The organism is Banduia mediterranea (genome assembly GCF_031846245.1).
Taxonomy (GTDB): Bacteria; Pseudomonadota; Gammaproteobacteria; order Nevskiales; family Nevskiaceae; genus Banduia; species Banduia mediterranea.
Genome location: NZ_JAVRIC010000013.1, coordinates 1 through 104,562, shown reverse-complemented (window position 1 = coordinate 104,562; position 104,562 = coordinate 1). Strand labels below are relative to the sequence as shown.

The following is a 104,562-nucleotide window of genomic DNA, read 5'->3' as shown; positions in this document are numbered from 1 at the left end:
AGCGGTGGGTGGGGGGAACGGCCATGCCGCAGGCGATTCATTGTGCAGGGTGGCGCTTGCGCCATGGCCGTTAGAACCTATCGAAGCGCAAAAAGCCACTGCGCTCAGCCAGTGTTCTGCAGTCCCTGAGCCACGCCGTTCACGGTGGCGACCAGCGCCCGCAGCAATTCCTCGTCCTCGCTGCCGCCGTCGCGCCAGCGCCCCAGCAATTCCACCTGAATCAGGGACATCGGGTCGATGTAGGGATTGCGCAGCCGGATGGACTGCGCGAGCCGCGGCTCGCGAGCCAGCAGACGGTCTTCCCGCTTGAGCTTGAGGATCCACTGCTTCGTTCGTTCGAACTCCCCACGGACCAGGGGGAAGAACTCATCGTGGCGACTGCCCGCGAGCTTCGAAAAGCGTTCGGCAATATCGAGGTCAGCCTTGGCCAATACCATGTCGACATCGTCCAGCAAGGTTTCGAAGAAGCCCCAGTCGCGCGCCATTTCCAACAGGCGGTCCTCGCCGAACTCGGCGGCGGCGCGCTCCAAGGCGCTGCCCAGTCCGTACCAGGCGGTCAGCACCGCACGGCATTGCGTCCAGGCGAACACCCAGGGAATCGCCCGCAGTGATTCCACCCCCTTCATGGTGCCGCGGCGTGACGGCCGCGAACCCAGGGTCATGCGCTCGATCACGTCGATCGGCGTGGCCGTGCGGAAATACTCGACAAAGCCCTCGCGGTCGACGAAATCCCGGTAGGCCTCGCGGCCGTACTGCGCCAGCGCCGCCATCGTTTTTTTCCAGTCGGCCTCGCGCGGTTCCGCCTCGCGCGGCCGCATGCTCGCGGTGAGCGTGGCCGAGGCGGACTGTTCCAGCGTACGCAGACCCAGCGCGCGGATGCCGTACTTGCGATGGATGACCTCGCCCTGCTCGGTCACACGCAGCACGCCGGCCACCGACCCCCGCGGACTGGCCATCAGCGCCGGCGCGATCTTGCCGCCGCCGCGGCTGGCGCTGCCGCCGCGGCCATGGAAGAAATTGAGCTGGATTCCGGCCTCCGCCGCCACTTCCAGCAACTCGACCTGAGCGCGCTGCAAGGCCCAGCGTGAGGCGACGATGCCGCCGTCCTTGCCGGAGTCCGAATACCCCAGCATCACCACCTGGCGATCGCCACGCGCCGCCAGATGCGTCCGGTACACGGCATCGTCAAGCAATGCACGCAAGGTCTCCGGCCCATTGCGCAAGTCGTCCACCGTTTCGAATAGCGGTGCGATATCGAGCGGAACCGTTCCGGCTTCATCGACGAAGCCACCCTGCCGCGCCAGCGCCAGCACCGCGAGCACATCGGCCGGCTTCTTCGCCATGCTGATGATGTAGAGGCCCACCGCGGCATGGCCGTAGTCCTTGACGGCACGAGCCATTGCGTCGAACACCGCCAGCGTGGAGGCGGCCTCGGGCGCCGCCGGCCGCGGCGCGCGGGCGCCGCCGGCGGCATAGGCGGCCAGCGTCTGCTGCTGCTCCTCGGCCGCACGCTCGCTCCAGTCCGGATCGCCGAACAGTGCGGCCAGCGCCTGACTGTGCACGCGCGAATCCTGGCGCACGTCGAGGCGCGCCAGATGAAAGCCGAAGCTGCGCGCGCGCCACAGCAGGCGGTTGACGGCGAACCAACCGGCGTGGCGCCCGCCGTTATTCCACAGGCTGGAGGCGATCAGCTCGATGTCACCGATAAACTCATCGGCATGGCCATAGCGCGCCAAGGTGCCAGCCAGCGTCGCCTGCAGACGACCCGCAATCAGCGTCAGCAACACGCGATACGGCATGTCCGCATGGCGCGGCCGGATCGCCGCGGCGATCTCCGGAAGCAGTTCGCGGTAGCGGCCGCTGCGCATCGGAATCTCGGCATCGACCGCGGCACGGTCATCGGTCTGCGACAGCAGTTGCGCCAGATGCCGCACCTCGTCGATATAGCGGCGCAGCGCCTGGGCCCGTTGCGAGCGCAGCGTATCTTCGACCGTCTGCGCATTGACGTTGGGGTTGCCATCCATGTCGCCACCGACCCAGGAGGCGAAGCGCAGCACGCGCGGCAGCGCGCCCTCGTAGCCGTAGACGAGCTTGAGTGCCTGCGCCAGGGATTCATAGAACACCGGCAGCACGCGATAGATCGGGTCCGACAGATAGAAGCTGACGTGCTCGAACTCGTCCTGCACGGTCGGCCGCACCGGCGAGGCCTCGCGCGTCTGCCAGCCCGCAGTCAGCGCCATGCGCAGCTGCGCCCAATCGATTTCGCGTTCCTGCGGCGTGCGGTTGCCGTCGAGGTCGTCGACCAGCGTGCGCACGATTTCCTGCTCCTTCTGCAACAGCGCGCGACGAATCGACTCGGTCGGATGCGCGGTGAACACCGGCTCGATGTCCATCCGCCGCAGCCAGTCCATGAGCTCGTCGATACCGACGCCGTCCGCCTTGAGTTTGGTCAAGGTGGCCTGCAGGCTGTCCGGCTGCGGACGGTTGTCCTGCCGCTGGTAGTCGCGGCGGCGGCGGATACGGTGTACGCGCTCGGCCGTGTTGACCACCTGGAAATAGGTGGAAAAAGCGCGCGTCAGCATTTCCGCCGATGACACCGACAATCCGGCAAGCTGCTTGGCCAGCGCATCCGGCGCCTCGCCCTGCTCGCGGCGCCGGATCGCACCGGTGCGCACGGCTTCGACGTAGGTCAGGAATTCGGGACCGTACTGTTCGGCGAGCATCTCGCCAACCACCGACCCGAGACGGCGTACATCCTCGCGCAGGGGCTCGTCCTGAGGCAGGGTTTCGACGCGACGCAGCGGATCGTTCTGGATTTTCTTGGCCATAGTGGTGAAAGACTAGCAGGCGTCGTGCCGACTCCGTAAGCCAGCTTGCCGGGGCACGCCGGCAACTCCATATCCTCTTATCCGCATAAGCGGATATACTGGCCTCGACTACGCCGCCGAGGGGCGTTGCGACTCGCGCACTGCGAGCCAGGCTCGGCGGCTTTCCATTTGCGAACAGCGCCCGGATCAACCGAGAGTGACAACATGAACGCCGTCATCAAGAACGTTCCCGACGTGGACTACAAGGTCCGTGACATGTCCCTGGCCGAACTCGGCCGCAAGCGCATCCGCATGGCCGAGGAGGAAATGCCCGGCCTGATGAGCATCCGCGCCAAGTACGCGCCGCTGCAGCCGCTGGCCGGCGTGCGCCTGACCGGTTCGCTGCACATGACCAAGGAAACCGCGGTCCTGCTCGAAACCCTGGCCGCGCTGGGCGCCTCGGTGCGCTGGGCCTCCTGCAACATCTTCTCGACCCAGGACGACGCCGCCGCCGCGGTCGCCGCCGCCGGCACGCCGGTGTTCGCCTGGAAGGGCGAGACCCTGGAAGAGTACTGGGACTGCACGCTGGACGCGCTGACCCACCCCGGCATGAAGGGCCCCGAGCTGATCGTGGACGATGGCGGTGACGCCACCCTGCTGATCCACAAGGGCGTGGAGATGGAAGACGGCTCCGACTGGGTCGACGGCCCCGGCGCCAACCACGAAGAGCAGGTCATCAAGAACCTGCTCAAGAAAACCCGCACAGAACGTCCCGGCTTCTGGAAGCTCGTGGCCTCCGAATGGCGCGGCGTGTCCGAGGAAACCACCACGGGTGTGCACCGCCTCTACCAGATGATGGAGGCCGGCAAGCTGCTGGTGCCGGCGATCAACGTCAACGACTCGGTCACCAAGAGCAAGTTCGACAACCTCTACGGCTGTCGTGAATCGCTGGCCGACGGCATCAAGCGCGCCACAGATCTGATGATCGCCGGCAAGGTCGCCTGTGTCTGCGGCTACGGCGATGTCGGCAAGGGCTCGGCACACTCGCTGCGTGGCCTCGGCGCGCGCGTGATCGTGACCGAGATCGATCCCATCAACGCCCTGCAGGCGGCGATGGAAGGCTTCGAGGTCAAGACCATCGAAGACGTGCTGGACTTCGCGGACATCTACGTCACGACTACCGGCAACAAGGACATCATCACCCTCGAGCACATGAAGGCGATGAAGAACAACGCGCTGGTCTGCAACATCGGGCACTTCGACAACGAAATCCAGATGGACCGCCTCAACGCCTCCGGCGCGGTGCGCGACACCATCAAGCCACAGACCGATCACTACAGCTTCCCGGACAGCGGCAAGAGCATCTACGTGCTGGCCGAAGGCCGCCTGATCAACCTCGGCTGCGCGCATGGCCATCCGGCGTTCGTGATGTCCAACAGCTTCTCCAACCAGACCCTCGCGGCGATCGATCTGTGGGAGCACAAGGACAGCTACGAAAACACCGTGTACCGCCTGCCGAAGCGGCTCGACGAGGAAGTGGCGCGCCTGCACCTGGAGCAGATCGGCGTCAAGCTGACCACGCTCACCCAGGAGCAGGCCGACTATCTTGGCGTGCCGGTGGACGGCCCGTACAAGCCGGATCATTACCGCTACTGATGCGTGAGGTGGGAGGCGTGAGGCGCGAAAAGCGGCGTCACCACGAGCTTGAGGTCTGGCGCGATGCGCTGGACCTGGTCGAGATGATCTATCAGGCGTCTTCATCCTTCCCATCCGATGAGCGGTTCGGACTGAGTACGCAGATTCCTCGTGCCGCCGTCAGTGTGCCTTCGAATATCGCTGAAGGCGCGGCCCGCGGAACACGCGCCGAGCTCATTCATTTTCTGCATATGACGCGCGGCTCGCTGTCAGAAATCGATACGCAGTGGCGAATCGCGCGCCGGCTCGGATATCTCGGCGAAGACGAGGCCATCGATGAGCAACTCGATTGCGTATTCGCCAAGCTGGGTGGACTTCTCAACGCCTTGAAGAAACCGGGACCATGACACCTCACACCTCACACCTCACACCTCAGGCGCTGTCATTCAGCTTCGAGCTGTTTCCGCCACGCACGCCGCAGGGGAAAGAAAAGCTGCCGGCGATCATCGGCAAACTCGCGGCGGTGCAGCCCAATTATTTTTCGGTGACCTATGGCGCCGGCGGTTCGGCGCAGGACGGCACCTACGACACCGTGGTCAAGGTGGTCGAGCAGACCGGCGTAGCGGCCGCGCCGCACCTGAGCTGCGTGGGCTCGACGCGCGCGCACATCGCCGAGCTGCTGGACCGTTATCGCGCGGCCGGCGTGAAACGCATCGTCGCCCTGCGCGGCGATCTCCCGGCCACGGCGATGGATGCCGGTGCGCCCGGAGAATTCCGCTACGCCAACGAACTGGTCAGCTTCATTCGCGAGCAGCATGGCGAACATTTCCGCATCGAAGTCGCGGCCTATCCGGAAATGCATCCGCAGGCACCGGACCCGCGTGGCGATTTCGACAACTTCGTGCGCAAGGTCAACGCCGGTGCGCACGCGGCGATCACGCAGTACTTCTTCGCCCCGGACGCCTACTTCGATTTCATGGAGCGTTGCGCCAAGGCCGGTGTCGAGGTGCCGGTGATTCCCGGCATCATGCCGATCCTCAACGGCGCGCAGTTGCTGCGCTTTTCGGACGCCTGCGGCGCCGAGGTACCACGCTGGATACGCCTGCGTCTCGCCGAGTTCGGCGATGACAAGGCCTCGCTGCAGGACTTCGGGCTGGAGGTGGTGGCGCGCCTGGCCGAGACGCTGCTGGCCGGCGGCGCGCCGGGCCTGCATTTCTACACGCTCAACCAAGCCGAACCGACGCTGCGTCTATGGCGCGCCCTGCGGCTGCCGGAACCCTTGAGCCCCTGAAGCAAACTCACAGAGCGCACCTTTGGGCGCCGACTCCACATCGAAACCACAATCTGAACCACGCGCCGCGTGATGCCGACCTACCCCCGCCCGCTTGCGGGAACGATGGATTTGTCCAAGGCCTTCCAGGCCGGGGCTGCGAAGCGCCTGCCGCAGGCGGCGCAGTGCTTTGACCGCTTTCATGTCATCAAGCTGGCCAACGAGGCGGTCGAAGAGGTCCGCCGCCTTGAGGTCAAGAGCCAGCCCGCCCTCAAAGACAAGCGCTGGGGCACGCTCAAGGATCATCGCCGCTGGAGCCGGACCCAGATCGACGACATGCACTGGCTGACGCACTCGAATCTGAAGACTGCGCGCGCCTGGCGGCTCAAGGAAGCCCTGCGAGCCATCTTCGAGACGGCTAAGGACGGCATTGATCCCTTGCGGCTCTATGTCGTTTCGGGTGGAAGACAAGGCCCAGTTTCTCGAGCTGCTGTTGAGCGTCAAGGTCGGCCGCAGGCCGCCCGAAGGGCTTGACCTTGACGCTCGGCGGCAGCGTGAAATGCTCGGAAAAGGCTTGTCGGGCAAGCAGTTAGGCCGACAAGCCTTGACCACGGAGCATTCGTCCTCACCATGATCGACGCAACACACTGAGAAGGGTGTCCAGCACATCAACGGTAACTGCACGCGATGAGGGCACGATTGTTCCACCTGAAATGTCATGGACCCCGACTTGCCACCGCTCTTTGAAATCGGATGGTTCCACTCGAAACAGCATAGATCCGGAGGTCGGAGTGAATAAAATAAATCCAGCCGATCCGCACTTTAACACTTCTTTTATTTACTCCGACCCCTCATTTTATTTTATTTATTGACGGATTCAGGAATTAAGTAACGGATGCACAAAGAACAGGTAAAAGGCATTCGTCTTATTCGCATTTTCGCCGTCAACGGATGTCGCATACTTTAGCATGAGCTTGTTGGTATCGCCCTTGCCGAAGTGGAACTCGACGCCGCCACCGAGGGTTTGCTCCTGACACTTGCCAGAACCATTCAGCACGCCGTGACATGCATAGGTGCTGGGACCCATTCCTCGCACAGCCTCACCAGTGTCGGCATCGCGGGAGGTCTCATTCTTCACCCAAGCATAGCTGACAAAGGGAACCAACCAAGGCTTGACCCTATAGCCTACCTGAACGTTTGCGCTATAGCTGTCGCCGACATGCACTTTGCGGCCTCCATGATACTGATCCCCGACGATCGTATACAGCAGTGTACTCTCAAGGGTGACGTCATTGCGTTCATAGTACATCGGGATGAGGTTGGTGTAGGACCAGAAGTGGTTGGATAGGTCATTTGAACCGAACGGAGCCCCAACCACGCCTAAGTAACCGATCATGCTGTTTGGAGTCGGGTTTATGTATGGGCCACCCAAAAACAGTGGGTCTGCCAGTCCAGTTACCGAGTCGCCGGCGTCATAAATCCGTGCTGATGCATACGGTTGAAAATATTCCGCAATCCAGCCCACGTTGGGCAGCGATTCGAACGACCATACATAGGCAAAACGGGAAATCCCGGAGACCGAATGATCCAAATTGGGAGCGCCACTAGCCGAAGTGGGGCCCTCAAATGTATGACTATTACCATCCCTGTCGTAGAATTTGTCGCTGGACTGCAGAATAGCCGATTGCAGGTAGACTAATGTACCCTCCTTCAAAACGGGCATATACCACTCCGTTGGCGAAATTACATTCAATAGCGGATTGGCTGCCATGCTGGCTGGACCGTAACACAACAATGCTAAGATTGAAGAAATAGAGGCAAGAATAGCCGATTTTTTTATTCGGGTACCAGTGTCTGTAGGCTGGCGCTCGGCTTTCCGGTTTTTGAATTTGATGATCATTTTCTCCTCCTGGGACGATTAACGTAACGGTGCGTTACTCCACTGCGTGAACGGTGCCGCATCTTCCGGCAGCGACGGACAAATGGTGAAATATATGATCTATGAGGGTCTTGCGAAATTCCCGCTGAAATTGGTTTGAGTGCTTGCGCCAGCGGCACGCTGGCCGGCGCGGAAAGCGGCCAGCGCGCTGTGTTTGCTCAGACTCCTTTTTGCTCAGACATCGCCAGTCCTGCTTCGTTGTCACATCCGAGCGCGGCGCACCCGCTCGCCACCGTGATCCGGCTCACGCCCAACGGTATAACCTAGTGGAGAATGCTCAGGAAGGATCGCGCGATGGTCGGTAACGCCCGGCTGACGAACGTCGCAATAAGGGGACGTTGCGCTAGGCAAGCCTGGAAGGGAGGGAAGCTGAGGAAGGAATCTGAAGGCTGAAATCTCTTGATGGAATTCAGGTGGGTGGAAGTCCCGCCCCGGCAAAGGTTAGCCACCAGCCGGTACCGAGTGTTGCGTGGTGCAGGAGCGATCCTGCCCACCTGGACGTGGCCGACGGTCTGATCCCGATCTCGGCGGTGCTCACCTCGGCCAGCGTGCACGACTCGCAGCGGGCGATCCCGTTGGCGACGATGAGTGCGCAGCGCGCGACCCACCTCTACGACCTGATGGATGCCGCCTGCTGCAGCCCGATCCTGCGCGCGCACAGTCAAGGCATGGGCCATGTGCCGTTGATCGATCACAAGCCGCGCCGTGGCGAGAAGATCGAGTTCGCGCCCCATATGGACACTTCTTGACCATATTGATCTCCGGATTTCAGTCAAAGGCTTCCGGATTGGACTCAACTTAACCAGCACGTGGCTGGCGCAAGCACTCAACCCAACTTCAGCGGGAATTTCGCAAGTCCCTCGACTGAACTGATAAGGGACTAATAGCTGGTTTCCGATCTGCGCGCGGATTTGCGGGGTCAACCGACCGGCACCGGCCACGTTACCGTAAGGTGTTCAGTCCGCCCAAGCCGGTTACGCACTGGTGCGGCCGATTCGAGCGATTCACCGGTTCCGGCCGAAGTGAAATGAAAATTTCAAATAGAGAGCCAAGCTGCGATCGGAACCCAAACCCAAAAGGACTTCAGCGAGGAACCCCATGAAAATGACTTATATTGCCAACGCCGCCGTGATCGGCATGCTCAGCATGAGCGCCGCTGTGTCAGCGCAGGATGCGGCGATCAGCGCCGAAAATCAGGCGGATGCCCAGATCAATACCGAAGGCTCGGTGCAGCCGGCGGCCAATGCCCAGGCGGGCCTCGGCGTGCGTCTAGGCGGCGGCCAGGGTCTCGGCGTGGATCTCGGCGGCAGCGGATCGGTCGAAGGCCGTGGCTCTGTCCGCAGCGCCGTCGAAAGCGGTGTCGATCACGGTCGTAGCACGGCATCCGGCACGCTGAGCGGTGGCAGGGCGGCCATCAGCAGCTCCGTCGAGACCGGAAAGTCCACCGCCGTGGAGGCTGGCGCGAAGAGCAAGGCCGCTGTCGGCTCCACGCTCGGCGGTGTCAAGACAGGGGTATCAAATGCAGCCGCCGACAGCCAGACCGCCGTTTCGACGCGTGCGGAAACCCTGCGGAAGAAGGTTCCGAGCGTCGCCGTCGATGCAGATGCCTCGGTTAACGCGGATGTGGGCGTCGACGCGAAGTAGTTTTTTGCGTCAGTCCGTCGCCTGAAAAGTCCCCGACGTGCTTGTCGCGTCGGGGACTTTTTTTGACCGATCAAACGGCGTGATCGCCTCGGTTTCGCTCACGACAAGCCGGAATTCGCGCGAGAACCGGACGTCGCCTGGATTCCGGTCAAGCCTTCGGCCTGTCCGGAATGACAAACGCTCATCATTGGATGGGCCGCACGCGCGGCTTCTTTCCCTTGATGCCGTGTTCGCGCAAACGTGAAAGCGCAGCGTTAGCCTTGCTGCGCTCGACCGCCACGTAGCTGCGCGTCGCCATGATGTCGATACGGCCGACATCGCTGCTCGACAGACCGGCGTCGCCCGTCAGGGCACCGAGTATGTCACCGCGGCGCATTTTGTCGGAACGGCCGCGATCGATGCACAGCGTGCGCATCGGCGCCTGCAGGGCAGAATTGGCGGTGCCTTCGACCAGGGACGCCTTTTCCCATTCAATGCCACCCGGCACTCGCGGTTCGATCGACTTGAGCCGTGCCGATTCGCGCGGTGAACACAGGTGCAGCGCCACCCCTTCGGCGCCGGCACGGCCGGTACGGCCGACGCGGTGTACATGCACATCCGCATCCGGTGAAACCTCGTAGCTGATCACCAGCGGCAAGGCTGGAATGTCCAGGCCGCGCGCGGCCACGTCCGTGGCCACCAGCACGCGGCAACTGCCGCCGGCGAAACGCAACAGCACCTCGTCGCGATCGCGCTGTTCCAGATCGCCGTGCAGTGCCAGCGCCGAATGGCCGCTGCGAACCAGATGATCCGCCACGCTGTCGGCATCGCGCCGTGTATTGCAGAACACCAGCACGGACGAGGGTTGGTAGCGGCCCAACAGGCGTTTCAGCAGGTCGTTCTTCTGAGCCAGCTCGATCTCGAAGAAGCGCTGGCGCACCGATACGGGTGCCTCGTTCACGGTCACTGTCAGCGGATCGCGTTGCAGCCAGCCGCTGACTGCGCGGATTTCCGGTGGAAACGTGGCCGAGAACAGCAGCGTCTGCCGCGAACCGGGCGTGTGCGAGACAATGCCGCGTATCGCCGGCTCAAAGCCCATGTCGAGCATGCGGTCGGCTTCGTCCAGTACCAGTACGCGGATCGCGCCGAGATCCAGCGTGGACTTGCGCAGATGGTCCTGCAGGCGCCCAGGGGTGCCCACCACGATCTGCGGCACATGGGCCAGCGAGGCCAGCTGCGGGCCGACCGAACGGCCGCCGGTCAGCGTCAGCAGCTTGAGATTCGGCGTGGTGCTGGCCAGCCGGCGGATCGCATTGGCGACCTGATCGGCCAGTTCACGCGTGGGGCACAGCACCAGCGCCTGTACCTGATTCAGGCCCACTTCGATACGCGACAGCAGGCCCAAGCCGAAGGCTGCGGTCTTGCCGCTACCGGTACGCGCCTGCGCGATCACGTCCCGACCCTCCAGCATCGGTGGCAGGCTCTGCGCCTGCACCGGCGTCATTTTGGTGTAGCCGATGGCCTGCACGGCCTTGAGCAAGGCGGAAGCGAGCGCGAGCTGCGCGAATTCAAAGGTGCCGCCGTCAGTGGACATTTATTGAGCTGATTGAGCGAGACCTTGCTCCGAAAGCAGCGTCTCGAAAGCCTGACCGTTCAAATCAAGATACAGCTGTCGCTCGGTCACCGACAGCGACAGACTGTTGCGGCGCTGCAGCGTCTTGGCCAGCGACTCCGGAAATCCGCGCTCGAAGGAATACAGCGGAATGGATTCGGCGCGATGAATACGCTTGCCCGCGCACTGGGCGATCACTTGCGCGGGATCGCGGTGGGTGTAGATCGCCATGTCGGCCGCGACCTTGCTGCCGCGATGAATCCGATCGGCATCCGGCTGGCCGACCTCGATCCAGCCGGTGATCTGGCCAGTGAGATCGCGCACCAGGATCGCCGGTTCGTCGCCGGCGGATACGCCTTCAGTGAAGGCGATGCCTTCCCGATACTCCAGGCAATACGCCAGCAACCGCGTCAACATGAACGCCGGCGTCTCCGAAGGATGCTGCGCCACACGCAGTTCCAGGCTTTCGTAAACACCGCGATCCACATCCGCGAGCTGCACCGCAAACTGGAAGATGGTCGAACTCAGCGCCATCGGCGCGTTCCGGTCTGCTGATCCGCGAACGGTTCAGTGCGCGACATGGACCGGCTTGGTGGCGGCCGTTGCACTCATGATGCGGTCGGTCCAGGCAATGCCCAGCGCGGACAGGATGAAGGCGAAATGGATGATCGTCTGCCACATCACACCAGCCTCCGTCACCGTGGTGCAGCGCACGCCCGCCGCCACCTCGGCGCAGATCGGCAGACCGCCGAGCGAACCGGCCTCGATGAAGGTCTTGAGCAGATGAATCGAGGAAATGCCGATGATCGCCATCGCCAGCTTCACTTTCAGCACCGAGGCATTCACATGGCTCAGCCACTCCGGCTGGTCCGGGTGCCCCTGCAGGCCCAGGCGCGAGACGAAGGTTTCGTAACCGCCCACGATCACCATGACCAGCAGATTGGAGATCATCACCACGTCGATCAGCGCCAGCACGATCAGCATCACTTCCTGCTCGCTGAAGGCAAAGGCGCCGTGCATCAGGTGCCAGAGCTCCTTCACGAACAGCACCACGTAGACGCACTGCGCCAGAATCAGGCCCAGATACAGCGGCAACTGCAGCCAGCGTGAAGAAAAGATCAGAGTCGGCATCGGGCCGAGCGACTTCGGTTTGGTCAGGGACACGGGAGCGGATTCCAGGGTGCATCGGGCAGGCGCCGATTCTACAAGACCATCGTGGCACTCCGGTGCCCGGTGATGCCGATTATTTGGCCCGGCCCATTGTGGAGCCGGAGCGTCGCACAGAACTCATCTGTTATTCGATGGCCTCAGGCCTTGGGTGGCGTCCACTTCTTCGGGCCGAGCGCGGACAGGCTCATCACGTCCCGGTCGCGCGACATGCCGTGATCGGCCATGCGCGCCAGATAGTGTTTCCAATTGCTGTCCTGCTCCTCGGCGAGTTGCCGCAGCACCTCCCATGAATACAGGCCACTGTCGTGGCCGTCGTCGAACATCAGGCGCACCGCGTAGGCGCCGACCGGTTCGATCCGTGAAATATTGATGTTGCGCTTCCCTGGCACAAGCTTGGGTTCACCGCCGCCATGGCCGCGAACCTCGGCGGACGGTGAAAACACGCGCAGGTATTCGCAGGGCAGTTGCGCCGTCAATCCGTCAGCGAAGCTGACATCGAGAACGCGCGACGCACGGTGGAGTTTGAGGGCAGTGACTTTAGCCATAGCCAGACAGTCTCGCGCAAAGATGCGGCCAGGCAAAGTGGCACGGAGCAAGGCGGCGCGGAGGCAAGGCGGCAATACCCAGGTTGTAAGCCTTGGTTGAACGAAGCCGCTACGCGGCAGGAACGACGGGACAAGAAAGGCTCTTGTGCAGTTGTATGAGGTAGAAAAGGGATAGCCGCCCGACGCAAGTCCTTGTAAAACGAAGGTCGTCTAAGCTTTCGAGTACAGGGAACAAATGAGAGCGACTATCCCAGTGGGGATTGTTGGGCTGCGTGGGCAAGTGGTCAATGCGGTGACCGTGGAAAGCGACGGTGTGATCGGCGTGTCGTGCCATGTGATCCAGCGTGGACATAACCGTGAGCCTTGCTTCTACGCGCCGGAAGATTTTCGCTATTACCTTCAGTGCCTGCGGGAAGCTTGCCTTAAGCATGAGGCGGCGGTTCACTCTTATGTCCTGATGACCAATCATGTCCATCTGCTCATCACGCCGACGGACAAGGAAGGCATTTCCCGTGTGCTGCAGGCCGTCGGGCGACGCTACGTCCAGTATGTCAACGCTTGTTACCGGCGCAGCGGCACGCTCTGGGAGGGCCGGCACAAGGCCAGTTTGATCGATACCGAGCACTACCTGATGGCGTGCTGTCGCTATATCGAGCTCAATCCCGTCAGGGTCGGAATGGTACAGAAGGCTGCGGACTACCCATGGTCAAGTTTCAAAGCCAATGCTCATGGCAAGGAAGATCAGATCACTCGGCCGCATCACGTCTACTTGGCTCTCGGGGCGAATGACGTTGAGCGCCAGCAGGCCTATCGCGGATTGTTTCGCCATGCGCTGGAGCCGGCTCACATGCAGCGCTTGCGGACGGGAATCAATTTATGCGTGCCTGTGGGCACTGACCGGTTCAAGGCCCAGATTGAACGGCAACTCCAGCAGCGAATCAGTTACAAGCCGCGTGGAAGACCGAAGAAGGAGAAGGTCGCGTCCGACTCACCGGCGTAGCAACGCTCGACGGGTTGCCTGATTTGTTTTATTCACTCCGCGCCCCCTTATTGCTCCTTCGGGACGCCTGCCGCAGCGGCGGTTACTACGCGCTTATTGCTCTTTTTGTCGCCGGTAGCCACCGGTTCCGGCAGGCGCACCAGAGCGGCTTATTCGGCGGCGACTCCGCTGACGGTGCACAACGAGCGGTTCATTTGTTTCGTCTGCTGACGATCCGAAATGGCACACCTCATGCGTGTACGAACCCATCCATCAACGATGCACCACAATCGAGCGTGGCGTTGCTAAGATGATGGTTCGCGCCTGTTCTGTGCGCATCGGATTGCCTCCCGTCGACCAGCCTTTGAATTTTGGGCGCTAGCTGATTGACGAGGCAATCAAATTTTCAGTTCGCCAGACCGTCAACTAAAACGGATACGATTCTTGCAGCGTGATCGTGTGGTTCAGATCGATACACCGACTTCTGGATAAGGGTAATGCTCAGTCAACAATTAAGAAGCGGAGCAAGCTCCGCAGTTCACCTCATCGCCGGTTTCATTCTATTGAGCCTGGTTGGGACGGCGTCGGCGCAAACGGCCGATCGCGTCATCAACGAACAGCAGGCGGCGGACAATTCTGCTCGCGTCTCGCAACAGCGGGTGAATGCGCTGGATGATCAGGCGCAAAAGATGCTGGACGAATATCGCGCGGCTGTTCGCGAGACCAAGAGCCTGCAGCAGTACAACGAGCAATTGTCAGCTCAGGTGCAGTCGCAGACGGAAGAAGTCGGCTCAATTCAGCAGCAGCTGGAGCAGATCGAGACGACCAATCGCGAGGTCTACCCGATGATGCAGAAGATGCTCGCGACACTCGAATCGTTCGTGAAGCTGGACGCCCCGTTTCTGCCGAAGGAACGTGAAACGCGCATCGCCGAGCTGAAGGACATGATGTCGCGTGCCGATGTGACCACGGCCGAGAAGTATCGCCGGCTGCTCGAGGCCTATTCGGTTGAAATGGAGTACGGCCGCACCATCGAGTCGTACCAAGGGCCACTGCCGGGCGACCAAGGTAACAAGCAAGTCGATTTCCTTCGCGTGGGTCGGGTTGCGCTGATGTACCAGACCCTGGACGGTGAAGAAACCGGATACTGGGACGAGGATGCCAAGTCCTGGGTCGTTGATGACGGCTTCCACAAGTCAGTCACCCAGGGGCTGCGCATCGCCAAGAAGCAGGCTGCGCCAGATCTCATCATCATTCCCGTTCACGCGCCGCAGGAGGCCAAGTAATGTCGGCCCGAATCATTCGTCGCTTCGGCCTCGTGGCCACTGTGGCCGCCTTGGCCGCTGCGTCCGCTCCTGCCTCGGCGCAGGGCAGCCTTCAGGACCTGCTGAATCAAACCCGAAATGTCCGTGCCCAGGAAGAACAGCTCAACAAACAACGTGAGCAGGAATTTCTTCGGGACAGAAACAAGCAGTCTCAGCGGCTTGCCGATGCGAAGCGGGCTCAGGCCGCCGAGCAGCAGCGCAGCAACACGCTAAGCGCGCAGTTCGACGCCAACGAGAAAAAGCTCACTGAGTTGCAGAGTCAGCTTGATGCCAAGGCCGGTACCCTGGGCGAAATGTTCGGTGTTGTGCGGCAGGTCGCTGGCGATGCGGCGTCGACCGTACACAATTCGCTGATCAGCGCGCAGTTTCCGGACAGAGAAGAGTTCCTTCAGAACCTGGCTCAGTCGAAGGCGCTACCGTCGATCGACGAACTTGAAAAGCTCTGGTTCGAGATCCAGCGCGAAATGACTGAAACCGGCCGAATCGTGACGTTCGAAGGCACGGTGGTCACTCCGGACGGTGCCGAAACGCAGCAGCCGATTACGCGCATCGGTTCGTTCACGGCGGTTTCCGATGGCCAGTTCCTGAATTTCCTGCCCGAGAGCAAGGTGCTGGCCGAGCTGTCGAAGCAACCGGCGTCTCGCTACGTCAGCACGGCCAAGGACCTCGAAGCGGCTGATTCTGGCTACGTCAACGCCACCATTGATCCGACGCGTGGGTCATTGTTGGCGGTTCTGGTGCAGACCCCGGGGCTGGTCGAGAAGGCGCAGCAAGGTGGTGTTGTCGGCTATGTGATCATGGCCTTGGCGCTCATGGGCATTTTGATGGCGATCTTTCGCTTCTTCGTACTGTCGGCAGTGGGCGCCAAGATTTCCCGTCAGAAGAAGAATATTGATACCCCGTCCGAAGACAACCCACTGGGACGTGTGCTTTCGGTGTACACCAAGGACACGAACGTCGACACTGAAACTCTGGAGCTTCGGCTCGACGAGGCCGTGCTGCGTGAAATTCCGCCGCTGGAGCGTGGGCTTTCAGCTCTGAAGATTCTGGCAGCGGTGGGCCCGCTGTTAGGGTTGCTCGGTACCGTGACCGGCATGATCATTACTTTCCAGCAGATTCAGCTGTTCGGCACGGGTGATCCCAAGCTGATGGCCGGTGGTATCTCGCAGGCTCTGACGACGACTGTCCAGGGTCTGGTCATGGCGATTCCGATGGTGTTGTTGCATGCCTTCCTGGCGTCGCGAAGCAAGGCCTTGATTCAGGTACTTGAGGAAGAAAGTGCCGGCATCATCGCCGAGCATGCCGAAAAGGCACGGGCCTGAGGTCGAGGCTGAGCCATGGACTTCATAGCCGAACCGTTTCGTAACGTCCGCGATTTCCTGGAGGCGGGTGGACTGATCGTTCAGGTGCTGCTTGTGGTCGCGTTGATCTTGTGGGCGATGATTTTCGAGCGCGCGCTCTACTACTGGCGCGTGATGCCGACTCTCATCGCGAATACTCAGGACGCGTGGTCCGCCCGGACCGATCATTCCTCCTGGTATGCCAAGAAGGTCAAGGAGAAGCTGCTGGCGGAGACCAGCCGTCAATTGGCCGGATCGGTCACCCTGATCAAGGCGGTGGTGGCACTTTGTCCGCTGCTCGGCCTGCTGGGCACGGTAACCGGCATGATCCAGGTTTTCGAAGTCATGGCGGCGCTCGGCACCGGCAACGCGCGCGCCATGGCGGCGGGTGTTTCGGCAGCCACGCTTCCCACTATGTCGGGCATGGTTCTGGCACTGTCCGGCCTATACCCGATTTCCCGATTCGAGCACATCGTTGATCGCGAGCTGCGCAGGCTCGGCGATCACATGATTACGCACTGAGGAATTCTGATGAGCCGCAAATCAAGGCGCTCAGAAGACGATGCTGGCATCGATTTGACGCCGATGCTGGATGTTGTCTTCATCATGCTGATCTTTTTTATCGTGACCACGTCCTTCGTCAAGGAAGCGGGTATCGACGTCAACCGCCCAAGTGCCAATACTGCCGAGCGCAAGGAGCGCGGCAATATTCTGATCGCCATTCGCGACAATGGTGATGTCTGGATCGACAAGCGTGCGGTGGACATTCGCGCGGTACGCGCCAACGTCGAGCGGCTGCACGCCGAAAACCCCGAGGGATCGGTGGTCATCATTGCCGACGAGGCGTCGGAGACCGGGGTTCTGGTCCAGGTGATGGATCAGGTCCGTATGGCCGGCGTGCTCAATGTTTCTATTGCGGCGTCCGAGCCGTCGGGCGGATAAAGGATGCGTAGGATCGTTGCAGTCGGCCTGGCGGCCGTCGTCGCACTCTCACTGTTCTGGCTGATGCACTATCTGATACTCAGTGGTGCCGGCAAGAAGCCGGACGCCGAGGCGTACAACGTTGTCGATTTCGTTCGTTTGAAGCGGGATGAGCGTCTGGAAACCAAGACCCGGACCAAGCCTGAGAAGCCGCCACCACCCAAGGAGCCGCCGCCGCCGCCAGAGCTGGAGGTGCAGCAACAGGCACCACAGCAGGAAGCTCCGGTGCCATTCAAGGTTCCCAACCTGAATCTGTCGGCGAATGTCACTGGCGGCCCATTTTTGGGAACATTTTCTCAGGATAGCGCGGCCTCCTTCGGGGACGGTGAGCTTGTCGCATTGGTCGACATTCAGCCGAGCTATCCGCAGCGTGCGGCTCGTGCCGGCATCAGTGGGTATGTGAAGCTCCAGATCACGGTCAATCCGGATGGTTCCGTAAAGGGTGTAAGGGTGCTGGAAGCCAAGCCACCGGGCCTATTCGAGGGTGCTGCCAGTAGTGCAGCGCGCCGCTCGAAATTCAAACCGCGAATTGTCAATGGACAGGCGCAGGAAAGCTCAGGTGTCAAGGTGTACCAGTTCCAGCTGTCCGAGTAAGAGGATCAAGTGCGCATGATTCGAAATATCGTTGGTGGCGCGGCCATGATGGCCATGGTTGTTTGCGCGCCGATGGTTGCCGCGCAGCAGTCGGCTTCGTGCGGGACCGAGAGCAAGCAGTCCGGTGGTATGACTGCTGGTACATATCGAGTGGTCGAGGCCGCTCAAAAGGCCCTTGAGGAGAACAATTACTCTGAGGCCGAGAAGAAGCTGACGGGCATTGCCGAAGATACCAAGGGGTATGAACGGGCAATCGTCTATCAGACGCTTGGCTATGTGTATTCACAACAGAATCGTTACCCGCAGGCAATCAGAGCTTTTGAGGAGGCGCTGAAACTGGACGCTTTGCCGCGCCAGCCTCAAGAGAACCTTCTGTACAACACCGGCCAGCTTTACGTAGCATCCGAGCAGTACGACAAGGCGATCAGTCTCTTGGAGCGTTACATCAAGGAAGCCTGTGAAGCCCCGTCTGCCGAGGCTCACGTCCAATTGGCGGCTGCCTATCTCGAAAAGAAGCGTTTTCGCGATGCGTTGCAGCAGGTCGACATCGCCATCAAAAAAACACCGAAGCCCAAAGAGCAGTGGTATCAACTGAAGCTCGCGATGCACTACGAGCTAAAGGAGTATTCCAAGTGTGCGGATACGCTGTTGTCGCTAATCACGATGTCGCCTGACAACCAACAGTATTGGCGACAGCTTTCGTCGGTTCTCTACGAAATCGAGAAAGATAAGGAGTCCGTCGCGGTCCTTGCCTTGGCGCAAAGGCAGGGTTTTCTCTCGCGAGAAGCCGAATACCGTAACCTCCTTGGTTTCTACATGCAGACCGGAATTCCCTTGAAGGCGGCGAAGCTTTGGGAAGATGGGATGGAAAAGGGTGTGGTTGCGAAGTCGGCAAAGAATCTGCAAACCCTATCCGATGCTTATATCGTCGCTCGGGAGTATGACGAAGCCGAAGCAAGTTTGAAGAAGGCGGCTCAACAGTCCGACTCCGGCGAGATCTATCGCAAGCTCGCTCAGATCTATATTGAGCAGGAGCGTTGGGATGAGGCCATAACCGCACTTAACCGAGCCCTATCCAAGGGCGTCGACAAAGTGGGTTCCACCCAGTTGCTGCTGGGCGTCGCCGCCTACAACGTAGGCCAGAATGAGCGAGCCCGCACCGCCTTGTTGGCGGCAGCCAAATATCCAGACAGTGAGCAGAATGCCCGTCAGTGGCTGAACTATCTACGTTGATCCAGAACCGATGAAGCCGAAGCCACCGGTCAGGAAATCCTGCCTGCCGGTGGTTTTTTTATGACCGGCATTTCATCCTTGTTGCGAGGTTCGGGCGGAAATCGCGCGCTTGCTTTCGCGATTGCCTTCATGTCGCCCGGTTCCGGATTTGCAGAGACGCCAGCGCTCGACTTGGCGCCTGCTGCGCAGCAAGTGCTGCGCAAGGGGAATTACTCCGAGCCTGAATCCCTGGACCCGCAGAAAGCGACGGGGGTGACCGCGCACAACATTCTCCGGGATCTGTACGAAGGGCTGGTCGGCGAAGCGCCGGATGGCACGCTGGTTCCGGGAGGAGCTGTGAGCTGGTCTGTGTCGGATGATGGGCTGCGGTACATCTTCCAGCTGCGTCGCGCCGCATCCTGGTCAAACGGCGATCCCGTCACCGCCCAGGACTACGTGGCGGGGCTGCGCCGCGGCGTGGATGCAGCGACCGGTTCACAGTACGCACAGATGCTGATGCCGATCAAGGGCGCGGCTTCAATTGTCTCGGGCCTGGCGCCGCCGAGCGCGCTCGGCGTTCGCGTGCTGGATGAGCACACGCTGGAACTTCGGTTGGCTACACCAGCACCGTATGTGCTCAGTCTGCTTACCCATCCGGTGTGCTACCCGATCCATCGAGCAAGTCTCAATAAGCATGGCGCCGCGTTCACGCAGCCCGGCAAGCTGATCAGCAACGGCGCCTACACTTTGAGTGAGTGGGTGGTCCAGTCGCATATCGAACTGGTACGCAATCGGCACTATTGGGACGATGCACACACGGTGGTGAAAGCGGTGAGCTATTACCCGACCGAAAACCTTTCGGCGGAACTCAAGCGTTACCGGGCCGGGGAGATCGACTGGACCTACGACATTCCGGTGTCCCAGATCGACTGGATACGCGAACACCTGCCGGGCGAGCTTCACATCGATCCTTACTTTGGCCTTTATTTCTACGGCTTCAATTTGACGCAGCCGCCGTTCGACAATCCGGATCTGCGCAAGGCGCTGACGCTGGCCGTTGATCGGGATACCTTGTTGAACAAGGTACGAGGCCTGGGTGAAACCGCAGCCTATGGCTGGGTTCCGCCGGGCACGCCCGCTTACGAAGCCGCACGTCCCGCCTGGGCGGACTGGACGCCGGCCCAGAGGAATGCGGAAGCCTTGCGGCTCTACCACAAGGCCGGCTACGGCGAGGAACATCCGCTGGAAATCGAGCTGCGCTACAACACGCACGAGGATCATCGCCGCATTGCAATCGTGCTGTCCTACATGTGGCGCAAGACTCTCGGTGTACAGACGCGGCTGGTCAACGAGGAATGGAAGGTATTTCTGCAGAACCGCAGATTCAAGAAGCTGACGCAGGTATTCCGTTCGTCCTGGATCGGTGATTACAACGATCCTTTCGCGTTTCTTGAATTGCTGAAGACCGGGCACGGCGCCAATGATTACGGCTACAGCAATCCGGAATATGATCGACTGCTGGCTGAAATCTCGGCCCAGCGCGATCCGCAGCAACGCCTGCAGCTCATGAGCCAGGCTGAGCGCATCGTGATCCGTGACCTACCGGTGCTGCCGATCTATTTCTACACCACCAAGCGTCTGATCAAGCCCTACGTGGCGGGCGTCGTTCCGAACGTCATGGATCATCAGTACACCAAGAGCGTGCGGATACTCGCGCACTGAGCCGTTGTCCGAAGGGGGCTTGTGCGTAGGCGCGGCCGGACGTTCGTAACGTTCAAGATAAAGCAATCCCGTGAGGGTCTTGCGAAATTCCCGCTGAAATTGGTTGGCTCTTGTGCAGTTGTATGATGTAGAAAGGGGATAGCCGCCCGACGCAAGTCCTTGTAAAACGAAGGTCGTCTAAGCTTTCGAGTACAGGGAACAAATGAGAGCAACTTCCCCAGGCCTCGATCGTCCACGACCGCTTCCATGTCATGCAGCTGTATTCCAAGGCGATCGATCAAGTCCGGCGCCGCGAGTTCAAACAAGCCAGTCCCGACCATCAGGACCTCATCCGTGGCACGCGCTACCTGCTGCTGCGCAACCGCGACGACCTGTCCGAAGCCCAGGCCCAGCACCTTGACCGCTTGCTCCAGGCCAATCAGGGCCTGCAGACCGCTTACGTGCTCAAGGAACAGCTTCAGGCCCTCTGGCATTCACCCAAGAACGTCGCTGACATGTGCCGGCGCCTGGCCACTTGGTGCGACCTCGCTGAGGCCAGCGGCTTGCCCTCGTTGCGCCGATTCGCCAAGACGCTCCAGCAGCACAGCGTCGGTATCTGCAACTACGCCCGTTTCCCGATCACGACCGCTCGGGTCGAAGCCGGCAATGTCGCCATCGGCATGATCCGTAAGCGCGCTCGTGGGATGATCGATCAGGACTACTTCAAGCTCAAGATCAGGCAGTCCGCCACATCCGAACCTCCCCTCGCGCTCTTCCCCAAAGCCGGAAAACTACCTCATGCTTCTGCATAAGAGCCCGCAATTGCCCGTTGAAAGCGTCACTGCAGAAACCTCGCATCTCTACCTTTGGGTGCCCAATGCGCTGCTGCCTGATGGACTCCGTGTAATGGCAGCTTGGGGATTCAACTACAAAAGCAACATCATCTGGCACAAGGTCCGGAAAGATGGTGGAAGCGATGGCCGTGGCGTGGGCTTTTATTTCCGCAACGTGACCGAGATGGTGTTATTCGGTGTGCGGGGGAAGAATGCTCGCACCCTCGACCCCGGTCGCAGCCAAGTGAACTTTCTGGCTACGCGGAAGCGGGAACACAGCCGCAAACCGGACGAGTTGTACCCGATCATCGAAGCTTGCAGTCCCGGACCATTCCTGGAGCTGTTTGCGCGCGGCCCGCGCGCTGGGTGGTCGGTATGGGGCAATCAGGCGGAAGACTACTACCCTACGTGGGCGACCTATTCGAATCATTCCCAGCGAGATCACGTGCAAGAGAACACTAGCGACGACTACTTCGAAGCAGCAGCCGGATAAGCGTCAGCAGAGCAGCGCTTAGCTGAGCTTCTCCGGACCGTCTTAGCGGAGGGTTGACATCTCCGCACTAAAACTCCGCCACCACCCCGGCGATCGTCGCCGTCAACAAGGTCACGACCGCGCCGCCGAAGACCGCTCGAAGTCCCAGTCGTGCCACGTCGTGGCGGCGTTCCGGCGCGATGCCGCCGAGCCCGCCGATCTGGATCGCGATCGACGAAAAATTGGCGAAACCGCACAGTGCGTAGGTGGAGATCAGGCGGCTGCGCTCCTGCAAGGCGCCAAGATTGTCCGACAGATCAAGGTAGGCCACGAATTCGTTGACCACGATCTTTTCGCCGATGAAGCGCCCGACCAGACCGGCTTCCTCCCAGGGTACGCCGATCAGCCAGGCCACCGGCGCCATCGGCCAACCGAGCACGGTCTGCATCGATAATTCCGTGGGACGCCCGCAGACCTCGCTGAGCCAGGCGTTGATCGAACCGCCGCCGCTCCAGGCCAGTTCGCCCAACCACTGCAGCGGCGCGTTCATCAGGGCGATCAGCGAGACGAAGGCCAGCAACATCGCGCCGATATTCAAGGCCAGCTTGAGTCCGTCGGCGGCGCCGGTCGCCGCGGCATCGACCACATTGGCGGTGGTGCGTTCGATCTCGACATGCACTTCGGTACCCGTCAGCGGCGTCTCGCGCTCCGGCACCAGTACCTTGGCGATGACGAAGGTCGCCGGCACCGCCATCAGGCTGGCGGTCAGCAGGTGGGTGGCGAAATACTGGCGGGCGATTACATCTTCTCCACCCAGCAGGCCGACATAGGCCGCCATCATTCCACCTGAAATCGTCGCCATGCCGCCAACCATCACCGTAAAGAACTCGGAGCGCGTCATCGCGCCGAGAAATGGCTTGATCACCAGCGGTGCCTCGGTCTGGCTGACGAAGACATTGGCGCAGACCGACATGGTCTCGGCCCCGGACAACCGTACGAAGCGCGTGATGACCCAGCTCATGCCGCGAATCACGCGTTGCATGATGCCCAGGTGGTACATCACTGCCGACAGCGAGGCGAAGAAGATCACCGTGGTCAGCACGTTCATCACGAAATTGAAGCCGTATTTGCTGGTGTCGGCAAACTCGCCGAACAGCAGCTCGGTGCCCACCGACACGAAACCCAGCAGCACCACGAAGCCGCGCGCCAGCAGCGCCAGCACTTCGCGCGGGCCCGGCACCTGCAGCAGCAGAATCACCAGCACCATCTGCATGGTCAGCCCGATCAGCACCAAGCGCCAGTCGATGGCGCGGCGCTGCTGCGAACACAGGGCGGTAACGCCGACCAGGCAGGCCACTCCGAACAATCCGAACGCGATGCGTCCCAACACTTCCAGCATCAGCCTTTCCTTACGATGAATACGCTGCGAGCCAGCAAGTTCTATGCGGATACGGCACCGGGACAGCTGCCGATCTGTTCGCGCAGGAGCTCGACCAGTCGCTGCAGGCCCGGGCCGACCGCGTCGCGGTCGGCATAGATCAGGAACAGCGGGATCGGCCGGCGCGCGCCTTCGCGCAGCGGCAAGGGTTTGAGCCGGCCGCTGGCGAGCTCGTCACGAATGATTTCCTCGGCGAACCAGGAATAGCCCATGCCCAGGGCCACGGCGCGGATCGACGAGGCCTTGTGGCTGACGGTCCAGCGCCGCTCGCTGCCCTGCCAGCCGGTGCTGCGGGTCCGCTCGCGCCCCGAGTCCCGGATCAGGATCTGGCGATGCTCGCGCAGATCCTCCACCGTCAGGTCGCGGCCGAGCTGGTGCAGGGGGTGCTGCGGCGCCGCGGCAGCAACGGCGTAGAACTCAATCAACAGATCGCCGTTGAATCCGCTCGGCACGTGCGAGCCGATGGCGAAATCGACACGCCCTTCCAGCAGGAGTTCGTCGGTGCCGCCGAGTACCGATTCGTAGAGCTCGATGCGGGTATCGGGAATCTCGTCGCTGAAACGGGCCAGCGCCTGCAGCAGCAGCCAGGTGGGAAACACGATTTCAACCGCGAGACGCAGTTCGGGCTCCCAGCCCCGCGCCAGCGTACCGGCGGCCTTTTCCACGCGGGCCGCTTCGTCGAGCAGGGCGCGGCCACGTCGGTACAGCAACTTTCCGGATTCAGTCAGCACCGCACGCCGCCCGAGAATCTCGAACAGGCGCAGCTCCAGGACCTGCTCGATCTTCTGCACGGCATAGCTCACGCTGGACTGGGTCTTGTGCAAATACGCACCGGCCTGGGCGTAGCCGCCTTCGTCGACCACCGCGACAAAGGCGCGCCATTGGTCGAGACTGATTCGGGGCCCGCTCATAATCAATCCATTCGATGTATTTCAGCGAAAATTTGCGCTTTTTTATCGTGCGGCGCAATCGTTTAATGAGGCTCCACACATCGTTCGGAGTTCGTCATGAGCAAGCTTCTTCAGATCAAGAGCAGTCTGTTTTCCGACCTCGGCAAGTCCTCGACCCTGGCCAACAGCTTTGTCGAAGCCTGGCATCAGACGCACCCGCAGGACGAAGTCGTGGTTCGCGACCTCAGCAGCGATCCGATTCCGCATCTTGACGCGGAGCGTTTCCAGGCATTCCTGGCTGCGCCGGAAGCTCGTACCGAAGCGCAAAAGGCGATCGTTGCCGAATCCGATGCGCTGATCGAGGAACTGCGCGCCGCCGATGTGGTGGTGCTGGGCCTGCCGATGTACAACTTCGGCATTCCTTCGCAGCTCAAGTCGTACTTCGACCATATCGCCCGCGCCGGTGTGAGCTTTCGCTACACCGCGAACGGACCGGAAGGCCTGCTCGGCGACAAGAAGGTCTATGTCTTCGCCGCGCGCGGCGGCCAATATCGCGACACGCCGACGGACACGCAGACCGGCTATATCCGCACGTTTCTGGGCTTCCTCGGATTCAAGGACATCGAGTTCGTCTACGCCGAGGGACTCGCGCTGGGCGAGGAATCGGTGCAGAAGGCGCTCGACGAAGCGGGCGCGAATATCGTCCGCCTGACCGCCTGAGTCGCGCCGGGTCCAGGCATTCCCTTCGATCATTTTCAGGAGACCGATGATGAGCACGATCAGAACATTGCAGAGAGTCATCCCGGCCGTGGAAACGGCGGACGGTGCCGGTGTGCGCCTGCGCCGTTCGATCGGTTCGACACGCGGGCTCCACCTGGACCCGTTCCTGATGCTGGACGAGTTCTACTCGGACGACCCGCGTGACTATCTGGCCGGCTTCCCCGCGCATCCGCATCGTGGCTTCGAGACCGTGACCTACATGCTCGACGGCCACATGTGCCACGAGGATCATCTGGGCAATCGCGGCGACCTCGGGCCCGGCGCGGTGCAGTGGATGACGGCGGCGCGCGGCATCATCCATTCGGAAATGCCGCAGCAGGGCGAGGGCCGCATGCGCGGCTTCCAGCTGTGGATCAACCTGCCGTCCGCGGAAAAGATGAAGCCGGCGGCCTGGCGCGATATTCCGGCCTCCGAAATCGCCGAGGCGGCGTTGCCGGACGGCGGACAGGTGCGGTTGATCGCCGGTTCGCTGGATATCGCCGGCCAGCCGCTGAACGGACCGGTGCAGGGCGTCAGCACCGATCCGCTGTACGCCGACCTGCATCTGCCGGCCGGTGCGCACTTCGAACAGGCGATCCCGCGCGGGCACGCTGCCTTCGTGTTCGTCTACGAAGGCAGCCTCAGCGTCGCCGGCAAGCCGGTGCCACCGCGTAGCGCGGCGGTGCTGGCCGATGGCGATCTCGTTTGGATCGAAGCCGGCGCCGATGGCGCACGGCTGCTGCTGCTGGCGGCGCGGCCGCTGCGCGAGCCGATCGTGCAGTACGGACCGTTCGTGATGAACACGCGCGAGCAGATCGAGCAGGCGCTGGACGACTACCGCAACAACCGGCTGCACGAACCGCTGGCGGCGTAAGTGGATGGCGCGGCCGCTCAGGACAGCCGCGTCACGTCGTCCTGCAAGTGCTGCAGGAGTTCACGCAGCAGTGGTTTCACCGGCGCGGCAACGGCCTCGTCGTAGCCGTAGCGACCGTCCTCGATCATGTAGACGGCCTGCGACAGCTCCAGTTGCAGGGCGTACACGCGTTCGACCGGCTGGCCGTAGTGGCGTGTGATGTAACCGCCCTTGAAACGACCATTGGCGACCGCGCTCCAGCGCGCATCGGCCTGTACCCTCCGGCACAGCCCGGCGGTGATGTCGCGCGGCAGCGTGGAATCCGCATTGCTGCCGAAATTGAAATCCGGCAAACGGCCCTCGAAGAAGCGCGGCACACGGGAGGCGATCGAATGCGCTTCGAACAGGATCGCGTAGCCGTGGCGGTCCCGCAGCGCAGCCAGCATCGCCTGCAGCGCATCGTGATACGGATCAAAATAGTCCTTGATCCGATCTGCGATCTCGCTGTCGCTCGGTGCCTGCCCAGGCCGGTACAGCGGCGCCTGCGCGAAGCTGCTCAGCGGACACAGTTCCGTGGTGGAGGCGCCGGGATACAGCGAGCGCCCGCTGGGATCGCGGTTCAGATCGATGACATAGCGCGAGTAGCGCGGCCACAGCGTGCTGGCGCCCAGGGTATCGGCGAAGTCGTAGAGCTGAGGCAGGTGCCAGTCGGTATCCGGAACCGCGAGTGCCACCTCGGTGTAGCGCTGGGTCCAATCCGCCGGCAGCTCGGTACCGGCATGCGGCATGCTGATCAGCAGCGGTGAATCGCGCAGGTCCAGCGCGTAGGTCGGGTGCTGTTTCATCAGCCGATATTCCCGTCTGAGTGAACGACGCGGCCGCGATGCATCACCTGCGTCGGTCGATGCAGGCCCAGTTCATAGGCCAGCGAGGCCGGCTCGTCGAACGACCACAGGCTGAAACTGGCGAGCGCTCCGGCTTCGAGACGGCCGCGGTCGCTCAGACCCAGGGCACGCGCGCCGTGCACGCTGACCCCGTCCAGCGCCTCGGCCGGGCTCAGGCCGAACAGCGTGCAGGCCATGTGCAACGGCGTGAGGATCGAGGCGATCGGCGATGAGCCGGGGTTGAGATCGGTGGCGACGGCCATCGGCACGCCGTGACGCCGGAACTCGGCGACCGGCGGCTTGCGTGTCTCGCCCAGAAAATAGAACGCACCCGGCAACAGCACGGCCACGGTACCGGCCTGGGCCATCGCGCGGATCCCGGCTTCGGACACGTATTCCAGGTGCTCGCAGGACAGCGCGCCAAACCGCGCCGCCAGTTCGGCACCCCCCCGGTCGGACAGCTGTTCGGCATGAAGCTTCACCGGCAGCCCGAGTTCACGCGCGGTTTCGAACACGCGAGCCACCTGCCCCGGCGTGAACGCGATGTGCTCGCAGAAGGCATCGACCGCGTCGACCAGACCTTCGGCGGCCAATGTCGGCAGCATCAGCGTGCACAGTTCATCGACATAGTCGTCGGCGCGGCCCTCGAACTCCGGCGGCAAGGCATGCGCGCCGAGAAAGCTGGTGCGGATATCGATTCCAAGCTCATCCCCCAGCTGACGCGCCACGCGCAGCATCTTGCGCTCGGATTCCAGATCGAGCCCGTAGCCGGACTTGATCTCCAAGGTGGTCACGCCTTCGGCCAGCAGGGCGCGTGCGCGCGGCAGCGCTGCGGCCAGCAGCGCCATTTCGGACATCGCGCGCGTGGCGCGCACCGTGGAGACGATACCGCCACCGGCCTGCGCGATCTCGGCATAGCTCGCACCCTGCGCACGCAATACGAACTCGGGCAGCCGCGATCCGCCGTAGACCAAATGGGTATGGCAGTCGACGAAGGCCGGCAGCATCCAGGTGCCGCCCAGGTCCGTGGTCGAATCCGGCCGCAGGGACGGCGGGCAATCGGCGCTCGCGCCGACCCATTCGATCAATTCGCCGCGCACGAGCAGTGTCGCGGGTGCCGCGATGCCGGCGATACGTGCATTGCTCCAGGCGTGCAGGCTGGTCATCGCGGCACGCAGCGGCCAGCTACTTCGCCGTGGGTTTCGGTACTCATCGTCACAGGATAGGAGCAAGGCCGCGGACGCACTACTGCCCGCTGCGGTCCAGCCGCTGTTCAAGGCGCGCCAGCGGCGCACGGATACCGGCCCCGACCTCGATCTGGGGATTGGAAAAGCGCTCGCCTGCCGCCGCCTCGCGTTGCCTGAGTATCGGCAGCGCTGCGTGAAACGCGTTTTCGAACGAGTGCGTCAGGCGCAGCTGTTCGTCGAACACGGCCTTGCCGAAGTAGGTGAAGTCCGATTCGCTACCGCAGCCGAATGACGTATGTTCGGCGTCCGAGGCCGTCATCACCAGCGTGTCCGTGCCCCGCAGCGGGCCGACGAAACCACCCGAATAGCAGGCCGAGATCACCAGCACGCGAAAGCGAATGCCTGCGGCGTCGAGCCAGGCTCGCAGCATTTCGGGGCGCACATTGCCGAGCCGCAAGGGCGGATAGCGCGTCACCAGTTCATGAGACGCCGTGCCGTGAGAGCTGAGGTAGAGAATCACCAGGTCCTCATCGCGGTCGATCCGCCGCCCGATCGCCGCCAGCGCGCGCCGCAGATTGCTGCCGGTGGCCAACGGCAGTTCGCGCAGGCTGCGGTCGTTGTTCGCCAGCAGCAGCGAACGGCCGGCGGTGTCGAAGCGTGTGTCCATCAGTTTGCGGATCACGCGGCTTTCGCGCAGAAACACGTCCTCTTCGGCATAGGGCGCGAACGCGACGAAATAGCTGTCGACCCGGCCCGGCCGCTGCGGCGCAAGCGCATCGAGCGCCGAGACCAGCAATCGCGGTTGCAGATCGAGCACCATTTCGCTGACGACTTCGCCTGAAAGCCGTGGTCGCGGCTCCTGCGGATAGTCCGGATAAAACCAATACTGGCGGGGAATCAGCCAGGCCGACAGGATCACCAGCACGAAACCCATGCCGGCGATGCCTCGCCCCGCCGACACCTGCGGATCGAAACGGTCCAAACCGCGCAGCGCGGCACAGAGCCACCAGGCATTCAGGACCAGGCTGACGATCAGCGGCAATGGCGTGTTGCCGATGTCCGGCACCAGACGATAGGCCAGCGTCCACAACAGCGACAGCGGACCGAAGCAGACCGACAGGCCAAGGCCGATCATCAGCGGCATCCAGGCGCGCAGAGCGGATGCGGCACCGGCGCGCCGAGCGCCGAACACGCCGGCCGCCAGCAGCAGCAGAAAATCGAAAGCCAGCCCTCGTATCGCCCAGGGGTTGAACTGCATGGCCGGCGCACAGGCCAGCGCCGCCACGGCCGCTTCGAACAGCACGCTCAGCACCAGCAGCGCAGTCAGTTGCGCAGCGCCCGAATCGAGACGGGACGCCTCGAAACGGCGGAAGGCGGCGATCCGCAGCGTCGCGCCAAGGTTGTACATGAGCGCGCGCCAGAACCCGGCAGGCAGCGGATCTGGCGTCGGGGCGGGTGTTTCCCGGATGAGATTCATGCAAGGGCCAGCAAGGCTGAGTTCGTGTCGTGCGCGTGGTACCAGCATCGGGCCAGCCGCACCGAGGGCACGGCCGGCTTTTGAAGGCTCAGTGTAGGGCGAGCACCCTGCAAGCGCTCCGGCAAGGCCATCTCATCGAGACCCAGAGCGCGGTCCTGCCGACGCCGTACGGCTATCCTTCGGCTCCCGATGCCGAAACCCATGACTATGCAACGCCCGTTTTCCCGAAACCATGACACGCCCCAGACCTCCGGCCAGGAAGCAGCGTGAACGCGAGTCTAGATCGGCTGCTGCCCCCGTCACGCGTACTGTGGACGGCCGCGCTGTTCTCGATACTGGTGATCGCGCTGTGCCTGAGTCTGGCCACCCGCCAGCCCTGGTTCGGGCTGCGCCTGGCACCCGAAATGCCGGATGCCGCACCCAGGATCGAAGCGCTGAACGATCGCGGGATCGACATCACGCCCGGCGAGCACCTGCAAGCGCTAAGCCTGCCTGGCGCCGAAGCCCTGCCGCTGTACGGCAGCGATCTGACGCAGGAACCCGACGTGCCCTTCGCGGACTACGCATCGTTCAATCGTTTCCTGGAGCGGCAGGAGCGCTTCGCCGCATTGCTGCGGGCACCGTCGGTCGAGCTGCACCTGCAGGATGGCCGCCGGATTTCCATGCAGACGCAAGATCACCGTCCGATCACGACGCTGCCGTTCACGTTCTGGTTGCAACTCAGCTGCGCGATCGGCTCATGGATGGTTGGCGCCGCCATCTGGGCATTCCGCCGCCAGCAACCGGCCGCGGGCGCCTTGGCGCTGTCCGGATTCGGCACCCTGCTGATGGCCGCTACGGCTGCCATCTACAGCACGCGCGAGCTGGCGCTGCCCGCAGAGCTGTTTCGTCTGCTGTCGTCGATCAATCATCTCGGCGCACTGGGCTGCTGCGCCGGATTCGTACTGGTGCTGTGCCGCTATCCCGATGTGATCACGCCGCGCTATCTCGGCCGCTCACTGCTTGCGGCGTTCGCACTGATCTGGTTGGCGGACGTGATGCAGGTGCTGCCGTACGGCAACCGCATGGTTACCGGTTCGATCATCGCCGGCTACGTGGCGGACAGCGTGCTCGCGGCGATTCAATGGCGCCGCACCCGTGGCGACCCGCTGCGCCGGGCCGCGATGCAATGGTTCCTGATGTCCTGGCTCGTCGGCAGTGGCGCCTTCCTGCTGCTGGTGCTGATTCCGGCGATGGCCGGTTTCGATTCAAGCCGCATGCAGGCCTACGCCTTCGGTCTGCTGATGCTGGTATCGCTGGGTCTGGCGCTGGGCATCGCCCGCTATCGCCTGTTCGATCTGGAGACCTGGTGGTTTCGCGCGGTCGGCTCGGTGCTCGGCGGCTTCTTCGTGATCGGGTTCGACCTGATCTTCGTCTGGCTGCTTCATCTGGAAGCGCCCACCGCCCTGGCGCTGTCGCTGGCGATCTCCGGCTGGATCTACTTCCCGACCCGCCAGTGGCTGACCACGATGCTGCTGCGGAGCATCGGCGTTCGCCAGATTCGGGATGTGCCGACACTGTTGCGCGAGGTGATCGCCGATTCACCGCTGGAGGCCGAGGCCCTGTTACCCGAATCGATGCGACGCCTGTTCGAGCCACTGCAAATGACGCCGCTGGATCAATCCCCGGAGCAGATCCGCATCATCGACGACGGCGTCGCCCTGGAAGTGCCGGGCATCGGCCGCTGGCCGGGTTGGACGGTGCGCTGGCCCGACAATGGCCATCGCCTGTTCCGCCGCGAAGATATCCAACAGGCCGACGCGGTGCGGCTGGTACTGGAACGGCTGATCGCCTATCAGGACGCGGTCGAGCAGGGTGTCGAGCAGGAGCGCACGCGCGTGGCCGCCGACCTGCACGACGATGTCGGCGCACGTCTGCTGACCCTGCTGCATCGCTCGGATTCCGAGTCGGCGCTGGCGATCCGTGAGGTGCTGTCGAGCCTGCGCATGGTGGTCTATGCACTCGGTGCGAAGCCGCAACCGCTCAACGAGGCCTTGGCCGACTGGCGCAGCGAGCTGCATGATCGCTGCGAGGCCGCCGGTGCGCGCGTCGAATGGATCGAAAGCATGCAGCTGCCGGACTTCAGCTTCGATCCGCAACAGCAATTGAATCTGGCCCGCGTGTTGCGCGAAGCCGTCAGCAATGCCCTGCGACACGCCCGGCCGACGCGGCTGCGCGTCAGTTTCGACATCACCGGCACTGTGCTGATACTCGGTGTGGAGCACGATGGCGCAGCCACCACGCCAATGTACTGGACCGAGGGCAACGGCCTGCGTGGAATGCGCAGCCGGGCACGTCGGCTCGGAGCCGAACTGCGCCTGCGCGGTGAAAGCGATCGCGTCTCGTTGACGCTGAGCGTACCGATCCGGAACGCTCCCCCAAGCAAGGGGTGACAGTCTCGCGTGGCCTGCCCCAGACTGGGGCCACATTCGGTGGAGGCTTACTAAAATGTTGCAACAGGGCCTGGTCGTTGAAGACCTCACCAGCACCGCCGAATGGCTGTCACAGGCGTTGTTGCTGGCCTTTCCCGGCATGCGTGTCCGCGTTGCCGAAAGCCTGGACGCGGCACGTAGCCTGTCGCGTGCCACCACGCCGGAAATCGCGCTGGTGGACCTGGACCTTCCTGACGGTTCCGGTATCGAGTTGATTGAGGAGTTGCGTGCCGAGGCCGCCGACTGCATCTGCATTGTCACCACGATCTATGCCGACGACCGACACCTGTTTCCGGCGCTGCGCGCCGGCGCCCAGGGCTACCTGCTCAAGGACCAGCCGGTCGAACGCCTGGTGGGCGCTCTTCAGGCGATCGACCGCGGTGAGCCGCCGCTGTCGCCGACGATCGCCAAGCGCCTGTTGCGGGTCTTCAGCCAGACACCGGTGACACCCAAGGACAGCCGGCTGACCCAGCGCGAGCTCGAAACCCTGGCGCTGATCGCCAAGGGGCTGCGACTCAGCGAAGTCGCCGAACAGTTGGGCGTCACGCGCCACACCGTGGCCGGTTACGTCAAGACGATCTACCGCAAGCTCAATGTATCCAGCCGCGCCGAAGCGGCCCTGGAAGCGGCGCGCATGGGCCTGATCAAGAACGAGTTGTAGTCCCGCCTCAGAACTGGAACCGCAGAACCCCGTAGCACTGACGGCCGCGACTGGTGCGCACCGCCTGATAGTTGCCGGGTGCGGCCGGCACGTCGGTGATCTGCCCGAGGATCACTTCCTCCGTGAGGTTCTGGACCCCGAAAGTCAGACTCCAGGCTCCGGTGATGGCGCCGGCCGACAGGCGCATGTTGATCACCTCGGTCGACGCTTGCAGCGTCACCGGATCGAGGTCGACATCGAGATAGCGTTCGCTGGTGTAGAGATAGTCGACGGCCAACTGAAAGCCCCAGCTTGGCCAGAAGCTCGGAATGCCGACGGTCGGCGTGAGGCTGCCGGTCCACTTCGGTGCCAGCGCCAGCTCGCGGCCGGTCAGATCCTGCGAATCCTCGCTCGACGAAGCCGGTGCCGGCGCGGTGGGGTAGCTGCGGTAATAGGCATCGTTGTAGCCGAAGGCCGCGCGCAGCTCGGTGCCGGGCCACGGCGACAACCAGCGCAGATCACCTTCGACACCCTGCGAGCGCGCTGCGGCAGCGTTGAGCACCTGGAACGTGGTGCCGGTGAAAGTCGAGACCTGAAGATTATCGAAGTCCGTCAGATAGGCCGCGAGATTGGCCTGCAGTACGCCACCGAACAGACTCGACTTCACGCCGAGTTCGTAGCTGTCGGCCTCCTCCGCGTCGAATTCCAGGTTCTCGTCATTGAACGGCAGCGCGTTGAAGCCGCCGCTTTTGTAGCCGCGCGCCCAGATCGCATAGGTCGAGATCTGATCATTGATGGCGTACTTCACGCCAAACTTGGGAGAAACTTCGGATTCGCTGCGGCTGAGATCGGAGACATGATCGGCCTGACCCGTCACGATCGGCAACAGGATCGCGCCGTCTCCGTCGGAAACGAAATGGCCTTCCTTGTCTTCCTGCCCGAGTCGCAGCCCGGCGACGACGGCGAAGTCGTCGGTCAGATAGCTGGTGATCTGCCCGAACAGGGCATAGGACTCGGTCTGCTGGTCGAGCGTCAGCAAGGCGGTCTCGCTGGTGAACGGCAGGTCCGGCGTGAACGGACCGATCAGGTTCAGCAGCTCGCCCAGGATCGTGCCGATCGCCGGGGAACCGCCGCCCGGTGTGCCGCCGGCTCGCGCCGCGATCACGTAACCGGCCGCCGCCTCGATGTCTTCCAGGATCACCCGGTCATTGGTGTTGTAGTCCGAATAAAAGCCGTAGGCCCCTACGATGAATTCGCTGCGCTCGGTGCCGAAGCCAGAACCAAGACGACCCACCAGACGCAGCTCCTGACTGTACTGGTCATAGGGGCTGGGGTCGGCCTGGCTCAACTTGAGGAACGGCGCGGGCGAGGCGTCGAAATCCAGCGTACGCTCTCGCAGATCGTAGCCCGCGTAGGCGGTGATCGAGTTCAGGGTGATATCGCCCGACAGCTCCCAGTCGACATTGAGCTGCGCGCCGTACAGCGTGGTGTCGGTATAGGAATCCACGTTCGAGGACAGTCGTTCGTTGCTGGCATCGGCCTCGACCTCGGCATCGTAAGCCTGCAGGAAAGTGAGCATCGAATCCGTGACCTTCGCCAGCTGGAACAGATTGCTGTTGGCGCTCTGGTCGGAGACGAACACCGAGGGACGCAGCGTCAAGGTATCGCTCAGCTTCCATTCGAACTTGAGGCGGCTGCTGACGGCGTCGACGTTGCCTTCCGGACGATCCAGCGTGGTGTTGTAGTAAAGACCCTCGTCACGCGAAATCGATCCGGCGTAGCGCAGCCCGAAGTCCGGCGCCAGTGGCGCGGTGCCCCCGAAACGCACGTCGCGCGTATCGATGTCCTGCGCGGTGAACATGAAGTCGCCGTTGAGATAGTCCTGCACCGGCGTGGTCGCCACGTTGAGGACCCCGGCAATCGTGTTCTTGCCGAACAACGCGCCCTGCGGACCGCGCACCACCTCGAAACGGTCGATGTCGAACAGAATCGCGGACAGGAACGCGGTGCGGCCGTAGTAGACATCGTCGACGATGGCGCCGACCGAGGACTCGAAACCGAGGTTCGACGGCGGTGTGCCATAGCCGCGGATGCGGACCTCGCCAGCGAACGGGGTGACCCGCACCTGGGTGCTCGGCACGTAGCCGTTGATGTCGTTGATCGTCTGGATCTTGGCCTGCTTCAGAAACTCGCCGTCAAGCACCGTCACCGACGCCGGGACTTCACGCAGCGTCTGCCTGAACTTTTGCGAGGTCACCATGACATCGCCCAGCTGCACCGGGTCTTCGGCCGGCGGCGGCAGGTTAGCCACAGGCTCGTCCGCGACGCTGATCGTCTCGATCTCCGAATACTCGGGCACCGGCTCTGACGAAAACTCGAAGTGCTCGTCCGTGGCCCGCTCCGCATCCGATTCGTCCTGCGCCCGCGCCTGCAGACAAACCACACAGCCCAGACAGGCCGCCAGCACGGCAAGCGGCCGATTCCCTATACGCATCCCTGCCCCTCCCCGATTCGCCAGCTCCGAAGGCTGGCTTGCTATTCCATTCGATCGGTGCGGCCATTCGCATGGGCCGATTCCCGAATTTCCCGCTTTTCCATATCCCTGGACTCCCTGCTGCAACGCACGTGCCGGAATTTACCGCGCATACAGACAGACTCTTTCTATGGATTGCGAAAACCTGCAAAGAAAATACTATTGACGGCTTGTAAAGTTTTGTTAAGCCGCCGTACCCGGCCGCGTCCCAGCCGGAAGACCAGGTCCGTCATCGCAATCACACGCCTTCACACCTATAGTGCTCTGGTCCGGGTAAGGATAGAATATCCGCCTATCCGGATAAACGGATTGTTCATTCCGGCGATTCTTCCGGAGCTGTCCCAAGCGTTTTCGATCCCAGCGAGGTTGCATGCAGTGAGCGAGTACCTTTTCACATCGGAGTCGGTCTCCGAAGGCCATCCGGACAAAGTCGCCGACCAGATTTCGGACGCCGTTCTGGACGCGATCCTGGCCAAGGACAAGTTCGCGCGCGTGGCTTGTGAAACCCTGGTCAAGACCGGCGTCGCCATCGTCGCGGGTGAAGTCACTACGAGTGCCTGGGTCGACCTTGAGGAATTGGTGCGCAAGGTGATCCTCGACATCGGCTACACCTCGTCGGATGTCGGCTTTGACGGCTCCACCTGCGGCATTCTCAACATCATCGGCAAACAGAGCGTCGATATCGCGCAGGGCGTGGACCGCGCCAAGCCGGAAGATCAGGGCGCCGGCGACCAGGGCCTGATGTTCGGTTACGCCACCAACGAAACCGATGCGCTGATGCCGGCGCCGATCCTGTTCTCGCACCGCCTGGTGCAACGACAGTCCGAAGCACGCAAGTCCGGCCTGCTGCCGTGGCTGCGTCCGGACGCGAAGAGCCAGGTCACGCTGCGCTATGGCGACGACGGCAAGCCGAGCGCAATCGACGCGGTGGTGCTTTCCACCCAGCACAATCCCGAGGTCAAGCAGGCCGACCTCAAGGAAGCGGTCATGGAACTGATCGTCAAGCACGTGCTGCCGCCGGAACTGCTGACGTCCAAGACCCAGTACCACATCAACCCGACCGGCCAGTTCATCATCGGCGGCCCGGTGGGCGACTGCGGCCTGACCGGCCGCAAGATCATCGTCGACACCTACGGCGGCTACGCCCGGCATGGTGGCGGTGCGTTCTCCGGCAAGGATCCGTCCAAGGTCGACCGCTCCGCCGCCTACGCGGCGCGCTACGTGGCCAAGAACATCGTCGCCTCGGGTCTCGCCGAGAAATGCGAAGTCCAGATCAGCTACGCCATTGGCGTGGCTGAACCGACCTCGGTGATGGTGACAAGCTTCGGCACCGGCAAGATCGGCGACGACAAGATCGAAGCGCTGGTGCGCCGTCATTTCGACCTGCGTCCCTACGCGATCACGACCATGCTCAACCTGCTGCACCCGATGTACCAAGCCACGGCGGCCTACGGCCATTTCGGTCGGGAGCCGGTCGAGATCACGCAGGCGGACGGCACGCGCTACACCGCGTTTTCCTGGGAGAAGACCGATCGCGCCGAGGCGCTGCGCGCCGACGCCGGCCTCTGAGCGCTCGGTCGGTCCCCGCCCGCGTCATGAAGAAGGGCCGCCCCGCCGGGGCGGCCCTTCTTCATTGGCGCCATCGGGTTCGACGGCTTCAGCGGCGAGTCCCTCGGCGACGCTCCTGCCCATCCGGAGGCCCATCGTTTTTCTGCCGACGATCGTCCCGTTCCTTGTTGCGGCGTTCGAAACGACGCTTCTCGTTGAGTTTCCTCAGCTCACGCTGCTTTCTATGCGAAGTCGAGAAAAACTCCCGGTAGGCGACAAACACCAGCGCCGCCGCCACTACGGCGTAGAACAGTATTTCCACGATCCACACGACTATTTCTTCCCTCGTCGCTGCCAGGTCAAGCATTCCCTTTGACGCATCCCGAGCACCGCCACATTAGCGTGAATCACGCGTCGCGTGATGCCGACCTCCCTTCGCCCGCCTGCGAGAAAGGGGGGACCGCTCGCGACTGCGAGCGGTGGGTGCGGGGAACGGCCATGCCGCAGTAGATTCATTCTGCGGGGTGCGCTTGCGACATGGCCATAGGTCACATCAACTGCAGGTTCTCTCCGACGATGCGAACCTTGCTTCCGACCGAGAGGCCGGCGGGATCGGTCACCTCCACCACGCGTGTTCCGCCGGCCTCCATCGCCACCGTGACGCGGTAGTAGCTGGTCGAGCGGACCCGCTTTTCGACTTCATGGCCGGCCATGGCACCGCCGATGGCACCCGCCACCGTGGCCAGATCCTTGCCCTTGCCGCCGCCGAACTGATGGCCGACCACACCACCGACCACGGCACCGGCCAGAGCTCCGCCACCGCTGCCCGCGCCCTTCTCCGTCACCGGCTCGATCGAGCTGACGCTGCCGCAATCCGCGCAGACCGGCGCCGGTGCAGGCGCAGCCGCCTGAGGTTTGGGCGCGGGTGCCGGAGCTGGCTTGGGCGCAGCGGGCGCAGGAGTCGGGGCGGGTTCCGGCGCAGGTTGCTCCATGGGCGTGTCCGGCTCGCCGGGATCGGCCGGTCCGGTCGGGCTGTCGCAGGCCGAGATCAGAAAGGCCGCGAGCAAGCTCAGCGAAATCCACAAAATCCGAAACTGTTTCAGCATGATCGTGCTCCGTTCGAGCGATGGGCCTTTGAGTGTAGCGTGGTGGCCGCAACACGTCCCTGTCATTCAATACAGGCTCCAGGCACCCACGGCCGCAGCCGGCCGCGATTGGCATATGGCATACAGCAAGAACCAGCATCTTTCGATGGTGGCGTCCCGACCTTCCAGGTCTCGCCGACGCGCCACGAACGATTTCCCGCGACCCGGCTGGCTGTTAAACTGCGTGATCGCGTGCCGGCTTAGCTCAGATGGTAGAGCTACTGATTTGTAATCAGTGGGTCGGGGGTTCGATTCCCTCAGCCGGCACCAGTTTCTCGGGTGGAGAGCCTGACTTCTGACGGCGTTGCGCAACTCCGGAAATACCTGGGGCGGAGCGATACGCAGCTCGACAATCAGGTCGCGGACGCGGGCTCCTCACGGCAGACCGTTTCCGAAGTCAGTGACCGCAAGGACTACCGCACGCGCATCGTCACTACCGCCAACAAGGCCAATCTCGAACTCGAGGAGGCGCAGTCGCAGATGTTCGAGCGTACCGCCTACGCGATGGCCGGTTTTTTCTGACGGTAGGTAGCCTGATGCCGACGCAGCCTCAAGGCTGCGTCGGCGCCAGGTCGGCCTCGACCGGCGTTGGCGTGTAGCCGTCAGCCGCCAGCGTTTGCAGCAGCCCGTCGCCGCCGACGAGGTGTGCGGCGCCGACGACAATCATGGTCGGCTTGCGGCCATCGAGTCGCTGGCGCAGGTTTGCGAGCCAGCCAGCGTTGCGTCCCGACAGCACGCGCAAGTAGATTTCAGGGTAGCCGCTTTTCATTTCGGCGATGTTCTCGGCCAGCGCCGCGGTGTCGCTTTGTCGCCAGATGCGCAGCAGGGTTTCGGGTTGCGGGCCGCTCGGTTGGTCTTCCTCGATGGCGGCACGCAGGTAGGCTTCCTCGACGGCGGGGCCCATGCCGGACAGCACATGAATCTGCTGGTCCACGCTTTCCAGCCATTCGATGGTCTTGCCGCCGTCAAGCGCGCGCTTGAACAGGCGTCCGTCGATGCCGTATTCGGCCGCAAAGCCGGCGCGTTGATAGCGCAGCAGTTCCAGCGACATCGCCACGAACCAGGGTTTGAACGAGTCGAAGGACCCGGCCGGCAAGCCCAGTCCGCCGAGGTGTTCGCTCAGGGCGTGGTAGGTCTCGGCATGTAATTGTCCGCGCAGTCCGCCGGGCATCGGCGCGCGCGCGGCGGTGAGGAATCGCTGTTGCGTGTCCGGTTCCTGGAGCGCGTCGAAATCGGTTTCGAATACCACCACATCACTGGCCTTCAGTGCGCGCTCATAGGCTGCTGGAAGCACCGCTTCGGATTCCGGGAGCAGATGGATCGAGCCGAGCAGGTAGTGGGTGGTTCTTGCGACATCGATGCGCCACAGGAACGGCGCCTGGTCCTGGGCGGCGGCCGGGCCAAGCCTGAGCAGCACGGCCAGCGTGAACAGTGCCCATAGCGTGCCGGCGAAACGCTGGCTCATTGGTTTTTCTATTCCGCCGTGGACGCTGTGCCCGGCATCAGCCAGTCATGATCGGGCGCGTTGCGGCCCCCCAGGTTGGCGAAATCGAACAGCACGCGGTCGGCTAGTTGGGAGGGCTGCACATTGCACAGCGAGGTGAAGATGTGCTCGATTCGCGAGGGATCGCTGCGTTCCCAGTCGGCGATCATGCGGCGTACCTGCTGGCGCTGCAGATTGTCCTGCGAGCCGCAGAGCGTGCACGGGATGATCGGGAAGGCACGCTCCTCGGCGTAACTCGCAATGTCGCGTTCACGACAGTAGGCCAGCGGGCGGATCACCATATTGCGGCCGTCGTCGGAGCGCAGCTTGGGGGGCATCGCCGCCAGCCGCCCGCCAAAGAACAGGTTGAGGAAGAAGGTCGCGACGATGTCGTCCTTGTGATGGCCGAGCGCGATCCTGGTGTAGCCGTGTTCGGCGGCAAAGGTGTACAGCGCGCCGCGCCGCAGCCGCGAGCACAGCGAGCACATCGTCTTGCCTTCCGGGATCACGCGCTTGACCACCGAATAGGTGTCCTGCTCGATGATCGTGTACGGAATGTCGAGGTCGGCGAGATACTCCGGCAGGATGTGCTCCGGAAAGCCGGGCTGCTTCTGGTCGAGGTTGACGGCGTGAATCTCGAAATCCACCGGCGCCTTGTCGCGCAGCTGCAGCAGAATATCCAGCATCGTGTAGCTGTCCTTGCCACCGGACAGGCAGACCATCACGCGGTCGCCGTGCTCGATCATGCGGTAATCCTGAATCGCCTGGCCCACAAGACGCCGCAGGCGCTTGTTGAGTTTGAGCGACTCGGTGCGTGCGCGACGCGGCAGACGGCTGAGGTCGACGGTGGTTTCGGTGGTGGTGTGGGTCACGGTACTGGCCCGCCGATCGGCGGGTGATGGTCAGACAGTGGTCAAGTCTAGCAGCCGAGTCCCCGATGCAGTTCCTCGGACGTGAGCCCCGAAATCTCGACGGTCTTGCGCGAGCGGCTATGGCCGGCCGTAATGTTCAGTGCCGATTTGGCGATGCCGAGCTGTTTCGCCAGCAGTGCGATCACGGCCTCATTGGCCTTGCCGCGTTCTGGCGCGGCCGTGACCGACAGCTTCAGGGCATCGCCATGCCAGCCCAGAATCGCGTTGCGCGAAGCCTTGGGCGATACCTTGAGGGATAGGCTGGCCGATATCGTCATCCCCACATGCTGCGGTTGCTGTGCCCATGCCTGCAAGCCTGGGACGCCGACTTGCCTGCGGAACTGCGTCACGGGCGTGGGCGGCGACGAAGCGGACATTGGGGTTTGACGCCGCGTTGTTCGGCGCCGCGGCTGGATCGGGGTGGGGGCAGCGTTGGGGCTGGGGCCTGGGCAATCCCCGAGTCGGTCCATGATCGATCTGCGCGGCCACCCAAGGTTTTCAGTGATGCTTCGGTAGGCTATGGGAGCGTCGGACGGACGCTGCCGCGTCATTGCCCGGCGCTGTTCGGCCTGTTGGTCAACGAGGCACTCATTGAGTCGGAAGCTGCGCAGAGCCTGAGCCTGCTGGCCCAGTTCTGTGAAGACGTGATGGCGCGTGGGGACGTGTTCGATCCCCGGCGGCTGACTTGGCTGATCGACACGCGGTCCGAACAGCTGATCGCATTGACCGATACCTTGTGTCTCGCGCTGAGATAGCGTCTCGCCCGCACCTGTCCTCGCGGATCGCCGATGCGAACGCTGCCCGGGCTGCGGCAACAGGGCTTTGAGGCCTTCCGCTTGCGCCGTACGCGACCGTCTGTCGCCCCAATCCGCTCGTCGAGTCGAACCTGTATCCGAAACAGGGGCCCAAGCTCTACAGTAGGAATCGGCCATATGGGTTCGATTCTCACTGCCCACTATGTCCGTAACGATCTCACGGAACGGGGTTGATCATGATCAGGACTCGACAAATGATGGGGCACGCGGTGAGCGCCGGCTCGGCGCGCTCGGACCTGCCGACCGAGCTTGAGCTGTGGCCACAACGGCGCAAAGTCGCCGGCAGCGCGCATGGCCCGCCGAGCCTTGGCATGCTGTTGGCGGTGCTGCCTTCGCCGATGCTTCTGCTGTCCGTGCTGATGGCGCTGCCGAAACTGCTGGGGATCCATCTGTGGCCGTGGTGGGTCGCGGCGCTGCCGGTGATGCTGCCAGTGTCCCTGGGCGCTGCCTCAGTGTTGCTGATCGTAACCAAGGTGTGGATGGTGCCGCGCCAGCGCTAAGGAAGCACAGCTGACCGAGTTCGCTCGCTGTGGTCATGCAGAGCTTCCAGCAGGCCCCACCGATGGATGCCCGCGAAACCGTCAGCGTCAGCGCCAGCGCGGTTTCGAGAATTTCAGCGTCATGCGGTCGGACTCGCCGATCGACAGATAGCGTTCCCGGTCCTGTTCTCCGAGCCGCAGCGTCGGCGGCAAGGTCCATACGCCTTCCGGATGCTCGGTCGAATCCTTGGCATTGGCGTTGACTTGCGAAGCGTCCAGCAACTCAAAACCCGCCGCCTCAGCCAATTCCCGGACATAGGCCTCGGTCACGTATCCCGTCTGCTTCATCGTCTCCAGATCGGTGTTCGGCAAGGCCCGATGTTCCACGATTCCGAGCACGCCTCCAGGCTTCAGGGCCAGATGGAAAGCCCGGAACATCTCCGACTCGTAGCCGCCGACCATCCAGTTGTGCACATTGCGGAAACTCAACACGTAGTCGGCGGTGTCCGCCGGTACGATCTCGCTGACGCCTCGCCCGGCCTCCGCGATCCGGACTTGGCCATACAGGTCGGGACGCGAATTGAGCTTGCCCAGAAATTGGCGTCGCTGGCTCGCAAAGAAGCCGTCGCCGGATGGATCCTCTACCGGCGGCAGCGCTGCGTAGTACTGCCCCCAGTCGCGTACGAACGGTGCCAGCAGTTCGGTATACCAGCCGCCACCCGGCCAGATTTCCACAATGGTGTCGTGCGGATCGATGCCGAAGAACGTCAGCGTCTGCGCCGGGTGCCGGCCGGTATCACGCTGGCGAAACGCCGGCGTGCGATGCGCACTCGTGACGAGGTGCGCGATCAGCGGGTCGAGCCCTGCCGCGCGTGCCTGCTCGGTCGTCATGGGCACGGGCGGCGGCAGCGGCTCGGGGGGCGGCAAGGCTGTGCGGCAGGCCGCCAGTCCAAGCAACAGGCAGCCGACCCATGCCTGCCGCCACCCTGATGCGTTCATCCCGCGACCGCGCCTGTCAGCGCCGACTCAGTGTTCGTGACCGCCTGCACCATGTACGTGACCGTGCATGACTTCCTCGGCGGAGGCTTCACGAACCTCGGTGACCTCCACATCGAAGTTCAGCGTCTGCCCGGCGAGTGGATGGTTGCCGTCGACCGTCACTTCCTCGTCGCCGACATCGGTGACCACCACCGGCACCGGACCCTGCTGGGTCTCGGCCTGAAAGCGCATGCCGGGTTGCAGTTCGGGCACGCCGCCGAAGGCGGAGCGCGGTACCACCTGGATCAGCTGCTCGACGCGTTCGCCATAGGCTTCACCCGGCTCGATCGTCACTTTGAAAGCGTCACCGACCTTCTTGCCATCCATCGCCTTTTCCAGGCCCGGAATGATGTTGCCCCGTCCGTGCAGATAGGCCATGGGCTCGCTGCCGCGAGATGTGTCGAGCTGCTCGCCGGCTTCATTGGTCAAGGTGTAATGGAAGTGGGCAACGCAGCGCTCGGCAATTTGCATATCTCAATCCTGAATGTTCGAAACGTCCGCGCATGCTAACCCAGGCCGCGCTCAAGCCGAAGCGCTGCGGGCATCAACGGCCGGCCATTTTCCAAGTTTTCGGGGGACTCCCGAGTCATAGATTCGATTCGATTTTGCCTGAACTGGCGAAAACCGCGATCAGCTTCGCGTGTTTCACCAAACCTTAGCCAATCAATCAACTCGAAACAGGACCTGATCACGACGGAAATCCAGAAACATTAATATATTCAATACGTTATTGTTGAAACTTCGATCTGGCACAGCTCTTGGACCTAGCTCACCAGTCGCCACCGAGAAGTTCGAGCGACACAGGGATCATCGGGAGAATTGCAATGTCGAACATCAAAGCGAGCTTTGTCGCCGTCATCATCGGCGGCACTGCCCTGCTGAACGCGGGTTTCGCCGCCGCCGAGGGCCCGCGCGAGACCGGAGTCGGTGCGCTCATCGCTGCGCAGGGAAATCAGGCGCTGCTTTCGATCAAGCGCGATATCCGGACGCAGGTCCGCCAGTTGGGGCCGGCGCCGTTACCGACCTGGGTGCTGGATACTGCGCAATACCGGCACTCCGACACCGACGCAAGCGCGAAGCGCGACCGTATCGGTTCGCAAACCATCTAATTAGGCCGCCGCCGGGCCGGGCTGGCGCGAGCGGGGGGTCGCCAGCGGGTCGGTTTCCAATCAGCATCCGCGCATCGTCACGGAACAAGTCACCACACAATGAATCATCGTCTGTTGTTCATCGGCCTGCTTGCAGCCGCATCGGTCTGTCTCGGCGCCTGTCACAAGGGCGGACCCGAGGAAGAAGCCGAAGAAGAGGTCGTCATCCCGGTCGAAACCGCGGCGGTCACGCGCGGTTCCATCGATGCCGCCTACCGTGGCACCACTACGCTGACCGCGCGCGAGCAGGCCGATGTGGTGGCCAAGGCCAGTGGGATCGTCGAACAGGTGCTGGTCGAGGAAGGCGATGCGGTCAGCGCGGGTCAGGTACTGGCGCGCCTGGAAACCGATCGTCTGCGACTGGAGGCCGAGCGCGCCCGCGCTGAAATGGATCGGCTCAAAAGCGATTTCAACCGCAATCATTCGGTCTACCAGCGCAATCTGATTTCACGCGAAGCCTACGAACAGACCAAGTTCCAGCTCGACGCTGCCACCGCAGCCTACGATCTGGCGCGCCTGTCGCTGCGCGAATCCGAAATCAAGGCGCCGATCGACGGCGTGGTGTCGTCGCGCCTGATCAAGATCGGCAATACCCTGCAAGCCAACGAGGTCGCGTTCACCGTGACCCAGCTCGACACGCTGGAGGCCGACGTCTTCGTTCCGGAGCGCGACATCTACAAGCTGGCCGCCGGTCAACCGGCGGTGCTGCGCGTCGACGCCTGGCCGAACGAGTCCTTCGAAGGGCACATCCAGCGCATCAATCCCGTGGTGGATCCGGGTACCGGCACCGTCGAGGTGACGGTCGCGATGAGGCCGGGGCAGAGCAAGCTCAAGCCCGGCATGTTCGGCCGTATCGAAATCCGCTATGACCGCCATGATCAGGCCACGCTGCTGCCCAAGGATGCGGTGCTGGACGAGGATGGTACGCAGTCGGTATTCGTGGTTGCGGACGGCAAGGCACGGCGCCGCGAAGTGACGCTGGGCTATGCCGACGCTGATTACTACGAAGTGCTGGAGGGACTGGATTCCGGCGATCAGGTGGTGGTAACCGGGCAAAGCAATCTCAAGGACGATGTGAGCATCAGCGTGGTCAACCTCAAGCCGGCGGCGACGGTCGAGGAGTCTTCGGAGAAACCGGGCGAGGATTCGAGCCAGGCCGATCCCGCAGTCGCGCAGAGCGACGCGCCGCGCAAGTCCTGATCGGGATTCCACGACGATGAACCTGATCCAGCTGTCGACGCGGCGGCCGGTCGCGATCAGCATGATGGCGCTTGCTGTGCTGCTGTTCGGTCTGGTGTCGCTGTCGCGCCTCGCGGTGACGCTGCTGCCGGACCTGAACTATCCGACGCTGACCGTGCGCACCGAACTGCCGGGCGCGGCACCGACCGAAGTCGAGACCCTGCTGTCCAAACCGATCGAAGAGGCCGTGGGCATCATTCGCGGCGTGCGTCAGGTGCGCTCGGTGTCGCGGCCCGGCCAGAGCGACGTGACCCTGGAGTTCAACTGGGGCACGCAGATGGACTACGCGGTTCTGGACGTGCGCGAGAAACTCGACACGCTGGAGCTGCCGGACGACGCCAAACGCCCGGTGGTGCTGCGCTTCGATCCCAGCGAAGACCCGATCGTGCGCGTCGGCCTGGCGTTCAGGCCGGCCGAGGATGGCGTGGCGCGCCCGCCGAACGAATCGCGGCTCAAGCGTCTGCGCCGCGTCGCCGAAGACCTGATCCAGAAGCCGATGGAAGGGGTGGACGGCGTTGCCGCGGTCAAGATCAGCGGCGGCCTGGAAGACGAGGTGCAGGTGCTGGTGGACCTGCGCAAGATGGCCAGCCTGAACCTGTCGCTGCAGGAGATCGGCGCGCGCCTGTCGGCGGAGAACGCCAACATCTCCGGTGGCCGCATCGACCAGGGCACCGCCAGCTATCTGGTGCGCACGCTCAACCAGTTCCAGAACCTCGACGAAATCCGCGACATCATCCTGTCCGCGCGCGCCGACCGCCCGGTCTATGTCAAAGACGTGGCCGAGGTTCGCAACGGCTACAAGGAACGCGAGGCGATCATCCGCATCGATGGCGAGGAAGCCGTGGAGATCGCGCTCTACAAGGAAGGCGACGGCAACACCGTGGATATCGCCGAGCGCGCGCTTGGCCGGCTCGAGGTGCTGCGCAAGTCGCTGCCCGAAAACCTGGAACTCAAGACGCTTTACGACCAGTCGATCTTCATCAAACAGTCGATCGACGGCGTCGCCAACGCGGCCTTGCTCGGCGGCATCCTCGCGATCTTCGTGCTGTACCTGTTCCTGCGCGATGCCTGGACCACGGCCATCGTTTCGATCGCGATCCCGGTCTCGGTGATCGCCACCTTCATGCTGATGTACGGCAATGGCCTGTCGCTGAACATCATGTCCCTGGGCGGCATCGCGCTGGCGATCGGCATGCTGGTCGACAACGCCATCGTGGTGCTGGAGAACATCGCCAGCAAACGCGAGCAGGGCATCGCGCCGATCGAAGCGGCGGAAACCGGCGCGCGCGAAATGGCCGGCGCCGTCACCGCCTCCACGCTGACCACGATCGCGGTGTTCTTTCCGATGGTGTTCGTCGAAGGCATCGCCGGCCAGCTGTTCTCGGATCAGGCGCTGGTCGTCACAGGTGCGCTGGTGGTCTCGCTGCTGGTGGCGATGACGCTGATCCCGATGCTGGCCTCGCGCGGTGCGCGGACCCAGCCGCCGGTCCCCGCGAGCCCGGTGGTGCGTGACCGTGGCCGCGCCCGCAATGGTCTCAGCCGCACTCGCTGGGCCCTGCTTGAAACGGTTCCTTCCTTGCTGCTGTGGCCGCTCGTCAATCTGTTTCGACTGATCGGCTTCGTATTCTCCCTGGCGATGCAACCGGCGGCGAAATTCTGGCAGCGAGGCTTCTTATCCTTGCAGGCTCGCTACACCGCCGCACTGGCCTGGGCCTTGCGCCGCCGGGCGGCGGTCGTCGTGCTGGCACTGGCGCTGTTCGGCCTCGCGGTCTATACCGGCACGCGTCTGGGCGTGGAGCTGATCCCGCCATTCAATCAGGGCGAGCTACAGGCCGAACTGACGCTGGCGCCCGGCACGCCGCTGGAATCCACGGACCGGCTGGTGCGCGAAATGTCGCGCTCGCTGATCGGCGATCCGCGCCTGGCCGCCAACTATTCGGTCGCCGGCACCGGCAACCGGCTCGACGCCAACGCCGAATCCGGCGGTGAGAATTTCGGCGTGCTCAACCTGGTGCTCAAACCCGAGGCCTTCGCCGACGAACCGGCACTGATCGAAGACCTGCGGCCGCGCTTGGCCGGTCAGGCCGGCATGAGCTACCGATTCACGCGACCGACCCTGTTCACGCTCAAGACGCCGCTGGAGATCGAGGTCAGCGGCTATGACCTCGACAGCATCGCCATCGCCTCCGAATCCCTGCGCAGCCGCATGCTCGCCTCCGATCGCTACATCGAGGTCGAGACCACGCTGCAGCCCGGCCACCCCGAGATCCAGATCCTGTTCGACCAGGAACGCGCGGCGCGGCTGGGTCTGGATACCGCCGATCTGGCCGATCGCGTGGTGGGCTCGGTGCAGGGCGAAATCGCCACGCGCTACCGCCTGGCCGATCGCGAGATCGACGTGCTGGTGCGTGGCCGTGAGCAGGACCGCAACAGCATCGCCGCGGTGCGCGATCTGATCGTCAATCCCGCATCCGAGCGCCCGCTGCCGCTGTCCGCGGTGGCCGACGTGCAGCTCAAGAGCGGGCCGTCCGAAATCCGTCGCTACGACCAGCAGCGTGTCGTCATTCTGTCGGCCGATATCGCCCACGGCGATCTCGGCGACGCCGTGATCGACCTGCAACGCATCATCGACAGCACGCCGATGCCGCGCGGCGTCAGCGCACTGGTGGCCGGCCAGAGCGAGGAGATGAAGGTCTCGTTCGAATCGCTGCGCTTCGCATTGTTGCTCGCGGTATTCCTGGTCTATCTGGTCATGGCCTCGCAGTTCGAGTCGCTGAAGCAGCCGTTCGTGATCCTGTTCACGATCCCGCTGGCGGCCATCGGCGCGATCGCCTCGCTGGCCATCGCCGGCCAGGTCATCAACGTGATCGCGATGATCGGCATGATCGTGCTCGCCGGCATCGTGGTGAACAATGGCATCGTGTTGATCGATCTGATCAACCGTCTGCGCAAAGAAGGCCGCAACAAGTTCGAGGCCGTGCTCGAAGCCGGTCCGGCGCGCCTGCGTCCGATCCTGATGACCACGCTGACCACGGTGCTGGGCCTGCTGCCGGTCGCGCTGTCCGGCGGTGAAGGCTCGGAAGTCAGTCGGCCGATGGCGATCGTGGTGGTCGGCGGCCTGCTGGTCGCGACGCTGCTGACGCTGTTCGTGATTCCGGTGCTGTACACGCTGTTCGAGCGGGAGCGTGCGGAGTGATGACGGCGCCGGCGAAGAATTCGGCCGCGCCATGTGGCCCGGGCAGCAACGAGCAAAGGCTTTTCTCCCTCTTCCTCCGGGAGAGGGCCGGGGTGAGGGCGCGCTGCGCTGATTCGTACCTCGAGCTTTCACCGGACGTGGCGCCCTCAGCCCCGGCCCCTGTCCCGGAGGAAGAGGGGGGCTTTTGTCTCGGGCGATCTGTGGGGATTTCGAGCACCATTGTCGCGCGGGATTTCGAGCGGCGCCTTCCATGAATCCCACCAGTCTGTCCCTGACCCGCCCGATCACCATCGCGATGGTCTTCGTGTGCATGAGCCTGCTCGGTGTCATCGGCAGCCAGAAGCTGCCGCTGGAGTCGATTCCGGACATCGAATTCCCGGCGATCTTCGTGTTCGTGCCGTACCGCAACTCCACGCCCGAGGATGTGGAGCGCCGCATCACGCGCCCGGTGGAAGAGGCGCTGGGTACCTTGCCCGGCGTGCGCAAGATGGAATCCGAATCGCGCGACGACGGCACCCAGGTCAATGTGTTCTTCGACTGGGGCGCGGACCTCGCGGCCAAGAGCGTGGAAGCACGCGACAAGATCGACGCGCTGCGCGACGACATGCCGCGCGATGTCGACCGCATCCAGATCTTCAAGTTTTCCGGTGCCGATCAGCCGATGCTGGTGCTGCGTATTTCGGCGGAGCGCGATCTTTCGAACTCCTATGAAATGCTGGAGCGCAACCTCAAGCGCCGCATCGAGCGCATCGAAGGCGTGTCGCGCGTGGACCTTTACGGCGTGCAGGCTCAGGAGGTTCGAGTGGAGCTGTCGGCCGAGCGAGTCGCGGCATTCGGTGTGGACCTGACGAGCCTGTCCACCTCTTTGCAGCGCGCCAATTTCTCGCTGACGGCCGGCGATCTGGTCGAGGCTGGCAAGCGCTATTACGTGAAACCGGAAGGACGCTTCGATTCGCTGGATGCGATTCGCAATGTGGTCATCGCGCCGAACGGGCTACGCCTCGGCGACGTCGCCGACGTGGTCTACGCCAAGCCGGACCTGCTGGAGGCCCGCCACCTCAATCGCCGTCAGGCAATCGGTCTGAACGTGGCCAAGGAGACCGGCTCCAATCTCGTGGCTGTCTCGGAGCGCGTCAGGGACGAGATCGAGGCGATCAAGCAGCTGCCGGAGATGCGTGGCATCAGCCTGATCGAGTTCACCGATCAGGCCAAGGAGGTCAAACAGTCGCTGGCGGACCTGATCAATGCCGGCCTGATCGGCGCACTGCTGTCGTTCGTGGTGCTGTACCTGTTCCTGCGCAATGCGCTGATGACCCTGGTGGTGACGCTGGCGGTGCCGCTGTCGCTGTTGATCACGCTGGCGGTGATGTACTTCACCGGCTTCACGCTCAACATCCTCACGCTGATGGGGCTGATGCTGTCGGTGGGCATGCTGGTCGACAACTCCGTGGTCGTCAGTGAATCGATCTTCCTGCAGCGTGCGCAGTCGCCGGGCGATGTTCGCGGTGCCACCCTGGCGGGTGTCAAAACCGTGGGCCTGGCCGTGGCGCTGGGCACGCTCACGTCCGCGATCGTGTTTCTGCCGAACATCGTCGGCCAGCAAACCCAGCTGACGATCTTCCTGTCGCATATCGCGGTCACGATCTGCGTATCGCTGGCGGCCTCCTTGATGGTCTCGGTGACCCTGATCCCGTTGCTGACCACAAAGATTCCGGTGACCCCCAACCAGGGCAGCCGCGCCGTCGACTGGCTGGCGCGACACTTCGCCCACTGGCTGGCCTGGACGCTGCGCCATCGCGGCTGGACCAGCCTGTTCATCCTGCTCACGGTGTTCAGCGTGGCGATTCCGGCAGCCGTGACCAAGATGGACATGTTCCCGAACGAAAGTTCGAGCCGCTTCGAGATGGACTACAACATCGACAACGTCTACGCGCTTTCGAAAATCGAGGAATCGGTCAATCGCATCGAGGCTTTCCTGTATGCGAACAAGCAGCGCTTCGAGATCGAATCGGTCTACAGCTACTACGCACAGGACCAGGCCCAGACCGTGGTCTATCTGCTGCAGGACGAGGATCAGCGCAGCAAGACCGGACAGCAGATCAAGGACGAAATCCGCGAAGAAATGCCGGAGATCGCGATCGGACGGCCCACGTTCGAGGAACAGCGTTCGGGCAGCAGTGGTGCGCTGGGCGTGCAGGTGTTCGGTGAATCCAGCGAGGGTCTGCATGAGGTTGCCGAGAACGTGACCGGCATCCTGCGTGGCGTGCCGCAGCTCAGGGATGTACGCCTCGACGCCGGTCCCCAATCCTGGGAAGTGCGCGTCAAGGTCGACCGCGAACGCGCCCATCAGAACGGACTGTCGAGCCAGCAGGTCGCGGAAGTCGTGGCCGGTGCGATGCGTGGCACCGAGCTGCGGCCGTACCGTTCCGCGAGTGGTGAGGTCGACATGCTGCTGGAATTCCGGCGCCGCGATCGCACCAATCTCGATGCGCTGATGCTGCTGCCGATCATCACGCCCGACGGCAATCGCATCGCGCTGTCGACGGTTGCGGACCTGTCGATCGGTGACGTGCCGGCCACGATCAAGCGCAGCGACCGCCGCACCGCGATGACCATCAATTTCGGCACGGCCGAAGGCGTGACCGCCGACGACGCGCGTGCCCTGGTCGACAACACCTTGTCCAAGCTGAGCTTTCCCGCCGGCTACAGCTGGGGCCATGGCCAGGCTTTCGACGACGAGGCGCGCGACCAGCAGACCATGATGGTGAACATGCTGCTCGCCATCATCTGCATCTATCTGGTGATGGCGGCGCTGTTCGAATCGGTGCTGGTGCCCTCCGCGATCATCAGCTGCATTCTGTTCTCGTACGTCGGCGTGTACTGGTTCTTCATGTTCACCGGCACCAGCTTCTCGTTCATGGCCATGATCGGGCTTCTGGTGCTGATGGGCGTCGTGGTCAACAACGGCATCGTGCTGGTGGATTACGTGAATCAGTTGCGCGCCCAGGGCTACTCGCGCGAGGACGCCCTGATCCAGGGCTCGCGCGACCGTCTGCGGCCGATTCTGATGACCGCCGGCACCACGATACTCGGCATGGTGCCGCTCGCGGTTTCGGACACCGCCGTGGCCGGCGACGGCCCGGCCTATTACCCGATGGCGCGCGCCGTGGTCGGCGGCCTCGGCTTTGCCACGATCGTCAGCCTGTTCATGCTGCCGACGATCTACCTGAACCTGGAGGATCTCGCTCACTGGGGCCAGCGCGTGCTGGCGCGGGCGCGCGGACAAATCACTTTTTCGGCGGCGCCGTCGGCGCCGACCGGACCACAGGAGAAACCATGATGGACGCCACCCTGAATCGGGACCGCGGCAGCGTCGTGCTCGGCGCGCTGTTGATGTTGATCTTGAGCGTACTGCTGTTCTGGCTGCCGGGCATCGGCTCGCTGATCGCCGGTATCGTCGGCGGCAAGGTTGCCGGCAGCGTGCTGCGCGGCCTTGCCGCGGCGATTCTGCCAAGCCTGCTGGTCGGCGCCGCGCTGTTCTTCGGCATCAGCCTGATCGGCCTGCCGATTGTTGGCCTGCTGGCGGGTGCCAGCACCAGCGTGATCTTCGTCGCCGGCAGCGGCATGCTGCTGCTGGGTGCGCTGATCGGCGGTTTGCTGGCCTGAGGTCGCCGGCGCGGAAGTCATCGCGGGGCCGCTACAAAAAAGCCCGGCGGTTGGCCGGGCTAGTCAAGAACGATCAGCGTCGCTCAGTGCTTTTCGATCGCCTTGCGCAGCTTCTTCATGGAGGCCGATTCGATCTGGCGAATCCGCTCTGCGGAAACCCCGTACTTGTCGGCGAGTTCCTGCAGGCCGGTCTTGTGCTCGTCGTTGAGCCAGCGGCTGTAGAGGATGTCGCGTGAGCGCTCGTCCAGACCGCCCAGCGCATCGCGCAACCGGTCTTCCTGATCGTCCTGCCACTCGGCATTGGCGATCGCGTCGAAGGGGTCGCGGTCATCGGCCAGCCAGTCCTCGGGTACGTAGGACTCCTCGCCATCCGCCGGCGTTGCGCTGAACGAGACGTCGGCGCCGGAGAGGCGCGATTCCATCGCCAGCACTTCCTCGGGCTTGACGTTGAGATCCTGCGCCACGGCCTCCACCTCGGCCTTGTTCATCCAGCCCAGACGGGTCTTGGCGCGGCGCAGGTTGAAGAACAGCTTGCGTTGCGCCTTGGTCGTGGCGACCTTGACGATGCGCCAGTTCTTGAGGATGAATTCGTGAATCTCGGCCTTGATCCAGTGCACCGCGAAGCTGATCAGACGCACGCCGACTTCCGGATCGTAGCGCTTGACCGCCTTCATCAGGCCGATATTGCCTTCCTGGATCAGATCGGCGAACTGCAGGCCGTAACCGAGGTAGCCGCGCGCGATGTGCACGACGTGACGCAGGTTCGCCATGATCAGGGTCTGCGCGGCGTCGAGGTTTTCCTCGTCGCGCAGCTCGCGGGCCAGACGCGTTTCGTCCTGCGCCGCCAGGACCGGAATCTGATTGACGGCGCCGATATAGGCGTCGAGGCTGCCGGTCAGCGGTACCAGCAGGTTCTGTTTAAGAGCCAATTGCGTGTTTGCTTGAGTCATCGATTTCGCACTCCCGTGAGCGCCCAGGGCAATGTTAGCACTCGATGGTTCGGACTGCTAAGGGCGGCAAAAGTTCCGGCCGATCGAATCCACAGGTCCACAGGTCCGTGTTCAGGTCGGCTCGATTTTCGACAGATGCCGGCTCACGGTCCAGAACGCACCCAGCCAACCCAGGGCGATACCGCCGCCCAGCACTGACAGCAGGCCGAGGAAGGACAGGCCGGCGACCCGATAGTCGCTATCGTACAGCCCGGATAGCCGCGCCGCCGGGTCGGCTACGGCGATCAGCGCAGCACTGATCAGGATCAGCGCGATCAGGCCGCCGCTCAGCCCGTACCAGAAGCCGGTATAGAGGAACGGCCGGCGAATGAATCCGTCGGGCGCGCCGACCAGCTTCATCACCACGATCTCGTCGCGCCGGTTCTCGATGTCCAGGCGGATGGTGTTGCCGACCACGACCACCACGGCGGCGGCCAGCAGGGCCGCCAGCAGCAGCACGCCGCGGCGTACGATCTCCAGGATCGCGTAGAGCCGCTGCAGCCATTGCTGGTCGAGCGTGGCCTGGTCGACCTCCGGCAGCTTGGCGAGACTGTCCACCAGCAGTTCGATGGTCGTCGGCGTCTGTTTCGGATCCGGAAACACCACGATCACGGCCGGCAGCGGATTGGTCTCCAGGATGTCCAGCGCTTCGCCGAAACCGGAATGCTCGCGGAACTGTGCCATCGCCTCGTCGCGCGAGATGTAGCGCACCTGATCGATACCGGGCCGCGTGCGCAGTTTCTGGCTCAGGGCCTGTGCCTGTGCATCGTCGACGTCCTCCCTGAGAAACAAGGAGGCCTGCAGACTGCGTTCCCAGCTGTGGCTGAGCGTGCCGAGGTTCTTGACCAGTAGATGCAGGCCGGCCGGCATCGCCAGCGTGATGCCGATCACCAAGGCCGTCAGGAAGGTGCCCAGCGGTTTGATCGACAACTGCCCCAGCGTGAACACCAGCACCTGGGCGTGGCCGTGCGCCAGCCGCGACAGCAGCGGCATGCGTGATTCGGAGCCGTCGCGCGGCGGTGCCGGCTTGCGCTTACGGCGAGACATGCAGGTCTCCATGCGACACGGGACCTTGTTCGGACAATCGCCCGTGCTCCAGGTGAATCAGCCGGTACGGCAGCTGCCGGATCAGGTCGATGGCGTGCGTCGCCACCAGCACCGAGACGCCGACCTCGTTGAAGCGCCGGAAGATGCCCATGATGTCCTGCGCCATTTCCGGGTCCAGGTTGCCGGTCGGTTCGTCGGCCAGCAGCAGATCGGGCTTGGCGACGATGGCGCGGGCGATGCCGACGCGCTGCTGTTCGCCGCCGGACAGGGTCAGCGGATAGACGCGCTCCTTGCCGAGCAGTTCCACTGCATCCAGGGCCGCGCGCACGCGCCGCGCGATGTCCTGATGGCGCCAGCCGCGGATCACCAGTGGCAGACCCACGTTGTCGAACACGGTGCGGTCGTGGAGCAGGTTGAAATTCTGGAAGATGATGCCGATGCGCTGGCGGTGGGTGGCGATGCGGCCGCCGCGTATCGTCGCGAGATCGGCGCCGCCGACGATCACCTGTCCGCTGCTCGGGCGCAGCATCGCCGCGACCGCCTTGAGCAGGGTGGACTTGCCGGCGCCGGAGGCGCCGGTCAGGAACGCCATCTCGCCGTGGGCCAGCGAGAACGACAGCCGCGAGAGCACGTCCTGGCCATTCTGGTAACGATGGCTGACGTCCTTGAATTCGATGATCGGGTCCACGCGCGGGCGTCCTTTGCCAAAGTGTCGCGGGCGGCTCAGTCGGTGTCGCCGACCAGCGCCTCGGCGAAAGCCTCGGCGTCGAACGGCACCAGATCGTCCACGCCTTCGCCGATTCCGATGAAGCGGATCGGCACCGACAGGCGCTTGGCGATCGCCAGCACGATACCGCCCTTGGCGGTGCCATCGAGCTTGGTCAGCGTCAGGCCGGTCAGACCGATCGCCTCGTGGAACTGCACCGCCTGCACCAGCGCGTTGCCGCCGGTGGTGGCGTCCACCACCAGCATGACCTCGTGCGGCGCGTAGGGGTCGTGCTTCTGCACCACGCGCTTGATCTTGCGCAGTTCGTCCATCAGATGGCCCTGCGTGTGCAGACGCCCGGCGGTGTCGACGATCACCAGATCCGATCCGCGCCGTTTGGCCGCTTCCACCGCGTCATAGATCACCGAGGCGGCATCCGCACCCTCACCCTGGGCGACGATCGGCACCTCGACGCGGTCGGCCCAGGACTTGAGCTGCTGCGTGGCGGCGGCGCGAAAGGTGTCTCCGGCCGCCAGCACCACGGACTGTCCCTGGTTCTTGTAGTGCCGTGCCAGCTTGCCGATCGTGGTGGTCTTGCCGACGCCGTTCACGCCGGCCACGAACAGGATGTACGGCTTGATGAATTCCGGAATTTCCAGCGGCTGCGAGACCGGCGCCAGCCATTCCACGATCAGCGACTTGAGCCGCGCGCGCAGCTGCGCCTCGTTGCGGATGCGGCTGGCACCGATGTCCGCCGATAGCCGTTCGCACAGCCAGGTGGTGGCCTCGACGCCCGCGTCCGCGGTGAGCAGGCGCGTTTCGATTTCTTCGATGGCGTCGGCGTCGAGCTTGTCGCTGGTGAACATACGGCCGAGGTCGTAGCTCAGCCAGGAGTCGCCGCGGTTGAGGCGTGCGCGCATTTTCGAGATGACGCTGGAATCACTCATTTGAAGTCATTTTCGGGTCGTTCCGAGTCAATTCGTATCATTTTCGTCGTCCCCATCTGTCTGCGGAGCCGGGTACAGCAGACGCACCGTGCCGCTCCAGCGTCCCGGATCGCGTTCGTAGGCGGGATGGACCACCAGGGTTTCGGCGAAGCCCGGCGGCGCCTGCAGGGCCAGCAGCGGCAAGTCGTGGTTCTGCAAGGTTACCGGGACTTGCAGCAGATAGACGAGTGTCGCGGCCGATTGCGTGGTCACGCCGCCGACCCACAGCGGCAGGCCATCCGCGCTCCAGCCGCTGGCCCACAGGCGCAGCACCGCTTCGCGCGGCGTCTGCTGCGGATCGTGCTCGCGGACGCGTGTCAGTACCAGATCGGGGTGACGGCCGTTGTGAATCTGCGGCAGCACCGGCAAATCCGACAGCAGCGTTTCCGAAGCCAGCATGCGCAACGCGGTGACCGGCGTCAGATGCACCGGTTCACGCCAGTCTGCGGCCAGCAGGGCGCTGCGGATGTCGCCAAGCTGGCCTCGCCATTGCAGGTTCAGCGGCTGGCTGTGATGGTTGGCGATGTCGCCGCGGTAGGCCGGCAGTTCGCCGAAGCCGCCGCGCAACCAGTGCTGGGCGCTCATCTGCTGCTGCGGCAGGCCCGGCAGACCTGGCGCATGCGCGCGCAGCGGCGCGAACAGTACCACCGCCACCACGAAGCTCACGAACACCGGCATGAAGAAGCGCCGCCCCGGCACCCGGCGCGCGTTGTGGCGGCGATACCCCACCGCCAGCACCAGCGTCCACAGCAGGCCGATCGCCACCGCGAACGCCGCCGTCGAGAACCATTGCAGGCCGAGATACAGCTGGCTGGCCGTGATCAGGCCGACCATCGTCACCGCGATACCGTAGTAGCGCGTGCGGGTGCGGTCGCTGCGGCCGACCGACAGCAGCACCGGAATCAGGCCGTAGACCACCGTGGTCAGGATCAGATCGCTGCCGAGAAAGCGACTGTGCGCGGCGCCTTCCCCATAGAACTGCGCCGGTTCGGCGATCTGTACGCCGGCGTAGAGGCCAAGCGCGATCACCGCACCGAAGGCCACGCCGGCCGCCAGATGGGCGGCGGCGCGACCCTGGCGCAGCCACAGCAGCGCCAGAAAGGCGGCGGCGGCGCAGACCAGCATCACCGGCACATCGCCCAGCACCGTGATCCACGAGGCGGCGATGCGGCCCCAGGGCGCATGCAGGTCCGACAGCGTCTGGTAGACGATCGCGTCGATCGGCTGCGGGTGGCCGCGCAGCAGCAGCCAGATCAGTCCGAGACCGAGCCAGCCGGCGATCAGGAACAGCCCGGCCAGGATCAGCAGTGCCGGCGTTTCAGGCTGGTCGGGATCGGCCAGCCAGGCACCGAGGCGGCCGAGGCGGCGGTGCCGGCCGCTCCAGCGCAGCAGCCACACCACCCAGACTTCGGCATGGTGCTGTGCGTATCGCGCCACGATCCGCGTCAGGAACAGCAGCATCCACACCAGCGCGAAGGCGAACGCCAGCAGCAGCGCGAAGCGCGTCGCGATCTCCGCCGCCAGATGCAGCGAGGCGCCGACGGCGATGCCCGGAAACGTGAAGGCGATGGCCCAGACGAAGCAGGCCACGACATCCCACAGCATGAACGTCAGCAGACGCATACCGGAGGCCGCGGCTACGGCCGGTACCAGCGGACGGATCAGCCCGATCAGACGGCCCAGGATGATGCCCTTGGCGCCGTGACGGTAGAAAAGGCGGCGCGTCGAGCCGATCGACTCGCGATACCGCTCGGCAAAATTCGTGCTCAGGATGCGCTTTCCGTAACGCGCGCCGATGGCGAAGTTCAGCAGATCGCCGAGCATCGCGCCGATCGCCGCGCAAACCAGCGCCGGCCACAGATCCAGGGCATTGAGCGCGATCAGCGCGCCCGCGCCGAACAGGATCACCGGGCTCGGAAACAGGAAGCCAAGCAGGAACAGGGCGTCGGCGAACGACACCGCGACGATGATCAGCAGCGCCCACGACGGGTGCTGCGCGACCCAGTCCAGCAGTGGCTGAACCCAGTCGAACAAGGCCGGTCTAGGCCAGTTTGTGGAAGGCGGCCGAGGCCGCGGCGAGGGTCGCGCGCAGTTCGGCGTCACCATGTACGGCGGAGACGAAACCGGCTTCGTAGGCCGAGGGCGCCAGCGACACGCCGGCCTCCAGCATCGCGTGGAAGAAGCGGTTGAACGCCGTCAGGTCGCAGGCCGTCACCGCCTTGAAGTCGGTCGGAATCGTCTCCGCGAAATACAGTCCGAACATCGAACCCAGGTGCTGTGCGGAGAACGGCACGCCGGCGGCGCGTGCGGCGCCGCGCAGGCCGGTGATGAGCCGTTCGGTGTAGTCGTCGAGCCGCGCGTACAGCGCCGGGTCGTCGAGCTTGCGCAAGCTGGCCAGGCCGGCCGCCATCGCCAGCGGATTGCCGGACAGGGTGCCGGCCTGATAAACCGGCCCGACCGGCGCCAGCTTCTGCATGATGTCGCGGCGGCCACCGAAGGCGCCGACCGGCAGGCCGCCGCCGAGAATCTTGCCGAGCGTGGTCAGGTGTGGCCGCAGGCCATACAGACCCTGCGCGCCACCCGGATGCACGCGAAAGCCGGTCATCACCTCGTCGAGGATCAGCAGGGCGCCGTGGCGTTCGCACAGGTCCATCAGGCCTTGCAGGAATCCCGGCGCCGGCAGCACCATGTTCATGTTGCCGGCAATCGGCTCGACGATCACGCAGGCGATTGCGTCCGGCTGCGCCTGGAACAGGGCCTCCACACTGGCAAGGTCGTTGTAGTCGGCGGTATGGGTGTGGCGTACGAACTCCGCCGGTACGCCCGGCGAACTCGGTACGCCGAAAGTCAGCGCGCCCGAGCCGGCCTTCACCAGCAGGCTGTCGCCGTGTCCGTGGTAGCAGCCTTCGAACTTGATGATGCCGTCGCGGCCGGTGTAGCCGCGCGCCAGGCGGATCGCGGACATCGTGGCCTCGGTGCCGGAACTGCACATCCGCACCTGCTCCATCGACGGCACGCGCTGGCACAGCAGCTCCGCCATTTCGATTTCGAGTTCGGTCGGGGCGCCGAAGCTGACGCCGGTCTCGGCTTGGTCGCGGATAGCCGCCACCACGTCCGGATCGCCGTGGCCGAGGATCATCGGCCCCCAGGAGCCGATGTAGTCGATGTACTCGCGGCCGTCGGCGTCGACCACATAGGCGCCGTGCGCCCGCTCGATAAAGCGCGGCGTGCCGCCCACGGACTTGAACGCCCGCACCGGGGAATTGACGCCGCCCGGCGTGGTCTTCTGGGCGCGCTCGAACAGGATTTCGGACTGGCTCATGTCGGATCCTTGAAGAGTTTCAGATAAGCGCGCGCGGCGGCCTCGATGTCAGGCGCCGCGAACACGCCGTCGACTGCCGCGATCAGATCGGCGCCGCGTGCGCGCAGCGGGCCGGCATTATCGGCCGTGAGGCCGCCGATGACACAGATCGGCAGCGCCAGTGCGGCGCGGGCGGCGTCCAGCAGTTCCAGCGATGCGGGCGGTGCGTCCGGTTTGGTCCTGGATGCAAAGAAGCGGCCGAACGCCACATAGCTGGCGCCTTCGGCGGCCGCCGCCTGGGCGCGCTCCAGACTGCCCGAGCAACTGCGACCGATGATTGCGCGTGGGCCTAGGCGCAGGCGCGCATTGCGGATCGCGCCGTCGCTGGCGCCCAGGTGTACGCCATCGGCGCCGCTGCGCAGGGCCAGCTCGGTGTCGTCATTGATGATCAGCGCGGCGCCGGCCTCGTGGCACAGGCGCCGCAAACGCTTGGCGCGTTCCTCACGCTGATCGGTGCTGGCGCGCTTGTCGCGATACTGGATCAGGCGGGCGCCACCGGCGAGCGCGGCGGCCACCGCCGAAACCAGCCGCTGCGGGTCTTCGCAGACCGCCTCGGAGGTGACTGCGTACAGGCCTGACAGGGACATGGGAGGCAATGCCGGGAAACGGGTGCACAGCCTAGCAGTCTGTCGGGCCTAGGGGGCCGTAGCGATGGGCCGAAGCCGCAGTCGATCGTCCAGAGTCCGACGGACTGCTGGCCGATCAGGCGCGCGGACGTCCTCGACGTGCGCCGTGCCAACGGTTCGGAATCGCGCGACCGCTGCCGATGACCAATCGTGCGGCGAGGGCGCCCTGTACGAAGCGCTGCGCGCGCACTAGCGCCTGCTCCAGCACATCACCTTGCGCCAGCCGCGCGGCGATGGCCGAGGCCAGGGTGCAGCCGGCACCGTGGAAGCCCACCGGTTCGCGCGGCCATTCGAAACGCTGCGGCGCGCCGTCGCGACGATGCCAGGTGTTGATCACGGTCTCGCCGGCTTCGTCGCCGCCGGTGACCAGCACATTGGCGCAGCCGTCGGCCACCAGCGCCGCGCCAGCCGCGTCTGCGTCGGCCAGGCCGGTCAGCGCGCGCGCTTCGGATGCGTTCGGGGTGATCAGCGTCGCGGCCGGCAGCAATTCGCGGCGCAGGGCCTGTGCCGTTTCGTCCTGCGCCAGCACGCCGCCACCGCCGGCGCGCAGCACCGGATCGACCACCGCCGGTACGCCCCGCCCGAGAATCAGCCGGGCGATGAGTACGGCCTGTTCGGGCGAACCGACCAGGCCCACCTTGATCGCCTGCGGCGGACAGTCGGCGCAGACGCGTTCGATCTGTTGCGCCAACCAGTCCAGGGAGACGGCCTGCACGGCGTAGACCTCGGCGCTGTCCTGCACGGTGAGGCTGCTCAGCACCGACAGCGGGTGCGCGCCCATCGCGCCGCAGGCTTCGATGTCGGCCTGAATGCCGGCGCCGCCGCTGGGATCGTGCCCCGAAATGCACAACAAGCGCGCGGGATATTTCATTGGGCGTCGTAGCTTCTTCAATTCACGTGGATTTCCGGTGCATGCCCCGAAACGGGGCGGGCTTGCTGTTTATGCACAGCGCTGCGAGCTGCTGGGGTGCGCGGTGCATAAATCAGCGGCGGCCCTTCTGAAAGTCAGATAAGTTCGTGCAAGTATATGAATTAAAATAAATATGTCGGAGTGGTTACAAAATGATCGCCAGCCCAAAAATGCCCTGATTTCCGCCCTTGAAGGCCCGCGTGCAGAAGTTCCTAACAAACTTATCCACAGCTTCTGTGTGTATGCCGGGTATTCCCTTGGATACCCGGAGCTTAGCGCCGAAAGCTCAGGTAAACGGATGGCTGTCACATTCGGCCGCACCGAAGGGATGCGGTGCTGTGCTAGCTTAGCCGACGCGAGTGCGGCGACGGGCCGCACAGACTCCTGCCAACGGCGCCCGGGGGCGATGTGGTGAGCGAATACTGGGTTCATCTCGGCTACGTATTCATGCTGATCGCCTTGCTGGCGCGCGACGTATTGTGGCTGCGTTCGATCCTGGTTCTGGCGCAGGGCAGTATCTGCGCCTATGCCTGGGGCCAGGATCTGGTCGGCATGGCGTGCTGGAACGCCGCCTTCGTGGTCATCAATGCGATCTGGGCGCTGTTGATCCTGCGCGAGCGGCAGGCCGCCGCGCTGCCGGCGGAACTGCAAGCGATCCATGCCCGCCATTTTTCAGCGATGACGCCACGCGAATTCCTGCGCTTCTGGGCGATGGGCGGCCCCGACCAGGTTCGCGACGCGCGGCTGGTGCCGGCCGGTGTGCATCCGCACGCTCTGCTGTTCCTGGTATCGGGGCAGGCGCGCGTGTCACGCCAGGGTCTGGAACTGGCGCGACTGCCCCAGGGCAGTTTCGTCGCCGAAATGAGTCTGCTTACCGGGCAGTCCACCTCGGCGGATGTGGACGCGATCGGTGCTGTTGATGTGCGCAGCTGGTCCGCCGAACAGCTGGCTGGCCTGCGCAGCTCGCGACCTGCGCTGTGGATCAAGCTGCAAAGCGTGCTCGGGCTCGATCTGGTGGAAAAACTCAAGCGTGCCGCTCCGGTGAACGCAACAGCGGCCGACATCGGTTCGGATCGCCATCCGGAGCCGGTGGGTGAGGATGTCGAACTCGACCCCGCCAGCGGGTCCAGCGTCAGCCCGGTCTGACGGGCCTGCGTCTGGGTGGCCCGTTCGTGCTGCGCACCGTCGAACCCCAGCCGGAGACCTTCGCCGGTCGCCAACTGATCCGCACCGGACGCTTCGGAAAACGCCTGTTGCTGGGCTCGAGGGCGGTCTATGCCAGCAACGAGGCCAATTGCCAATTACTGCGCGCGTTGCCAGAGCGAAGGGCGCCTGCTCGCCGATCGCGCACTGTCGCGGCTGCTGCATGACGGTTGGCCGAAGGCGCTTGGGGACGATTGAGCGCGGCGGCAGCTTTTGGTCTCGCACAAAGCCGCGAAGCTAAAAGCGACTCAAAGCGAACAGGCGGGCAGGGGAACGGGCATGCCGCAGGAGATTCATCCTGCGGGGTATTGCTTTCTCCCTTTGCGCGAGATAAAGCGAGTCCAGGCCCCGGAGAAATCAGCGCGCTCGACTCGGTGCCATTCCGGTCCAGCGCCGGTACGCGCGCGTGAACGCGCTTTGCTCGGAATAGCCCAGCAGGTAGGCGATCTCCGCCAGGGACTTCTTCGGGTCCGTCAGGTAGCGCTCGGCGTGGCGGCGGCGCACGTCATCCAGCACGCTTTGATAGCGGATGCCGAGTTCATCGAGGCGGCGCTGCAAGGTGCGTGGGCTCAGGCCCAGGGGCCGCGCATTGTCACGCAGTGTGGTGCGGCCGGCGGCCAGACCGCGTGAGATGACATGGCGCAGGGCGGGCAGCGGCTCCGGTTCGTGCGCGATTTCGGACAGCAGTGCGCGCGCCTGTGCATCCATCAGCGCATTGAGTTCCGCGTCGGCCTGCACGATCGGCAGTTGCAGCCAGTCGGCCGGAAAGCGCAGCCCGGTGAAGGCGGCGCCGAACACCGGTTCGCAGCGCAGGATTTCGCGATGTCCCTGTGGATTCGGCGGCGGCGGGTCGGCGAACAGGACTTCGCAGGACAGGTGTTCGCGGCCGAGCAGCCAGCGCGCGTAGTTGACCCAGCCGGCCAGCGAGGATTGCGCCAGCACCGGCGGCGGATGCGCGTCGAACGGCGCGCGCCAATGCAGCTCCGCCGACTCGCCGCGAAGGACCAAGCGGGTTTCGCTGACCTCGCCGACGATCTTCTCGTAGTGTTCCAGGCGATCGATCGCCTCGGACAGCGTGGCGCAGCTCATCGCCACATAGCCCAGCAAGCCGTAGTGGCGCGGTTTGATCGCCGCGCCCACGCGCAGGGCCAGATCCGGATCGCCGGTGACGGCGATGGCACGCTCGAACATGCGCACCCAATCGGCCAGCGGCATGCGGGCGCGGGCATCGGTGTCCTCGACGGCCGCCAGCTGGCGCGCGTCGAACAGCTTGGCAGGATCGAACTCGTGCTCGCGCAGGTAGTCCAGCAGCGAGCGTGCGTACAGCGGCGAAACCTGGGCCCGATAGTGGGGAGCAAGGTCGTTCATGACGTGATTTGTCAAACGAAATCGGCTTGGCGTCAAGACCCGGTGCCCGACATGGCGGACAATCACGAACTCGCCCGCAGGAGAAACGGGGATGGATTTTCTGACTGCGCGACTGCCGCAACCACTCAGCGAGTGGTTGGCGACGGTCCATTTCGAACAATGGTTTCTGCTGCTGTTGGCGCCGGTGTTCCTGGCGACGATCGTGCTGGAGTTTGTCTGGTGGCGCCGCCGCGGGCGCAATGTCTACGTGTGGCGCGACAGCTTCAACAACGCCGTGCTGGCATTGTCCCACCAAGCCAGCGATGCGTTTGCCTGGAGTCTGCTGCTGGGCCTGTTCTACGCCGTCTGGCGGCACCGCCTGTTCGAGATTCCGTTCAACCTGGCGAGCGTGATCCTGCTCTATGTGCTGCAGGATTTCCTTTATTACTGGTTTCACCGCGCCAGCCATCGCATCCGCTGGATGTGGGCCTCGCATGTGGTGCATCACTCGCAGGAATCACTGAACCTGTCGACCGCCTTCCGTCAGAGCCTGACCTACCCGATTTCCGGAATGTGGGTGTTCTGGCTGCCGCTGGCCTGGATCGGCTTCAAGCCGGAGCACATCGTGCTGTGCGTGGCGGTCAATCTGGCCTACCAGTTCTTCGTGCATACCGAAGCCGTGAACAAGCTGCCACGGCCACTGGAGTGGCTGTTCAACACGCCCTCGCACCATCGCGTGCACCACGCGCGCAATCCGCAGTACATCGATCGCAACTACGCCGGCGTGCTGGTGATCTGGGACCGGCTGTTCGGCAGCTTCGTGCCGGAAGACCCGGCCGATCCCTGCGACTATGGCATTACCCGTCAGCTCAAAACACGCAATCCGATCCGCATGATGTTCCACGAGTGGATCGATCTGTTCCGCGACGTCGCGCGGCCCGGTCCGCTGTGGCTGCGCACCAAGCATCTGTGGGCGCCGCCGGAATGGCAGCGCGAGAACTCCGCCGTGCAGACTGCGAGTCGCGCGTCGGTTCAGGCCAGCCGTACGCGTTAACGCGAGCGGCTGCTGCGCCCGCGCGCGCCTCGACCGGCGTGCTTGTCACCTGGTCGCTGGCCCGTCAGCGTGTCGGAGCGTGTGCGCTCCAACTCGCGCAGCAGCGCGTGGTAATGCGTCAGCCGAACCGCGCCCACCGCCTCGCGCACTGCGCAGCCGGGTTCCTGATCATGCCGACAGTTCGCGAAACGGCAGTTCTGCGCCAGCACCGCCACATCATCGAAGCCCGCGTCCTTCAGGGTTTCCGCGCCGGTCAGGCGCAGGCCGCGCATGCCCGGCGTGTCGATCAGACAACCGCCGCCCGGCAGGCGGTACATGGATCGCGCCGTCGTGGTGTGGCGGCCGCGACCGTCGTAGGCGCGTGTGGCCTGGGTGAGCTGATCCGAGCCCGCCAGCGCATTGGTCAGCGTGGACTTGCCCACGCCGGACGAGCCCAGCAAGACCAGCGTGCGGCCTGGCGCCGCGTAGCGCCGCAGTTCATTCACGGCCTCGGCGCTGCGGGCGTTGATCGCATGCACCGGCACCTCATCGCCGACCATGGCCTGAATCCCGGCCTGGCGCTGCTCCGCCTCGTCGCATTGATCACGTTTGCTCAGCACCACCACCGGGGACACGCCGCCGCGCCGCACCAGCATCAGATAGCGTTGCAGACGGTGGGGCGCCCAGTCGCCGTCCAGACCCATCACCAGCAAGGCCAGATCGATATGCGCCGCCACCACCTGTGTGCCGCCTTCCTTGGACGGACGGCTGATCAAGCCGCGACGCGGCAGATGCAGGCGCAACATGTTCTCGGTGTCGAGACCCGCCCAATCACCGACCGCCAAGGCATCGCCATCGGACTTCAATTGCGCCAGATAGCTGGAGTACAGCGTCGCGTCGATCAGCTGTTCGCCGTCATCCACGCGCGCCTGGCTGCGCTGTGGCTCCACCACGCGCACCAGCCGCAACTCGGGCCGGCCCAGTGCCAGCGCGTCCCGCCGCACCGCCTCGTTCAGGCCCAGCGCCCCTAGTGCGGAATCGGAACTCAGTTGCATCGGGTGTCAGGCATAAGCGGGCGCGCAGAGCGGATTGGCGATCACTGTACAGCCTGCGCGCTGCGCCCCACCATGTGCCCGGCCTTACAGCGCCCCGAAAACCAATGGATAGCCATCCGGCCTGCGCCTTGCCTTGGCAGCACCCAAGTGACGCTGCTGATTGGGTTTTTCGGAGGAACCGGCGCAGGATTTGCATGATCGAAGCTGTCGATGACGCAGGAGTCCGAACGATGCAATCGCCCGATTTCGCACGCTTTGACATCCAGAGCCTGGCGCCCGCCGATCTGATCTTTCTGTTCGAACGCTTCCCGGCGTCGAACGTGGATGCGGTGGAAGCCGCGCGCCGGGTCATCGAACAGCCCAGTACACTGGAATCCCTGCTCGAATCGCGATTCGTGGTCAAGGCCGTGCTCGAACCGGACCCGGCCAGCCTGTCCGTTTCTCCGCGGCTGTTCTTCAATGTCTTGCTGCGTCACTGCCTGCCGGGCCGCCGCGAGGCGGCCGAACGCGAAGCCCTCAACTATCTCGCCAACGTGCTCGCACTGTTCGTCCGTACGGACCGGCTCTATCGCGTGCAAGCCGGAGACGGCCAGGCCCACGAATATCTGGTTGACCTGGTCGCTGAAGCCGCTGATGCCAATCCGGAACGACAGTTCCTGGTCTGCACCCACATCGGCAACTACGCGATGTTCCTGTCCGGCGTGTGCGCGCCGTGGATCGAGCATCGCCGCCGCTTTCGCCGCCGCCCGCTATCGCTGGACTATTACCGCGGCATGGGTCGCAGCTACTACGCCAGCGCCGCCCGCCATCCCCGAGCTCAGGACCTGCACCTGCGCGGCGTCTTCGGGCAACTCTCGCAGCGTTTCGACTACTACCGCAGCGGCCTGGAACGCCTGTCCCGACGCGCCTGGGCCGCCTGATTGCGGCGCTCCAGGCGGGCCTCCGCGAAGCCGCAGGAGGCGGTGGCGGTGGATTGGTGCGATATCAGCGATATCAGGGGGACGAGCACTTTCCGGGCCGTCACCTGAAGTTCCGTCCCTTCCCAATCGGTTGGAACGGCGGCGCCCAAGCCCTGTCTTGTTGTCGGAATCGTTCCGGAACCTGCCAGCTGACGGGTCTCTACGGCGATCCGAGCCACACGGCGTGATTGCTTCGGCAGTTCATCGCCGGACAAACCGGCGAATGGCACGGAGATTGAAGGTTCCTTGCCTCGTCGATCACCTGTTTGAGCGGAAAGCTCGCGGTGGGGTGAGCTGACATGATTGGGAAGATCAAGAAGCGTGGGCGGTCGTTGCTCGTATGCTCAGATCTTGTCAGGCGTGACCCCGCAAACGGATGTGTATGCGCCGCCGCCGGCGCTGGATGCCGCCGGCATTGTCGCTTTTTGCCGCCCAGCGCCGAGCCGGTTTTGCGAATTCAAAGCAGAATCAACGCACCGAGGCCGAGGAACACGAAGAAGCCGACAACGTCGGTAATCGTCGTCAGTATCACGCTGCCGGCCAGGGCCGGGTCGATGCTGAGTTTCTTCAGCAACAGCGGAATCGTCACGCCGGCGAGCGCGGCGCAAAGCTGGTTGAACAGCATCGCCAGCGCGATCACGAGTGATAGCAGCGGGTTGCCGAACCAGAACAGCGTGATCGCGGCGACCACCAGCGCCCACAGCAGGCCGTTGATGGCGGCAACCGACAGCTCCTTGCGTAGCAGTGCCTTGGCGCTGCCGCCACTGATCTGGCCGAGGGCCAGGCCACGCACCATCAGCGTCAGCGTCTGACTGCCGCCGATGCCGCCCATGCTGGCAACGATCGGCATCAGCACCGCCAGTGCCACCGCCTGGCTGATCGTGGCCTCGAACAGGCCGACCACCCAGGATGCCATGAACGCCGTGGCCAGGTTGATGCCGAGCCACAGGGCGCGACGCCGTGCGGCACCACGCACAGGCGCGTAGATGTCCTCCTCTTCGTCGAGGCCGGCCATGCGCATCATGCGCTGCTCGGCCTCGTCCCGAATCACGTCGACCACGTCATCGATGGTGATACGGCCGACCAGCATGCCCTTGTCCCCGACCACCGGCGCGGACACCAGGTCGAGATTCTCGAAGTGCTTGGCGACTTCGCGGTCCGACATGTCCACGGTCAGCGGATCGCGTTCGCGTTCCATTACGTCGCGGACCTGGCGGCCGGCATCCAGCGTCAATATCCGGTCCAGCGACAGTGCGCCGAGGTAGTGACCGTAGCGGTCCACCACATACAGGCAATCAGTGGAGTCCGGCAGTTCACCGCGCAGGTGCAGGTAGCGCACCACCACGTCCAGCGACACGTCCGGACGCACCGTCACCGTGTCGGTGTTCATCAGGCCGCCGGCGGTGTCCGGCTCGTAGCCCATGATCTGTTCGAGGCGCGCGCGGTCGCGGGCGTCCATCGACTGCAGGATCTGCTGCGTTACGGTTTCCGGGAGGTCCTCGACGAAGTCGGCGAGGTCATCGATGTCCAGGTCTTCCGCGGCGGCGACGATCTGGCCGACGTCCATCGTCCGCATCAGGCCTTCGCGCACTTCGTCGCCGAGGTGCAGCAGCACTTCGCCGCGGTCTTCCGGATCGATCACACCCCACAGAACTTCGCGCGGCGATGGCGGCAAGGATTCGAGCAGCCGTCCGATTTCGGCGGGACTCAGTGCGTGCAGCGAGCGCTGCACCGCGTTCATGGCACCGCTGTCCAGCGCCTGCCGCAGCCGGCCCAGCCTGTCTTCGTAGTCGTTCTTTTCGGCCATGGTTCGCGTCAGATCGCCTTGCACCCCGCCCGGCAGCCGCAGGGCGAGCCCGGTATGGCGTGTGCCGATGAACCTATCCGGAATGTTGCCCGCTGGGAAGGTGCGGCGGTCCGCCCCGGCTCATCGGACCTCTGGCCGCAGACTGAAGCCGGTTGCGCGCCAAGCGTATCCGGTCAGCGGATAGGCCGTCACCATCAGCAGCGCATACAGCCATTCGATCGCGTTGAGCAGGCGGCGCCGGTCGTCCACGACGAACTGCAACGGCAGGCTCGCCAGACCCAGGCCCAGCAGCAGACCGCAGAGTATCAACCAGCCACGCTGGATGTGGTTCGAGACCCGCGGTTCGCCGACCAGCAGGCTGGCCAGCAGCATCTGCGCCAGTACCGTGCCGGAGAAATACAGATTGATCCCGTAGCGCCGCAGCCAACGATAGGTATCACCCTCCACGCCGAGAAATTCGATATACAGGGCCAGAAAGACTGCGCCCACCGTGCCGCAGGCCAGCATCGCGTGCCGCCGCCGCCGCCGCCGGCGTGCCGGCACCAGTTGCCGCAACCAGGCAGCGCACAGCCACCAGTAACCGAACAGCAAGCTTGTATACGGCAACATGCTCAGCTTGAACAGGTGATTGGCCCAGCCGTTGCGGGCGGCGGCACTGATCGACGTGCAGCCCTGCCAATAGGGAACGCAGGCCGGCGCCGTGCCTTGCGCGATCGAAACCGCATAGGCGAGATGAACCGAGACCAGGGGGATCAGTGCGAGCAGGCAAGCCAGGCTCCACAGGGCACGAACGCCATGCGGCGGCTTTTTCGTCGCGTGGTCTTTGTTTGCAAGGCTTTGCTTTATCATCGGTCCATCCTCAACGCATCTGCGCCCCGATCACTGTTTCATCGACCGTCCCGTTCCCTTGTCTGTACGAGATTGCCTTCGAATGCGATTGCTGAAGCCACTGTGCCTGTTCCTGATCACACTGGCCGTGCTGCCGGCCGCCATGCCGATCGCGTCCGCAGCCGAGGGGATGTGGACGCTGGATCAGCTGCCGAAGGACGCGATGCAGCAAGGCTACGGATTTACGCCGGATGCGTCCTTCGTCGACCAGGTAATGAAATCCTCGGTACGGCTGGCCGGCGGCTGCTCGGGTTCGTTCGTGTCTCCGAACGGGCTGGTGCTGACCAATTATCACTGTGTCGCGCGCTGTGTTTCGCAACTGTCCTCGGCCGATGCGGACTTGATGTCCAGCGGCCTGGTGGCCGACACGCCCGAACAGGAAATGACCTGTCCGAACATCGAACTCAACAGGCTCGAAAGGATTACCGACGTCACCGAGCGTATCGCCAAGGCGACCCAAGGGCTCAGTGGCCAGGCCTATGCGGATGCCAAGACCGCGGCGCGCTCCAGCATCGAGAGCGAATGTGTGGGCTCCGAGGGTGCCATCCGTCGCTGTGACGTGGTCGAGCTGTATCGCGGTGGCGTCGAGCAGCTTTATCAATACACGCGCTTTCAGGATGTTCGTCTGGCGTTCGCTCCGGAATACGCCACGGCCTTCTTCGGCGGCGACCCCGACAACTTCAATTTTCCGCGCTACAACCTGGACATGGCGCTGCTGCGTGCCTACCGCGACGGCAAGCCGGCCGAGGTCGAGCAGTTTCTGCCGATCAAGCCTGAAGGCGCGCAGCCGGGTGAGCTGGTCATGGTGACCGGCCATCCCGGTTCCACGCAACGTCTGATGACCGTTGCCCAGCTCGAAACCCAACGCGACGCGAGCCTGATTTCCTATCTGCTCTATCTGGCTGAACTGCGCGGTCTGCTCAGCCGCTACGAGGACGAAGGCGAGGAGCAGGCGCGAATCGCCCAGGCCGACCTGTTGTTCGCGGAGAACCGTTTCAAATCCGGTGAAGGCAAGCTCCAGGCGTTGTTGAATCCCGCCGTATTCGATCTCAAGCGTCGCCAGGAAGCCGAACTGCGCGAGTTCGTTCGTGCCGATCCGCAGCGGCAGGCGAGTTACGGCAAGGCCTGGGACGCGATCGCCCGCGCCCAGCAGGCCTATCGAAAAATCGCGACGCGCTACAACTACATCGAGGGTGCGCGCGGTTTCATGAGCGACTATTTCCGGACCGCGCGCACGCTCGTGCGCGGCGCCGAGGAACGCGGCAAGCCGGATTCCGAGCGCCTTGGCGAATTCAACGAAGCCGGTTTGCCGCGCCTGCAGCAGTTGTTGTTCGCGAAGACGCCGATCTATCCGGAGTACGAAAAGCTCAAACTGGGTTTTTCGCTGGAGAAACTGCGCGAAAAGCTCGGCGCGGACGATCCCTTCGTGAAACTGGTGCTCGGCAAGGAATCGCCGCAGGCCTTGGCGGCGCGCATCATCGACGGCACCACGCTCGGTGACATCGAGGTTCGCCGGGCCTTGTGGAAAGGCGGTGCCACCGCCGTGGCCCAGTCCAAGGACCCGATGATCCAGCTGGTGCGCGCGATCGATCCGCTGGCGCGTGAACTGCGGGCCCGCTATGAAGGCGAGGTCGAAGCGGTGGTCGACAAGAACCAGGCGCTGATCGCGCAGGCGCGCTTTGCTCAGCGTGGTACGGACGCCTATCCGGATGCCACGTTCACGCTGCGCCTGAGCTACGGCGAGGTCGCCGGCTGGGACGAAAACGGCGAGCCGGTGGCGCCGTTCACGGACATCGCCGGCCTGTACGCGCGCGCCACCGGTTTCGAGCCGTACCTGCTGCCGCCGTCCTGGCTCGATGCCAAGTCGCAGCTGAGCTTGGAAACGCCGCTGAATTTCGTGGCGAGCCTGGACATCATCGGCGGCAATTCCGGCAGCCCGATCATCAATCGCAGCGCCGAGGTGGTGGGTCTGGTGTTCGATGGCAACATTCATTCGCTGGGCGGCGCCTATTGGTACGACGAGCGCAGCAATCGGGCGATCGGTGTGCACAGCGCAAGCCTGATCGAAGCCATGAAAACCATCTACGGCGCCACCTCGCTGGTCGACGAACTGCTGGCGCGATGATGGATCTGCAGCCGAAGCACTGGGTTCGGCTGCAGCTACTCGCTGTAGCCGGCGCGGTGCTGCTGGCGGGGGTCGGCGTCGCCGCCTATTTCCAGAACGCCAATGTCAGCGCACGGCGCGACGGCGTGGTTCGCACCAATCGTTTGATCGCCGATCTCAACCAGTTCAGCAACATGCTGACCGACATGGAAACCGGCCAGCGCGGCTATTTCCTGACCGGGGACGACGACTATCTGGAGCCTTACGCGCAGGCGCGCCGCCAGTTGCCGATCATCGTCAAGAAGATCGAAGTCGAGGTCCAGGCCGACGCGCCGGAACTGATGTCCGCGTTTCTGCGCCTGCAGGCCAGCGTCGCCGATCGCGGCCTGGAGATCGAGCGAACCTTCGAGGCCGAGCGCACCCAGGGGCGCGAGGCGGCGCTGCAGGCGATACGCAGCGACGTCGGCCGCTACCTGATGGACGCCGTGCGCGCCGACCTCGGTTCGCTGCGCGATGCGGTGGAACGCAAGGGTGCGGGTATCCAGGAGCAGATCGGTCGCATGGTCTATCGCAGCAATCTGTTGATGGCCAGCCTGATCCTGCTGGCGATGCTCAGTGCCTTGCTCAGCGCAGTACTCACGCGGCGTTACACGGCCGCCTATCTGCGCGCGCGCAATGAAGGGCGGCGGGCCGATCGGGCGAGCGCGGAGAGCCAGGAAAAGAGCATCTTTCTTGCCAATATGAGCCACGAAATCCGCACGCCGATGAATGCCATTTTCGGCTTTGCGCAGTTGCTGGGAGAGACCGCGACCGGCGAGCGTGAGCGAGCCTATGCCGAAGCCATCGCCCAGAGCGGTCAGGTGCTGCTGGGGCTGATCAACGACATTCTCGACATCAGCAAGATCGAAGCCGGCAAACTGCCACTGGTGTTGCAGGCCACGAGCCCCGTGGAGATTCTGCGCACCTGCGAAACTTTGTTCTCGCGCATGGCCAGCGACAAGGGTCTGCGTCTGGTGATCGAGGCTGATCCCGATCTGCCCGAGGCGGTGTTGCTGGACCCGCTGCGCATGCGCCAGATTCTGATCAACCTGATTGGAAACGCGATCCGCTACACCGACACCGGATCGGTCACGGTGCGCGCGGTGGCCAGCCAGCCAGACGGAATCGAGGGCAGCACCGTCGAGCTGCGCATCGAGGTGATCGACAGTGGCGTGGGCATTCCGCCGGAACGAATCGACAGCGTGTTCGACCCGTTCACCCAACTCGACAGCACCCGCGCCAGCGGGACCGGTCTGGGACTTTCGATCGTGCGCCACCTGGTGGCGCTGATGGGCGGCTGTATCGAGGTCGATTCCACGCCGGGGATCGGCTCCCGCTTCGTCGTGGTCCTGCCAGAGCTGCCGGTGGCCGAGCCCGCGACGGCAGACGGCGTCGACGTGTTGCCGGCCGACGAACGGGTGCTCGACAGCCTGCCGCCGATGAGCGTGCTGGCGGTGGACGACATGGCGCTCAATCGCAGCCTGATCGAGGCCTGGCTCGCCGAAACCCACCATCAGGTCCGCACCGCCGGTAGCGGCCCGGAGGGAATCGAGCGTGCCCTGAGCGAACGCCCGGACGTGATCCTGATGGACATCCGCATGCCCGGCATGGACGGCGTGGAGGCCCTGCGCCAGATTCGCAGGCTGCCGGAGCTGGACGCCACCAGGGTCATCGCGCTGACGGCCTCGAGCCTGCTCGGTGAGGAAGGACGGCTGCGCGAACTGTTTGACGGTTATCTGCGAAAACCGGTGTCCCGCAACAGTCTTGGGCAGGAGCTGGCGCGCCTGCTGGACGGGGCGATCGATGCCGGCCGCCGGAGCGGCGATGCCGCAGAGGCGGCCGCCGACATCGACGACGACGATGCGCGCGCCTGGAGTGAGCACGCCGCGACGATTCACGCGGCCCTGGCGGGTGCGCGCGGCACCCTGTCGACTGACGAGCTGCGACAGGTTCTGAAATCGATCGCCGCCTTGCCGCCGACGCCGGCGTTTCGTGAACTGAGCCTGCTGGCGGATGAAATTCGCCGGGCGGTTGATATATTTGACATCGTCACGCTTGAATCCGCCCTGAGCCGCTGCGCTGACATGGTGCAGCGCCTCAATCAGGCCGCGCGCCTGATCGAGGCCTGAATTTTTCGAACCAAGACGTCGGGAGACATTCGACACTGCCAATGAAGAACGCGGACACGACCTTGATCCTGGTAGTGGATGACCAGCCCGCCAATGTGCAGGCGGTCGCCGCGCTGCTGGCGCGGGATGGTTACGACGTGATGCCGGCGCTGTCCGGCGAGCAGGCGCTGGAACGCAGCGCCAAACGCCTGCCCAGTCTGGTGCTGCTGGACATGCGCATGCCGCGCATGGACGGTTTCGAAGTCTGCGCGCGCCTGCGCGAAGACCCGCGTACGGCTGATGTGCCGGTGATTTTCCTGACCGCCGCGCACGAACGCGAGACTTTGGTCGAGGCGTTCCGCAAGGGCGCCGTGGACTACGTGACCAAGCCTTTCGTCGCCGAGGAGCTATTGGCGCGTGTACGTACCCACCTGGAACTCAAGCGTGCGCGCGATCATCTGGCGCTGTTGGCGCAGGAGCGTGCCGACCTGACGCAGATCGTTGCCCACGATCTCAAGAACCCGCTGGCCGGCATACTGTTCGCGCTGGACATGGTGGAGCGCGGAGGATCTGAACTCGAAGAGGGCGTGCGCAACATCCGGGGCAGCGTCGACCGCTGCCTGAGCTTTATCGACAGCTATCTCGGCCGCTGGGCCAATTCCCGGGAACAACGCTCGGTGGAGCTGGCGCCGATGCGTTTCGGTGCGGTGCTGAAAGCCTCGGTGCGCGATCTCGAACTGAACGCGCAGCGCAGGAACATGCGGATCGAACTGGCGGTGGAGGACGATCCGGAAGTCATCGGCAACCCGACCGCGGTACGCCACGTCATCGACAACCTGCTGTCGAATGCCCTGCGCTACGCGCCGAAGGGCACGGCAATCGAGGTGCACTGCGCGGTGGGGCGCTCCGGCATGACCGTGGTTTCGGTGTCCGACCGTGGTCCTGGTGTGCCCGCCGAGCGGCGCCCGCAGTTGTTCAAGCGTTACAGCCGCGGCGACGGCAGCGACACCGTGCAGCATTCCAGCGGACTCGGCCTCGCGATTTCCAAGGAAGAGATCGAACGCATGAACGGCCACATCTGGTATTCGGACCGTGATGGCGGTGGCGCCGTATTCTCATTCGTGCTGCCGGCCGCCGAGGGCGAACCGCTGCGCTGAATCAGGAATCCGGGTGGTCTTGCCGTGGATGGACAATTTCTCCGAGGCTGTCGAAATCGGAACCGGCCATTCGACCAGTCGATGACCGCACACAAGTCTGTGCTCGATCCATGCCCAGGAGTCAATGAACAATGCCTGGCTGATCTTCGTGAACCTGCCCGTGAAGAACCTCGCCATGTCGATGAGCTTCTACAAGGTGATCGGCTTCGCGGACAATCCGTAATTTACGGACGATACCGTGGCCTGCACGGCCTGGAGCGAGACGATCAACGTGATGCCGCTCACCATGAGAAGTGGCGCACCTTCATCTGAAGTTGTTTTCGCAGATCGGAGAAAAACGTCGATCATTCAAATGGTTATGGTGCGTGTACATGTCACGCCACTAACTGTATCAGTAACTTATTGAATTCAGAGGAGCATGGTTACCACCGCAGAATCGAGATCGCAAGTACTTACATGTCTTCAGATTTACAGCGTGATATGGGTGGAAAATTCATATTTATTTATATAAATAATTTAGTTTCAGACGCTTAACAAGAAATTTTCTCAAACAATTTCAGGCGAAGGAGCCGCATGTTGATCCGGCGCCTGTGCTGAGAGCGGCGTTGCCGGGGGCGAACAGGGTCCCGGCGTCGCCGTTCCCGCGCGGCCCATGTCGTGCTAGCCGGTCAGCGCTCGATTCCGAACTTCCTCGATCACGCCGAGAAGATTCGAGATCGTCGCCGAATCAACCTCATCGCGGCGGTGAACCAGGCACATGCGAGCCTTCAGTCGGTCGCCGAAGATCGAGCGATAGGTCACGCCTTCGGAGTGCACCTGCTGCATCGACGCCGGCACCACCGAAACGCCCAGGCCGGCCGCCACGAGATTGACGATGGAGGTGATCTGCGAGGTTTCCTGGACGATGCGCGGCGAAAAGCCGGAACGCTGGCAGGCGGAAATGATGTCGTCATAAAAGCCGGCGCCGACCGGGCGCGGGAACAGCACGAACGGTTCCGCCGCCAGCGCGTCCAGCGGCAGCGACAGGTACTCGGCCAGCGGGTGGCCCTGCGGCAGCGCGATCAGCACTTCTTCGTCGAACAGTGCCTGCACCGTCAGGCGCTCATCGTCCCCCAGCGGCGGCCGCACGAAGGCTACGTCCACCTGCTCGTCCAGCACCGCGGCCGCCAGCGCTGGCGTGCTTTTTTCCTCCAGGGACAGGGCGATTTGCGGATAACGCTGGCCGAATTCGCGGATCACGCGCGGCACGAAAGGGTGAAACGGCGCGGAGTTGATCATGCCGATGCGCACGCGCCCGAGTTCGCCGCGCGCGGCGCGGCGCGCATGGTCGCCGGCGCGCGCCACGTCCGCGAGGATGGTGCGCGCATCGTCGAGCAGCGACTGGCCGGCGTCGGTCAGCGCCACCCCGCGCGGCAGGCGTTTGAACAACTTCGTGCCCACCTCGCGTTCCAGCGCCTGAATCTGCTGCGACAACGGCGGCTGGCCGATGCCCAGGCGTTCCGCAGCGCGCGTAAAGTGGCATTCATCTGCGACCGCTACAAAGTACCGGAGATGCCGCAATTCGATTCTCATCTGTTTCAGATATGGATTCGGCAATTTGAATATATTGGACGTATAGAGGGTGGCTGTACAAAATCACAAACCGACTAGCCGGGCGCTGCGCGGCAGCGCAGTCCAGCGAGGAGCACAATGACCGACGAAGTACGTGATCAGGATCCCGGAGAAACCGGGGAATGGCTCGACGCCCTCAACGCCGTCATCGAACGCGAGGGGCCGGAACGGGCGCACTACCTGCTGGAAACGCTGATCGAGAAATCGCGCCGCAGCGGTGCCTACATTCCGTATTCGGCGAACACGGCGTACATCAACACGATTCCGCCGCATCTCGAAGAAAAGTCGCCTGGCAACCACGCCATCGAATGGCGCATCCGTTCCATCATCCGCTGGAACGCCACGGCGATGGTGGTCAACGCCAACCGCGAGCATTCCGGCATCGGCGGCCACATCGCCAGCTTCGCCTCATCGGCGACGCTGTATGACGTCGGCTTCAACCACTTCTGGAAAGGGCCGGATCATGCCGACGGTGCGGATCTGGTCTACGTCCAGGGCCACGTCACGCCCGGCATTTATGCGCGCGCCTTCCTGGAAGGCCGTCTCAGTGAGGAACAGCTCCAGAATTTCCGTTATGAGTCGGAAGGCAAGGGCGTCTCCTCCTATCCGCACCCGTGGCTGATGCCCGATTTCTGGCAGTTCCCGACCGTGAGCATGGGTCTGGGCCCGATCATGTCGATCTATCAGGCGCGGCTGATGAAGTACCTGGAGAATCGCGGCCTGGCCAAGACCGCCGGCCGCAAGGTCTGGACGTTCTGTGGCGACGGCGAGATGGACGAACCCGAATCCCTGGGCGCCATCGACATCGCCGCCCGCGAAGGGCTAGACAACCTGGTGTTCGTCGTCAACTGCAATTTGCAGCGCCTGGACGGCCCGGTGCGCGGCAATGGCAAGATCATCCAGGAACTCGAAGGCGTGTTCCGTGGCGCCGGATGGAACGTGATCAAGCTGGTCTGGGGTGCCGCCTGGGACCCGCTGATCGCGGCCGATACCTCCGGCAAGCTGTTGCAGGCCTTCGAGGAAACCGTGGACGGCGAATATCAGGCCTACAAGGCCAAGGGCGGCAAGTTCACGCGCGAGCACTTCTTCGGCAAGTTCGACGAACTCAAGAAGCTCGTCAGCTCGATGTCTGACGAGGACATTGCCCGGCTCAACCGCGGCGGCCACGACCCGCACAAGATCTACGCGGCCTATCACCGCGCCGTGAACAACGCCAACGGCCGGCCCACCGTGATTCTCGCCAAGACCGTGAAAGGCTATGGCATGGGCGAGGCCGGCGAGGGGCAGAACATCACGCACTCGCAGAAGAAGATGGGCGAAGAGGCACTCAAGGTGTTCCGCGACCGCTTCCGGATTCCGGTGTCCGACGAGGAGATCGCGAACACCCCGTTCTACCGGCCGGCCGAAGACTCCGAGGAAATTCAATACCTCAAGCAGCGGCGTGAAGCACTGGGCGGCTTTCTGCCGCAGCGCAGGGTCGTCGAGGAGCCGCTGGAAATCCCGCCGCTCAAGACCTTCGAGCGACTGCTCAAAGACACCGGCGAGCGTGAGATCAGCACGACCATGGCTTTTGTGCAGTTTCTGCAGATCCTGACGCGCGACAAGAAGATCGGCCCGCGTGTGGTGCCGATCATTCCGGACGAGGGCCGCACCTTCGGCATGGAGGGCATGTTCCGTCAGCTTGGCATCTATTCGCCGGTAGGCCAGAAATACAGTCCCGAGGACGCCGGGCAGCTCGCCTATTACAAGGAAGACATCAAGGGCCAGATCCTGGAGGAAGGCATCACCGAAGCCGGGTCGATGTCGTCCTGGATCGCCGCCGCCACCAGCTACGCGAATCACGGCGTGGCGCTGATGCCGTTCTACATCTTCTACTCGATGTTCGGTTTTCAGCGTATTGGCGATCTGGCCTGGGCGGCCGGCGACTCGCGTGCGCGCGGCTTTCTGCTGGGTGCCACCGCCGGGCGTACCACGCTCAACGGCGAAGGCCTGCAGCATGAAGACGGGCACAGCCACATCTATTCGAGCACGATTCCCAATTGCCGATCCTATGACCCGGCCTATGCCTACGAACTGGTCACGATCATGCGCCACGGCATGCAGGAGATGTACGCCGAAAACAAGGATCACTACTACTACCTCACGCTCAACAACGAGAACTACCACCACCCGGAAATGCCGGACGGCGTGGAGGACGGCATCGTTCGCGGCCTGTACCTGCTGCGCAAGCATCCCAAGCCTGGCAAGGCGCATGTGCAGCTGATGGGCAGCGGCACGATACTCAGCGAGGCGCTCGGCGCTGCCGAACTGCTGGAGGAAGAGTTCGGCGTGACCGCGGATGTGTGGAGCGTGACCAGCTTCAACGAGCTTGCGCGTGACGGCGTGGATCTGGACCGCTGGAACCTGCTGCATCCGGAAGCCAAGCCGAAGAAGTCCTATGTCGATACCGTGATGGGCAAGCACAAGGGACCGGCAGTGGCCGTGTCCGACTATGTGCGCGCCTATGCCGAGCAGATTCGTCCGTATGTGTCGCGGGCGTACTACACGCTGGGAACCGATGGCTTCGGCCGCTCCGATACCCGGCCGCGTTTGCGCGATTTTTTCGAGATCGACCGCCGCTGGGTCACCGTGCGTGCACTACAGGCGCTGGCCGCTGAGGCTAAGATCGAAGCCGAGACGGTCGCCCAGGCGATCAAGATCTTCGGCATCAAGCCGAGCAAACCCAATCCCCTGACGGTGTAAGCCATGGCAGCTTCCGAGGTTCGCATCCCCGATATCGGCGATTTCGACGACGTCCCCGTCATCGAAGTGCTGGTCAGCGACGGCGACACGGTCGAAGTCGATACGCCCCTGCTGACGCTGGAATCCGAAAAGGCCACGATGGAAGTGCCTTCGCCGGCCGCCGGTGTAGTCCAGGGCTTCAGGATCAAGGTCGGCGACAAGGTCAAGGAGGGCGATCTGGTCTGCCAGATCGAGGCGGAGTCTGACGACAAGGATCAGCAATCCAAGCCGGAACCGGAACAGAAGTCGGTCGAACCCAAAGAGCCTGCCAAGACGGAAGCGGCGCCTGCGGCCGAGCCCGAAAAGCCCCAGCCGGCCAAGCCTGCACCCGAGAAGCCGGCGTCAGGCGGCGGCACACTGAGCGTCAAGGTGCCGGACATCGGCGACTTCGATGGCGTGCCGGTGATCGAGGTTCTGGTCGCCGAAGGCGACACCGTCGAAAAAGAGCAGTCGCTGATGACGCTCGAATCCGACAAGGCGACGATGGACGTACCGGCGCCTGAAGCCGGTGTGGTCAAGAGCCTCAAGGTCAAGGAAGGCGACAAGGTCTCCGAGGGTGACGAAATCTGCGTCATCGAAACCGTCGGCGGCGCCGATGCCGAGCCTGAGGCCGAGCCGGAACCCGAAGCCGAGCCGGCGTCCAAGCCGGAACCGAAGAAAAGCGAGGCTGCGGCACAGCCGGCGGCGGACGCCTCGACCGAATCCCATGGAGACCGCAGTCCGGTGACACCGGTCGGCGAATTCAAGCCCGAAGCCCAGCCCGGCATGTTGCCGCACGCCTCACCGGCCGTGCGCAAGTATGCGCGCGAACTCGGCGTCGATCTGAGCCAGATTCAGGGCGCCGGCAACAATGGCCGCATCCTGTTCGAGGACGTGCAGGGCTTCGTCAAGACACAGCTTGCAAGCCCGGGTCCCGAAACGTCTGGCATTCCGCCGATCCCGGCGCAGGACTTTTCGAAGTTCGGCGAGATCGAGGAAAAGCCGCTGTCGCGCATTCGCAAACTGTCCGCGAGCTACCTGCACCGCAGCTGGGTCAATGTGCCGCACGTGACCCAGACCGACGAGGCCGACATCACCGAACTCGAAGCCTTCCGCAAATCAGCGAGCGAGGATCTGGTCAAGGTGGGTGGCTCCAAGCTGACGCTGCTGCCGTTCATCGTCAAGGCCTGCGCGGTGGCGATGAAGGACTTTCCCGAGTTCAACAGTTCGCTATCGCCCGATGGCGACAAGCTGATCCTCAAGAAATATTGCCACATCGGTTTCGCCGCAGACACACCGAACGGTCTGGTCGTGCCGGTGATCCGCGACGCCGACAAAAAGGGCATCGCCGCGCTGGCCGCCGAAAGTGGTGAGCTGGCGAAAAAGGCGCGCGACGGCAAGCTCAAGCCCGACGAGATGAAGGGTGGCTGCTTCTCGATCAGCTCCTTGGGCGGCATCGGCGGCAGCCATTTCACGCCGATCGTCAACGCGCCGGAGGTCGGCATCCTCGGCGTGTCACGCGGCGTGATGAAGCCGGTCTGGGACGGCAAGGCCTTCCAGCCGCGGATGATGGTGCCCTTGTCACTGTCCTACGACCATCGCGTCATCGACGGCGCTTATGCCGCGCGTTTCATCGTCCATTTGGTCAAGCTGCTCAGCGATATCCGACGGCTCAGCCTGTAGTACCGTTTATCCGGGGCTGGCGCTCAAGTCATCGAGTGCCGGCTTCTTTTTTTCGGCTCGTCGGCGAAAGCTGCGTGCCTTCTTCGCTTCACAGCCGCCCTGATCAGCTGAATATCACCCACAGATTTCGCCGACGAGCCAAAAAAAAAAGGAACTTCACCATGGCTATCGATCTGCCGCCGCCACCCAGCCCGGTACAGACCGAAGTGTCCGCATTGCAGGGACGCAGCGCCCTATACGATGGCCAGCTTGGGAATCTGGCGGTGCATATCGTGGGCGACACGGCACTTGCATTGCTCGACTTCGCCGAACCGATCCGGCGATCCGACACCGCATCCGACGTGGTGCGCGCCGTTGCACGACACGTCTACCGCGCCGGCTATCCGGCTGCCGAAATCAGCTACGCGAGCACTGAGGACACGCTGTTCGTCGGCGTGACACTGGCGCACGTCGCCGCCGTGGAGATGCCCGCACCGGTCGCGCGCTATTTCGAAGACCTCCCGGATCAGGTCGGAGCACTGACCGACGCACAGTTCGAACGCCGCCGCGCCCTGGCGAGCCTGCACGCCGACATGGCCTCATTGTCGATGCAGCCCAAGTTCGAGCCCACCGACCAAGCGGGTGAGATGCGGCTGATCGCCGACGCCAGCGCCACCGAGGACGACGCAAGCTCACTACACGCCGAAATCGGCAACCCCGGGAATCGCTTCGTCGGCCGCCACTATGTCGATGCCTCGGTTTCGGCCGGGCTTGCCTCCGGCAACCGCTTCGTCGCCAGTACGCGAGACAGCCTCAGCGCACTCAATTCCGATGAAGAGAACACCGGCGAGTTGCACGAACGAGGTCTGGACTGGCGCCATGTCTCCACCTGGGGGCTGTTCGGCCTCAACACCCGCTACCTCAGCTATGACTTCAGCGCCGTCCTCGAACAGGACGACGGCCTCGATCTCAGCGACCTGCTGCCGTTCCTGCCGGGCCCAGACGATCCCGGGGCGAGCCGCATCAACGGCCGCATCTTCACGCTGGAAGCCTACTGGCAGACCCTGCTCCATGCCGATTTCTATCGTCGCTGGACCGCACAGGTACAGATCGACCGCACTGGCAAGACGCTGAACACGGAGGATGACAGCGCGCGCATTCAGCGCGAAATCTACAACTCGGTGGAACTGTCCACCAACTACGGCGGCAGTCTGCTGATCGGCGTAGACAGCGAACTCGGTTACGAAGCCGAACTGAAGCTGCGCCACGGCATCGGCAACGACGACGAGCCGTTGAGCGCCGCCGATCTGGACTACTTCCTGTGGCAGCCCAGCCTCGAAGGCAGCTACGCGCAAGGTGCGCACTGGTTCTACAGCTTGCGCGCGGACATGCAGTTCAGCAGCGACATCGTGCCCGAACAACAGCAATGGGTACTCGGCGGCCGCGACTCGCTGGACGCCTATCTGCCCGGTGTGGCGGTGGGCGACGAAGGCGCCAGCCTGCGTGCCGAAGTCGCCTACGAGGGCGTGGAAATGCTGGGAATGACGTGGCGGCCCAGACTTTTCGCGGACTACGCCTACAGTCACAGCCGGCGCGATGGCGACGATGTGACGCTGGCCGATGCCGGTATCGGCCTGGACATCGATTACCGCGAGCGCATCAAGGCCGCCCTCAGCTTCGCCCAGGGCATTCATGACGACGGCGTGGATCACCAGCGTCTGGAACAGGCCGAAGCGGACGTCTATTTCGGCGTCGGCGTGACGTTCTGAACGCCGGATATTGCGGCGACCAAGCCGCGCCAGCGGCGCGAAATCAACGACTGCGCCGGTTTGCGGCATAATCCGCGTCCCCGCAGGCAACCACTCATCACTTCGAACGGAGTTCCGTAATGACCCAACCCGTCCGCGTTGCGATTACCGGCGCCGCCGGCCAGATCGCGTATTCGCTTATCTTCCGCATCGCCTCGGGCGACATGCTCGGCAAGGATCAGCCGGTGATCCTGCAGTTGCTGGACATTCCGGATTCCCTTGAAAAGCTCAAGGGCACGATCATGGAGATCGACGACTGCGCCTTTCCGCTGGTGCAGGGCATCATCGGTACATCGGATGCGGAGGAAGCCTTCGAAGGCGTCAAGTACGCGATGCTGGTCGGCGCACGCCCGCGTGGCCCCGGCATGGAACGTGCCGATCTGCTGCAGGCCAACGCCAAGATCTTCTCGGTGCAGGGCAAGGCCCTGTCGTCGAAGGCGGATTCCGATGTTCGCGTCCTGGTGGTCGGCAACCCAGCCAACACCAATGCGCTGATCACCGCCAGCAACGCGCCGAAACTGGACCCCAAGCAGATCACCGCGATGACCCGCCTGGATCACAACCGCGCGCTGTCGCAGCTCGCCGCCAAGACCGGCGCGCACAGCACCGACATCGAAAAGCTGATGATCTGGGGCAACCACAGCGCCAGCCAGTACCCGGACCTCACCCATGCCACGGTCAAGGGCAAGGCGGCCAGTTCGCTGGTCGATCAGGAATGGGTCGAGAAGGACTTCATTCCCACCGTGCAGCAGCGCGGCGCGGCGATCATCAAGGCGCGTGGCGCCTCCAGCGCCGCGTCCGCAGCCAGTTCGGCGGTCGATCACATGCGTGACTGGGCCAAGGGCTCGGACGGCCAGTGGGTCAGCATGGCAATTCCGTCGGACGGCTCGTACGGCATCAAGCCGGGCGTGGTCTATTCCTATCCGGTGGTCACCAAGGGCGGCCAGTACGAGATCGTCAAGGACCTGCCGATCGACAGCTTCTCTCGGGGCAAGATGGATGCCACCGATCAGGAACTGCGCGAAGAGCGTGCGGCGATCGAAGACCTGCTGAAGTAGTTCTGAAACGCCCGGCCTCCGCAACGGGGCCGGGCGATTTTCATGAACGCCTACCACCTCGTTTCCGGGAAACCGCCCCAGCGGCTGGCGTCGCCGCAGGCGCTGCCGGACGACGGCTTCCTCTGGATCGACATCCCGCGTGAACAGGCTGCGGACTGGCCCGCGCTGATCGAACCTCTCCTGGGTGTGGAGGTCGAGCGCAACCACGTCTCCGACAGTCTCAACGCCGCGCACCGTTCGTTCTTCGACGGCACGCCCAGCTACGACATGCTGGTATTTGCCGGCCTCGGCCCCTGCGAAACACCGCTGCCGCTCGAAATCCGGAATGTCGCCCTGTTCATTTTCGATCGCATGCTCCTCACCGTGCGCGCGCAAGACAGTCTCAGCGTCCTGCAGGTGCAGCAACGGCTCGACGAAGCCCTGCTGAAGTCGCCGAAAGACCCGGCGATGCTGGCGCATCTGCTGCTGACCACGATGATCGACCGCTTCCTGGCGGTGCGCGAACCGCTGATGGAGCACTTCGACGATCTGGAGGATGAGCTGCTGGCGCCGCGACACGGCGCGGCCAACTGGCGCCGCCTGCTCGACAGTCGTCGCCAGGCGCGCAAGCTGGAAGCCCTGTGCAGCGATCAGATCGAGGCGCTGGACGCGTGGCGTCGCGGCACCCGCAAGAGTTTCAGCAATCCGCTGTCGGTGCGGGTTCGGGATCTGACGGAACATGCGGCACGCGTGATGTCGCTGGCTGCCGCTCAGGAGCGTGATCTGGAGTCTGCGATCCAGCTGCATTTCGCGATTGCCGCGGAACGAACCAACCGGATCATGCGGGTGCTCACGGTATTCTCGGCCGTGTTTCTGCCGCTGACCTTCCTGGTCGGTGTGTACGGGATGAATTTCGACTACATGCCGGAGCTGCGCTGGCGCTACGGCTATTTCTTTGCGCTGGGCTTCATGGCCGCGCTGTCGCTGGGCCTGCTGCTGCTGTTCAAGCGCAAGCGCTACTTCTGACCGCAGCCGCCGGTTTCGTGCGGTCCGAACTCCGGGCTTCAGCAGTCCAGATGCGCCTTGATCAGGGACTGAGCCGCGTGCGCCGCGTTCTTCAGCGGGCCTGAGACCTCGCAGAACACCAGCCGCGACTGCATGCCGCCTTCCTGCAGCAGCATCAGCGCATCGCCCAGCTGTTCGTGCTCGCGTGCTCCGGCGCGCTTGGCCAGCGAGTGCCAAGGCTTTCGCAGCTCGGGCTTGTATTCAAGGATCACCGGGTGCGCGCATCGTCGGGGTGCTTCGCCACCACTTCATCCCACCATCCCCAAAGTTCGCGGACCTGCTGTCGCAGGTATTCCGCGACCAGATCGTCCTTCGAGGAAAAGCTTCGATAGAAGCTCATCTTGTTGGTGCCGGCCTCGCTGGCGATCGCATCCACGCCCACGGCGCGAATCCCTTATTGATAGAACAGAGGAGTTTGAACATGGCAAACACTCAAGCAAACCTCTCAGGTTCGCGCCGCTGGCGCGAACCTGAGGCCGTGCACATCTGATTTCATCACAGGCGAGCGAACTGGTGGGGATTTTGTTTGAAAGCCACTGCCGTACTGAGCGGATTCGCACTGCTTGCCGTGTGAGCTTCGGTGACCGTATGGATCGGCCGGGCAAGCCCTCCCACAAAAAGGGCGCCCGAAGGCGCCCTCGATCCTGCTGTTGAGGCTTATTTTCCGAGCACCCGGAATTCCACGCGGCGGTTCTGCGCGCGCCCGGTCTCGGTGCTGTTGTCGGCGACCGGATCGTCCTCACCGTAGCCACGCGAGCTGAGCTGGCTGCTCGATACGCCCTGGCTGATCAGGAACTCACGCACCGAGGCGGCGCGACGATCCGACAGCTTCATGTTGTAGGCGTCGCTGCCCTTCGAGTCGGTATGACCGGCGATTTCGACCTTCATGCTGGTCTGGTCGCGCAGGCCACGGGCCACCTTGAGCAGCGATTCCTTCGCGCTCGCCGTGAGCTGTGCCGAATCGAACTCGAAGTTCACGTTCTGCAGCACGATGGTCTGCTTCTCGATCACGCAACCCGTCGAATCGACCCGCAATCCGACCGGTGTGTTCGGGCATCGATCCATATAGTCCGGCACCTTGTCGCCATCCGAATCCAGCGGGCAGCCTGTCGAATCGACGCGCACGCCGGCAGGCGTGTTCGGACATTGGTCGACACGGTCGAGCACGCCGTCTCCGTCCGAGTCGGGCGGTGGTGGCGGAGGCGGCGGTGGAGCCGGCGGTTCCGGCTTGTCGCCGAGCGCGACCTGAACACCGAGGTTGACCATCAGATCACCGAGCGGATCGGAACCTGGAACCGCGCCGAAATCGCTGTCGATGTACTGGTAGCGAACGTCGGTGCGCATCGCCACACGGTCGGAGATATCACCCAACAGGCCGAGGCCGGCGTTGAGGTAGTAGTCATCGTCGGACTTCGCGGCGAGATTCTGGTGCACGTAACCACCGCCCAACAGCGCGAACGGTCGAATCGCGGACTGTGTGAACGGGAACATCAAGTCGGCGGACAAGCCCGAGGTATGATCCTTGTGGCTGTCGACTTCGTGCTCGGTGAAGTAACCGTAGCCACCGAGTTCGAGATTGACCCAGCGACTCAGCGGAACACCGTAGAGCAGGCGTCCACCCCAACCGTAGTCATTGTCGTAGCGATCAGTATCGGGCCCGATGTAGCTGCCGAGAATGCTGACGTATGGGCGTGAATCGTAGTCCTGGTCCATGTCCTGGGCGTGGCTCGCACCGATCGGTGCGAGTATCGCCAGCGAACAGGCCAGCATTGTTTTTGGCGCTTTCATGGGATCTCCATTGAACACGGTTATCCCCCCGTGGTCGCGGATTGTAACGACACTTTCACATTTCAGAAATCATCTGCGGTTAAGGCAGTAAATGATTGATACCAGTCGATCTATGCCTACCACAATCTCACTGAAAATCGCGTGAATGCGTCGGCAGGGCACCCAGCCATTCGGAAATTCACGACGATCCATATCCATTCATCCCGATGCGGCAGTCTGTATCAAGGCCCGCAGCAACTTTATTCGTGCGGGATGACATGCGCGCAACCGCTGGCGCCATGGAGGACAGCGCCTCGTCAAAGGACTCACGCGCGTCACATAACGATCATTGTGGTGACTTAGGCTCGCGGGCTTTCTCAAAGAACTCCGCTACATGGCCCACTATTCCCGTCGACGATTCCTGCGCTCCGCGGCTCACACTGGCGTCTACCTGCAATCGGGCTGGCTGCTCGCCTGCAGCGGCGGCAACTCATCATCGACCGGTAGCGAACCGGAAACAGGCGTGCCGCCGGGTCCGGAACCGGCGGTCTGTACGACAGGCATGCGCTCCAACATCGCCCGACTTGGCCCGCTCGGTGAACCCGATGAATTCGGGGTTCGCGTACCGCCGGGATTCACGGTGCGCCGCGTGGCCGCCGAGGGTGTGCCGCCAATCGCCGGCCAGGATTTCATCTGGCACGAAAAGCCCGATGGCGGCGCCTGCTTCGCGGCGCCTGACGGCGGCTGGGTCTACGTTTCCAACAGTGAGAAGAACGACATCAACAACGCCGCTGGCGTGGGCGCGCTGCGTTTCAATGCCGATGGCGAACTGGTGGATGCCTATCCGATCTTGGTCGGCAGCACCAAGAACTGCGCCGGCGGCGCAAGCCCCTGGGGTACCTGGCTGAGCTGCGAGGAAACCGACTCCGGTTATGTCTACGAGTGTTTTCCATTGGGTACCGCTGACGAAGCCGTGAAGCTGCCGGCGCTCGGCAAGTTCCAGCACGAGGCCTGCGCGGTCGATACGCAGTCCGATCCAATGCATATCTATATGACGGAGGACCAACGAAACGATGCCTTCGTCAACGGCGGCGGCTTCTATCGCTTCATCCCGGACTTCAATACGCGGGCCGGCTCCCGGCCGGACCTGAGCAGCGGGCAGCTGCAGATCGCCGTGGTGGAGTCCGGCGATCTGTTCGAGCCACGCGCGGTGAGCTGGCAGGAAGTTCCGAACCCGGAACCGATCGACCTTCAGCCCCATGAATCGGTGCTGCTCGCCACCCGTTTCCAGGTGCCTCGGGCCGAACATTTCGATGGTGGCGAAGGCATCTGGTTTCACCCCGCCGACCGCTCCATCGTGTTTTCGACCAAGGGCGACAATCGCCTGTGGCGCTACGACATCGAAGCCTCGACGGTGCAGGCGATCTACGATGACGATTCCAGCGAGGACAATATCCTGAGCGCCCTCGACAACGTGATCATGACCCCGCAGGGCGACATCATCTGCTGCGAAGACGGCGACGATGCCCAGGTGGTCGCGATCACCCCGGACGGCCGCCAGGTGCCCTTGCTGCAGCTGATCGCCAACGGCGAACCGGCTGGCCCCTCGTTCAGTCCAGACGGGCAACGCCTCTACATCAGCGGCTACAGCGGCCCTTCCGGCCCGGACGATACGCGCCAGCTCGGCGCCACCTATGAAATCAGCGGCCCATGGTTCGTCTGCGATACCGACTGACGGCGAACCACCACGGTGCCCGCGCGCTCACTCCCGGTACGACGCGTCCCGCCGATCCAGCATTCGCAACAGCCCGGGCCACACCAGGCGAGCACCCAGCGACTTTGTGACGGTCGAGGCCTGCTGCTGGGCCGTGGCCACCAGCGCATCCGGCACCGGAACCAAAGGCCCGCCGCCCGACTGCGCGCGAATCTGAATCGTGCAGGCAGCCTCGAACAGGTACATCGACAAAAAGGCATCGGCGATCGTCGGGCCCACCGTCAACAGGCCATGATTGCGCAGCATGAAGAAGGTCTTGTCGCCCAGGTCCGCGACGAGTCTGGCCTTCTCGCCTTCATTGAGCGCCACCCCTTCGTAGTCGTGATAGGCCAGGCTCGACAGCACGAACATCGACTGCTGAGACAGCGGCAGCACACCGCCCTTCTGCGCCGAAACCGCCACGCCATTGAGGCTGTGCGCGTGCAGTACGCACTGCGCGTCGTGACGCACCGAATGCACCGCCGAATGGATCAGGAAGCCGGCCGGATTGACCATGTGCGGCGTGTCATCGAGCTTGTTGCCGGACTGATCGATCTTCACCAACGACGATGCCGTGATTTCCTCGAACATCATTCCGTACGGATTGATCAGGAACTGGCCCTGCGCGCCGGGCACCCGCGCGGTGATGTGCGTGAACACCAGATCGCTCCAGCCGAAATGCGCCACCAGGCGATAGCAGGCGGCCAGATCCACGCGCGCCTGCCACTCCTGTGCCGAAACCTGCTGCCGCATCGAAGTCTCGGAAAGTCCGTCTGCTGGATTCATGGCCACCCTCCTGCTGTTTGAAACGGCGATCTCGCGATACTAAGGTCTGCCCTCGCGAACCGTCTTGGTCGATTCGCCGTCATCGCAAGTTCGATTGTATTTAGCTATCTGAATAATTTGAACAATTCATTTTATTAATGCGCGTTTGGCGCGTAAATTTCGTCCCACTAACTGTAGTCCCAACCACGGAGTCTAGTGATGTCCCTGATCAATACGACCGTTCTGCCGTTCAAGGCCAATGCTTTCCACAATGGCGAGTTCATCGAAGTTTCCGACGCCACCTTCAAGGGCAAGTGGTCCGTGCTGGTGTTCTATCCGGCCGACTTCACCTTTGTCTGCCCGACCGAGCTCGAGGATCTGGCCGAAAACTACGCCGAGTTCCAGAAGATCGGCGTGGAAGTCTACGGCGCCTCCTGCGACACGCATTTCGCGCACAAGGCCTGGCATGACACCTCCGAGGCGATCGGCAAGGTCAACTACCCGCTGATCGGCGATCCGACCGGCAAGCTGGCCCGCAACTTCGAGGTCATGATCGAGGAAGAAGGCATCGCCCTGCGCGGCACCTTCGTGATCAACCCGGAAGGCGAGATCAAGCTGTGTGAGATCCATGACAACGGAATCGGCCGTGACGCGCTGGAACTGCTGCGCAAGGTCCGCGCCGCGCAGTACGTGGCCGCGCATCCGGGCGAAGTCTGCCCCGCCAAGTGGAAGGAAGGCGAGAAGACCCTGAGCCCCTCGCTGGACCTCGTCGGCAAGATCTAAGGCAGTACCCCGGGAACCGGTCTTGCCGGTTCCCGGACCTCAAATTTCAATGACCTCGCCATTGATTGCGGCGAGGCATCAAGGAGCACTCCATGTTGGACGCCAATCTCAAGACCCAGTTGAAGGCCTATCTTGAAAAGCTCACGCGGCCGATCGAAATCGTGGCCAGCGTCGACGAGGGTGAGAAGTCCCAGGAGATGCTCGCCCTGTTGGACGATCTGGTCGCGCTGTCGGACAAGATCACCGTGCTGGCCAAGCACGGTGACGAGGAGCGCAAGCCGTCGTTCACCTTGGGCACGCCGGGCGAAGCCATCAGGCTGCGTTTCGCCGGCATCCCCATGGGCCACGAGTTCACCTCGCTGGTGCTCGCGCTGCTGCAGGTCGGCGGCCACCCGTCCAAGACCTCGGCGGAGCTGATCGAGCAGATCAAGGGTCTCGACGGCGACTATCGCTTCGAGACCTATTTCTCGCTGTCCTGCCAGAACTGCCCGGACGTGGTGCAGGCGCTGAACCTGATGGCGGTGCTCAACCCCAGGGTTTCGCACGTGGCCATCGACGGCGCACTGTTCCAGGACGAAGTCGAGCAGCGCCAGGTGATGGCAGTGCCGACGGTGTTCCTCAACGGCGAACCCTTCGACCAGGGCCGCATGAGCCTGGAGCAGATCGTCGCCAAGATCGATACCGGCGCTTCGGCCCGCGAGGCCGAGAAGATCAAGGCCAAGGAGGCGTTCGATGTGCTGGTCGTCGGCGGCGGGCCGGCCGGCGCGGCCGCGGCGATCTACGCCGCGCGCAAGGGCATCCGCACCGGTGTGGCGACCGAGCGTTTCGGCGGTCAGGTGCTGGACACCATGGGCATCGAGAACTTCATTTCGGTGAAGGAAACCGAAGGCCCGAAGCTGGTCGCGGCGCTGGAACAGCACGTTGCCGAATACGACGTGGACATCATGAACCTGCAACGCGCCGAGAAGCTGATCCCGGGCGAGGGCTTGATTGAGGTGGAACTCGCCAGCGGTGCGCGCCTCAAGTCGAAAACCGTGATTCTGGCCACCGGCGCACGTTGGCGGCAGATGAACGTGCCGGGCGAGGACGAGTACCGCAACAAGGGTGTGGCCTATTGCCCGCACTGCGACGGCCCGCTGTTCAAGGGCAAACGCGTGGCGGTGATCGGTGGCGGCAACTCCGGCGTGGAGGCGGCCATCGACCTCGCCGGCATCGTCAAGCACGTGACGCTGATCGAATTCGACAGCAAGCTGCGCGCGGACGCGGTGTTGCAGTCCAAGCTCAGGAGCCTGCCGAACGTGGATGTCATCACCTCGGCGCAGACCACGGAAGTCCATGGCGATGGCCAGAAGGTGAACGGCCTGACCTACAAGGATCGTGAAAGCAACGAGCTGCATCCTATCGAGCTGGAAGGCGTGTTCGTGCAGATCGGCCTGCTGCCCAACAGCGAATGGCTCAAGCGCACGGTGGCGCTGTCGCCGCGCGGCGAGATCGAAGTCGACGCCCGCGGCGCCACCTCGGTGCCCGGCGTGTTCGCGGCCGGCGACGCCACCACCGTGCCGTACAAGCAGATCGTGATTTCGATGGGCGAAGGCTCCAAGGCGGCATTGAGCGCCTTCGACTACCTGATCCGCCAGTCGGCACCGGAGACCGAACGCAAGGCGGCCTGAAGCACGGTCGCCGCCGGCGAATCAAGCCACCCCGATGCACGGGGCGGTTTTTTTTGTGACCGATCAGCCAACCGGCGCGCCGCGACCGTTCAGCCTGGGCTGAAACACGGCCCGATAGAATCGACGGAGTTCATCCGATTCCGGAGTTTGCATGTACGTTGCCGTCTACCGCTGGACCGTCAAGCCGGGCCAGGAGGAACAGTTTCGCGAAGCCTGGCGGCGCGGCACCCGCGCCATCACACGAATCTACGGGTCGTTCGGATCCCGACTCCACCGTGACGAGCAGGGCCGTTTCCTCGGCTACGCCGAGTGGCCGGACAAGGCCAGCTGGCAGAAAGCCTTCGACGCCAAGATGGTGTACGACGACCCGGAAGCCCGCGCCATGTTCATCAACGCGCTGGTGCCGGAATCGAAACCCGGCGAACTGATCGCAGCGATGGAGGTGACGGACGACCTGTTGCAGCGGGACGGCTAATGCAGCATCCGCAAGCAATCGCCAATGATTGGTTGCGGACCTTGCTCAGCCCCGGCGGCGCCGGCAAGTCCGTCGTCCGGGCGGGCTTCGGGCTTCAGCCGGTATTCTCGTCCTCGTCGGCGGGCGGCGGGACCTGCGTCATCAGCGGTTCCCAGCCGCCGCCCAGCGCCCGGTAGAGCTGCAGCTGCACTTCGAGCAGCGACAGGCGCGCGCCGAGCAGCGCATCGCGACTGTCGAGCAGATCACGCCGCGCCTGCAACACGTCCGGGCGTGCGCCATCGCCGATTTCGTAGCGGCGCAGGGCGATCTCCAGGACCTCGCTACGGCGGTCCACCGCAGCTTGCAGGCTTGCAACCCGCAGCGCACCGCTATGCTGCGCGGACAGCGCTTCCTCCACTTCCTGCATCGCCTGGAGGACACGGCTTTCGAAGCGGAGCATGGACTGCCGCGCGTCGCTGTCGGCCAGCTCGATCGCGGCACGGCGAGCGCCGAAGTCGATCAGCGGCAGGCTCATCGAAGCCGAAAGCTGCGCCATGTCGGTCAGACCGAGATTGTCGCCGTCCAGGTACAGCCTGCTGCGCGCCAGCACACCGCTGATGTTGAGGCTGGGCCAGAGCTCGCGACGCGACGCGCTGCTTTGCGCGGTGGCCGCCCGCACCTGCGCCTGCAAGGCCATCAGGTCCGGACGCCGCATCAGCAGGTCCACAGGTTGCCCTGGCGCCACGGCCGGCGGCAGCTGCGGCAGCGATGCGATGACCGGCAGTTCGTCCTCCAGTGAGCCGGGCAGCTCGCCGCAGAGTCGCTCCAGGCTCAGACGCAGGCGCGTACGGTTGTGCTGCAGCTCCGCGAGCTGTGCATCGGTGTTGTCGAGTTCCGCCTGCGCCGAGATCAGGTCCTCGCGACCCACGTCCCCGCTTTTGAACAAGCGCGCGGCGATGTCGGCGAACTGGCGGGCAATGTCGCGCCCCTGCCGCAGATTGCCCATGCGCAGATCGGTCGCGCGCAGCTCGAAATAGGTCTGGGCAACGCTGGCGGCGATCGACAGGCGGGTGGCGTGCACCTCGGCCAGGCTGGCAAGCTGTTGCTGTTGCGCGGCCTGCAGCCGCAGGCGGCTGGAGCCGAACAGATCCACTTCCCACGAGGTCTGCAGTGCAAGCTGCCACTGGTCGACGCGGAACTCGTCGTAGCCCTGTTCCGCCAGTTGTTGGTTGTCCGGGTCGATCCCATAACGGTCGGCAGAGGCCGCGGCGCCAAACTGCGGCAGCAGCGCCGAGTGTGCGCGCAGCGCCTGTGCCCGCGCGGACTGCACCGACGCCAGGGCGATTCGCACGTCGTAGTTGTGCGCCACGGCGCGTTCCACCAACCGCGCCAGCAGCGGATCATCGAAACGGCGCCACCAGTGCCGCAACTCGGGCGAATCGGTGGTATCGGACGCCGCCTCATCGTACTGGATCGGCATCGCCAGACTGCGATCGAGTTCCAACGGCGCCACGCAGGCGTTCAGACACAGCGACACCGCCAAACCGGCGCCCAGGGGCCATGCCTGCGGACGACTCAGCATTCCTCGGCGCTCACGCGATAGAACAGGGCGTACAGCAAGGGCACGGCGATCATCGTCAGCAGGGTGGCGAATGCCAGGCCCCCCATGATGGTGATCGCCATGTCCTTGAAGAACGGATCCCACAACAGGGGAATCATTCCGAGAATGGTGGTACCCGACGCCAGCGCCACCGGCCGCAGACGCGACTGCGCACCATTGACGAGGGCGGTGTAGCGCGGCGTACCGTTTTCGATCTGCAGTTCGATTTCCTCGACGAGGACGATGGCGTTCTTGATCAGCATTCCGAACAGGCTGAGAAAGCCGAGCAGGGCCATGAAACCGAAGGAACCGCCAAAAATCAGCAAGGACAGGGTGACCCCGCAGATCGACATCGGCACCACCAGCAACACCACCAGGCCGGGCTTGGTGCGCCCGAACATCAGCAGCACGATCAGGATCATCGCCAGAAAGCTGAGCGGCATCTGCTTGCCGAGGCTGCTCTGCGCGTCGGTGGAGTCTTCATACTGGCCGCCCCATTCACCCCTGTAGCCGTACGGCAGCTGCAAGGCTTCGACCCTGGGTCGAAGGTTCTGGAAAACGTCCATGGCATTGGCGCCAACCACTGCGTCGGCGGACACGGTGACGGTACGCAGCCGGTTGCGTCGGTAGATCTTCTCCGGCTCGGTCACCACTTCGAAGCGGTCAACGACTTCGCCCAAGGGAATGTATTGCTGGTGCGTGCGGCTGTAGACCTGCAATTGCCGGAGCGGTTCGACACCGCGCTGCGGAGACGCGGACCGCACCATGATCGGCAGCAGCTCGTCGTCCTCGCGATAGACGCCGGCCTCCACGCCGTCGCCGGCGTAGGCCAGCAGCTGAGCGACCTGCGGTCGGGTCACGCCGGCGGCACGCGCGCGGCTGTCATTGACCACGGCGCGAACGCTGGTCACCGGCTGGCCCCAGTCGTCGTCGATTGCGGTCAGCGAAGTATTGGAGGAATACAGCTCCCGCACTTGTTGCGACAGGCTACGCAGTGTTCCCGGATCGCGCCCGCTGATGCGGTATTCGATGTCCGAGCCGCCGCCCGGACCGAAGTTGGGGCGGATTACCTGCACGTCCGCCTGTGGAAAGCGCTCGACCATCGCCGCCTCCAGCCGCGGCCGCTGAGGATCGATCTGCTCGATGTCCTTGACGCGAATGATGAACTGTACGTACGCCGGATCCGGCTGCTGCGGATCGTAGACCAGCATGAAGCGACTGGCGCCACCGCCGACATAGGTGGCGACTTCGCTGACATAGTCCTGATCGAGCAACCAGCGCTCGGCCTCGGCGGCGTGCTCGCTGGTGGCGTGGATGTCAGTGCCCTGCGGAAAATGCAGATCCAGGTAGAACAGAGGGGTGGACGAAGGCGGAAAGAAGCTCTGGCTGACGTAGCGGAAGCCCACTGCGCAGGCCACGGTCAGACCCACCATGATCACGACACCGAGCGGGCGATGTCGCAGGGCCAGATCCAGCCCCTTGCGATAACGCTGGTACAGACGCTTGCCGTACGGGTCGCGGTCGTTTTCCTCGTAGCGCTTGAACAGATAGCTGCCGAACAGCGGCGTCAGCGCCACCGCCAGCAGCCAGCTCAGCAGCAAGGAGATCGCAGCCACCGCGAACAGCGAGAAACAGAACTCCCCGACCGAATCCGGCGATAGACCGATTCCCGAAAACGCGAGAATGCCGACCACCGTGGCCCCGAGCAGCGCCCACTTGGTCTGGTCGAGAATCTGGCCGGCTGCGCGCGTCGGCGTCATGCCCTGCTCGACCCTCAGTTGCATGCCTTCGCCGATGACGATGGCATTGTCGGCGAGCATGCCCATGACGATGATCAGCGCACCCAGGGAGATGCGCTGCAGCGTCAATCCGAACATCCACATCAATGCCACCGTGCCGGACACCGTCAGCGCCAGCACGATGCCCAGCACCGCACCGGTCCGCCAGCCCAGACTCAGGCACAGCACCACCAGTACGATCGCGATCGACGACACCACGTTGACGACGAAGCCGGACACCGCCTCGTCGACGATGTGATGCTGCTGATACAGCGGATGCAGCTCGATACCGCGTGGGCGCTCCGGTTCCAGCTGGCGTAGCCGCTGCTCGACACGTTCGCCGATTTCGACGATGTTCTCGCTGGACAGGCCGGCCACGCCGAAGCTCAGCGCCGGCTCGCCGTTGTAGCGGATCAGCTTGGACGGCTGCTCGGCGTAGCCACGCCGGACGGTGGCGATGTCGCCCAGGGTCAGCGGACTGTCGCCGCGACCGATCGGCACCGCCGCCACCGCCTCCACGGAGCTGTAGCCCTTGTCCGCAGTCACGCGGATGCGCAAATCCTGACTGCGTTCCGCGCCGGCCGGCTGCACCGCGTTGTGCACGGACAAGGCATCGTAGATTTCCGAGGCCCGCAGATTGTTGGCCACCAGCACCGCCTGATCGATGACCACGACGACCTCTTCCTGCTGATTGCCCTGGATCTCAACGTTGGCGACGCCGCTCACGGCCAGAACATCGCGCCGCAGGTCCTTGAGGTAGTCATAGAGTTCGGCCGGCGTATAGCCTTGGCCGGTCACCGCCCAGTACAGACCGTAGACATCGCCGAAATCATCGTTGACGCGAATCGGCCCGGCATTCGGCGGCAGCGCATCTTCCGCGGGCTTGAGCTTGTCGCGCAGCTCGGTCCACACCGCAGGCAGCTCGCTGCCATCCACACTCGACAGGATTTCCACGTGCACTTCGGAATAACCGGGCAGCGAGCGGGACTCCAGGTGGTCGATCTGCTCCATGCGCTGGATCGCACTTTCCACTTTCTCGGTGACCTCGCGCTCCACCTCCAGCGCCGAGGCACCGGGGTAGACCGTAGTGACGATGGCCACCTTGATCGTGAACGAAGGATCCTCCAGACGCCCGATCTCGAAATAGGCCATCGCACCGCCGATACCACACAGCAGCACCAGCAGCCAGCCGTAAAGCGGCTGTTCGATCAGCCTGCGCGCCAGGTTCATCCGGTCAATCCCTGATCCATTCGCGGACTGCCTGCCCCTCCCGCAGGTAACGCACGCCGCTTTTCACGATCGCATCCCCTGCGACAAGCTCGCCACTGACGATCGCATCCTCCGCCAGCAGCGCGACCACGCCAACCTCGATGCGATGAACCTGACCGGCGTCGGCGTCGTAGCGCCATACGGCGTGGCCGCCGACGTCATCCTTGAGCAGCGCGCCAACCGGCACGCGGAAACGCGCTTCGGCCTGCGCCGTCGGCACCCGCAAATGCACACGCGCCGCCATGCCCGGATAGAGCGACACGTCCGGCGGGCGCGCACCACTCATCACCAGCCGGTAGACGCCTTCGTCACGGCCGGCGCTGCTCTGATGCTCGCGATAGCGCAATTCGAGTTCGACACCGCTGTCCGGCACCAGCCTCGCGCGGGCGCTCAGGCGCTGGTCCAGCGGCAGGCGCTGCGCCAGCGTGGACGGCAGGCCGACGCTGATGTCCACGCGACGGTCATCCTGCAGATAGAAGGCCGGCTCGCCGGCCTGCACGACTTGTTGCTCCTGCACCTCACGTTGCGCGATCCGGCCATCGAACGGGGCGTTCAGTGTGGTCTTGCGCAGTTCGCGCCGCGCTTGTGCCAGCTGCACGCGCGCCATTTCCGTCTGTGAAGCCAGCTCGTCGTACTGGGCCTGGGAAATGATGCCGTCGGCCAGCAACAGCGCCTTGCGCTCCAGATCGGGTTCCAGCTGCATCAGCTGCGCCTGCGCGCGTTCCACCTGCAGGTGGTAGGGCTCCGCGTCCAGACGCGCAATCACGGCGCCGGCAGAAACCTCGGCGCCATCGAGCACCAGGATACTGAGCACACGGCCGCCCACCTCGAAAGCCAGTGGCGCCACCGTGGTCTGCTCGACACGCCCCAACAGCTCCCGAATCTGCTCCGGTCCACTCGCTTCCACGCGGGCCAAAGGTACCGGACGTGGCGGTGCGGTGGGCTTCGCTTCTTCGCCACAGGCTGTCAGCCCGAGCGCACACAGGATGCAAAGCCAGACGACGCCGGACATGCCCGACGCTGATCCTTGGCCATGCGGTACATGCCGGCCCATAAAGCCCCTTGTCGGTTCTTGTATGTGTTCGAACATCTGGCGTCTTGCGCCAGCACAGCTACCCAGTGCCAGCCTGCCTCCCGCCGCCTTTACCGGAACTGAGCGATCCCGGATCAGGATCCGGGCACGACTGCGTGGACACCCGAACCGGGGCACCAAGACCTCGGATGCATCGCGCCTGAATGGCGGCTCGATCGCTCATGCCTGGCGCAAGCGGTCCAGACCGCCGCGCGCTGGATGCCGGACAATAGGGCGTTCAAATTCTGGCGAGTCCCTCGACCCTCATGTTCAAGCGACTGCTTGCCCTGTTGCTGCTACTGAGCCTGGCGCTGCTTGCCGGCGCCGTCCTGCATACGCTGACGCTGTCGTACGAAAGACCCGAGGCAAGGCCGCCGGACCCGCTCAGCTTCGATACGAGTACGGCGGTCGAGCGCTTTGCAGGGGCGATCCGGATACCCACGGTGTCGCAGCCCGAGCAAGCGCCGGACCTCGCGGCGCTCAAGGTTTTTCACGATTATCTGGAGCAGCAGTTTCCGGCCGTGTCGGCGCAGCTGCGGCGGGAAGCGGTGGGCCAAGGTGCGCTGCTCTACACTTGGGCGGGGCAGGATCCCAGCCTGCCGCCGGTGGTATTGATGGGGCACATGGACGTGGTGCCGGCCGGCGACGAGGCCGCCTGGACCCAACCGCCGTTTTCCGGTGCGGTGCAGGACGGCGCCATCTGGGGTCGCGGCACGCTGGACGACAAGATCAACGTGCTGGGCATCCTCGAAGCCGCCGAAGCCTTGCTGGCCGAAGGCTACAAGCCGCAACGCACGCTGATCTTCGCCTTCGGCGGCGACGAGGAAAATGGCGGCGAATACGGCGCCAAGGCGATCGCCGCCCTGCTGGCTCGGCGCGGTGTCGAACCGCTGCTGGTGCTCGATGAAGGCGGCACCCTGAGCCGAGGTCTGGTTCCCGGCGTGGCGGGCGCTGTGGCCCTGATCGGCACCGCCGAGAAAGGCTACGCCTCGGCCCGGCTGACCGCGCATTCCCCCGGCGGCCATGCTTCGATGCCGCCGCCGGAAATGGCGATCGGTATTCTTTCGAAAGCCTTGAGCGCCCTGCAGGAGCATCCGATGCCGGCGCGGCTGACGCCGGTGTCGAAACAGATGTTCGACGCGATCGCGCCCGCGATGTCATTTCCGGGAAGGGTAGTGGTGACGAACCGCTGGCTCAGCACCCCCTTGCTGATCGCGATGCTGGAGGGCGCGCCGTCGAGCGCGGCGATGCTGCGCACCACCACGGCGCTGACGATGTTCGACGCCGGCATCAAGGACAATGTGCTGCCGGATACGGCCAGCGCCGTGGTCAACTTCCGCCTGCTGCCCGGCGACAGCGCCGAGGCCCTGATGACGCACATTCACGACACCATCGACGACGAGCGGATCGCGGTGCAGTGGCTGCAAACGCCGAACGAGGCCAGCCCGATCTCACCGAAACAGGGACCGGCCTGGGAGATCCTGAGCCGCAGCATCGCGCAGAGCGCGCCGGACGCGGTGATCAGCCCGTACCTGATGATGGGTGCCAGCGACGCCACGCATTTCACCGGGCTGACGCCGGCGGTCTACCGCTATTCGCCGATCGCACTCACGCCGCAAAGCCTGGACCGGATTCACGGCATCGACGAACGCATCCCGGTCGACAACTATCTGGACGCCGTGCGCTTCTACGCGCAATTGATGCGTAACGCGGCCGAGTGAGGAGCAGCCGCGCGGTGGCGCTTTCGCCTGGGCAACGCCGACCGCAGCCCGGAACGAAGCGGAAGGTGGCGGATTGGCCTGAGTGCCTTGTCGGGCCAAGCTCTTCGAACGACGATCATGATGCCGTGAACCTGGATTCACGAACAACGGCGCAGACTTGGACCGAATACTCCGAGTAGAAGCGTTCACGGCCCAGCTTCTGCGCTGCCAGGTGCTCGAGATTCCGCGCCCAGAGCCGTTGCGACTTTTCATCTTCGAACTCGACCAGGGTCAACTTCTCACCGTCTTCCGCCGTATACGCCCGGCGAGACCGGAACCCCGGCATGGTCTCAGCCAGTGCAGCAACGCTGGATGCGAGTTCGGCATACTCCGCCGCTGCATCCTTCCTGAGCCGTGAACGAAATACCGTCAGAACCATATCCAGGGCCTCCCAGTGGTTCGCTGTGCATATTTCTACTATCTCATCAATTTCAATAAACTTATGAGCCTCTTGCGAAATTCCCGAACGAGGCTGATTTTCTCACCGGCGATTTCGGCGATTTCGGCGAAAAGGAGAAGCGCGGGTGTTGCCATTGACGGCACACCCGCTCAATGAATACAGCCCTGCGCGAAGGCCTGACGCAATTCCATCGTCATTTCCAGCAGGAGCTGGCGCCCTTGGTGGAAGCCGATCTGGGACAGCATCTGACGCCGACGATGGAGCATCTGCTGCGCATCTGGGAGCAGGTGGAGATTTGAGCGTTTCGTGCCCTCGCAACAGCCACGGCTTCAAGACCACCTGGATCGGCTGCAAGCTGCACCTGGACGTAGCCGACGGCATGATCCCGATTTCAGCGGTGCTCACCTCGGCCAGCGTGCACGACTCGCAGCGGGCGATCCCGTTGGCGACGATCAGTGCGCAGCGCGTGACCCACCTCTACGACCTGATGGATGCCGCCTGCTGCAGCCCGATCATCCGCGCGCACAGTCAAGGCATGGGCCATGTGCCGTTGATCGATCACAACCCGCGCCGTGGCGAGAAGATCGAGTTCGCGCCCCATGAAGCCCGGCGCTACAAAGAACGCAGCACCGTCGAGCGCGTCAATGCGCGTCTCAAGGATGACTTCGGTGCCGCACGCGTCAACGTGCGGGGCCCCGCCAAGGTGATGACCCACCTGATGTTCGGCGTACTGGTCCTCGCCGCCGATCAATTGCTGCGATGGGTCACGTAGCCCCCGGCGTCGGACCCCATCCACACCCTCCGCGCGCGATGGCGCCGGGTTCACCGTGCCCGCCAAACCGAGACATGGACACTTCTTGACCCCATCGATATCCGGATTTCAGTCAAAGGCTTCCGGATTGGTTGCAACTTGACCAGCACGCGGCTGGCGCAAGCACTCAACCCAACTTCAGCGGGAATTTCGCAAGTCCCTCGCAAGACCTGACCCTGACGATCTGCTGACGGTTCTGGGGGGGGGCGGCAGCATCTGACTTTCATCGTCGGCCTGAACTGGGCCCTGTGCTGTCACCGAGGCCGAGATGCTCTACGGCGATTTTGCGCAGCATGAATTTCTGGATCTTGCCCGAGGACGTCATGGGAAATTCCTCGACGAACATCCAGTACTTGGGCACCTTGAAACGCGCCACGCGCTCTTGCACGAAGGCCGTGAGCTCTTCTTCGCTGCAGCTCGTGCCACTCTTGAACTGGATGAAGGCTGCGCCGACTTCACCCATGCGCTCGTCGGGCACGCCGCAGATATAGACCTGGTTGATGGTCTCGTGCTGGCCAATGATTTCTTCGACCTCCTTGGGCGCGACCTGCTCGCCGCCGATTTTGTACAACTCCTTGGCCCGGCCCGTGATTTCGAAATAACCATCGTCGCGTCGACGGAAGATGTCGCCGGTGCGCAGCCAGCCATCCTTGTCTATGGCGTCGCCGGTTTCCATGGGTTTTTTGTAGTAGCCGCGCGTGACGATGTTTCCGCGTACTGCGAGCTCGCCCTCGTGTACGTCGGGCGGCAGGTCTTCCTTGGTCGAGAGGTCTATGAGCTTGAACTGCGCCTGCAGGCCACCAAACTCTTCCACGCCCGCAGCGCCACCGGGCTTTTCTTTGCCCACTGCCGTGCTGATGAGTTCGAGCGGCGCGCCAAACGGCGTGTACATAGCCGCACCGGCGACTTCGGTCATGCCCCAGGCAGTGAACAGCTCCTTGATGCCCAATTCGCGCTGCAGTGCCTCCCAGACCCACAGCGGCGTAGCAGCGGCGGCATTGATCATGGCGCGCAGGGTGCTGAGGTCGTACTTTTTGAGGTCGGGATGGTTGAGCAGCGCCACGGCGATGGTTGGCACGCTCGCGATCCGCGTCGCCCTGCTGGCCGCGAGCAAGGCCAGGAATTTGCCAGGGTCGAACAATGCCTGTGGGATATACGCGCCACCGACGAACAGCACCGAGAGAAAGCCTATCTTGTAACCAAATATGTGGTGCAACGGCAAGGGGCTCGCGAGGCGCTCGCCATCGTCGTAGCACTCACTCCAGGCCGTGCCGTAGGCACTGCGCATGAGCATGTCGTGTGTCAGCATCACGCCTTTGGGGCTGCCCGTGGTGCCCGAGGTGTAGCAGATCAGCGTTACCTCATCGGGGTAGCGCGAGGCCTTTTGGCGCTCGGCCAGTGCCTCATCGGAAATGCCCTCGCCCAGGCGCAGGAAACCTTCCCAATCCAAAGCACCGCCGTAGCGCGCGCCCGAAGGCGACTGCACGACCACGTGGCGCAGGCGCGGAAAGGATTCGGCACGCCAACTGCCCGGCGTGCCCAGCATCTCGGGCAGCATGTGCTGGAGCTTTTCGATGTAGTGCCGGTCTTCGCAGTGGTCCATCGCAATCAGGCACACGCTGTCGGATTGCTTGACCTGGTAGGCCAGATCGACCGCGCCCATGCGTTCGTTGAGCGGCACGCTCACACAGCCGATTTTGGCCACGGCGACCTGCAAAAAAGCAAGCTCGGGCACCGTGGGAAATAGCATGGCCACGTGCTCGCGCCGCTGCACGTCCAGCGCCATCAGGCTTTTCGCGAGCCGATCGACAATCCTGCGCGACTCGGCATAGGTATAGATCTTCTCGGGCGTGTAGATGTGCTCGCGCGCGGCATGTTCCGTAGCCAGGCGGTCGAACCAGTCGCCCATGGTCAGACGCGGCCATACTGGGACGCGCTGCGCCAAGGCGGCACGTCTTTGTTCGGCAAGGGCGGAAGCGGTGGAGGGCCGCATGGGGAATACTCCTTTTTAAAAAAGCGCTGAGTGCCGGGCGCCTAGCGCAAAATACTTCTTTTTTGGTTCGTCAGCAAAATCTGTGGGTGAGCTGAGGCTCGGGTAGTTTTCCAAGTATCATGATAGAGGACGATTTCGGTGGCTCGGAAGGTGGGGAAACCGCAGGCTTTTCTCATGGTGACTTTGCCTTTGTTGTTGAGGCCTTCGGCAACCCCGCTGGAGAACTGTTTTCGGGCACGGAAATAGTTGAGCAGCAACTCGCGGTGTCCACGCAGGGGGCGGACGAATTTCTTCATGGGCTCGATGCGCGCGCGCATGGCCTGGGTGCACCACTGATCGAGGAACTTGCCGGCCCAGGTGGGTGACTCGTCCTCCCAGAGACTCGTACTCCCAGAACTGCTGGAAGTCTTCCTTGAGCACCGGCTCATAGCCATCGCGGGCCATGCGCCGGGCCTCGGCGGCGCGCACATCGTCGATGGCCAGATTCATCTTGGCGATGACGTGGAAGCGGTCGGGGATATTCAGCGCCCCGGTGCGGTGCTGGGCGATCAGCTTGAGGCAGGGCTTCCACATGTCCGAGCAGACGAACTCGATCCGGAAAGACTCGTTCAACGGCGCTGGATGACAACCACACGGAACTGGACGCCGATCGGCGCCGTTACGCTCAATCCCGAGCGAGACAGCGTCGTGCCAACCACGCGCACCGATATTCAGCTCGCAGCGTGAAACTTCAGGCGACAACTACCTTGACACGCACCGGTGTCGCTGCGGTCATGACACTGCTGACGGTGACGATCGCCGGTGCGGTGGCGAAGTTTTAGGGCCTCCCGACAATACATTCCGCTTCGCGCCGAGACGCAAAGACGCGCAGCAAGAAGAAGAGCGGGAGCTCAAGATCATTCAATGGCGTTTCACTTGGCGTCTTTGCGCGAGAAACCGGCCGACTCGGACTCGGCCCTCATTCAGCTGCGGGATGCCATGCTGCGATCAAATCCAGGGAGCCCACACGCATGACCATCCATCTTGAACTCGCGCCGATCATCTCGATCGTGGCCGGCATTCTGATCTTGGTGCGGCCACATCTGCTGAGCTACATCGTGGCGATCTATCTGATCCTGATGGGCGTGCTGCAACTCGTCGGTTACTGAGCCCGGTGGTTCCCGGCGCCGGTTCTACGCTCAATCGAGGCCCGCGACGTAAGCGAGCCCCAGGTGGTTCATCTGCCCCTGAATCCAGTCCGCGCGCTGATTGACGTAGCCGGTGGGCGTCGATGCGCTGAGTTCGCGCGGATTCGGTAATACCGCAGCCAGCAGTGCGCACTGGCGCAGGTTCAGCTGTGAGGCCGAAGTGCCGAAATGTGCCCGCGCAGCCGCTTCGACGCCGTAGATGCCGGGGCCGAATTCGGCGATGTTGAGATACACTTCAAGGATGCGCCGCTTCGGCCACAGCAGTTCGATCACCGTGGTGAAGCCAGCTTCCAGGCCCTTGCGGAAATAGCCGCCGCCACTCCACAGAAACAGGTTCTTCGCGGTCTGCTGGCTGATCGTCGAGGCGCCGCGCGGACGACTGCGATGCTCGTTTTCCGCGACCGCCTTCTGAATCGATTCGATGTCGAAGCCCCAGTGCTGCGGGAACTTCTGGTCTTCCGCCGCGATCACCGCGAGCCCGGCGTACGGTGAGATTCGGTCCATCGCTACCCATTGGTACTGAACCGGTCGCGTCTGCGACTGGATCATGAACGAGGAGGTCGGTGCCGGCAGCCAGCGCAAACCGACCAGCACCAGCAGGGGCAGGCCGACAACGAACAGCAGCAGTGTCCACAACCAGGCGCGAATCATCGGGGTGGATTGTCCCGATCCAGGCTGAACACAGGCAGTTGCAGGTTCCAGCGGATCGCCGCCAGCCGCAGTCCGGCAATCATACTCATACCGAGCAGAGACGGCAGCGGGCGCGGCAGGCCCACGACATTCATCGCCAGATAGAACGCGGCTCCGGCAATCGCCGCCGTTGCGTAGATGTTGCCGCGCCGCAGAATCATCGGAATCTCGGCGCACAGGATGTCCCGCAGCACGCCGCCGACGACGCCGGTGATCGTGCCCATGACGATCACGATGATCGGTGCGAAGTTCAGCGTCTCGGCGATCTGAGCGCCGCTGATCGTGAAGAAGGCCAGGCCCAGCGCATCGGCGTACTGTAGTGACTGGTTCGGCGGCCGAAACCAGCGTGTCCAGGCCACCGTAAGCAGGGCGCAGACCACGATGACGATCAGGTAACTCGGGCTGGCGATCCAGAACACCGGATGCCGGTTCAGCAGCAGGTCGCGCAGGGTGCCGCCGCCGATCGAAGCCGCAATCGCGATCACCACCACGCCCATCAGGTCCAGCGATTTGCGTCCGGCTGCCAGTGCGCCGGAGACGGCGAACACACCGACGCCGATCAGATCAAGAATTTGCGACAGGGTCATGAGTCAGGGGGAGGCCACGGCGATCGCGAGGATGGCGCCACGACCGGCTCGAATCAAGCCTCAGACATGGCCGTTGCCCGCAGCCACCGCTCCCATTCGCGAGCGCCCCGCCCCGCT

At 63.7% G+C, this 104,562-nt stretch carries 87 protein-coding genes, 1 tRNA gene, 6 pseudogenes and 1 riboswitch; of the genes and pseudogenes, 49 read left to right on the top strand and 45 right to left on the bottom strand.

The genetic code is table 11. The features are described from left to right. Positions 1 to 104: 104 nt before the first annotated feature. Positions 105 to 2,828 (bottom strand): phosphoenolpyruvate carboxylase, encoded by a 2,724-nt coding sequence (ppc, locus tag RM530_RS10590; RefSeq protein WP_311365197.1) that lies wholly within the window; start codon positions 2,826 to 2,828, stop codon positions 105 to 107. A gap of 112 nt (positions 2,829 to 2,940) precedes the next feature. Further along, positions 2,941 to 3,018: riboswitch (S-adenosyl-L-homocysteine riboswitch) on the top strand. Positions 3,019 to 3,032: 14 nt separating this feature from the next. On the opposite strand from ppc, the gene ahcY reads away from it, so the two are divergent. The 4 genes and pseudogenes from ahcY to RM530_RS10570 form a co-directional block, all read left to right on the top strand. Further along, positions 3,033 to 4,463: an adenosylhomocysteinase gene (gene ahcY / locus RM530_RS10585; RefSeq protein WP_311365196.1), complete on the top strand. Its 1,431-nt coding sequence runs from the start codon at positions 3,033 to 3,035 to the stop codon at positions 4,461 to 4,463. Beyond that, a complete protein-coding gene (locus RM530_RS10580; RefSeq protein ID WP_311365195.1) occupies positions 4,463 to 4,849 on the top strand; it encodes a four helix bundle protein in 387 nt (128 codons plus the stop codon). The genes ahcY and RM530_RS10580 overlap by 1 nt, the downstream gene beginning before the upstream one ends. Next, positions 4,846 to 5,733: a methylenetetrahydrofolate reductase [NAD(P)H] gene (gene metF, locus RM530_RS10575; RefSeq protein ID WP_311365194.1), complete on the top strand. Its 888-nt coding sequence runs from the start codon at positions 4,846 to 4,848 to the stop codon at positions 5,731 to 5,733. The genes RM530_RS10580 and metF overlap by 4 nt, the downstream gene beginning before the upstream one ends. Before the next feature lie 105 nt (positions 5,734 to 5,838). Continuing rightward, positions 5,839 to 6,138 (top strand): annotated as a pseudogene (locus RM530_RS10570) (transposase); the annotation flags it as partial. 451 nt (positions 6,139 to 6,589) lie between these two features. Here RM530_RS10570 and RM530_RS10565 read toward each other — a convergent pair. Beyond that, on the bottom strand, positions 6,590 to 7,612 hold the full coding sequence (locus RM530_RS10565) for a transporter family protein (RefSeq protein ID WP_311365193.1): 1,023 nt from the start codon (positions 7,610 to 7,612) through the stop codon (positions 6,590 to 6,592). Positions 7,613 to 8,142: 530 nt separating this feature from the next. Between RM530_RS10565 and RM530_RS10560 the strand changes: the two are divergent. Continuing rightward, positions 8,143 to 8,382, top strand: a pseudogene (locus RM530_RS10560) (IS5/IS1182 family transposase); the annotation flags it as partial. Between the two features lie 367 nt (positions 8,383 to 8,749). Further along, entirely contained in the window at positions 8,750 to 9,295 is a 546-nt protein-coding gene (locus tag RM530_RS10555) for a hypothetical protein (protein WP_311365192.1), read from the top strand. 184 nt (positions 9,296 to 9,479) lie between these two features. Here RM530_RS10555 and dbpA read toward each other — a convergent pair whose 3' ends face one another. The 4 genes from dbpA to RM530_RS10535 form a co-directional block, all read right to left on the bottom strand. Then, positions 9,480 to 10,868, bottom strand: a complete 1,389-nt coding sequence (gene dbpA, locus RM530_RS10550) for an ATP-dependent RNA helicase DbpA (protein ID WP_311365191.1) — start codon at positions 10,866 to 10,868, stop codon at positions 9,480 to 9,482. Further along, complete coding sequence (locus RM530_RS10545) at positions 10,869 to 11,420, bottom strand: YaeQ family protein (RefSeq protein WP_311365190.1); 552 nt, start codon at positions 11,418 to 11,420, stop codon at positions 10,869 to 10,871. It lies immediately after the preceding gene. A 33-nt stretch (positions 11,421 to 11,453) separates the two neighbouring features. Continuing rightward, a complete protein-coding gene (locus tag RM530_RS10540; protein WP_349256221.1) occupies positions 11,454 to 12,017 on the bottom strand; it encodes a TIGR00645 family protein in 564 nt (187 codons plus the stop codon). A gap of 176 nt (positions 12,018 to 12,193) precedes the next feature. Beyond that, positions 12,194 to 12,601, bottom strand: coding sequence for a gamma-butyrobetaine hydroxylase family protein (locus RM530_RS10535; RefSeq protein ID WP_311365188.1), 408 nt, complete (start codon positions 12,599 to 12,601; stop codon positions 12,194 to 12,196). A gap of 235 nt (positions 12,602 to 12,836) precedes the next feature. Here RM530_RS10535 and RM530_RS10530 point away from each other — a divergent pair, with 235 nt between their 5' ends. The 10 genes and pseudogenes from RM530_RS10530 to RM530_RS10485 all read left to right on the top strand — a co-directional run. After that, complete coding sequence (locus RM530_RS10530) at positions 12,837 to 13,601, top strand: transposase (RefSeq protein ID WP_311365187.1); 765 nt, start codon at positions 12,837 to 12,839, stop codon at positions 13,599 to 13,601. A 476-nt stretch (positions 13,602 to 14,077) separates the two neighbouring features. Continuing rightward, positions 14,078 to 14,866 (top strand): DUF3450 domain-containing protein, encoded by a 789-nt coding sequence (locus tag RM530_RS10525; protein ID WP_311365186.1) that lies wholly within the window; start codon positions 14,078 to 14,080, stop codon positions 14,864 to 14,866. Then, on the top strand, positions 14,866 to 16,227 hold the full coding sequence (locus RM530_RS10520) for a MotA/TolQ/ExbB proton channel family protein (protein ID WP_311365185.1): 1,362 nt from the start codon (positions 14,866 to 14,868) through the stop codon (positions 16,225 to 16,227). The genes RM530_RS10525 and RM530_RS10520 overlap by 1 nt, the downstream gene beginning before the upstream one ends. A gap of 15 nt (positions 16,228 to 16,242) precedes the next feature. Continuing rightward, entirely contained in the window at positions 16,243 to 16,767 is a 525-nt protein-coding gene (locus RM530_RS10515) for a MotA/TolQ/ExbB proton channel family protein (RefSeq protein ID WP_311365184.1), read from the top strand. A gap of 9 nt (positions 16,768 to 16,776) precedes the next feature. Then, entirely contained in the window at positions 16,777 to 17,187 is a 411-nt protein-coding gene (locus tag RM530_RS10510) for an ExbD/TolR family protein (protein WP_311365183.1), read from the top strand. A 3-nt stretch (positions 17,188 to 17,190) separates the two neighbouring features. Then, positions 17,191 to 17,820 carry an energy transducer TonB gene (locus tag RM530_RS10505; RefSeq protein WP_311365182.1) on the top strand — a complete coding sequence of 210 codons (630 nt, stop codon included), beginning with the start codon at positions 17,191 to 17,193 and terminating at the stop codon, positions 17,818 to 17,820. Positions 17,821 to 17,835: 15 nt separating this feature from the next. Next, positions 17,836 to 19,053 carry a tetratricopeptide repeat protein gene (locus tag RM530_RS10500; RefSeq protein ID WP_311365181.1) on the top strand — a complete coding sequence of 406 codons (1,218 nt, stop codon included), beginning with the start codon at positions 17,836 to 17,838 and terminating at the stop codon, positions 19,051 to 19,053. A gap of 129 nt (positions 19,054 to 19,182) precedes the next feature. Continuing rightward, positions 19,183 to 20,754, top strand: coding sequence for a peptide ABC transporter substrate-binding protein (locus RM530_RS10495; protein WP_311365180.1), 1,572 nt, complete (start codon positions 19,183 to 19,185; stop codon positions 20,752 to 20,754). A 227-nt stretch (positions 20,755 to 20,981) separates the two neighbouring features. Beyond that, positions 20,982 to 21,545: a transposase gene (locus RM530_RS10490; RefSeq protein WP_432276089.1), complete on the top strand. Its 564-nt coding sequence runs from the start codon at positions 20,982 to 20,984 to the stop codon at positions 21,543 to 21,545. Positions 21,546 to 21,552: 7 nt separating this feature from the next. Further along, positions 21,553 to 22,059: pseudogene (locus RM530_RS10485) on the top strand (MT-A70 family methyltransferase); the annotation flags it as partial. A gap of 67 nt (positions 22,060 to 22,126) precedes the next feature. Here the strand turns inward: RM530_RS10485 and RM530_RS10480 are convergent. Continuing rightward, positions 22,127 to 23,437, bottom strand: coding sequence for a NupC/NupG family nucleoside CNT transporter (locus RM530_RS10480; RefSeq protein ID WP_311365178.1), 1,311 nt, complete (start codon positions 23,435 to 23,437; stop codon positions 22,127 to 22,129). Positions 23,438 to 23,478: 41 nt separating this feature from the next. Then, positions 23,479 to 24,387, bottom strand: a complete 909-nt coding sequence (locus tag RM530_RS10475; RefSeq protein WP_311365177.1) for a LysR family transcriptional regulator — start codon at positions 24,385 to 24,387, stop codon at positions 23,479 to 23,481. Between the two features lie 96 nt (positions 24,388 to 24,483). On the opposite strand from RM530_RS10475, the gene RM530_RS10470 reads away from it, so the two are divergent. Both RM530_RS10470 and RM530_RS10465 read left to right on the top strand, forming a co-directional pair. Continuing rightward, entirely contained in the window at positions 24,484 to 25,086 is a 603-nt protein-coding gene (locus RM530_RS10470) for an FMN-dependent NADH-azoreductase (RefSeq protein ID WP_311365176.1), read from the top strand. 49 nt (positions 25,087 to 25,135) lie between these two features. After that, entirely contained in the window at positions 25,136 to 25,999 is an 864-nt protein-coding gene (locus RM530_RS10465) for a pirin family protein (RefSeq protein ID WP_311365175.1), read from the top strand. A gap of 17 nt (positions 26,000 to 26,016) precedes the next feature. Here the strand turns inward: RM530_RS10465 and hutG are convergent, their stop codons facing one another. The 3 genes from hutG to RM530_RS10450 all read right to left on the bottom strand — a co-directional run bounded on the left by hutG (position 26,017) and on the right by RM530_RS10450 (position 29,457). Next, positions 26,017 to 26,823 (bottom strand): N-formylglutamate deformylase, encoded by an 807-nt coding sequence (gene hutG, locus RM530_RS10460; RefSeq protein WP_311365174.1) that lies wholly within the window; start codon positions 26,821 to 26,823, stop codon positions 26,017 to 26,019. Further along, on the bottom strand, positions 26,823 to 28,028 hold the full coding sequence (gene hutI, locus RM530_RS10455) for an imidazolonepropionase (RefSeq protein WP_311365173.1): 1,206 nt from the start codon (positions 28,026 to 28,028) through the stop codon (positions 26,823 to 26,825). The genes hutG and hutI overlap by 1 nt, the downstream gene beginning before the upstream one ends. 79 nt (positions 28,029 to 28,107) lie before the next feature. Next, a complete protein-coding gene (locus RM530_RS10450; RefSeq protein ID WP_311365172.1) occupies positions 28,108 to 29,457 on the bottom strand; it encodes a C13 family peptidase in 1,350 nt (449 codons plus the stop codon). 335 nt (positions 29,458 to 29,792) lie between these two features. Here RM530_RS10450 and RM530_RS10445 point away from each other — a divergent pair, with 335 nt between their 5' ends. After that, positions 29,793 to 31,958: a sensor histidine kinase gene (locus RM530_RS10445; protein WP_311365171.1), complete on the top strand. Its 2,166-nt coding sequence runs from the start codon at positions 29,793 to 29,795 to the stop codon at positions 31,956 to 31,958. A 55-nt stretch (positions 31,959 to 32,013) separates the two neighbouring features. After that, on the top strand, positions 32,014 to 32,658 hold the full coding sequence (locus tag RM530_RS10440; protein WP_311365170.1) for a response regulator: 645 nt from the start codon (positions 32,014 to 32,016) through the stop codon (positions 32,656 to 32,658). Between the two features lie 7 nt (positions 32,659 to 32,665). On the opposite strand, the gene RM530_RS10435 is transcribed toward RM530_RS10440, so the two are convergent. Next, positions 32,666 to 35,131, bottom strand: a complete 2,466-nt coding sequence (locus tag RM530_RS10435) for a TonB-dependent receptor (RefSeq protein WP_311365169.1) — start codon at positions 35,129 to 35,131, stop codon at positions 32,666 to 32,668. A gap of 414 nt (positions 35,132 to 35,545) precedes the next feature. Between RM530_RS10435 and metK the strand changes: the two genes are divergently transcribed. Then, positions 35,546 to 36,739, top strand: coding sequence for a methionine adenosyltransferase (gene metK / locus RM530_RS10430; protein WP_311365168.1), 1,194 nt, complete (start codon positions 35,546 to 35,548; stop codon positions 36,737 to 36,739). Positions 36,740 to 36,827: 88 nt separating this feature from the next. Here metK and RM530_RS10425 read toward each other — a convergent pair whose 3' ends face one another. Continuing rightward, positions 36,828 to 37,049: a hypothetical protein gene (locus RM530_RS10425; RefSeq protein ID WP_311365167.1), complete on the bottom strand. Its 222-nt coding sequence runs from the start codon at positions 37,047 to 37,049 to the stop codon at positions 36,828 to 36,830. Positions 37,050 to 37,266: 217 nt separating this feature from the next. Then, the gene (locus RM530_RS10420; protein WP_311365166.1) at positions 37,267 to 37,824 is read right to left on the bottom strand and encodes a glycine zipper 2TM domain-containing protein; all 558 of its coding nucleotides are present in this window, start codon (positions 37,822 to 37,824) and stop codon (positions 37,267 to 37,269) included. Between the two features lie 233 nt (positions 37,825 to 38,057). Here RM530_RS10420 and RM530_RS10415 point away from each other — a divergent pair. Both RM530_RS10415 and traT read left to right on the top strand, forming a co-directional pair. Next, a tRNA-Thr gene (locus RM530_RS10415) sits at positions 38,058 to 38,133 on the top strand. 54 nt (positions 38,134 to 38,187) lie between these two features. Continuing rightward, complete coding sequence (traT, locus tag RM530_RS10410) at positions 38,188 to 38,385, top strand: complement resistance protein TraT (protein WP_432276088.1); 198 nt, start codon at positions 38,188 to 38,190, stop codon at positions 38,383 to 38,385. A gap of 28 nt (positions 38,386 to 38,413) precedes the next feature. On the opposite strand, the gene RM530_RS10405 is transcribed toward traT, so the two are convergent. From RM530_RS10405 to RM530_RS10395, 3 genes are read right to left on the bottom strand one after another with little or no spacing between them, the layout of a single operon-like run. After that, positions 38,414 to 39,328 carry a TraB/GumN family protein gene (locus RM530_RS10405; protein ID WP_311365164.1) on the bottom strand — a complete coding sequence of 305 codons (915 nt, stop codon included), beginning with the start codon at positions 39,326 to 39,328 and terminating at the stop codon, positions 38,414 to 38,416. Positions 39,329 to 39,336: 8 nt separating this feature from the next. Beyond that, complete coding sequence (ttcA, locus tag RM530_RS10400) at positions 39,337 to 40,218, bottom strand: tRNA 2-thiocytidine(32) synthetase TtcA (RefSeq protein ID WP_311365163.1); 882 nt, start codon at positions 40,216 to 40,218, stop codon at positions 39,337 to 39,339. Between the two features lie 47 nt (positions 40,219 to 40,265). Beyond that, a complete protein-coding gene (locus RM530_RS10395) occupies positions 40,266 to 40,535 on the bottom strand; it encodes a DUF167 domain-containing protein (RefSeq protein WP_311365162.1) in 270 nt (89 codons plus the stop codon). 294 nt (positions 40,536 to 40,829) lie between these two features. Here RM530_RS10395 and RM530_RS10390 point away from each other — a divergent pair, with 294 nt between their 5' ends. Then, complete coding sequence (locus RM530_RS10390; protein ID WP_311365161.1) at positions 40,830 to 41,012, top strand: hypothetical protein; 183 nt, start codon at positions 40,830 to 40,832, stop codon at positions 41,010 to 41,012. Between the two features lie 254 nt (positions 41,013 to 41,266). Further along, positions 41,267 to 41,572 carry a hypothetical protein gene (locus RM530_RS10385; RefSeq protein WP_311365160.1) on the top strand — a complete coding sequence of 102 codons (306 nt, stop codon included), beginning with the start codon at positions 41,267 to 41,269 and terminating at the stop codon, positions 41,570 to 41,572. A gap of 87 nt (positions 41,573 to 41,659) precedes the next feature. Here RM530_RS10385 and RM530_RS10380 read toward each other — a convergent pair whose 3' ends face one another. Both RM530_RS10380 and slyD read right to left on the bottom strand, forming a co-directional pair. Then, entirely contained in the window at positions 41,660 to 42,550 is an 891-nt protein-coding gene (locus tag RM530_RS10380; protein ID WP_311365159.1) for a class I SAM-dependent methyltransferase, read from the bottom strand. 27 nt (positions 42,551 to 42,577) lie between these two features. Further along, entirely contained in the window at positions 42,578 to 43,060 is a 483-nt protein-coding gene (gene slyD / locus RM530_RS10375; RefSeq protein WP_311365158.1) for a peptidylprolyl isomerase, read from the bottom strand. A 353-nt stretch (positions 43,061 to 43,413) separates the two neighbouring features. Between slyD and RM530_RS10370 the strand changes: the two genes are divergently transcribed. The 5 genes from RM530_RS10370 to RM530_RS10350 all read left to right on the top strand — a co-directional run bounded on the left by RM530_RS10370 (position 43,414) and on the right by RM530_RS10350 (position 51,838). Next, positions 43,414 to 43,698, top strand: coding sequence for a hypothetical protein (locus tag RM530_RS10370; protein ID WP_311365157.1), 285 nt, complete (start codon positions 43,414 to 43,416; stop codon positions 43,696 to 43,698). A 99-nt stretch (positions 43,699 to 43,797) separates the two neighbouring features. Next, positions 43,798 to 44,937 carry an efflux RND transporter periplasmic adaptor subunit gene (locus RM530_RS10365; protein ID WP_311365156.1) on the top strand — a complete coding sequence of 380 codons (1,140 nt, stop codon included), beginning with the start codon at positions 43,798 to 43,800 and terminating at the stop codon, positions 44,935 to 44,937. A gap of 16 nt (positions 44,938 to 44,953) precedes the next feature. Beyond that, entirely contained in the window at positions 44,954 to 48,172 is a 3,219-nt protein-coding gene (locus tag RM530_RS10360; protein ID WP_311365155.1) for an efflux RND transporter permease subunit, read from the top strand. A gap of 250 nt (positions 48,173 to 48,422) precedes the next feature. Beyond that, positions 48,423 to 51,512 carry an efflux RND transporter permease subunit gene (locus tag RM530_RS10355; RefSeq protein ID WP_311365154.1) on the top strand — a complete coding sequence of 1,030 codons (3,090 nt, stop codon included), beginning with the start codon at positions 48,423 to 48,425 and terminating at the stop codon, positions 51,510 to 51,512. Next, a complete protein-coding gene (locus RM530_RS10350) occupies positions 51,512 to 51,838 on the top strand; it encodes a hypothetical protein (protein ID WP_311365153.1) in 327 nt (108 codons plus the stop codon). The genes RM530_RS10355 and RM530_RS10350 overlap by 1 nt, the downstream gene beginning before the upstream one ends. 83 nt (positions 51,839 to 51,921) lie before the next feature. Here RM530_RS10350 and rpoH read toward each other — a convergent pair whose 3' ends face one another. The 8 genes from rpoH to thiD all read right to left on the bottom strand — a co-directional run bounded on the left by rpoH (position 51,922) and on the right by thiD (position 60,424). After that, on the bottom strand, positions 51,922 to 52,788 hold the full coding sequence (gene rpoH / locus RM530_RS10345) for an RNA polymerase sigma factor RpoH (protein WP_311365152.1): 867 nt from the start codon (positions 52,786 to 52,788) through the stop codon (positions 51,922 to 51,924). Between the two features lie 111 nt (positions 52,789 to 52,899). Then, a complete protein-coding gene (gene ftsX / locus RM530_RS10340) occupies positions 52,900 to 53,874 on the bottom strand; it encodes a permease-like cell division protein FtsX (RefSeq protein ID WP_311365151.1) in 975 nt (324 codons plus the stop codon). Continuing rightward, positions 53,861 to 54,553 (bottom strand): cell division ATP-binding protein FtsE, encoded by a 693-nt coding sequence (gene ftsE / locus RM530_RS10335; RefSeq protein ID WP_311365198.1) that lies wholly within the window; start codon positions 54,551 to 54,553, stop codon positions 53,861 to 53,863. The genes ftsX and ftsE overlap by 14 nt, the downstream gene beginning before the upstream one ends. 44 nt (positions 54,554 to 54,597) lie before the next feature. Further along, on the bottom strand, positions 54,598 to 55,527 hold the full coding sequence (gene ftsY / locus RM530_RS10330; RefSeq protein ID WP_311365150.1) for a signal recognition particle-docking protein FtsY: 930 nt from the start codon (positions 55,525 to 55,527) through the stop codon (positions 54,598 to 54,600). A 27-nt stretch (positions 55,528 to 55,554) separates the two neighbouring features. Then, positions 55,555 to 57,600: a VTT domain-containing protein gene (locus RM530_RS10325; protein ID WP_311365149.1), complete on the bottom strand. Its 2,046-nt coding sequence runs from the start codon at positions 57,598 to 57,600 to the stop codon at positions 55,555 to 55,557. Between the two features lie 7 nt (positions 57,601 to 57,607). After that, complete coding sequence (gene hemL, locus RM530_RS10320; RefSeq protein WP_311365148.1) at positions 57,608 to 58,888, bottom strand: glutamate-1-semialdehyde 2,1-aminomutase; 1,281 nt, start codon at positions 58,886 to 58,888, stop codon at positions 57,608 to 57,610. Further along, the gene (gene thiE / locus RM530_RS10315) at positions 58,885 to 59,514 is read right to left on the bottom strand and encodes a thiamine phosphate synthase (protein ID WP_311365147.1); all 630 of its coding nucleotides are present in this window, start codon (positions 59,512 to 59,514) and stop codon (positions 58,885 to 58,887) included. Before thiE ends, hemL begins: the two co-directional genes overlap by 4 nt. 115 nt (positions 59,515 to 59,629) lie before the next feature. Further along, positions 59,630 to 60,424 (bottom strand): bifunctional hydroxymethylpyrimidine kinase/phosphomethylpyrimidine kinase, encoded by a 795-nt coding sequence (thiD, locus tag RM530_RS10310; RefSeq protein WP_311365146.1) that lies wholly within the window; start codon positions 60,422 to 60,424, stop codon positions 59,630 to 59,632. 450 nt (positions 60,425 to 60,874) lie between these two features. Between thiD and RM530_RS10305 the strand changes: the two genes are divergently transcribed. After that, positions 60,875 to 61,609: a cyclic nucleotide-binding domain-containing protein gene (locus RM530_RS10305; protein WP_311365145.1), complete on the top strand. Its 735-nt coding sequence runs from the start codon at positions 60,875 to 60,877 to the stop codon at positions 61,607 to 61,609. A gap of 414 nt (positions 61,610 to 62,023) precedes the next feature. Here the strand turns inward: RM530_RS10305 and RM530_RS10300 are convergent, their stop codons facing one another. Then, positions 62,024 to 63,034: an AraC family transcriptional regulator gene (locus tag RM530_RS10300; RefSeq protein WP_311365144.1), complete on the bottom strand. Its 1,011-nt coding sequence runs from the start codon at positions 63,032 to 63,034 to the stop codon at positions 62,024 to 62,026. A 91-nt stretch (positions 63,035 to 63,125) separates the two neighbouring features. Between RM530_RS10300 and RM530_RS10295 the strand changes: the two genes are divergently transcribed. Beyond that, positions 63,126 to 64,067 (top strand): sterol desaturase family protein, encoded by a 942-nt coding sequence (locus RM530_RS10295; RefSeq protein ID WP_311365143.1) that lies wholly within the window; start codon positions 63,126 to 63,128, stop codon positions 64,065 to 64,067. Here the strand turns inward: RM530_RS10295 and rsgA are convergent. Then, entirely contained in the window at positions 64,064 to 65,101 is a 1,038-nt protein-coding gene (gene rsgA, locus RM530_RS10290) for a ribosome small subunit-dependent GTPase A (RefSeq protein ID WP_311365142.1), read from the bottom strand. The two genes, RM530_RS10295 and rsgA, sit on opposite strands and share 4 nt — an antisense overlap. Positions 65,102 to 65,331: 230 nt before the next feature. On the opposite strand from rsgA, the gene RM530_RS10285 reads away from it, so the two are divergent. Continuing rightward, positions 65,332 to 66,021 (top strand): hypothetical protein, encoded by a 690-nt coding sequence (locus RM530_RS10285; protein ID WP_311365141.1) that lies wholly within the window; start codon positions 65,332 to 65,334, stop codon positions 66,019 to 66,021. 496 nt (positions 66,022 to 66,517) lie between these two features. Here RM530_RS10285 and mgtE read toward each other — a convergent pair whose 3' ends face one another. Together mgtE and RM530_RS10275 are read right to left on the bottom strand one after the other, a co-directional pair. Further along, on the bottom strand, positions 66,518 to 67,867 hold the full coding sequence (gene mgtE / locus RM530_RS10280; RefSeq protein WP_311365140.1) for a magnesium transporter: 1,350 nt from the start codon (positions 67,865 to 67,867) through the stop codon (positions 66,518 to 66,520). A gap of 120 nt (positions 67,868 to 67,987) precedes the next feature. Continuing rightward, positions 67,988 to 68,716, bottom strand: coding sequence for a hypothetical protein (locus RM530_RS10275; RefSeq protein ID WP_311365139.1), 729 nt, complete (start codon positions 68,714 to 68,716; stop codon positions 67,988 to 67,990). Between the two features lie 82 nt (positions 68,717 to 68,798). On the opposite strand from RM530_RS10275, the gene RM530_RS10270 reads away from it, so the two are divergent. The 3 genes from RM530_RS10270 to RM530_RS10260 are packed head-to-tail and all read left to right on the top strand — an operon-like array spanning position 68,799 to position 74,163. Beyond that, on the top strand, positions 68,799 to 70,880 hold the full coding sequence (locus RM530_RS10270) for a S46 family peptidase (RefSeq protein ID WP_311365138.1): 2,082 nt from the start codon (positions 68,799 to 68,801) through the stop codon (positions 70,878 to 70,880). After that, on the top strand, positions 70,880 to 73,027 hold the full coding sequence (locus tag RM530_RS10265; protein ID WP_311365137.1) for an ATP-binding protein: 2,148 nt from the start codon (positions 70,880 to 70,882) through the stop codon (positions 73,025 to 73,027). The genes RM530_RS10270 and RM530_RS10265 overlap by 1 nt, the downstream gene beginning before the upstream one ends. 41 nt (positions 73,028 to 73,068) lie before the next feature. Continuing rightward, positions 73,069 to 74,163: a hybrid sensor histidine kinase/response regulator gene (locus RM530_RS10260; RefSeq protein WP_311365136.1), complete on the top strand. Its 1,095-nt coding sequence runs from the start codon at positions 73,069 to 73,071 to the stop codon at positions 74,161 to 74,163. 660 nt (positions 74,164 to 74,823) lie between these two features. Here RM530_RS10260 and RM530_RS10255 read toward each other — a convergent pair. After that, positions 74,824 to 75,729: a LysR family transcriptional regulator gene (locus RM530_RS10255; protein WP_349256220.1), complete on the bottom strand. Its 906-nt coding sequence runs from the start codon at positions 75,727 to 75,729 to the stop codon at positions 74,824 to 74,826. Positions 75,730 to 75,852: 123 nt separating this feature from the next. On the opposite strand from RM530_RS10255, the gene aceE reads away from it, so the two are divergent. The 5 genes from aceE (at position 75,853) to RM530_RS10230 (ending at position 84,067) form a co-directional block, all read left to right on the top strand. Next, positions 75,853 to 78,516: a pyruvate dehydrogenase (acetyl-transferring), homodimeric type gene (aceE, locus tag RM530_RS10250; RefSeq protein WP_311365134.1), complete on the top strand. Its 2,664-nt coding sequence runs from the start codon at positions 75,853 to 75,855 to the stop codon at positions 78,514 to 78,516. 3 nt (positions 78,517 to 78,519) lie between these two features. Then, positions 78,520 to 80,217 carry a dihydrolipoyllysine-residue acetyltransferase gene (gene aceF, locus RM530_RS10245; RefSeq protein WP_311365133.1) on the top strand — a complete coding sequence of 566 codons (1,698 nt, stop codon included), beginning with the start codon at positions 78,520 to 78,522 and terminating at the stop codon, positions 80,215 to 80,217. Positions 80,218 to 80,378: 161 nt separating this feature from the next. Further along, positions 80,379 to 81,965, top strand: coding sequence for a ShlB/FhaC/HecB family hemolysin secretion/activation protein (locus RM530_RS10240; RefSeq protein WP_311365132.1), 1,587 nt, complete (start codon positions 80,379 to 80,381; stop codon positions 81,963 to 81,965). 119 nt (positions 81,966 to 82,084) lie between these two features. Further along, positions 82,085 to 83,062, top strand: coding sequence for a malate dehydrogenase (locus RM530_RS10235; protein WP_311365131.1), 978 nt, complete (start codon positions 82,085 to 82,087; stop codon positions 83,060 to 83,062). 42 nt (positions 83,063 to 83,104) lie between these two features. Then, on the top strand, positions 83,105 to 84,067 hold the full coding sequence (locus RM530_RS10230) for a magnesium transporter CorA family protein (protein ID WP_311365130.1): 963 nt from the start codon (positions 83,105 to 83,107) through the stop codon (positions 84,065 to 84,067). Between the two features lie 38 nt (positions 84,068 to 84,105). Here the strand turns inward: RM530_RS10230 and RM530_RS10225 are convergent, their stop codons facing one another. From RM530_RS10225 to RM530_RS10215, 3 genes are all read right to left on the bottom strand, one after another. Continuing rightward, positions 84,106 to 84,318, bottom strand: a complete 213-nt coding sequence (locus RM530_RS10225) for a hypothetical protein (protein ID WP_311365129.1) — start codon at positions 84,316 to 84,318, stop codon at positions 84,106 to 84,108. Next, complete coding sequence (locus RM530_RS10220; RefSeq protein WP_311365128.1) at positions 84,315 to 84,482, bottom strand: TetR/AcrR family transcriptional regulator; 168 nt, start codon at positions 84,480 to 84,482, stop codon at positions 84,315 to 84,317. Before RM530_RS10220 ends, RM530_RS10225 begins: the two co-directional genes overlap by 4 nt. Before the next feature lie 281 nt (positions 84,483 to 84,763). After that, on the bottom strand, positions 84,764 to 85,894 hold the full coding sequence (locus RM530_RS10215; protein ID WP_311365127.1) for an OmpA family protein: 1,131 nt from the start codon (positions 85,892 to 85,894) through the stop codon (positions 84,764 to 84,766). Positions 85,895 to 86,267: 373 nt separating this feature from the next. Here RM530_RS10215 and RM530_RS10210 point away from each other — a divergent pair, with 373 nt between their 5' ends. Then, positions 86,268 to 87,608, top strand: a complete 1,341-nt coding sequence (locus tag RM530_RS10210; RefSeq protein ID WP_311365126.1) for an alkaline phosphatase PhoX — start codon at positions 86,268 to 86,270, stop codon at positions 87,606 to 87,608. Positions 87,609 to 87,635: 27 nt separating this feature from the next. Here the strand turns inward: RM530_RS10210 and RM530_RS10205 are convergent, their stop codons facing one another. Further along, complete coding sequence (locus RM530_RS10205; RefSeq protein ID WP_311365125.1) at positions 87,636 to 88,412, bottom strand: class II aldolase/adducin family protein; 777 nt, start codon at positions 88,410 to 88,412, stop codon at positions 87,636 to 87,638. A 198-nt stretch (positions 88,413 to 88,610) separates the two neighbouring features. Here RM530_RS10205 and ahpC point away from each other — a divergent pair, with 198 nt between their 5' ends. The 3 genes from ahpC (at position 88,611) to RM530_RS10190 (ending at position 91,319) form a co-directional block, all read left to right on the top strand. Next, positions 88,611 to 89,174, top strand: coding sequence for an alkyl hydroperoxide reductase subunit C (ahpC, locus tag RM530_RS10200; protein ID WP_311365124.1), 564 nt, complete (start codon positions 88,611 to 88,613; stop codon positions 89,172 to 89,174). 92 nt (positions 89,175 to 89,266) lie between these two features. Beyond that, positions 89,267 to 90,844, top strand: coding sequence for an alkyl hydroperoxide reductase subunit F (gene ahpF / locus RM530_RS10195; RefSeq protein WP_311365123.1), 1,578 nt, complete (start codon positions 89,267 to 89,269; stop codon positions 90,842 to 90,844). A 151-nt stretch (positions 90,845 to 90,995) separates the two neighbouring features. Beyond that, the gene (locus RM530_RS10190; protein ID WP_311365122.1) at positions 90,996 to 91,319 is read left to right on the top strand and encodes an antibiotic biosynthesis monooxygenase family protein; all 324 of its coding nucleotides are present in this window, start codon (positions 90,996 to 90,998) and stop codon (positions 91,317 to 91,319) included. 94 nt (positions 91,320 to 91,413) lie between these two features. On the opposite strand, the gene RM530_RS10185 is transcribed toward RM530_RS10190, so the two are convergent. Genes RM530_RS10185 through RM530_RS10175 form a run of 3 tightly spaced genes read right to left on the bottom strand, consistent with a single transcriptional unit; the run spans position 91,414 to position 96,957 of the window. Further along, the gene (locus RM530_RS10185) at positions 91,414 to 92,880 is read right to left on the bottom strand and encodes an efflux transporter outer membrane subunit (RefSeq protein ID WP_311365121.1); all 1,467 of its coding nucleotides are present in this window, start codon (positions 92,878 to 92,880) and stop codon (positions 91,414 to 91,416) included. Beyond that, complete coding sequence (locus RM530_RS10180; RefSeq protein ID WP_311365120.1) at positions 92,874 to 95,906, bottom strand: efflux RND transporter permease subunit; 3,033 nt, start codon at positions 95,904 to 95,906, stop codon at positions 92,874 to 92,876. Before RM530_RS10180 ends, RM530_RS10185 begins: the two co-directional genes overlap by 7 nt. Positions 95,907 to 95,910: 4 nt before the next feature. After that, entirely contained in the window at positions 95,911 to 96,957 is a 1,047-nt protein-coding gene (locus tag RM530_RS10175; protein ID WP_311365119.1) for an efflux RND transporter periplasmic adaptor subunit, read from the bottom strand. 326 nt (positions 96,958 to 97,283) lie between these two features. Between RM530_RS10175 and RM530_RS10170 the strand changes: the two genes are divergently transcribed. Further along, complete coding sequence (locus RM530_RS10170) at positions 97,284 to 98,738, top strand: M20 family peptidase (RefSeq protein ID WP_311365118.1); 1,455 nt, start codon at positions 97,284 to 97,286, stop codon at positions 98,736 to 98,738. A gap of 115 nt (positions 98,739 to 98,853) precedes the next feature. Here RM530_RS10170 and RM530_RS10165 read toward each other — a convergent pair whose 3' ends face one another. Beyond that, entirely contained in the window at positions 98,854 to 99,156 is a 303-nt protein-coding gene (locus RM530_RS10165; protein WP_311365117.1) for an antibiotic biosynthesis monooxygenase family protein, read from the bottom strand. Between the two features lie 173 nt (positions 99,157 to 99,329). On the opposite strand from RM530_RS10165, the gene RM530_RS10160 reads away from it, so the two are divergent. Together RM530_RS10160 and RM530_RS10155 are read left to right on the top strand one after the other, a co-directional pair. After that, a complete protein-coding gene (locus RM530_RS10160) occupies positions 99,330 to 99,476 on the top strand; it encodes a hypothetical protein (RefSeq protein ID WP_311365116.1) in 147 nt (48 codons plus the stop codon). Continuing rightward, a pseudogene (locus RM530_RS10155) lies at positions 99,470 to 99,949 on the top strand (transposase); the annotation flags it as partial. The gene RM530_RS10160 and the pseudogene RM530_RS10155, both read left to right, overlap by 7 nt. 262 nt (positions 99,950 to 100,211) lie before the next feature. Here the strand turns inward: RM530_RS10155 and RM530_RS10150 are convergent. From RM530_RS10150 to RM530_RS18720, 3 genes and pseudogenes are all read right to left on the bottom strand, one after another. Further along, on the bottom strand, positions 100,212 to 101,981 hold the full coding sequence (locus RM530_RS10150; RefSeq protein ID WP_311365115.1) for an AMP-binding protein: 1,770 nt from the start codon (positions 101,979 to 101,981) through the stop codon (positions 100,212 to 100,214). Positions 101,982 to 102,051: 70 nt separating this feature from the next. Continuing rightward, positions 102,052 to 102,361, bottom strand: a pseudogene (locus RM530_RS18725) (transposase); the annotation flags it as partial. 106 nt (positions 102,362 to 102,467) lie between these two features. Beyond that, positions 102,468 to 102,554: pseudogene (locus RM530_RS18720) on the bottom strand (hypothetical protein); the annotation flags it as partial. Between the two features lie 437 nt (positions 102,555 to 102,991). Between RM530_RS18720 and RM530_RS10135 the strand changes: the two are divergent. After that, positions 102,992 to 103,129, top strand: a complete 138-nt coding sequence (locus RM530_RS10135; protein WP_311365113.1) for a DUF3096 domain-containing protein — start codon at positions 102,992 to 102,994, stop codon at positions 103,127 to 103,129. A gap of 30 nt (positions 103,130 to 103,159) precedes the next feature. Here the strand turns inward: RM530_RS10135 and mtgA are convergent, their stop codons facing one another. Together mtgA and RM530_RS10125 are read right to left on the bottom strand one after the other, a co-directional pair. Beyond that, positions 103,160 to 103,819, bottom strand: coding sequence for a monofunctional biosynthetic peptidoglycan transglycosylase (gene mtgA, locus RM530_RS10130; protein ID WP_311365112.1), 660 nt, complete (start codon positions 103,817 to 103,819; stop codon positions 103,160 to 103,162). Next, complete coding sequence (locus tag RM530_RS10125; RefSeq protein WP_311365111.1) at positions 103,816 to 104,445, bottom strand: trimeric intracellular cation channel family protein; 630 nt, start codon at positions 104,443 to 104,445, stop codon at positions 103,816 to 103,818. The genes mtgA and RM530_RS10125 overlap by 4 nt, the downstream gene beginning before the upstream one ends. Positions 104,446 to 104,562: the final 117 nt, after the last annotated feature.

Coding starts and splice junctions, on each gene's coding strand:
- ppc (WP_311365197.1), bottom strand. CDS start 2,828: ATGGCCAAGAAAATCCAGAACGATCCGCTGCGTCGCGTCGAAACCCTG.
- ahcY (WP_311365196.1), top strand. CDS start 3,033: ATGAACGCCGTCATCAAGAACGTTCCCGACGTGGACTACAAGGTCCGT.
- RM530_RS10580 (WP_311365195.1), top strand. CDS start 4,463: ATGCGTGAGGTGGGAGGCGTGAGGCGCGAAAAGCGGCGTCACCACGAG.
- metF (WP_311365194.1), top strand. CDS start 4,846: ATGACACCTCACACCTCACACCTCACACCTCAGGCGCTGTCATTCAGC.
- RM530_RS10565 (WP_311365193.1), bottom strand. CDS start 7,612: ATGATCATCAAATTCAAAAACCGGAAAGCCGAGCGCCAGCCTACAGAC.
- RM530_RS10555 (WP_311365192.1), top strand. CDS start 8,750: ATGAAAATGACTTATATTGCCAACGCCGCCGTGATCGGCATGCTCAGC.
- dbpA (WP_311365191.1), bottom strand. CDS start 10,868: ATGTCCACTGACGGCGGCACCTTTGAATTCGCGCAGCTCGCGCTCGCT.
- RM530_RS10545 (WP_311365190.1), bottom strand. CDS start 11,420: ATGGCGCTGAGTTCGACCATCTTCCAGTTTGCGGTGCAGCTCGCGGAT.
- RM530_RS10540 (WP_349256221.1), bottom strand. CDS start 12,017: ATGCCGACTCTGATCTTTTCTTCACGCTGGCTGCAGTTGCCGCTGTAT.
- RM530_RS10535 (WP_311365188.1), bottom strand. CDS start 12,601: ATGGCTAAAGTCACTGCCCTCAAACTCCACCGTGCGTCGCGCGTTCTC.
- RM530_RS10530 (WP_311365187.1), top strand. CDS start 12,837: ATGAGAGCGACTATCCCAGTGGGGATTGTTGGGCTGCGTGGGCAAGTG.
- RM530_RS10525 (WP_311365186.1), top strand. CDS start 14,078: ATGCTCAGTCAACAATTAAGAAGCGGAGCAAGCTCCGCAGTTCACCTC.
- RM530_RS10520 (WP_311365185.1), top strand. CDS start 14,866: ATGTCGGCCCGAATCATTCGTCGCTTCGGCCTCGTGGCCACTGTGGCC.
- RM530_RS10515 (WP_311365184.1), top strand. CDS start 16,243: ATGGACTTCATAGCCGAACCGTTTCGTAACGTCCGCGATTTCCTGGAG.
- RM530_RS10510 (WP_311365183.1), top strand. CDS start 16,777: ATGAGCCGCAAATCAAGGCGCTCAGAAGACGATGCTGGCATCGATTTG.
- RM530_RS10505 (WP_311365182.1), top strand. CDS start 17,191: ATGCGTAGGATCGTTGCAGTCGGCCTGGCGGCCGTCGTCGCACTCTCA.
- RM530_RS10500 (WP_311365181.1), top strand. CDS start 17,836: ATGATTCGAAATATCGTTGGTGGCGCGGCCATGATGGCCATGGTTGTT.
- RM530_RS10495 (WP_311365180.1), top strand. CDS start 19,183: ATGTCGCCCGGTTCCGGATTTGCAGAGACGCCAGCGCTCGACTTGGCG.
- RM530_RS10480 (WP_311365178.1), bottom strand. CDS start 23,437: ATGCTGGAAGTGTTGGGACGCATCGCGTTCGGATTGTTCGGAGTGGCC.
- RM530_RS10475 (WP_311365177.1), bottom strand. CDS start 24,387: ATGAGCGGGCCCCGAATCAGTCTCGACCAATGGCGCGCCTTTGTCGCG.
- RM530_RS10470 (WP_311365176.1), top strand. CDS start 24,484: ATGAGCAAGCTTCTTCAGATCAAGAGCAGTCTGTTTTCCGACCTCGGC.
- RM530_RS10465 (WP_311365175.1), top strand. CDS start 25,136: ATGAGCACGATCAGAACATTGCAGAGAGTCATCCCGGCCGTGGAAACG.
- hutG (WP_311365174.1), bottom strand. CDS start 26,823: ATGAAACAGCACCCGACCTACGCGCTGGACCTGCGCGATTCACCGCTG.
- hutI (WP_311365173.1), bottom strand. CDS start 28,028: ATGACCAGCCTGCACGCCTGGAGCAATGCACGTATCGCCGGCATCGCG.
- RM530_RS10450 (WP_311365172.1), bottom strand. CDS start 29,457: ATGTACAACCTTGGCGCGACGCTGCGGATCGCCGCCTTCCGCCGTTTC.
- RM530_RS10440 (WP_311365170.1), top strand. CDS start 32,014: ATGTTGCAACAGGGCCTGGTCGTTGAAGACCTCACCAGCACCGCCGAA.
- RM530_RS10435 (WP_311365169.1), bottom strand. CDS start 35,131: ATGCGTATAGGGAATCGGCCGCTTGCCGTGCTGGCGGCCTGTCTGGGC.
- RM530_RS10420 (WP_311365166.1), bottom strand. CDS start 37,824: ATGCTGAAACAGTTTCGGATTTTGTGGATTTCGCTGAGCTTGCTCGCG.
- RM530_RS10405 (WP_311365164.1), bottom strand. CDS start 39,328: ATGAGCCAGCGTTTCGCCGGCACGCTATGGGCACTGTTCACGCTGGCC.
- RM530_RS10395 (WP_311365162.1), bottom strand. CDS start 40,535: ATGACGATATCGGCCAGCCTATCCCTCAAGGTATCGCCCAAGGCTTCG.
- RM530_RS10385 (WP_311365160.1), top strand. CDS start 41,267: ATGATGGGGCACGCGGTGAGCGCCGGCTCGGCGCGCTCGGACCTGCCG.
- RM530_RS10380 (WP_311365159.1), bottom strand. CDS start 42,550: ATGAACGCATCAGGGTGGCGGCAGGCATGGGTCGGCTGCCTGTTGCTT.
- slyD (WP_311365158.1), bottom strand. CDS start 43,060: ATGCAAATTGCCGAGCGCTGCGTTGCCCACTTCCATTACACCTTGACC.
- RM530_RS10370 (WP_311365157.1), top strand. CDS start 43,414: ATGTCGAACATCAAAGCGAGCTTTGTCGCCGTCATCATCGGCGGCACT.
- RM530_RS10365 (WP_311365156.1), top strand. CDS start 43,798: ATGAATCATCGTCTGTTGTTCATCGGCCTGCTTGCAGCCGCATCGGTC.
- RM530_RS10360 (WP_311365155.1), top strand. CDS start 44,954: ATGAACCTGATCCAGCTGTCGACGCGGCGGCCGGTCGCGATCAGCATG.
- RM530_RS10355 (WP_311365154.1), top strand. CDS start 48,423: ATGAATCCCACCAGTCTGTCCCTGACCCGCCCGATCACCATCGCGATG.
- RM530_RS10350 (WP_311365153.1), top strand. CDS start 51,512: ATGGACGCCACCCTGAATCGGGACCGCGGCAGCGTCGTGCTCGGCGCG.
- rpoH (WP_311365152.1), bottom strand. CDS start 52,788: ATGACTCAAGCAAACACGCAATTGGCTCTTAAACAGAACCTGCTGGTA.
- ftsX (WP_311365151.1), bottom strand. CDS start 53,874: ATGTCTCGCCGTAAGCGCAAGCCGGCACCGCCGCGCGACGGCTCCGAA.
- ftsY (WP_311365150.1), bottom strand. CDS start 55,527: ATGAGTGATTCCAGCGTCATCTCGAAAATGCGCGCACGCCTCAACCGC.
- hemL (WP_311365148.1), bottom strand. CDS start 58,888: ATGAGCCAGTCCGAAATCCTGTTCGAGCGCGCCCAGAAGACCACGCCG.
- thiE (WP_311365147.1), bottom strand. CDS start 59,514: ATGTCCCTGTCAGGCCTGTACGCAGTCACCTCCGAGGCGGTCTGCGAA.
- thiD (WP_311365146.1), bottom strand. CDS start 60,424: ATGAAATATCCCGCGCGCTTGTTGTGCATTTCGGGGCACGATCCCAGC.
- RM530_RS10300 (WP_311365144.1), bottom strand. CDS start 63,034: ATGAACGACCTTGCTCCCCACTATCGGGCCCAGGTTTCGCCGCTGTAC.
- RM530_RS10295 (WP_311365143.1), top strand. CDS start 63,126: ATGGATTTTCTGACTGCGCGACTGCCGCAACCACTCAGCGAGTGGTTG.
- rsgA (WP_311365142.1), bottom strand. CDS start 65,101: ATGCAACTGAGTTCCGATTCCGCACTAGGGGCGCTGGGCCTGAACGAG.
- RM530_RS10285 (WP_311365141.1), top strand. CDS start 65,332: ATGCAATCGCCCGATTTCGCACGCTTTGACATCCAGAGCCTGGCGCCC.
- mgtE (WP_311365140.1), bottom strand. CDS start 67,867: ATGGCCGAAAAGAACGACTACGAAGACAGGCTGGGCCGGCTGCGGCAG.
- RM530_RS10275 (WP_311365139.1), bottom strand. CDS start 68,716: ATGATAAAGCAAAGCCTTGCAAACAAAGACCACGCGACGAAAAAGCCG.
- RM530_RS10270 (WP_311365138.1), top strand. CDS start 68,799: ATGCGATTGCTGAAGCCACTGTGCCTGTTCCTGATCACACTGGCCGTG.
- RM530_RS10265 (WP_311365137.1), top strand. CDS start 70,880: ATGGATCTGCAGCCGAAGCACTGGGTTCGGCTGCAGCTACTCGCTGTA.
- RM530_RS10260 (WP_311365136.1), top strand. CDS start 73,069: ATGAAGAACGCGGACACGACCTTGATCCTGGTAGTGGATGACCAGCCC.
- aceE (WP_311365134.1), top strand. CDS start 75,853: ATGACCGACGAAGTACGTGATCAGGATCCCGGAGAAACCGGGGAATGG.
- aceF (WP_311365133.1), top strand. CDS start 78,520: ATGGCAGCTTCCGAGGTTCGCATCCCCGATATCGGCGATTTCGACGAC.
- RM530_RS10240 (WP_311365132.1), top strand. CDS start 80,379: ATGGCTATCGATCTGCCGCCGCCACCCAGCCCGGTACAGACCGAAGTG.
- RM530_RS10235 (WP_311365131.1), top strand. CDS start 82,085: ATGACCCAACCCGTCCGCGTTGCGATTACCGGCGCCGCCGGCCAGATC.
- RM530_RS10230 (WP_311365130.1), top strand. CDS start 83,105: ATGAACGCCTACCACCTCGTTTCCGGGAAACCGCCCCAGCGGCTGGCG.
- RM530_RS10215 (WP_311365127.1), bottom strand. CDS start 85,894: ATGAAAGCGCCAAAAACAATGCTGGCCTGTTCGCTGGCGATACTCGCA.
- RM530_RS10210 (WP_311365126.1), top strand. CDS start 86,268: ATGGCCCACTATTCCCGTCGACGATTCCTGCGCTCCGCGGCTCACACT.
- RM530_RS10205 (WP_311365125.1), bottom strand. CDS start 88,412: ATGAATCCAGCAGACGGACTTTCCGAGACTTCGATGCGGCAGCAGGTT.
- ahpC (WP_311365124.1), top strand. CDS start 88,611: ATGTCCCTGATCAATACGACCGTTCTGCCGTTCAAGGCCAATGCTTTC.
- ahpF (WP_311365123.1), top strand. CDS start 89,267: ATGTTGGACGCCAATCTCAAGACCCAGTTGAAGGCCTATCTTGAAAAG.
- RM530_RS10190 (WP_311365122.1), top strand. CDS start 90,996: ATGTACGTTGCCGTCTACCGCTGGACCGTCAAGCCGGGCCAGGAGGAA.
- RM530_RS10185 (WP_311365121.1), bottom strand. CDS start 92,880: ATGCTGAGTCGTCCGCAGGCATGGCCCCTGGGCGCCGGTTTGGCGGTG.
- RM530_RS10180 (WP_311365120.1), bottom strand. CDS start 95,906: ATGAACCTGGCGCGCAGGCTGATCGAACAGCCGCTTTACGGCTGGCTG.
- RM530_RS10175 (WP_311365119.1), bottom strand. CDS start 96,957: ATGTCCGGCGTCGTCTGGCTTTGCATCCTGTGTGCGCTCGGGCTGACA.
- RM530_RS10170 (WP_311365118.1), top strand. CDS start 97,284: ATGTTCAAGCGACTGCTTGCCCTGTTGCTGCTACTGAGCCTGGCGCTG.
- RM530_RS10165 (WP_311365117.1), bottom strand. CDS start 99,156: ATGGTTCTGACGGTATTTCGTTCACGGCTCAGGAAGGATGCAGCGGCG.
- RM530_RS10160 (WP_311365116.1), top strand. CDS start 99,330: ATGAATACAGCCCTGCGCGAAGGCCTGACGCAATTCCATCGTCATTTC.
- RM530_RS10150 (WP_311365115.1), bottom strand. CDS start 101,981: ATGCGGCCCTCCACCGCTTCCGCCCTTGCCGAACAAAGACGTGCCGCC.
- RM530_RS10135 (WP_311365113.1), top strand. CDS start 102,992: ATGACCATCCATCTTGAACTCGCGCCGATCATCTCGATCGTGGCCGGC.
- mtgA (WP_311365112.1), bottom strand. CDS start 103,819: ATGATTCGCGCCTGGTTGTGGACACTGCTGCTGTTCGTTGTCGGCCTG.
- RM530_RS10125 (WP_311365111.1), bottom strand. CDS start 104,445: ATGACCCTGTCGCAAATTCTTGATCTGATCGGCGTCGGTGTGTTCGCC.